The sequence below is a fragment of the Nesterenkonia sphaerica genome (assembly GCF_005771565.1).
Lineage (GTDB): Bacteria > Actinomycetota > Actinomycetes > Actinomycetales > Micrococcaceae > Nesterenkonia > Nesterenkonia sphaerica.
The window spans coordinates 56,795-168,292 of sequence record NZ_VAWA01000006.1 but is presented as its reverse complement, the minus strand read 5'-3'; the positions used below and the strand labels follow the sequence as shown (position 1 = coordinate 168,292).

Annotated in this window: 107 protein-coding genes and 2 tRNA genes (1 of these 109 running past the window's edge); 76 read left to right on the top strand and 33 right to left on the bottom strand. The window is 66.1% G+C overall.

The features are described 5' to 3' along the window. The coding region (locus FEF27_RS06715; RefSeq protein ID WP_138170070.1) for a transposase at positions 1-227 on the top strand (227 nt) is incomplete at its 5' end. Positions 228-322: 95 nt separating this feature from the next. Here FEF27_RS06715 and FEF27_RS06710 read toward each other — a convergent pair. From FEF27_RS06710 to tmk, 5 genes are all read right to left on the bottom strand, one after another. Further along, positions 323-395 (bottom strand) — tRNA-Thr (locus FEF27_RS06710). 72 nt (positions 396-467) lie between these two features. Beyond that, entirely contained in the window at positions 468-1,442 is a 975-nt protein-coding gene (locus tag FEF27_RS06705; RefSeq protein ID WP_138170069.1) for a universal stress protein, read from the bottom strand. 84 nt (positions 1,443-1,526) lie between these two features. Beyond that, positions 1,527-3,149 carry an alpha/beta hydrolase gene (locus tag FEF27_RS06700; protein ID WP_138170068.1) on the bottom strand — a complete coding sequence of 541 codons (1,623 nt, stop codon included), beginning with the start codon at positions 3,147-3,149 and terminating at the stop codon, positions 1,527-1,529. Continuing rightward, a complete protein-coding gene (locus FEF27_RS06695) occupies positions 3,142-4,350 on the bottom strand; it encodes a DNA polymerase III subunit delta' (protein ID WP_138170067.1) in 1,209 nt (402 codons plus the stop codon). The genes FEF27_RS06700 and FEF27_RS06695 overlap by 8 nt, the downstream gene beginning before the upstream one ends. Continuing rightward, positions 4,347-5,006, bottom strand: a complete 660-nt coding sequence (tmk, locus tag FEF27_RS06690) for a dTMP kinase (protein ID WP_138170066.1) — start codon at positions 5,004-5,006, stop codon at positions 4,347-4,349. Before tmk ends, FEF27_RS06695 begins: the two co-directional genes overlap by 4 nt. Before the next feature lie 27 nt (positions 5,007-5,033). Between tmk and FEF27_RS06685 the strand changes: the two genes are divergently transcribed. The 3 genes from FEF27_RS06685 (at position 5,034) to FEF27_RS06675 (ending at position 7,484) form a co-directional block, all read left to right on the top strand. Then, positions 5,034-5,366, top strand: coding sequence for a DUF2516 family protein (locus FEF27_RS06685; protein WP_243729124.1), 333 nt, complete (start codon positions 5,034-5,036; stop codon positions 5,364-5,366). A gap of 111 nt (positions 5,367-5,477) precedes the next feature. Next, positions 5,478-6,224, top strand: a complete 747-nt coding sequence (locus FEF27_RS06680; RefSeq protein ID WP_138170065.1) for a phosphoglyceromutase — start codon at positions 5,478-5,480, stop codon at positions 6,222-6,224. A gap of 252 nt (positions 6,225-6,476) precedes the next feature. Continuing rightward, entirely contained in the window at positions 6,477-7,484 is a 1,008-nt protein-coding gene (locus FEF27_RS06675; RefSeq protein ID WP_138170064.1) for an endonuclease domain-containing protein, read from the top strand. Between the two features lie 128 nt (positions 7,485-7,612). Here FEF27_RS06675 and phoU read toward each other — a convergent pair whose 3' ends face one another. Continuing rightward, positions 7,613-8,269 (bottom strand): phosphate signaling complex protein PhoU, encoded by a 657-nt coding sequence (gene phoU, locus FEF27_RS06670; protein WP_138170063.1) that lies wholly within the window; start codon positions 8,267-8,269, stop codon positions 7,613-7,615. A 164-nt stretch (positions 8,270-8,433) separates the two neighbouring features. Here phoU and FEF27_RS06665 point away from each other — a divergent pair, with 164 nt between their 5' ends. The 12 genes from FEF27_RS06665 (at position 8,434) to katG (ending at position 24,024) form a co-directional block, all read left to right on the top strand. Next, entirely contained in the window at positions 8,434-9,711 is a 1,278-nt protein-coding gene (locus FEF27_RS06665) for a sensor histidine kinase (protein WP_138170062.1), read from the top strand. Beyond that, positions 9,708-10,388 (top strand): response regulator transcription factor, encoded by a 681-nt coding sequence (locus FEF27_RS06660; RefSeq protein WP_138170061.1) that lies wholly within the window; start codon positions 9,708-9,710, stop codon positions 10,386-10,388. Before FEF27_RS06665 ends, FEF27_RS06660 begins: the two co-directional genes overlap by 4 nt. Positions 10,389-10,460: 72 nt before the next feature. Further along, a complete protein-coding gene (gene purH, locus FEF27_RS06655; protein WP_138170060.1) occupies positions 10,461-12,095 on the top strand; it encodes a bifunctional phosphoribosylaminoimidazolecarboxamide formyltransferase/IMP cyclohydrolase in 1,635 nt (544 codons plus the stop codon). A gap of 50 nt (positions 12,096-12,145) precedes the next feature. After that, positions 12,146-13,480 carry a magnesium transporter gene (gene mgtE, locus FEF27_RS06650; protein ID WP_138170059.1) on the top strand — a complete coding sequence of 445 codons (1,335 nt, stop codon included), beginning with the start codon at positions 12,146-12,148 and terminating at the stop codon, positions 13,478-13,480. 60 nt (positions 13,481-13,540) lie between these two features. Beyond that, the gene (locus FEF27_RS06645; RefSeq protein ID WP_138170058.1) at positions 13,541-15,760 is read left to right on the top strand and encodes an NADP-dependent isocitrate dehydrogenase; all 2,220 of its coding nucleotides are present in this window, start codon (positions 13,541-13,543) and stop codon (positions 15,758-15,760) included. Beyond that, positions 15,757-16,299: a gamma carbonic anhydrase family protein gene (locus tag FEF27_RS06640; RefSeq protein ID WP_424991671.1), complete on the top strand. Its 543-nt coding sequence runs from the start codon at positions 15,757-15,759 to the stop codon at positions 16,297-16,299. The genes FEF27_RS06645 and FEF27_RS06640 overlap by 4 nt, the downstream gene beginning before the upstream one ends. 94 nt (positions 16,300-16,393) lie before the next feature. After that, positions 16,394-17,374, top strand: a complete 981-nt coding sequence (locus FEF27_RS06635) for a TIGR03885 family FMN-dependent LLM class oxidoreductase (protein ID WP_138170056.1) — start codon at positions 16,394-16,396, stop codon at positions 17,372-17,374. Further along, positions 17,374-19,065: an alpha-amylase family protein gene (locus FEF27_RS06630; RefSeq protein WP_138170055.1), complete on the top strand. Its 1,692-nt coding sequence runs from the start codon at positions 17,374-17,376 to the stop codon at positions 19,063-19,065. The genes FEF27_RS06635 and FEF27_RS06630 overlap by 1 nt, the downstream gene beginning before the upstream one ends. 176 nt (positions 19,066-19,241) lie before the next feature. Continuing rightward, positions 19,242-20,114: a hypothetical protein gene (locus tag FEF27_RS06625; protein ID WP_138170054.1), complete on the top strand. Its 873-nt coding sequence runs from the start codon at positions 19,242-19,244 to the stop codon at positions 20,112-20,114. A gap of 28 nt (positions 20,115-20,142) precedes the next feature. After that, on the top strand, positions 20,143-21,174 hold the full coding sequence (locus tag FEF27_RS06620) for a hypothetical protein (protein WP_138170053.1): 1,032 nt from the start codon (positions 20,143-20,145) through the stop codon (positions 21,172-21,174). Positions 21,175-21,236: 62 nt separating this feature from the next. Beyond that, positions 21,237-21,683, top strand: a complete 447-nt coding sequence (locus FEF27_RS06615; protein WP_208009706.1) for a Fur family transcriptional regulator — start codon at positions 21,237-21,239, stop codon at positions 21,681-21,683. 70 nt (positions 21,684-21,753) lie between these two features. Next, complete coding sequence (gene katG / locus FEF27_RS06610; protein ID WP_138170051.1) at positions 21,754-24,024, top strand: catalase/peroxidase HPI; 2,271 nt, start codon at positions 21,754-21,756, stop codon at positions 24,022-24,024. A 77-nt stretch (positions 24,025-24,101) separates the two neighbouring features. Here katG and FEF27_RS06605 read toward each other — a convergent pair whose 3' ends face one another. The 4 genes from FEF27_RS06605 to glyA all read right to left on the bottom strand — a co-directional run bounded on the left by FEF27_RS06605 (position 24,102) and on the right by glyA (position 27,782). Continuing rightward, complete coding sequence (locus tag FEF27_RS06605) at positions 24,102-24,314, bottom strand: hypothetical protein (protein ID WP_138170050.1); 213 nt, start codon at positions 24,312-24,314, stop codon at positions 24,102-24,104. A 246-nt stretch (positions 24,315-24,560) separates the two neighbouring features. Beyond that, positions 24,561-25,583 (bottom strand): LLM class flavin-dependent oxidoreductase, encoded by a 1,023-nt coding sequence (locus tag FEF27_RS06600; RefSeq protein ID WP_138170049.1) that lies wholly within the window; start codon positions 25,581-25,583, stop codon positions 24,561-24,563. A 28-nt stretch (positions 25,584-25,611) separates the two neighbouring features. Continuing rightward, positions 25,612-26,499 carry a bifunctional methylenetetrahydrofolate dehydrogenase/methenyltetrahydrofolate cyclohydrolase gene (locus FEF27_RS06595; RefSeq protein WP_138170048.1) on the bottom strand — a complete coding sequence of 296 codons (888 nt, stop codon included), beginning with the start codon at positions 26,497-26,499 and terminating at the stop codon, positions 25,612-25,614. An 11-nt stretch (positions 26,500-26,510) separates the two neighbouring features. After that, on the bottom strand, positions 26,511-27,782 hold the full coding sequence (gene glyA, locus FEF27_RS06590; RefSeq protein ID WP_166429937.1) for a serine hydroxymethyltransferase: 1,272 nt from the start codon (positions 27,780-27,782) through the stop codon (positions 26,511-26,513). A 110-nt stretch (positions 27,783-27,892) separates the two neighbouring features. Between glyA and FEF27_RS06585 the strand changes: the two genes are divergently transcribed. After that, the gene (locus tag FEF27_RS06585; protein WP_138170046.1) at positions 27,893-29,146 is read left to right on the top strand and encodes a serine hydrolase; all 1,254 of its coding nucleotides are present in this window, start codon (positions 27,893-27,895) and stop codon (positions 29,144-29,146) included. A gap of 113 nt (positions 29,147-29,259) precedes the next feature. Here the strand turns inward: FEF27_RS06585 and FEF27_RS06580 are convergent, their stop codons facing one another. After that, a complete protein-coding gene (locus FEF27_RS06580; protein WP_138170045.1) occupies positions 29,260-31,059 on the bottom strand; it encodes an ABC transporter permease in 1,800 nt (599 codons plus the stop codon). Then, positions 31,052-32,059, bottom strand: coding sequence for an ABC transporter ATP-binding protein (locus FEF27_RS06575; protein ID WP_138170044.1), 1,008 nt, complete (start codon positions 32,057-32,059; stop codon positions 31,052-31,054). Before FEF27_RS06575 ends, FEF27_RS06580 begins: the two co-directional genes overlap by 8 nt. Positions 32,060-32,223: 164 nt before the next feature. On the opposite strand from FEF27_RS06575, the gene FEF27_RS06570 reads away from it, so the two are divergent. The 4 genes from FEF27_RS06570 to FEF27_RS06555 are packed head-to-tail and all read left to right on the top strand — an operon-like array spanning position 32,224 to position 36,463. Next, a complete protein-coding gene (locus FEF27_RS06570) occupies positions 32,224-33,012 on the top strand; it encodes an ABC transporter ATP-binding protein (protein WP_138170043.1) in 789 nt (262 codons plus the stop codon). Then, complete coding sequence (locus tag FEF27_RS06565; RefSeq protein WP_138170042.1) at positions 33,009-34,292, top strand: ABC transporter permease; 1,284 nt, start codon at positions 33,009-33,011, stop codon at positions 34,290-34,292. The genes FEF27_RS06570 and FEF27_RS06565 overlap by 4 nt, the downstream gene beginning before the upstream one ends. A gap of 51 nt (positions 34,293-34,343) precedes the next feature. Continuing rightward, complete coding sequence (locus tag FEF27_RS06560; protein ID WP_138170041.1) at positions 34,344-34,976, top strand: DUF3784 domain-containing protein; 633 nt, start codon at positions 34,344-34,346, stop codon at positions 34,974-34,976. A gap of 8 nt (positions 34,977-34,984) precedes the next feature. Continuing rightward, positions 34,985-36,463, top strand: a complete 1,479-nt coding sequence (locus FEF27_RS06555; RefSeq protein ID WP_138170040.1) for an MFS transporter — start codon at positions 34,985-34,987, stop codon at positions 36,461-36,463. Here the strand turns inward: FEF27_RS06555 and FEF27_RS06550 are convergent. Then, positions 36,447-36,785, bottom strand: a complete 339-nt coding sequence (locus tag FEF27_RS06550) for a hypothetical protein (RefSeq protein ID WP_138170039.1) — start codon at positions 36,783-36,785, stop codon at positions 36,447-36,449. The two genes, FEF27_RS06555 and FEF27_RS06550, sit on opposite strands and share 17 nt — an antisense overlap. A 69-nt stretch (positions 36,786-36,854) precedes the next feature. On the opposite strand from FEF27_RS06550, the gene FEF27_RS06545 reads away from it, so the two are divergent. From FEF27_RS06545 to menC, 4 genes are all read left to right on the top strand, one after another. Continuing rightward, positions 36,855-37,421 (top strand): phage holin family protein, encoded by a 567-nt coding sequence (locus FEF27_RS06545; protein ID WP_208009705.1) that lies wholly within the window; start codon positions 36,855-36,857, stop codon positions 37,419-37,421. Between the two features lie 199 nt (positions 37,422-37,620). Continuing rightward, positions 37,621-38,397, top strand: coding sequence for an exodeoxyribonuclease III (locus FEF27_RS06540; RefSeq protein ID WP_243729128.1), 777 nt, complete (start codon positions 37,621-37,623; stop codon positions 38,395-38,397). A 118-nt stretch (positions 38,398-38,515) separates the two neighbouring features. Beyond that, positions 38,516-38,794, top strand: coding sequence for an Lrp/AsnC ligand binding domain-containing protein (locus FEF27_RS06535; protein WP_138170037.1), 279 nt, complete (start codon positions 38,516-38,518; stop codon positions 38,792-38,794). Positions 38,795-38,800: 6 nt separating this feature from the next. After that, positions 38,801-39,913: an o-succinylbenzoate synthase gene (gene menC, locus FEF27_RS06530; RefSeq protein ID WP_138170036.1), complete on the top strand. Its 1,113-nt coding sequence runs from the start codon at positions 38,801-38,803 to the stop codon at positions 39,911-39,913. 45 nt (positions 39,914-39,958) lie between these two features. On the opposite strand, the gene FEF27_RS06525 is transcribed toward menC, so the two are convergent. Continuing rightward, the gene (locus FEF27_RS06525) at positions 39,959-40,792 is read right to left on the bottom strand and encodes a hypothetical protein (protein WP_138170035.1); all 834 of its coding nucleotides are present in this window, start codon (positions 40,790-40,792) and stop codon (positions 39,959-39,961) included. A 203-nt stretch (positions 40,793-40,995) separates the two neighbouring features. Between FEF27_RS06525 and trpS the strand changes: the two genes are divergently transcribed. Together trpS and FEF27_RS06515 are read left to right on the top strand one after the other, a co-directional pair. Next, entirely contained in the window at positions 40,996-42,045 is a 1,050-nt protein-coding gene (gene trpS / locus FEF27_RS06520; protein WP_279526786.1) for a tryptophan--tRNA ligase, read from the top strand. Between the two features lie 5 nt (positions 42,046-42,050). Then, positions 42,051-43,172 (top strand): YihY/virulence factor BrkB family protein, encoded by a 1,122-nt coding sequence (locus FEF27_RS06515; RefSeq protein WP_138170034.1) that lies wholly within the window; start codon positions 42,051-42,053, stop codon positions 43,170-43,172. Between the two features lie 25 nt (positions 43,173-43,197). Here the strand turns inward: FEF27_RS06515 and FEF27_RS06510 are convergent, their stop codons facing one another. From FEF27_RS06510 to sdhC, 4 genes are all read right to left on the bottom strand, one after another. Continuing rightward, on the bottom strand, positions 43,198-43,986 hold the full coding sequence (locus FEF27_RS06510; RefSeq protein WP_138170033.1) for a succinate dehydrogenase iron-sulfur subunit: 789 nt from the start codon (positions 43,984-43,986) through the stop codon (positions 43,198-43,200). Beyond that, positions 43,986-45,773 (bottom strand): succinate dehydrogenase flavoprotein subunit, encoded by a 1,788-nt coding sequence (sdhA, locus tag FEF27_RS06505; protein WP_138170032.1) that lies wholly within the window; start codon positions 45,771-45,773, stop codon positions 43,986-43,988. The genes FEF27_RS06510 and sdhA overlap by 1 nt, the downstream gene beginning before the upstream one ends. Positions 45,774-45,838: 65 nt before the next feature. Next, positions 45,839-46,348 carry a succinate dehydrogenase hydrophobic membrane anchor subunit gene (locus FEF27_RS06500; protein ID WP_138170031.1) on the bottom strand — a complete coding sequence of 170 codons (510 nt, stop codon included), beginning with the start codon at positions 46,346-46,348 and terminating at the stop codon, positions 45,839-45,841. Position 46,349: 1 nt separating this feature from the next. Further along, complete coding sequence (gene sdhC / locus FEF27_RS06495; protein WP_279526784.1) at positions 46,350-46,754, bottom strand: succinate dehydrogenase, cytochrome b556 subunit; 405 nt, start codon at positions 46,752-46,754, stop codon at positions 46,350-46,352. Positions 46,755-46,915: 161 nt separating this feature from the next. Between sdhC and FEF27_RS06490 the strand changes: the two genes are divergently transcribed. From FEF27_RS06490 to ilvA, 21 genes are all read left to right on the top strand, one after another. Beyond that, complete coding sequence (locus FEF27_RS06490; RefSeq protein WP_138170030.1) at positions 46,916-48,085, top strand: mannose-1-phosphate guanylyltransferase; 1,170 nt, start codon at positions 46,916-46,918, stop codon at positions 48,083-48,085. Beyond that, positions 48,075-49,352, top strand: a complete 1,278-nt coding sequence (locus tag FEF27_RS06485) for an amidohydrolase (RefSeq protein ID WP_138170029.1) — start codon at positions 48,075-48,077, stop codon at positions 49,350-49,352. Before FEF27_RS06490 ends, FEF27_RS06485 begins: the two co-directional genes overlap by 11 nt. Before the next feature lie 9 nt (positions 49,353-49,361). Further along, complete coding sequence (locus FEF27_RS06480) at positions 49,362-49,766, top strand: cytidine deaminase (RefSeq protein ID WP_138170028.1); 405 nt, start codon at positions 49,362-49,364, stop codon at positions 49,764-49,766. Beyond that, on the top strand, positions 49,763-51,079 hold the full coding sequence (locus tag FEF27_RS06475) for a thymidine phosphorylase (protein WP_138170027.1): 1,317 nt from the start codon (positions 49,763-49,765) through the stop codon (positions 51,077-51,079). Before FEF27_RS06480 ends, FEF27_RS06475 begins: the two co-directional genes overlap by 4 nt. A 10-nt stretch (positions 51,080-51,089) precedes the next feature. Continuing rightward, positions 51,090-51,821 (top strand): DedA family protein, encoded by a 732-nt coding sequence (locus tag FEF27_RS06470; protein WP_138170026.1) that lies wholly within the window; start codon positions 51,090-51,092, stop codon positions 51,819-51,821. Positions 51,822-51,850: 29 nt separating this feature from the next. Continuing rightward, positions 51,851-52,990 (top strand): adenosine deaminase, encoded by a 1,140-nt coding sequence (locus FEF27_RS06465; RefSeq protein ID WP_138170025.1) that lies wholly within the window; start codon positions 51,851-51,853, stop codon positions 52,988-52,990. Further along, on the top strand, positions 52,987-53,388 hold the full coding sequence (locus tag FEF27_RS06460) for a MazG nucleotide pyrophosphohydrolase domain-containing protein (RefSeq protein WP_243729123.1): 402 nt from the start codon (positions 52,987-52,989) through the stop codon (positions 53,386-53,388). The genes FEF27_RS06465 and FEF27_RS06460 overlap by 4 nt, the downstream gene beginning before the upstream one ends. A 60-nt stretch (positions 53,389-53,448) precedes the next feature. Beyond that, entirely contained in the window at positions 53,449-54,732 is a 1,284-nt protein-coding gene (gene eno / locus FEF27_RS06455; RefSeq protein ID WP_138170024.1) for a phosphopyruvate hydratase, read from the top strand. 351 nt (positions 54,733-55,083) lie between these two features. Further along, complete coding sequence (locus FEF27_RS06450) at positions 55,084-55,710, top strand: FtsB family cell division protein (RefSeq protein WP_138170023.1); 627 nt, start codon at positions 55,084-55,086, stop codon at positions 55,708-55,710. An 11-nt stretch (positions 55,711-55,721) separates the two neighbouring features. Next, positions 55,722-56,333, top strand: a complete 612-nt coding sequence (locus FEF27_RS06445; RefSeq protein ID WP_138170022.1) for a DUF501 domain-containing protein — start codon at positions 55,722-55,724, stop codon at positions 56,331-56,333. Further along, positions 56,330-57,304, top strand: a complete 975-nt coding sequence (locus FEF27_RS06440; protein WP_138170021.1) for a Ppx/GppA phosphatase family protein — start codon at positions 56,330-56,332, stop codon at positions 57,302-57,304. Before FEF27_RS06445 ends, FEF27_RS06440 begins: the two co-directional genes overlap by 4 nt. After that, positions 57,301-58,776, top strand: a complete 1,476-nt coding sequence (locus tag FEF27_RS06430; protein WP_243729122.1) for a S8 family peptidase — start codon at positions 57,301-57,303, stop codon at positions 58,774-58,776. The genes FEF27_RS06440 and FEF27_RS06430 overlap by 4 nt, the downstream gene beginning before the upstream one ends. Before the next feature lie 90 nt (positions 58,777-58,866). After that, the gene (locus FEF27_RS06425) at positions 58,867-60,243 is read left to right on the top strand and encodes an NAD(P)/FAD-dependent oxidoreductase (protein ID WP_138170020.1); all 1,377 of its coding nucleotides are present in this window, start codon (positions 58,867-58,869) and stop codon (positions 60,241-60,243) included. A gap of 56 nt (positions 60,244-60,299) precedes the next feature. Further along, positions 60,300-60,376, top strand: a tRNA-Leu gene (locus FEF27_RS06420). A gap of 52 nt (positions 60,377-60,428) precedes the next feature. Continuing rightward, the gene (locus FEF27_RS06415; RefSeq protein WP_138170019.1) at positions 60,429-60,950 is read left to right on the top strand and encodes a TetR/AcrR family transcriptional regulator; all 522 of its coding nucleotides are present in this window, start codon (positions 60,429-60,431) and stop codon (positions 60,948-60,950) included. Positions 60,951-61,056: 106 nt separating this feature from the next. Then, entirely contained in the window at positions 61,057-61,695 is a 639-nt protein-coding gene (locus tag FEF27_RS06410; protein WP_138170018.1) for a biotin transporter BioY, read from the top strand. Then, entirely contained in the window at positions 61,692-62,396 is a 705-nt protein-coding gene (locus tag FEF27_RS06405; RefSeq protein WP_138170017.1) for an energy-coupling factor ABC transporter ATP-binding protein, read from the top strand. Before FEF27_RS06410 ends, FEF27_RS06405 begins: the two co-directional genes overlap by 4 nt. Then, the gene (locus FEF27_RS06400; protein ID WP_138170016.1) at positions 62,393-63,037 is read left to right on the top strand and encodes a CbiQ family ECF transporter T component; all 645 of its coding nucleotides are present in this window, start codon (positions 62,393-62,395) and stop codon (positions 63,035-63,037) included. Before FEF27_RS06405 ends, FEF27_RS06400 begins: the two co-directional genes overlap by 4 nt. A 110-nt stretch (positions 63,038-63,147) precedes the next feature. Beyond that, the gene (locus FEF27_RS06395) at positions 63,148-64,044 is read left to right on the top strand and encodes a Bax inhibitor-1/YccA family protein (RefSeq protein ID WP_243729121.1); all 897 of its coding nucleotides are present in this window, start codon (positions 63,148-63,150) and stop codon (positions 64,042-64,044) included. Positions 64,045-64,160: 116 nt separating this feature from the next. Beyond that, the gene (locus FEF27_RS06390; RefSeq protein WP_138170015.1) at positions 64,161-65,639 is read left to right on the top strand and encodes an AI-2E family transporter; all 1,479 of its coding nucleotides are present in this window, start codon (positions 64,161-64,163) and stop codon (positions 65,637-65,639) included. Continuing rightward, a complete protein-coding gene (gene ilvA / locus FEF27_RS06385) occupies positions 65,636-66,907 on the top strand; it encodes a threonine ammonia-lyase (RefSeq protein ID WP_138170014.1) in 1,272 nt (423 codons plus the stop codon). The genes FEF27_RS06390 and ilvA overlap by 4 nt, the downstream gene beginning before the upstream one ends. A gap of 9 nt (positions 66,908-66,916) precedes the next feature. Here ilvA and greA read toward each other — a convergent pair whose 3' ends face one another. Both greA and FEF27_RS06375 read right to left on the bottom strand, forming a co-directional pair. Beyond that, entirely contained in the window at positions 66,917-67,420 is a 504-nt protein-coding gene (gene greA, locus FEF27_RS06380) for a transcription elongation factor GreA (protein WP_243729120.1), read from the bottom strand. A gap of 187 nt (positions 67,421-67,607) precedes the next feature. After that, positions 67,608-68,045, bottom strand: a complete 438-nt coding sequence (locus FEF27_RS06375; RefSeq protein ID WP_138170012.1) for a DUF4307 domain-containing protein — start codon at positions 68,043-68,045, stop codon at positions 67,608-67,610. A 21-nt stretch (positions 68,046-68,066) separates the two neighbouring features. On the opposite strand from FEF27_RS06375, the gene mca reads away from it, so the two are divergent. The 4 genes from mca to FEF27_RS06360 all read left to right on the top strand — a co-directional run bounded on the left by mca (position 68,067) and on the right by FEF27_RS06360 (position 72,953). Further along, on the top strand, positions 68,067-69,080 hold the full coding sequence (gene mca, locus FEF27_RS06370; protein ID WP_138170011.1) for a mycothiol conjugate amidase Mca: 1,014 nt from the start codon (positions 68,067-68,069) through the stop codon (positions 69,078-69,080). Between the two features lie 9 nt (positions 69,081-69,089). Then, positions 69,090-69,467 carry a hypothetical protein gene (locus FEF27_RS06365; RefSeq protein WP_138170010.1) on the top strand — a complete coding sequence of 126 codons (378 nt, stop codon included), beginning with the start codon at positions 69,090-69,092 and terminating at the stop codon, positions 69,465-69,467. Positions 69,468-69,663: 196 nt separating this feature from the next. Next, positions 69,664-70,629 carry an endonuclease domain-containing protein gene (locus FEF27_RS13325; RefSeq protein ID WP_166429936.1) on the top strand — a complete coding sequence of 322 codons (966 nt, stop codon included), beginning with the start codon at positions 69,664-69,666 and terminating at the stop codon, positions 70,627-70,629. A 152-nt stretch (positions 70,630-70,781) separates the two neighbouring features. Continuing rightward, entirely contained in the window at positions 70,782-72,953 is a 2,172-nt protein-coding gene (locus tag FEF27_RS06360) for a thioredoxin domain-containing protein (RefSeq protein ID WP_166429935.1), read from the top strand. Here the strand turns inward: FEF27_RS06360 and trhA are convergent. Then, positions 72,946-73,635 carry a PAQR family membrane homeostasis protein TrhA gene (trhA, locus tag FEF27_RS06355; protein ID WP_138170008.1) on the bottom strand — a complete coding sequence of 230 codons (690 nt, stop codon included), beginning with the start codon at positions 73,633-73,635 and terminating at the stop codon, positions 72,946-72,948. The genes FEF27_RS06360 and trhA overlap by 8 nt on opposite strands. Before the next feature lie 131 nt (positions 73,636-73,766). On the opposite strand from trhA, the gene uppS reads away from it, so the two are divergent. Both uppS and FEF27_RS06345 read left to right on the top strand, forming a co-directional pair. After that, positions 73,767-74,579, top strand: a complete 813-nt coding sequence (uppS, locus tag FEF27_RS06350) for a polyprenyl diphosphate synthase (protein ID WP_166429939.1) — start codon at positions 73,767-73,769, stop codon at positions 74,577-74,579. A 368-nt stretch (positions 74,580-74,947) separates the two neighbouring features. Next, positions 74,948-76,270 carry an RNA 5'-3' helicase PhoH2 gene (locus tag FEF27_RS06345; RefSeq protein ID WP_243729127.1) on the top strand — a complete coding sequence of 441 codons (1,323 nt, stop codon included), beginning with the start codon at positions 74,948-74,950 and terminating at the stop codon, positions 76,268-76,270. Here FEF27_RS06345 and FEF27_RS06340 read toward each other — a convergent pair. Continuing rightward, complete coding sequence (locus FEF27_RS06340) at positions 76,267-76,941, bottom strand: rhomboid family intramembrane serine protease (protein WP_138170007.1); 675 nt, start codon at positions 76,939-76,941, stop codon at positions 76,267-76,269. The two genes, FEF27_RS06345 and FEF27_RS06340, sit on opposite strands and share 4 nt — an antisense overlap. A 77-nt stretch (positions 76,942-77,018) precedes the next feature. On the opposite strand from FEF27_RS06340, the gene FEF27_RS06335 reads away from it, so the two are divergent. After that, positions 77,019-78,440, top strand: coding sequence for a class II fumarate hydratase (locus tag FEF27_RS06335; RefSeq protein ID WP_138170006.1), 1,422 nt, complete (start codon positions 77,019-77,021; stop codon positions 78,438-78,440). Between the two features lie 26 nt (positions 78,441-78,466). On the opposite strand, the gene FEF27_RS06330 is transcribed toward FEF27_RS06335, so the two are convergent. Together FEF27_RS06330 and FEF27_RS06325 are read right to left on the bottom strand one after the other, a co-directional pair. Further along, a complete protein-coding gene (locus FEF27_RS06330) occupies positions 78,467-80,146 on the bottom strand; it encodes an AMP-binding protein (protein WP_243729119.1) in 1,680 nt (559 codons plus the stop codon). Positions 80,147-80,243: 97 nt separating this feature from the next. Further along, a complete protein-coding gene (locus FEF27_RS06325; protein WP_138170005.1) occupies positions 80,244-80,879 on the bottom strand; it encodes a TetR/AcrR family transcriptional regulator in 636 nt (211 codons plus the stop codon). A gap of 109 nt (positions 80,880-80,988) precedes the next feature. Here FEF27_RS06325 and FEF27_RS06320 point away from each other — a divergent pair, with 109 nt between their 5' ends. Genes FEF27_RS06320 through FEF27_RS06300 form a run of 5 tightly spaced genes read left to right on the top strand, consistent with a single transcriptional unit; the run spans position 80,989 to position 87,099 of the window. Further along, positions 80,989-82,584 carry a carboxyl transferase domain-containing protein gene (locus tag FEF27_RS06320; RefSeq protein ID WP_243729126.1) on the top strand — a complete coding sequence of 532 codons (1,596 nt, stop codon included), beginning with the start codon at positions 80,989-80,991 and terminating at the stop codon, positions 82,582-82,584. Positions 82,585-82,592: 8 nt separating this feature from the next. Further along, on the top strand, positions 82,593-84,617 hold the full coding sequence (locus FEF27_RS06315) for an acetyl/propionyl/methylcrotonyl-CoA carboxylase subunit alpha (RefSeq protein ID WP_138170003.1): 2,025 nt from the start codon (positions 82,593-82,595) through the stop codon (positions 84,615-84,617). Then, entirely contained in the window at positions 84,614-85,777 is a 1,164-nt protein-coding gene (locus FEF27_RS06310) for an acyl-CoA dehydrogenase family protein (RefSeq protein WP_138170002.1), read from the top strand. The genes FEF27_RS06315 and FEF27_RS06310 overlap by 4 nt, the downstream gene beginning before the upstream one ends. Before the next feature lies 1 nt (position 85,778). After that, complete coding sequence (locus FEF27_RS06305) at positions 85,779-86,258, top strand: MaoC family dehydratase (protein WP_138170001.1); 480 nt, start codon at positions 85,779-85,781, stop codon at positions 86,256-86,258. Beyond that, positions 86,245-87,099 (top strand): HpcH/HpaI aldolase/citrate lyase family protein, encoded by an 855-nt coding sequence (locus FEF27_RS06300; protein WP_138170000.1) that lies wholly within the window; start codon positions 86,245-86,247, stop codon positions 87,097-87,099. Before FEF27_RS06305 ends, FEF27_RS06300 begins: the two co-directional genes overlap by 14 nt. Here FEF27_RS06300 and FEF27_RS06295 read toward each other — a convergent pair. Beyond that, the gene (locus FEF27_RS06295; RefSeq protein ID WP_138169999.1) at positions 87,096-87,596 is read right to left on the bottom strand and encodes an NUDIX hydrolase; all 501 of its coding nucleotides are present in this window, start codon (positions 87,594-87,596) and stop codon (positions 87,096-87,098) included. The genes FEF27_RS06300 and FEF27_RS06295 overlap by 4 nt on opposite strands. A gap of 35 nt (positions 87,597-87,631) precedes the next feature. On the opposite strand from FEF27_RS06295, the gene galE reads away from it, so the two are divergent. Then, positions 87,632-88,582: a UDP-glucose 4-epimerase GalE gene (galE, locus tag FEF27_RS06290; RefSeq protein ID WP_138169998.1), complete on the top strand. Its 951-nt coding sequence runs from the start codon at positions 87,632-87,634 to the stop codon at positions 88,580-88,582. Here galE and FEF27_RS06285 read toward each other — a convergent pair. The 3 genes from FEF27_RS06285 to FEF27_RS06275 are packed head-to-tail and all read right to left on the bottom strand — an operon-like array spanning position 88,575 to position 90,328. After that, the gene (locus FEF27_RS06285; protein ID WP_166429934.1) at positions 88,575-89,090 is read right to left on the bottom strand and encodes a prepilin peptidase; all 516 of its coding nucleotides are present in this window, start codon (positions 89,088-89,090) and stop codon (positions 88,575-88,577) included. The genes galE and FEF27_RS06285 overlap by 8 nt on opposite strands. Before the next feature lie 4 nt (positions 89,091-89,094). Next, positions 89,095-89,721: a carbonic anhydrase gene (locus FEF27_RS06280; protein ID WP_138169996.1), complete on the bottom strand. Its 627-nt coding sequence runs from the start codon at positions 89,719-89,721 to the stop codon at positions 89,095-89,097. Then, positions 89,714-90,328, bottom strand: coding sequence for a DUF4245 domain-containing protein (locus FEF27_RS06275; RefSeq protein WP_166429933.1), 615 nt, complete (start codon positions 90,326-90,328; stop codon positions 89,714-89,716). Before FEF27_RS06275 ends, FEF27_RS06280 begins: the two co-directional genes overlap by 8 nt. 102 nt (positions 90,329-90,430) lie before the next feature. Here FEF27_RS06275 and glpX point away from each other — a divergent pair, with 102 nt between their 5' ends. Continuing rightward, on the top strand, positions 90,431-91,471 hold the full coding sequence (glpX, locus tag FEF27_RS06270) for a class II fructose-bisphosphatase (protein WP_138169994.1): 1,041 nt from the start codon (positions 90,431-90,433) through the stop codon (positions 91,469-91,471). 61 nt (positions 91,472-91,532) lie between these two features. On the opposite strand, the gene FEF27_RS06265 is transcribed toward glpX, so the two are convergent. Together FEF27_RS06265 and FEF27_RS06260 are read right to left on the bottom strand one after the other, a co-directional pair. Beyond that, positions 91,533-91,790, bottom strand: a complete 258-nt coding sequence (locus FEF27_RS06265; RefSeq protein ID WP_138169993.1) for a hypothetical protein — start codon at positions 91,788-91,790, stop codon at positions 91,533-91,535. Between the two features lie 22 nt (positions 91,791-91,812). Then, entirely contained in the window at positions 91,813-92,955 is a 1,143-nt protein-coding gene (locus FEF27_RS06260; protein WP_138169992.1) for a S8 family serine peptidase, read from the bottom strand. Positions 92,956-93,153: 198 nt separating this feature from the next. On the opposite strand from FEF27_RS06260, the gene FEF27_RS06255 reads away from it, so the two are divergent. The 5 genes from FEF27_RS06255 to FEF27_RS06235 all read left to right on the top strand — a co-directional run bounded on the left by FEF27_RS06255 (position 93,154) and on the right by FEF27_RS06235 (position 98,356). Next, entirely contained in the window at positions 93,154-94,344 is a 1,191-nt protein-coding gene (locus FEF27_RS06255) for a 5-(carboxyamino)imidazole ribonucleotide synthase (RefSeq protein WP_138170079.1), read from the top strand. Continuing rightward, a complete protein-coding gene (gene purE, locus FEF27_RS06250; RefSeq protein ID WP_138169991.1) occupies positions 94,341-94,907 on the top strand; it encodes a 5-(carboxyamino)imidazole ribonucleotide mutase in 567 nt (188 codons plus the stop codon). The genes FEF27_RS06255 and purE overlap by 4 nt, the downstream gene beginning before the upstream one ends. Further along, positions 94,904-96,592 carry an LCP family protein gene (locus FEF27_RS06245; RefSeq protein WP_138169990.1) on the top strand — a complete coding sequence of 563 codons (1,689 nt, stop codon included), beginning with the start codon at positions 94,904-94,906 and terminating at the stop codon, positions 96,590-96,592. Before purE ends, FEF27_RS06245 begins: the two co-directional genes overlap by 4 nt. Before the next feature lie 121 nt (positions 96,593-96,713). Next, a complete protein-coding gene (gene manA / locus FEF27_RS06240) occupies positions 96,714-97,835 on the top strand; it encodes a mannose-6-phosphate isomerase, class I (protein WP_166429931.1) in 1,122 nt (373 codons plus the stop codon). Continuing rightward, positions 97,835-98,356 (top strand): GtrA family protein, encoded by a 522-nt coding sequence (locus tag FEF27_RS06235; protein WP_138169988.1) that lies wholly within the window; start codon positions 97,835-97,837, stop codon positions 98,354-98,356. Before manA ends, FEF27_RS06235 begins: the two co-directional genes overlap by 1 nt. Here the strand turns inward: FEF27_RS06235 and FEF27_RS06230 are convergent. Beyond that, entirely contained in the window at positions 98,337-99,092 is a 756-nt protein-coding gene (locus FEF27_RS06230; protein ID WP_138169987.1) for a TIGR03089 family protein, read from the bottom strand. The two genes, FEF27_RS06235 and FEF27_RS06230, sit on opposite strands and share 20 nt — an antisense overlap. 184 nt (positions 99,093-99,276) lie before the next feature. Here FEF27_RS06230 and FEF27_RS13775 point away from each other — a divergent pair, with 184 nt between their 5' ends. The 6 genes from FEF27_RS13775 to ahcY all read left to right on the top strand — a co-directional run bounded on the left by FEF27_RS13775 (position 99,277) and on the right by ahcY (position 107,359). Further along, complete coding sequence (locus FEF27_RS13775) at positions 99,277-99,825, top strand: WhiB family transcriptional regulator (RefSeq protein ID WP_138169986.1); 549 nt, start codon at positions 99,277-99,279, stop codon at positions 99,823-99,825. Positions 99,826-99,858: 33 nt separating this feature from the next. Then, complete coding sequence (locus FEF27_RS06220; protein WP_138169985.1) at positions 99,859-103,446, top strand: glycosyltransferase family 2 protein; 3,588 nt, start codon at positions 99,859-99,861, stop codon at positions 103,444-103,446. After that, positions 103,443-105,206: a DUF5719 family protein gene (locus FEF27_RS06215; protein ID WP_138169984.1), complete on the top strand. Its 1,764-nt coding sequence runs from the start codon at positions 103,443-103,445 to the stop codon at positions 105,204-105,206. Before FEF27_RS06220 ends, FEF27_RS06215 begins: the two co-directional genes overlap by 4 nt. A gap of 58 nt (positions 105,207-105,264) precedes the next feature. Continuing rightward, positions 105,265-105,627, top strand: coding sequence for a DUF3499 domain-containing protein (locus FEF27_RS06210; protein ID WP_138169983.1), 363 nt, complete (start codon positions 105,265-105,267; stop codon positions 105,625-105,627). A gap of 92 nt (positions 105,628-105,719) precedes the next feature. Further along, the gene (locus tag FEF27_RS13315; protein ID WP_166429930.1) at positions 105,720-105,890 is read left to right on the top strand and encodes a Trm112 family protein; all 171 of its coding nucleotides are present in this window, start codon (positions 105,720-105,722) and stop codon (positions 105,888-105,890) included. Next, complete coding sequence (gene ahcY / locus FEF27_RS06205; RefSeq protein WP_138169982.1) at positions 105,887-107,359, top strand: adenosylhomocysteinase; 1,473 nt, start codon at positions 105,887-105,889, stop codon at positions 107,357-107,359. Before FEF27_RS13315 ends, ahcY begins: the two co-directional genes overlap by 4 nt. 46 nt (positions 107,360-107,405) lie before the next feature. On the opposite strand, the gene FEF27_RS06200 is transcribed toward ahcY, so the two are convergent. Beyond that, complete coding sequence (locus FEF27_RS06200; RefSeq protein WP_138169981.1) at positions 107,406-108,218, bottom strand: RDD family protein; 813 nt, start codon at positions 108,216-108,218, stop codon at positions 107,406-107,408. On the opposite strand from FEF27_RS06200, the gene FEF27_RS06195 reads away from it, so the two are divergent. Together FEF27_RS06195 and FEF27_RS06190 are read left to right on the top strand one after the other, a co-directional pair. Then, entirely contained in the window at positions 108,217-109,233 is a 1,017-nt protein-coding gene (locus tag FEF27_RS06195) for a stage II sporulation protein M (RefSeq protein WP_424991670.1), read from the top strand. The genes FEF27_RS06200 and FEF27_RS06195 overlap by 2 nt on opposite strands. 101 nt (positions 109,234-109,334) lie before the next feature. After that, positions 109,335-110,591, top strand: coding sequence for a lipoprotein intramolecular transacylase Lit (locus FEF27_RS06190; RefSeq protein ID WP_138169980.1), 1,257 nt, complete (start codon positions 109,335-109,337; stop codon positions 110,589-110,591). A gap of 72 nt (positions 110,592-110,663) precedes the next feature. On the opposite strand, the gene FEF27_RS06185 is transcribed toward FEF27_RS06190, so the two are convergent. Further along, a complete protein-coding gene (locus tag FEF27_RS06185) occupies positions 110,664-111,308 on the bottom strand; it encodes a VOC family protein (RefSeq protein ID WP_138169979.1) in 645 nt (214 codons plus the stop codon). Positions 111,309-111,400: 92 nt separating this feature from the next. On the opposite strand from FEF27_RS06185, the gene FEF27_RS06180 reads away from it, so the two are divergent. Continuing rightward, positions 111,401-111,498, top strand: the start of a protein-coding gene (locus tag FEF27_RS06180; protein WP_166429929.1) for an SURF1 family protein. 739 nt of this gene lie beyond the right edge of the window; 98 of the gene's 837 nt are visible here — the first part of the coding sequence; its start codon is at positions 111,401-111,403; the stop codon falls past the right edge of the window.

Here is a 111,498-nt window from a genome sequence, read left to right as displayed (position 1 = left end):
TGGTCGAGGTCAAGAAGCTAGGCCGGACCCTGAACCGCCGGGCAGCCGACATCTTGGCCTACTTCGATCTTCCCGGCACATCCAACGGGCCCACTGAAGCCATCAACGGGCGTCTGGAGCACCTGCGCGGCACCGCCCTAGGATTCAGGAACCTGGCCAACTACATCACCCGCGCTCTGCTGGACACCGGAGGCTTCAGACCCCTGCTACACCCTTATTTGCGATGAGCCGCTAAACCCACGGGTTGGTATTCACTTCGCGCTCGTCCCGAGAGACGCTCGAACGGCTGTTGGTTATCACTTTTGCTCACCACCTTCACCGGAGCCTCCTACCGGATTTGAACCGGTGACCTTTCCATTACGAGTGGAACGCTCTACCAGCTGAGCTAAGGAGGCGCGCGCTGGGCGCGATCCACCATGCTACCGGGAGCTCAGGTCAGCCCGCCACTTGGGGAAGCTGAGGCTCGATTACCTCAGCGGTGCGTGCGCCGCAGCATGATCGTCACCGGGCATGCGCGGGTCCTCATCCTCAGGCACCACCATGACCGGACCGGCTGCGTGCATCAGCAGCGACGACGACGTCGACCCCAGCAGAGCGCTGGCAAGCCCGCCACGGCCACGAGTGCCCACCACGGTCAGCTGGGCGTTGCGCGTCTCTTCCTGCAGCACCTCCACCGGCAGTCCGTCCACCACAGCGCAGCTGATCACCAGGTGCTCGAAATGCTCGGAGATCCACCGCACGATGACCTGCAGCCGGTCCTCCAGCTCGTTGTGCCGGCGTTCCCGCTCGTCATAACGTGGCCCCAGCTCCGGGTACCACATCAGTGCACCATCTAGGGGCGGCACCGACATCACCATGCGCAGAGGGACCCCGTGCCGGACCGCCATCTCCGCGGCCTTCAGCGCGGCGTACTTGGAGCCGCGGGAGGAATCCATGCCGATAGCAATCGGCCGCTGATCACTACTGATCCACGGGTCCTCATTGGTGGAGGTGAACTCATAGTTGCGGTCCACCACCACAGTCGGGCACGCGGCGTGCGCCGGAAGCGCCGAGGCCACCGACCCCAGCACCCGGCCGACGAATCCGCCGCGGCCACGCGCGCCCACCACCACCAGCTCAGCACTGGAGGAATGGGCCACCAGTACCCCGGCGGCATCGCCATACTCCACATGGAACGTTGCCTCACCGGGGAAGTCCCGCAGGATCTCCCGAGCCTCCGCAAGGGTCTGCTCCGCGCCCTGCCGGGCCATTGAATTATTGGCGACTTCCACCGACGCTTCAGTATCTCCGGGGATCATGCGGGGAACGGTGAACGCGGTGATGACAGTGACCCGCACATCCTGGCGCAACGCCTCGCAGGCGCCCCACTGCAGGGCACGGATGGCATGATCCGAGCCGTCGAACCCGACCAGCACTCCCAGTGATCCATTGATGTCCAACACTTGGCTGCCTCCTGCGTCGAGCCCCGCTTTAACGTGTGTTCAAGCGCCTTCAGGCTATCAGTGACACAGATCACATGACCAGGTTCAACACTCCTGTTGGCCCTCAAACAGCTCCCCGTCAATCAAGTAATCATCGGCGATCTCATTCACGCAGGTATTGCCCAGCCCGTAGGAGATGTGGCCCTCGCCGTCGTAGATCAGCAACGAGGAATTCGGCAGCATGCGGTGCATGTTCTCTGCCCACTCCACAGGGGTCGCCGGGTCCTCGGTACCGCCGATCAGCAGCATCTGGGGCAGCTGCGCGTCAGGCTCCCACGGTTCGCCGGTGCGTTCACCGGGTAGCGCCTCACAGAACTCGGTGTTCGGTGAGAGGAACTGCTCGGTGTAGCTGACGTCCTCACCTTCGAGCAGCCCAGGACCGTTGAGACCCGCGCCCTCGGCTGGGTAGTCAGTACACATGATCGCCCGGAAGGACCAGCTGGAGATCCAGTCATACGTCCCATCAGCATTCCGGCCATCAGCCACGTCGGCGATCTGCTGGAAATACTCCGGGTTCGCCTCGTCCACCCAGAGCTGCAGAGCCTCCAGCAGAATCTCCCGACCCCCCGGAATGTACATGGTGGTGGAGAGTCCGCCGAAGATGGTCTCGGCTGTGATCTGCCGACCGTCAGACGCAGTGACCGGGTGCTCGCGGATCTCGTCGGTGAGCTCGGCGATGCCCTCGTAGACATCCTGTGCGTCCCCGCTGATCGGGCACTCCTCGCGGTCGGCACACCACTCGGTGAATGTCCGCAGCTGCCGTTCAAACCCCACCGCCTGATCGCCGGCGATCCCACTGAGGCTCAGCGACACGTCCATCACGCCGTCGAGTACCCACCGGCCCACCTGCTCGGGGAACATCTCCGCATACGCCAGACCCAGCTTGGTGCCATACGACATCCCGAAGTAGTGCAGCTGCTCCTCACCGATCGCAGCCCGGACAATGTCCATGTCCCGGGCGGTGGAGACGGTGTCGAGGTGCTCAATAATCTCGCCGCTGCGCTCCTGACACTGCTCGACCACCGCGGCCAGCTCCGCTGCGCTCAGATCCGTGTCCGTGTCGAATCCGGCCTCACCGGTCTGCTGATTCCACTCCTCGTACTCGGCGTCATCCATGCACTCCAGCGGCTCCGAACGCGCCACCCCGCGCGGATCGAACCCGACGATGTTCATCTCCTCGCGCAGCCGGCTGCTGAAGACGAGATTCGCCTGATCCGCCACCATTTCATAGCCGGAGGACCCCGGCCCTCCCGGGTTCATCAGCAGGAACGGCTGGTCCTCCAGGGTGTCAGCGACGAACTCAATGGTGATCCTCTCACCCTCAGGATCGTCATAGTCCCGCGGCACCTCCACGGACCCGCAGTGCATGTCCTCCGCGCAGTCGCGCCACTGCACCTCCTGCTCGTAGAACTCCTCCAGCTCCGCCAATGGGTCGGAAGGAAAGTGCTCGCCAGCAGGGCTCCCAGGGTCCTGCGCACTTCCGTGGGGAGTGTCCGGGGAGGACTCGTCTTCGCTGTCGCCTGGCGCGGCGTCGTCCTCGGTCCCCTCGGCTTCCGGTGAAGCGGTGGGCTGCGGCGTCGGCTCCGTCCCCTCCGGGGAGCAGCCGGCCAGCAGAACAGCGACGACGCCGCCCACAGCAGTCAGCGCGGAGAGAGGACTTCTAGCCACGGTGTCTCCTGGGGATCAGCTGCATCATGAGGGCTTCCATCGCCAAGGCAGGCGGCACGTTCTGGGTAATGCGGACCCGGGCGGTGTTCAGCGCGTCCAGACAGCCCAGGGCCTGTTCGGGGGAGAGGACCTCAGCCAGCTCGGTCAGCTCGCTGCGCAGGTGCTCATTGACCAGCTCCGCGCCGGTGGCCAGCTTCAGGCTCAGCACGTCCCGGTACACGGCCGTCAGGTCAATCAGGGTCCGGTCCAGCGAGTCGGTCACCGCCCGTTTGGCGCGGCGTCCGGCCTCGTCCTCGAGCCGTTTGAACTGGGCGCGCAGCTTCGGGGGCACTTTCTCCTCCGGCTCCAGACCCAGGGACCGGCGCAGCGCGGCCTGCTCCTGACTCAGCCGTGCCTCAGAATCCGCGGCGGCCTCGGCCTGGGCCATGCTGACCAGCTTCGACGCCGCCACCACCGCCTGGGAGGCTGAGCGGACTTTCACCGGCAGCGCCACCGTTTCCTCGCGGCGACTGCGCGCCTCAGCGTTGGTGGCCAGGCGGCGTGCCACGCCAATGTGGTTCTGGGACACGCGGGCGGCGAAGCGGGCATGCTCGGCGGTGAGCCCGTCGCGCTGGACCAGCAGCTCCGCCACCGCCTCCATGGGAGGGATGCGCAGACTCACATGCCGGCACCGGGAGCGAATGGTCACCAGCACATCAGCCGGCGACGGCGCGCAGAGCACCCACACCGTCTGCGGGGGCGGTTCCTCAATGGCCTTCAGCAGCACATTGGTGGCCCGCTCAGTCATCCGGTCGGCGTCCTCCACCACAATCACCCGCCACCGGTACCCCTGGGGGCGGTCCTGGGCGGTGGTGATCAGCTGGCGCACATCCTCAATCCGGTAGCTGACATTCTCCGTAGAGACCAGCGACACCGCCGGGTGCGACCCCGCGGCCACCAAGCGGCAGGACTGGCAGTCACCGCAGCCTGCCTCCGGGCAGTTCAGCGCGGCGGCGAATGCGCGGGCCGCATTGGACCGGCCCGATCCTGGAGGTCCGGTGAACAGCCACGCGTGGGTCGGGGCACCCGAGCCCACCGCGGACTGCAGCTGCGCCACCACGGCCTCCTGGCCCACCAGCTCCGCGAAGACCCCGCCGCCCAGGTGAGCAGGCGGCGTCGGGCCCTGATGTGACCGCGTGCTGGCAGGGGAGGCCGCGCTCATGAGGCGCATCCTGCCGGAGAGAGCAACGGCTCCACCCGGGCGCGCACCGCCTGATGCAACGACTCCACCGGCTGTGTGCCCTCCAACACCAGGTAGCGCTCCGGCGCCGCGGCCGCACGGGCCAGGAATGCCTCCCGCAACGCAGTGTGGAATGCCAGGTCCGCAGACTCAATCCGGTCCCCGGCCGCACCTTTGTCCCGGGCGGCCCGGCGTTGTGCTGAGATCAGCGGGTCCACATCCAGCAGCACTGTCAGGTCCGGCTGCAGGCCCTCAGTGGCCCACTCGTTGATACCGGCCACGGCCTCGATCCCGAGCCCGCGGCCCGCCCCCTGGTAGGCCAGCGAGGAATCGATGTACCGGTCGCAGAGGACCACGGCGCCGGCCTCCAGCTCCGGGCGGATCTTCTGCTGCACATGTGCGGCGCGGGAGGCGGCGAACAGCAGCGCCTCCGTACGGGGGTCCACCTCACCCTGCCCGTGGTCCAGCAGCAGCGCCCGGATGCGCTCGCCGACCTCTGTCCCGCCGGGTTCGCGGGTGCACACCACGCGGCGCCCGGAGGCTGCGAGCCATTCCTGCAGCAGGCTCAGCTGGGTGGTCTTGCCTGCCCCTTCGCCGCCCTCCAGAACGATGAACAGCCCGCTCGTCTCGTCGATCACGTCCACCAGCCTATAGGCTTGTACTCCATGGGACCCCACTGCCTTGCGAGCCCGCTGTGGAACGCCGTCTGTTACATCGAAGCCATCATGCACATGGTGCTGGCGGTCGGCTGCATTGTGCTGGCCGTCGTCGCGCTGATGAAATGCCTGCCGAAGAACCCGGACATGTTCTTTGTGCAGAACAAGCGCACCAAAGGATTCTGGACCGGCATGACCGGCGGGGCGGTAGCGCTGACCCTGCTGGGCTTCCTGGGGATCGGACCGTTCGGCCTGCTGTTCCTGCTGGCCGGGGCCTGTATGGCGGCGGTCTACCTGGCCGACGTCAATCCGGCGGTCAGCGGCAAGCCGGACAGGTACTGAGCCGGTCCGCAGCCGCTCCTGTGCGGCACGGTGCTGCCTGCGCCCAGTAGACTCACTGGCAGGACAACGGCGTCGCCACTTCACCACCCCTGATGAATCGGAGTACCGGCAATGAGCTATGACCTGATCCTGCTGCGCCACGGCCAGAGCGACTGGAATGAGAAGAACCTCTTCACCGGATGGGTGGATGTGCCGCTGACGCAGACCGGGCGCGCGGAGGCAGCCCGCGGCGGTGAGCTGCTGGCCGAGCACCACCTGCTGCCGGACGTGGTGCACACCAGCCTGCTGCAGCGCGCCATCACCACCGCGCACCTGTCCCTGGAGGCCGCCGACCGGCTGTGGATCCCCGTCAAACGCGACTGGCGGCTCAATGAGCGCCACTACGGCGCTCTGCAGGGCAAGGACAAGGCCGCGATCCGCGAGCAGTACGGTGAGGAGCAGTTCATGCTGTGGCGGCGCTCCTACGACACCCCGCCGCCGGAGATCAGCGATGATGACCCGCACAGCCAGTCCGGCGACCCCCGCTACGCCGACCTGGGCGACGCCGCCCCCCGCACTGAGTGCCTCAAAGACGTCGTGGAGCGGTTCATCCCGTATTACGAATCCGACGTGCTGGGGGACCTGCGCTCCGGGAAGACGGTACTTCTGGCCGCGCACGGGAACTCGCTGCGCGCCCTGGTCAAGCACCTCGACGGCATCTCTGATGCCGACATTGCGGGGCTGAACATCCCCACCGGCATTCCGCTGCACTACCAGCTGGGCGAGGACTTCACACCGCTGAACCCCGGCGGTACCTACCTGGACCCCGAGGCCGCGAAAGACGCCATCGAAGCGGTCGCCAACCAGGGCAAGAAGTAGGCGGATTCCTCTTCGGACCCCCGAACCCGAACCCCGAACGCGGCACCCCGAACCCCCGCACCCGCACCCGCAGAGCGTCTCGGAATGTAGGGAACTCCACCGGTTCGGGCCGGAGTTTCCCTCATCTAGAGACGCGCTGATGCACGGCGGCGAGGCGAGGGGTCGGATCGGTGAGCCTGCGGCGGCGCGCGGGTTATCCACAGATTGACTTTCTGCGCCCTATGAACGCCTGTTGTGAGCGACTCTGGAGTCGTGAGACCGCCGAACCCGCTGCCGCCGGAACTTGTCGGAGGTGTGTTCACCCGCAGCCAGGCGCGGGACCTCGGCGTCAGCTCCGACCGGCTCCGGGCGCGCGACATCCAGCGCATTGCCCACGCCACCTACCGCCACCAGCCGCTGACCGTCGGTGCAGGCCCTGGCGAAGAGGGCCCGCGGCCAGCAGCGTCCCAGGCCACTGATCCTGGACACGTAGAGCTGCTGAGAGCACTGTGCACCCGCTCTGCAGTAGTGCGGGTCAGCCATATCACCGCAGCCGTGTTGCACGGCGTGGCGCTGCCCCGGCGGTGGACGGAGGATCACACGCTCCATCTGCTGGGGCGCAGCAGCTCCCATGGCAGTTCCGCGGACCCGCGGGTGCGGGTGCACAGGGTCTCTGCGGTCCCGGAATGTTCCTACCGCCTGCACGGAGTGCCGGTCTCGCCGCCTGAGGAGCTGTTCGTGGAACTTGCCCGCTACCTCCGGGTCCCCGAGCTGGTGGTCGTCGGAGATCAGCTGGTGCGCCGCCCGCGGTCCGGGCTGGAGACGAGGGCCGCGGCATGGACCACCTTGCAGGAGCTGGGAGACAGCGTGGGCCGCGGACGAGGGCGGCTCGGGATTCTGCGGGCCAGGGAGGCGCTGCGCATGGTTCGGGTCGGTGCTGACTCCCCGCCGGAGACGCTGCTGCGGCTCGCATTGATGGAAGCGGGTCTGCCGGAGCCGCAGCTGCAGGTGCTTCTGGAGGCTGCGGACCCCTATTCCCCGGTGGGAGATGCGGGGTACCGAGACCACCGGCTGGTCATCCAGTACGACGGCGAACATCACTTCACCCCCGAGCAGCAGGCGCGCGATCAGCGCAGAAACGCCCAGTTTGAAGCCGCCGGATGGACGGTGATGCTGGCGAACCGGGTGGACCTGCGGGAGAATTTCCGGGGACTGGTGTCTCGGGTGAAACGGCATCTCGCGGCCCCTCGGAGTTCCTCACCGGGCACACCGCGTCTCTAGATGTAGGAAACTCCTCCCGTTCTGGCCCGAGTTCCCCACATCCCGAGACGCTGTGCCGGGAGAGTGGGCGTGGAGAGGTGCGGGGGAGAGGTGGGGGTGGAGGGGTGCGGAGGAGAGGTGCGGTGGACTTAGGACGCCGGTGGCGCCGTCCACTCGCCGGTGACCAGGTACTGCACTTTCCGGGCCACTGAGACGCCGTGGTCCCCGAACCGCTCGAAGTACCGGCTGGCCAGGGTGGCGTCAGCGGTCGAGGCGGGGGAGGCCGCCCATTCCGGCTGGGCGATGCTGACGAAGATCCCGGCGTGGAGATCGTTGATCTGCGCGTTCAGGGCCAGGACTTCAGAGACCAGCCCCAGGTGGCGTGACTGCAGCAGCTCCACCAACTTATGGGCAATCGCGATGTCCTTCACGGCCATCTCCCGGTACACCGGCACCAGCGATGCCGGGGCCACCGGGTCCGGGTACCGCAGCCGGGTCAGCTGCGCAATATGCCGCGCCAGGTCCCCCATCCGCTCCAGCGAGGTCGACATCCGCAGCGCGCCCACAATCAGCCGCAGGTCCGAGGCCACGGGTCCCTGCAGCGCCAAGAGCTGGATCGCCTTCTCGTCGAGGTCGTTCTGCTGAGCATCAATGCGCGCATCGGCGGCAATGACCTCATCAGCAAGCTGCACATCAGTGGTCTCAAAGGAGCGGTAGGCCCGCTCCATCGCTTCGGCGACCCGCACCGCCATCCCAGTGAGCTGATCTCCGACATTGTGCAGGTCTTCCTGAAAAAGTTTGCGCATACCTTGGTCCTTTCCACACGCAGGGGCGTAGACAGATCCTGCCCGCACCGGATGAACGCCGCCCCGCCGCAGAAGCAACCAACAGGTGAACAGCTCGTGAACTGTTGGGTCCTGCGCCACCGTTCCGCACCCCTGCGCAGGTTTTGCGCCTAAGCTGGGACACTGTGGATTCCCTGCTCATCGCAACCCTGGCCGGTGTGGTCGGTATTGCCATCGGAGTCGTGGGCATGCACGCCTTCCGCGTCAGTGAGCGTCAGCGGGCCGAGGGGATCGACGTCGACGAGCCCACCATGCCCGAAGGGGCCAATGAAGTCCTGGCGTCGCTGGGCCTGGCCTACATTGTGGTCGACACGGTGGACGGGGTGGTCCGGGCCAACCCCGCGGCCTATGCGTTCGGATTGGTCCGCGGCCACACGGTGGTCCACCGGGAAGTGCTCCAGCTGACCTCCCGGGTCCGCGGCGACGGCGTGATCATCGAAGAGCAGCTCGAGTTGCCCCGCGGACTCCAGGGCGAGACCTCCATCGTGGTCAATCTGCGCGTGGCCCCCTTGGGGGATGAGTACATCCTGGTGCTGGCTGACGACCGCACCGAGGTCAGCCGCACTGAGGCAGTCCGCAATGACTTCGTCGCCAACGTCTCTCACGAGCTGAAGACTCCGGTGGGCGCGATCAGCCTGCTCGCCGAGACCATTGAGGGCGCTTCCGAAGACGACGAGGCCGTCCGCCGATTCTCCAAACGTCTGCACAAGGAGTCCAACCGGTTGGCCGTGCTGGTCCAGGACATCATCGAGCTCTCCCGCGTCCAGGGCAAGAACGTGGTCCACGCCGGCGTGCCGGTGGACCTCACCGACGTCATCGCCGAGGCGGTGGACCGCTCCCGAGTACCCGCAGAGGATAAGAACATCGAGCTGCGCGTCGGCGGTGAGCTGCCCCGGCGGGTCCACGGCGACGCCGACCAGCTCACCATGGCTTTCCGCAACCTCATCGACAACGCCGTGCGGTACTCCCCGGAGGGCACCCGAGTGGGAATCGGCCTGTCATCGCGGGATGGGATCGCCCAGGTCACGGTCACCGACCAGGGGATCGGCATCGCGGCGGAAAACCAGGAACGCATCTTCGAGCGGTTCTACCGGGTGGACCCGGCCCGCTCACGCTCCACCGGCGGCACCGGGCTGGGGCTGAGCATCGTCAAACACGTGGTCAGCAATCACGGCGGGGAGGTGGGCTTGTGGTCCCAGCCGGGCAAGGGGTCCACCTTCACCGTGCGGCTTCCGGAGCTGGAAGAGGGTCTCGATGACCTCCGGGGACTCGGGTACGGGGAGTTCCGGCACGACGGCGCCGCGCCCTCCACCGCCCCCAGCACCGGTGAACAGACACCCACCAGCACCGGGCGGCGTCGGGCCCCCGGTCCGGACTCCACAGAAGAGGAGACGTCACTTTGACCAGGATTCTCATCGTCGAGGATGAGGCCTCATTCTCCGAGGCGCTGTCATACACCCTGCAGAAGGAGGGGTATGACGTCTCCGTGGCGGAGGACGGCCACGCCGCGATCGAGGTCTTCGACAAGGTCGGCGCGGACCTGGTGCTGCTGGACCTGATGCTGCCCGGGCAACCCGGTACGGAGGTCTGCCGCCAGATCCGGCTGCGCTCGGCGGTGCCGGTGATCATGCTCACCGCCAAAGACTCCGAGATCGACAAAGTGGTGGGGCTGGAGCTGGGCGCAGACGACTACGTCACCAAGCCGTACTCCTCCCGCGAGCTGCTCGCCCGGGTCCGCGCGGTGCTCCGCAGACACGGCGAGACCGAGGTGGACGACTCATCCACCCTGGTGGCCGGTCCGGTACGCATGGACATCGAACGGCACAGTGTGGAGGTCTCCGGCCGCAGCGTGAACCTCCCGCTGAAGGAGTTCGAGCTGCTGGAGATCCTGATCCGCAACGCCGGCCGTGTGCTCACCCGCGGGCAGATCATCGACCGGGTCTGGGGCAGCGACTACGTTGGGGACACCAAGACCCTGGACGTCCACGTGAAGCGGCTGCGCTCCAAAGTGGAGACCGATCCTGCCAAGCCGCGCCTGCTGGTGACCGTGCGCGGCCTCGGGTACAAGTTCGACGCCTGAGCCTCCGCCGCCGACCCAGGCACCCGGTTAGACTGGCCCCTGGTCCAGTACGGAGAGCGATGAGGAGACACGATGACCAGTCCAGAAGGCTTTCACCCGATTAAGCGGGCGCTGATCTCCGTGTTCGACAAGACGGGCCTGGCCGAGCTCGCACTGGGGCTGCACCAAGCCGGGGTGGAAATCATCTCCACCGGCTCCACTGCCGCACGGATCTCCCAGGCCGGGGTCCCGGTGACCCCTGTTGAGCAGGTCACGGAGTTCCCCGAAATGCTCGATGGCCGCGTGAAGACCCTGCATCCGCGTATCCACGGCGGAATTCTTGCCGACCGCGGAAACCCGGAGCATGTGCAGACCCTTCAGGACCACGGCATCGAAGCCTTCGACCTGGTGGTGGTCAACCTCTACCCCTTCGCGGAGACCGTCGCCTCCGGGGCCGCCGAGGAGGAGATCATCGAGAAGATCGACATCGGCGGGCCCTCTATGGTGCGCGCCGCGGCCAAGAACCACTCCTCGGTGGCGGTGGTGGTCGACCCCCTGCGCTACGGCGAAACCGTCTCTGCCGCCCAGGCGGAAGGATTCAGCCTGGCCGGGCGCAAACGCCTGGCCGCCCTGGCGTTCGCGCACACCGCCAGCTATGACACCGCCGTGGCCCGCTGGACCGCCTCCGAGTTCGCTGATGATGTGGACAGCGCCGACATTCCGGCTCCCGCTACGCTCAGCGAGGGCCGGAAAGTGGAATTCCCGCGCTTTGCCGGACTGGCGCTGAACCGCGTGAGCACCCTGCGCTACGGTGAGAACTCCCACCAGCCGGCAGCGCTCTACGCCGAGCACGACGGCACCCCGGGGCTGGCCCAGGCCAGTGTGCTGCACGGCAAAGACATGAGCTACAACAATTACGTGGACGCCGACGCCGCAGTCCGCACCGCCTTTGACTTCACCGAACCTGCAGTGGCCATCATCAAGCACGCCAACCCCTGCGGCGTAGCCGTGGGGACCACCGTCGCCGAGGCCCACCGAGCCGCCCACGCCTGCGATCCGCTCTCCGCCTTCGGCGGGGTGATCGCCGCCAACCGCGAAGTCAGCGCGGAGATGGCCGCAGCCGTGGCAGAGGTCTTCACCGAGGTCGTCGTCGCCCCGGGGTTCTCAGCTGAGGCGCTGGAGGTGCTGAAGCGGAAGAAGAACGTGCGGCTGATTCAGCTCAGCCCCGAGCACACCCGCGACCCCGTCGAATACAAGCAGATCTCCGGAGGCATGCTGCTGCAGGCCTCCGACCGGTTCCAAGCCCCCGGCGACCAGCCGGAGAAGTGGACGCTGGCTGCCGGGCCGGCAGCCGAGGAGGCCCAGTTCAAGGATCTCACCTTCGCCTGGCGTGCGGTGCGGTCGGCGAAGTCCAATGCGATCCTGCTGGCGAAGAATCAGGCCACCGTGGGAATCGGCATGGGACAGGTCAACCGGCTGGACTCCTGCCGGCTGGCGGTGCACCGGGCCAACACCCTCGCCGGTGACGGAGTGGAGCGGGCCCGCGGCTCAGTGGCCGCCTCGGACGCCTTCTTCCCCTTCGCCGACGGGCTGCAGAGCCTGATCACCGCCGGCGTCAGCGCGGTGGTCCAACCAGGCGGCTCCCAGCGCGACGCTGAGGTCATCGCCGCCGCCGACGAGGCCGGGCTGACCATGTATTTCACCGGGACCAGGCACTTCTACCACTGAGAGCACGTTCTGTGACCCCTGCAGACCTCAATTCCTAAGGCGGGCATGCCGTGACCGAACAGCTTGATGAACTGGCGGATCTGATCCGCGATGAGCGCCTGCGCGACCTCCGCGTGGCGCTCGATGACCTGCACACCGGAGACATCGTCGACTTCCTCGAACGCCTGGGAGTCAAGGACCGTGCCGTGGCGTTCCGGCTGCTGCCCAAGGACACCGCGGTGGAAGTCTTCGACCAGCTGGACCAGGCGCTGCAGCACGAGATTGTCGAAGGTCTCAAAGACAGCGACGTCGCGCACTTCTTCGAGTCCCTGGACCCCGACGACCGAGTCCGGCTCATGGACGAGATGCCGGCGTCGGTGGCGCGGAAGATGCTCCGGCATCTCGACGCCCGGGAAAGGTCGCTGACCAACATCGTGCTCGGCTACGCCTCGGGCACCATCGGGCGTGCGATGAGCCCCGAGTTCGTCGCAATCCCCGAGCACTGGACCGTGGGCCAGGCGCTGGAGAAGGTGCGCCTCGCAGGCGCCGACGCGGAGACGGTCTACACGCTGCCGGTGGTGGACGGACACCGCCTGCTCAAGGGCGTGGTCTCATTGCGTGAGCTGATGATCAATGATGAGGACACGGTGGTCAGCGACATCGTCTCCGAGGCCGATTCGGTGGACGCCGATCATGACGCGGAGGACGCAGCACGCACCTGCGCCGACCGCAAACACCTGGCGATGCCGGTCACCGACAAGGAACACCGTCTGGTCGGGATCTTCACCGTTGACGACGCGATGGACATCCTGGAGCGGGCCGAGAGTGAGGACGCGGCCCGCCACGGTGGTGCCGAGCCGCTGCACCGGCCCTACCTGTCCACCCCGGTGCTGACCATCATGCGCTCGCGCATCGTCTGGCTGCTGGTGCTGGCCCTGGGCGCCACCCTCACCGTCCAGGTGCTGGACACCTTCGAGGCGACACTCGAGGCGGTGGTGGTGCTGGCACTGTTCGTGCCGCTGCTGATCGGCACCGGCGGCAACACCGGCAACCAGGCGGCCACCACGGTCACCCGCGCCCTAGCATTGGGCGACGTCGCCTCCCGAGATGTCTTCCGGGTGCTCTGGCGTGAGGTGCGCGTGGGGGTGACCCTCGGTTCGGTGCTGGGAGTGCTGGGCTTCCTGGTGGTCAGCTGGCGCTGGGACTGGGAAGTCGGCGCGGTCATCGGACTGACGCTTGTCGCCATCTGCACACTGGCGGCCTCCGTCGGCGGCATGATGCCGCTGCTGGGTAAGAAGATCGGTGCCGACCCGGCAGTCTTCGCCAACCCGTTCATCACCACGTTCGTCGACGCCACTGGTCTGATCATCTATTTCGTGATCGCCATGGCCGTCCTCGGCCTCTAGACAGTTGATAGATTGACCTCATACCGCAATTCCGTCCGACCTCAAGGGAGCTGCCGCTCTATGGCAAAAATCATCTTCACCAACACTGACGAAGCGCCGATGCTGGCCACTTTTTCGTTGAAGCCCATCGTGGAGGCCTTCGCCTCAACGGCGGGGGTGGAGATTGAGACGCGGGACATCTCGCTGGCCGGGCGCATCATCGCGCAGTTCCCTGACTACGTCGGTGAGGACAAGGCGGAGCCGGACGCGCTGGCGGAGCTGGGCCAGCTGGCCAAGACCCCTGAGGCGAACATCATCAAGCTGCCCAACATCTCCGCCTCCACCCCGCAGCTGAAGGCGGCGATCGCTGAGCTGCAACAGGCAGGGTACGCCCTACCGGAGTACCCGGAGACACCCCAGACCGAAGAAGAGCGTGACGTCCGGGCCCGCTACGACAAGGTCAAAGGCTCCGCGGTCAACCCGGTGCTGCGCGAGGGCAACTCCGACCGCCGGGCCCCGGAGTCCATCAAGAAATACGTCCGGGCCAACCCGCACCGGATGGGCCAATGGAGCAGCGAGTCCAAGACCGCCGTGGCCACCATGGGTGAGCGCGACTTCGCCTCCAACGAGCAGTCCGTCATCATCGAATTCTCCGATCAGCTGACCATCCAGCATGTGGCCGCCGACGGCACCGTGACCCCCCTGAAAGAGGGCCTGGAGGTCCAAGCCGGCGAAGTCATCGACGGAACCTTCATGTCCGCCGAGGCGCTCGACACCTTCCTGCGCGAGCAGGTCGCACGCGCCAAAGAGCAGGACGTGCTCTTCTCCGCCCACCTGAAGGCCACCATGATGAAGGTCTCCGACCCCATCATCTTCGGCCACGTGGTGCGCGCCTACTTCCCCACCCTGTTCGAGAAGTTCGGAGAGCAGCTGGCTGAGGCCGGCCTCTCCGCCAATGACGGACTGGGCTCCATCCTCTCCGGTGCCGAGCAGATGGGTGAGCTCGGCCAGCAGATCAAGGCGGAGTACGAGCAGGCGCTGAAAGACGGTCCCCGGATGTCCATGGTGGACGACCGCAAGGGCATCACCAACCTGCACACCCCCTCCGATGTCATCGTCGACGCCTCCATGCCGGCCATGATCCGCAACGGCGGCCAGCTCTGGGGGCCCTCCGGTGAGACCGCCGACACCCTTGCGGTGATCCCCGACTCCTCCTACGCCGGGGTGTACCAGGCTGTCATCGACGACTGCAAGGCCCACGGCGCATTCGACCCCACCACGCTGGGGACCGTGCCTAACGTCGGACTGATGGCGCAGAAGGCGGAGGAGTACGGCTCCCACGACAAGACCTTCGAAATCCACGCCGAGGGCACTGTGCAGGTGCTGAACTCCGCCGGCGATGTGCTCATCGAGCACCAGGTGGCCACCGGTGACATCTGGCGGGCCTGCCAGACCAAGGACGCGCCCATCGAGGATTGGGTCAAGCTCGCAGTCAACCGCGCCCGGGAGACCGGCTGGCCGGCAGTGTTCTGGCTGGACGAGAATCGCGCCCATGACGCCAACCTGATCAGCAAGGTCAAGACCTACCTGGCCGATCACGACACCGACGGGCTGACCCTGGAGATCCTCGACCCCGTGGCTGCCACCAAGTACTCAGTGGACCGGATCCGCCGCGGGGAGAACACCATCAGCGTCACCGGCAATGTGCTGCGCGACTACCTGACCGACCTCTTCCCCATCCTGGAGCTGGGCACCTCGGCGAAGATGCTCTCCATCGTTCCGCTGATGGCCGGCGGTGGGCTCTTCGAAACCGGAGCCGGCGGCTCCGCACCGAAGCACGTCCAGCAGCTCACCGAGGAGAACTACCTGCGCTGGGACTCCCTGGGCGAGTTCTTCGCCATCGTGCCCTCCCTGCAGAAGTATGCCGAACAGGCGGATGCGCCGCGGGCCAAGGTGCTGGCTGCCGCCCTCGACCGGGCCACCGCCACCTTCCTCATGGAGAACCGCAGCCCGGGCCGCAGCCTGGGCACCATCGACAACCGGGGCAGCCACTTCTACCTCGCCCAGTACTGGGCGCAGGAGCTGGCTGAGCAGAACGACGACGCCGACCTCGCCAAGGTCTTCCAGCCCGTCGCCTCAGCGCTGGTGGAGAAAGAGGAGCAGATCCTCACCGAGCTCAACGAGGTGCAGGGCAGCCCCGCCGACATCGGCGGGTACTACCGGCCCGATGAGAAAAAGGCCTTCCGCGTGATGCGGCCCTCGGCAACACTGAACTCCATCATCGACGGCCTGGTGAGCTGACCATGATCCGGCCGGTCGCGGGGAAGACCCCCCAGGTGGGGCAGCGGGTGTTCATCGCGCCGAACGCCGCTGTGACAGGTGAGGTGGTCATGGAGGATGACTCCAGCGCCTTCTACGGAGTCTCGGTCCGCGGCGACAGGTCGCTGATCACTATCGGAACCGGGACCAACCTGCAGGACAACGTGTCGGTCCACTCAGACTCCGACGCCCCCTGCACCCTGGGGGCCGGGGTCTCCGTGGGGCACGGCGCGGTGGTCCACGGGTGCACCGTCGGTGACGGGGCGCTGATCGGGATGAACGCCACCGTGCTGTCCTATTCGACCATCGGAGCCGAGTCACTGATCGCTGCCGGGACGGTGGTGCTTGAAGGCACCGATGTTCCGCCCCGGTCGCTGGTGGCCGGCATCCCGGGCAAAGTCCGGCGCGGGCTCACCGAGGCCGAAGTGGCCGGGCTCCGGGAGAATGCCGAGGTGTACCTGGAGCTGAAGGACCAGCACCTGGAAGCTGCGGCAGCGCAGGACCACCCAGCCTCCAGCTGATGTTCAGGTGACGCCCACCTGCCCTTGTGAGCGTCCTCATAGTGTGCGAGAGAAGGCTAGGAGTACTCGACACAGCAGACAAGGGTGAGCGCGCGTGACGGTCTACGGATTCCATGCCTCGCAGGAGCAGATCTCTCCATCGCAGCTGCTCCGGGACGTTCAGCGGGCCGAGTCGGCAGGGTTCGACGCCGCGATGAGCTCCGACCACTTCTTCCCCTGGTCCCACCGGCAGGGCCATTCCGGCTTCACCTTCTCCTGGCTGGGGGCCGCACTGAGCTCCACCAGCTTCCCCATCGGGTCGGTCTGCGTGCCCGGCCAGCGGTACCACCCCGCCGTCGTCGCCCAGGCCACCGCGACCCTCGGTGAGATGTTCCCAGGACGCTACTGGGTGGCACTGGGGGCAGGCCAGGCCATGAACGAACACATCACCGGCGAGAAGTGGCTGCCGCTGCAGCGCCGGCGAGACCGGCTGGAGGAGTCCGCGGTGCTGATCCGCAGGCTCCACCGCGGCGAATGGATCACCGAGCACCGGGGGCAGGTGGAGGTGCAGGACGCCTACCTTTACGACCGCCCTGAGCGACCCATCCCGCTGTATGCCACGTGCATCACCCCTGAGTCCGCGCAGCGCGCCGCGCGGTGGGCAGACGGCTTCATCACGCTGAACCAGCCCGACGACGCCCACTACCAGGTGTGTGAGGCCTACCGGGACGCCGGCGGTCAGGGGCCAGCCCTGCTGCAGGTCCACCTCAGCTGGGCCCCTACCGATCAGGCGGCGGAGCAGATCGCCTACGACCAGTGGCGCAACAACACCTTCGGCCCGCCCCTGGACCAGGACCTGCCCACCCCGGAGCATTTCGACACCGCGGCCGGGGACGTCCGCCTCAGCACTGTGCTGGAGGCGGTGTGGACGTCCTCGTCTCCCAGCGCGCACACCGAATGGATCGCTCAGGCCAGCCAGAGCTTTGACGCGATCTACCTCCACCACGTCGGCCAGGACCAGACGCCCTGGCTGGAGACCGCCGGTGAGCACATCCTGCCGGCGCTGACCCGGGACGCCACCGAGACAGGAGCCTGATGCGGATCACCGACACCGCCGACCTCTGGTACAACAACGCGGTCTTCTACTGCCTTGATGTGGAAACCTACTTGGACTCCACCGGCAGCGGCAGCGGTGATCTCCACGGGGTCACGCAGCGGATCGACTACCTGGCGGAGATCGGGGTGACATGTCTGTGGCTGATGCCGTTCTACCCCTCGCCGCGGCGGGACAACGGATACGACATCTCGGATATGTACGGGGTGGATCCGCGCTACGGTGACCACGGCGACTTCGTCGAGCTCATCCGGGTGGCTCACGACCGCGGGATGCGAGTGATCGTGGACCTGGTGATCAACCACACCTCTGACCAGCACCCATGGTTCAAAGCCTCCCGGCGCTCCACTGACAACCCTTACCGCGACTACTACGTCTGGCGCAGCGATGACCCCGGGGACACCAGTGACCACACCATGTTCCCTGATGAGGAAGATGGGATCTGGACCTTCGATGACCGGACCGAGCAGTGGTACCTCCACCACTTCCTGCACACCCAGCCGGATCTCAACACCGCCAACCCGCAAGTACGTGACGAAATCTCCAAACTCATGGGATTCTGGCTGCAGTTAGGCGTCGACGGATTCCGCGTGGACGCAGTCCCGTTCGCCATCAATCAGCGCACGCTGGTGGCTGTGGATGAGCACGAGTTCGAGGAGCCGCACGACTACCTACGGGCACTGCGCGGTTTCCTGCAGCGCCGAGCCTCGGGCCAGGGGGCTGCGATCATGCTCGGCGAAGTCAACCTCCCGCATCAGGAGCAGATGACGTTCTTCGGTGGGGAGAGCGGTGATCAGCTCACCATGCAGTTCGACTTCTTCACCAATCAGCGACTCTTTCTGGCCCTGGCCCGGCAACAGGCAGCCCCATTGGAGGAGGCGCTGCGCTCGCGGCCCGGCGGCCTGCGCGTGGAATCACAGTTCGCCAACTTCCTGCGCAACCACGACGAGCTGACCCTGGATCTGCTGCAGGAGGACGAGCAGGACGAGGTGCTCGATGCGTTCGCCCCGGAGAAGGAGATGCGGTTCGCCGGCCGGGGGCTGCGCCGTCGGCTGCCGGGGATGTTCAACGGGGATCCCCGCCGGCTGAAGATGGCCTACTCGCTGCTGTTCACCCTCCCAGGCACCCCCGTGCTGTTCTACGGCGAGGAGATCGGCATGGCAGAGAACCTGGATGTGCCGGGGCGGGAAGCGGTTCGCACCCCCATGCAGTGGACCGCCGGAAAGAACGCAGGGTTCTCCACCGCGAAACCCTCACAGCTGAGCCGGGCAGTCACGCACGGATCCTTCGGCCCCGAGCACGTCAACGCAGCCGCGGCACGCCGGGACCCCGATTCCATGCTTCACCACATCACCCGGCTGGCCAAGCGCTACCGGGAGTCCCCGGAATTGGGCTGGGGAGATGCGGTCATCATCGACACGGAGGTCCCCGAGGCGCTGGTGCACATGACCACGTGGGAAGACCGGTCGATGGTGCTGCTGCACAACCTGGCCTCAGAACCGACGCACGTGCCGCTTATGCTTCAGGAGGTGAGACCGGGAACAGAACTAATGGACCTGCTCAGCGACGAGTCCTATGAGCTGGACGCCGACCACTCCACTGAGGTGCCCATGGACGGTTACGGGTACCGGTGGCTCAGAGTCGCCGCGCAGGGAGATCACCGCCTGCTGTGACCTGCGTGCCCAGCGCGGAGCTCTCAGCACCGTGAGCCGATGTCTAATTTTTCGGCGGAGCGGGCCTAGGCTGGACACCTAGCCCTGATCTGGGTCTCGAGCAGACATCAAGGGCGCATCCAGACTGGGCAAATACGCTCGCGAGAGATATCTGAAGGAGGTGCATCGTGCAGCGGATGACCGCAGCAATCACTGCACTGGCAGCCGTGGGGCTCTCCGGCTGCGCCAACCCCTTCGACGCTGGCGCGGAGGAGCCCGCTGAGCCGCAGCCGCAAGAGGCGGAGACAGACACGGAGGCGGAAGAGGCTGAGGCCCCGGTCTTTGGGGAGATTCGCCAGGAGATGTTCTCCGCCATGCTGGCCGCCGACTCCGTCACCATCACTGGAGAGGTCACTGCAGGCGAGGCTGACCTGGACGAGCTCTTTGACGGGGTCGACGATGACACCACTGGGGCGCTGATGATCACCGGGGCGCTGGACGGAACCGACTCAGAGATGAGCTTTTCTGCAGGCGGGTCCAGCTTCACCCAGCGCGCCGTCGACGGTGAGGAGTACTTCCGCGGTGAAGACTTTGCCGCGCTGCTGGTCAGCGAACTCGATGATGAGGTCGCGGATCTGGTGGATGAGGAGTTCGTCGAGGAGACCATCTCGGACAGCTGGGTGCTGTTCGAGGACTCCGGCGGGGCGGTATTCTCCGCAGAGGAGTTCATCACCACGTGGCAGACCGAGCTCACCGGCGACGACGTCGACGCCATGGCTGCCCACGCCGAAGAGCGCGATGGTGAGGACGTATGGGTCTACACCGCTGACGGAGGGGACAGTCAGTTCGTCGTCGCCGCGGACGGGGACCCCTATCTGCTGGAGATCACCGATGAGGACTCGCACTACGAATTCGCCGAATGGAATGCTTCTGAGCCCCCCGAGGTTCCGGAGAATGTCATCACTTTGGAAGAGATCTTCGTCGCCATCGCCGAAGAACAAGGGTGGGAACCGGGGGCGCTTGACGTTGACGAGACTGACGGTCGGGGCGCCGCGGACCCCGACGCCTGAGCCGCTGCAGGAACTGCTAGGAGGAAAAATGTCGATGAAAGCTCTTTACAGGACAACAGGACTTTTCGGTGTGGCGGTGCTGGCCCTGACGGCCTGCGGTCCCGAGGATGAGGGCGCCAGGGACGACGTCGCCGAGGACAGTCAGGAAGACGCCGACCCTGATGGCGCCGAGGAACAGGGTGACACCCCCGGGGAGATCGCAGATGAGGAGGGTGAGGAGCCGGATCCTGATGAGGATGCTGACACTGAGGCGGGGGAGGCCGGGGAGGCCCCCGACTTCGCCGACATCGAAGACAGCGTCTGGGAGAGCTCCAGCTCCCAGGAGTCGGTGACCATCACCTCCGAAATACCCGGGTCCATGATGGGCATGGAGGACGTCACCCATGAGGACGAGATCGACGACCTCGCGGAGGAGGACGAGGGCGCCGAGGCTGAGGACGCCGAGGAGCTCACCGAGCCGGAGGAGACCCTCCAAGTGGTCGTAGCCGGGGAGATGACCGGCGACGGCTCCGTCTGGCAGATGGAGGACCTCGTCGACTACCTGCTCTACGACGGGGGAGACACCATCTATCAGACGGTGGAGTCCTTCATCGAGGAGTACCGGGAGTTCCAGCCTGAAGAGGGCGCCGGCCCCGATCCTGAGGAACTGCGTGCAGAGTTGGAGGCGGAAGGTTCCTGGGTTGACGTCACCAGCACCTTGGCCGGGCAGATCGAAACCCCGCAGGAATACGTGGAGACGTTCCGGGAGGAAATGCTTGCCTCTGCCGGCATGGACTCATTGGCCGAGACCGGGATCTCCGGTCAGGCGGAGACTCGCGACGGTGAAGACGTGTGGGTCTACCGCGAGGACGTGGATGACGAGTTCGTGGAGTTCGTCATCATCGCCGACGAGGAGGAGCCGCTGTTGTCTGAGATCTCCATGGACTCAGACGGGGTGGAGATCTCCATCAGCTTCACCGACTGGAACGAGTCTGAGGATATCGCTGAGGACGAGCCCGCAGAAGATGATGTGATCGCCGAGGATGAGCTCGAGGCCATCGCGCAGAACCTCATGCAGTAGGAGCCATAGCGTCCGCCCAGCACTAATTGTGAGTTATTCAGATGTAGGGCAAAATGGGCGCTATGACGACCTCGTTCGATTGGCCTCAGGCGCTCCGGGAACGTGGTCTTCGGGTCACTCGCCAGCGCCTGGCGGTGCTCGAGGCCGTGGCTGCGCATCCCCATCAGTCCGCGGAGGCCATCCACGCTGAGGTCGTGCGTACGCTGCCGGTGATCACCGTCCAGTCGATCTACACCGTGCTCAACGACCTGTCGGCTCATCAGCTGCTGCGGCGGTTCGATCCGCCTGGCTCGGCAGCTCGGTATGAGACCCGCACGGTGGACAATCATCATCACGCGGTCTGTACCGAGTGTGGACGGATCGAAGACGTGGACTGTGTGCACGGTGAGGCGCCCTGCTTGGACGCCCCGGCGTCCTTGGCCATGCAGGTCAGCGTGGCAGATGTGGTCTTCCACGGAATCTGTGACCAATGCGCAGCGGGGAGGTCGAATCACCCTGCCCCCGCCTGATCCGGCGACGTGTATGCGGTGAGCCGCCGTGGCGGCTGAAAAGTTACTGCTCAACGAAGAGAGGAATCCTATGACCGAGAACACCAACGGCTGTCCCGTCATGCACAATGACGCCTCAGCCTCTCTCCCCACCGCGCAAGCTCCCTCCGGGCCTGCGCACCCCACCCAGGGCGGCGGGAACCGCTACTGGTGGCCCCACCAGCTGAACCTCAAAGTGCTGGCGAAGAACCCCCAGGTGGCTGATCCGTTCGGGCAGGAGGATTACAACTACGCTGAAGAGTTCCTCACCCTGAACCTGGATGAGGTGAAACAGGACATTGCCGAGACGCTGACCACCTCCCAGGACTGGTGGCCCGCCGACTTTGGCCACTACGGGCCGCTGATCATCCGTATGGCCTGGCACTCGGCAGGCACCTACCGCGCCGTCGACGGCCGTGGTGGTGGCGGCACCGGCCAGCAGCGCTTCGCCCCGCTGAACTCCTGGCCGGACAACGTCGGGCTGGACAAGGCGCGGCGGGTGCTGTGGCCGGTCAAGAAGAAGTACGGCCGGCGGCTCTCCTGGGCCGACTTGATGATTCTGGCCGGCAACGTGGCCCTGGAGTCCATGGGGCTGAAGACTTTCGGTTTCGCCGGCGGTCGGGCTGACGTCTGGGAGCCCGAGGACGATGTCTACTGGGGCGCTGAGGAGGAATGGCTCGGCAGCGAGAAGCGGTTCGCCGAGGGTGACGAACGTGACCTGCAGAAGCCCCTCGGCGCGACTCACCTGGGCCTGATCTACGTCAACCCGGAGGGACCGGAGGGTGAACCTGATCCAGTGCGGGCTGCCCATGACATCCGGGTGACCTTTGCGCGGATGGGAATGGACGACGAGGAGACCGTCGCGCTCATTGCCGGCGGACACACGTTCGGCAAGGCCCACGGTGCCAACACCGATGACCACTTAGGGCCCGACCCCGAGGGTGCTGACCTCGACCGCCAGGGTCTGGGCTGGGAGAACTCCAACGGCTCAGGCAAGGGCGATGACCAGATCACCTCTGGTCTCGAGGTCACCTGGACCTACCACCCGACCCGCTGGGACAACGAGTTCTTCGAGATCCTCTATGACTACGAGTGGGAGGTCTACAAGGGGCCCGGCGGTGCCTGGCAGTGGCGGCCCACCAACGGCGGAGGGGCTGGCCTGGTGCCGGAGGCCCACAGCGACGGCACGCGGGAGCCGCGGATGCTCACCACGGACCTCTCCCTGCGTGAGGATCCCGAGTATGACAAGATCTCCCGCCGCTTCCTCCAGGATCCGGAACAGTTCCGCGAGGCGTTCGCGCGCGCGTGGTTCAAGCTGACCCACCGCGATATGGGCCCCAAGGCACGCTACCTGGGCCCAGAGGTCCCTGACGAGGACCTCATCTGGCAGGATCCGCTGCCGACGGTGGACCACGAGCTCATCGACGCCTCCGATGCCGCTGACCTGAAGCGGCAGATCCTGGACTCCGGGCTGTCGGTCAGCGAGTTGGTCTCCACGGCCTGGGCTTCGGCGTCCACCTTCCGTCATGGGGACAAGCGCGGCGGCGCCAACGGCGCTCGAATCCGCCTGGCGCCGCAGAAGGATTGGGAGGTCAACAACCCCGCCCAATTGGCAAAAGTGCTCGAGGCCCTGGAGTCGGTGCAGCAGAAGTACAACTCCAGCGTCTCCGGCTCCGGCAAGCAAGTCTCGCTGGCCGACGTGATCGTGCTGGCCGGCAATGCTGCGGTGGAGAAGGCCGCTGCTGATGCTGGCGTGACGATCGAGGTGCCGTTCAATCCGGGGCGCGTCGACGCCTCCCCGGAGCAGACCGACGAGGACTCCTTCGCCTACTTGGAGCCGGTCACCGACGGGTTCCGCAACTATGTGGGCCCGGACAGCTCCTTGCCTGCTGAACACGCGCTGGTGGACAAAGCCAACCTCCTCTCACTCTCCGCACCGGAGATGACCGTGCTGGTCGGAGGCCTGCGGGTGCTCGGGGCGAACTGGGATCAGTCCGATTACGGAGTCTTCACTGATCGGGTCGGGGTGCTGAGCAATGACTTTTTCGTCAACCTGCTCGATCTCGGCAAGACGTGGAAGGCCCTGGACTCAGACCGGAAGACCTTCGAGGCCACCTACGACTCCACCGGCGAGGTCTTCGGCCGCGGAACCCGAGTGGACCTGGTTTTCGGTTCGAACTCCGAGCTGCGCGCTGTCGCTGAGGTCTACGCCTCCGATGATGCGCAGGAGAAGTTCGTCAAGGACTTCGTCCGGGCGTGGGCGCGAGTCACTGAGCTGGACCGCTTCGACCTGCGGCAGCCGGCAGGGAAAACCGCCGCGTAATACGGTCGCTCATTAAATGCGAAGGCCCCTGCGGGAGAAACTCCCGCAGGGGCCTTTCTGCGACTAGAAGTCAGGAATCAGAGGTCGCCCTCTTCATCTTCCTCTTCCATGCCGTCATCCTCGAGGCCATCATCTTCCTCTTCCAGGCCCTCGTCGCCGTTCTCTTCGACACCGGGATCTTCGGTGTCTTCGGCTGCTCCGTCGTCGCAGGCGGAGACGCCCACGAGAGCCAGGGATCCGATGCCGAGGATCGCGGCAATTGAACGAAGCTTGTTATCGGTGGTAGCCATTAGCTTGTTACCTCCGTACATGAACTGCATCGCTTGGATGCTGGGCGGGCTTTCCGCCTTGCACCCGGTATGCCGTTGCTGCATCCCTGGGTGAACTGACTCCATCTTGACCACATCCCCCCGCCTAACGGAAGCCGAAACAGGGGGTTCTGGGAGAACTATGGGCAGACTCTTAGGAAGCGTCCAGGTAACGTGCACCAGGCGCCGCTTTCGCCAAGGCTCTGTCCAGCTGGCACCTCCGCAACGTCACCGCCACTGCAGGGGCGCGGCGACGTGCTCCAGGATGTTGGCCAGCAGCTGCGCGTTGTAGTCGACACCGAGCTGGTTCGGCACCGTCACCAGGAGGGTGTCGGCCTCCCGGATGGCCTCATCTGTGGCCAGCTGTTCGACCAGGACGTCAGGTTCGGCGGTGTAGCTGCGCCCAAAGACGGCGCGGGTCTTCTCATCGATATGCCCAAAGGTGTCTCTGCTCTCACGCTGGCCCAGGAAATAGGCGCGGTCCTGATCGGACACGAGGGGAATGATGGAACGGCTGACAGACACTCGCGGTGCGAATCCATGGTCCTGGCGGGCCCACTCCTGTCTGAACGCACGGATCTGTTTCGCCTGCTGAATGTGCAGCGGTTCACCTGATTCGTCGTCCTTCAGGGTGGAGCTCATCAGGTGCATCCCGTGCTGGGCGGCCCACACGGCGGTGGCGTTGGAGCCTGCGCCCCACCAGATGCGCTGGCGCAGGCCCGCAGAGGACGGTTCCAGGCGCAGCAGCCCCGGAGGGTTGGGGAACATCGGGCGCGGGTTCGGTTCGGCGAAGCCTTCGCCCTCGAGCATTCCGAGGGCCACTTCGGCGTGCCGGCGGCCCATGTCGGCGTCAGACTCACCCTCGGCGGGGTGGTAGCCGAAGTACCGGTACCCCTCGATCACCTGTTCCGGGGACCCGCGGGAGATGCCCAGCTGGAGGCGTGACCCGGAAATCAGGTCAGCAGCCCCGGCGTCCTCGGCGAAGTAGCCCGGGTTCTCGTAGCGCATATCGATGACCCCGGTGCCGATCTCAATGCGGGAGGTCCGCGCCCCCACCGCAGCCAGCAGCGGAAACGGGCTGGCGAGCTGCCGGGCGAAGTGGTGAACCCGGAAGTAGGCGCCGTCGAGCCCCAGCTCTTCAGCCGCCACCGCTAAGTCGATGCTCTGCAGCAGGGCGTCCCGGGCCGACTGCGTCCGGGAGTGCGGGGAGGGGGTCCAGTGTCCGAAGGAGAGGAAGCCGATGTTCTTCACATCTGAACAAACCGTCCCCGGCGCCGGGTCATTCCGCGGCGGCGCGCCGTTCAGCGCTGAGCACCACGTTCTGCAGCAGCTCCACCCGGGTCATGGGCCCGACGCCGCCGGGGTTGGGGGAGTACCAGCTGGCTTTCGCCTCAATCCCTGGAGCGAGATCTCCGTAGATCTTCGCCTTGCCGGTCTCCGGGTCCACCTCGCGGGTGACCCCCACGTCCAGAGCGATCACGCCCTCTTTCAGATCCGCGGGGTCGATCATGTGCTTGACGCCGGCGGCTGCGATCACCACATCCGCCTCGCGCAGATGCCGCGGCAGATCTCTGGTGCCGGTGTGGCACAGCGTCACCGTGGCGTTGACTGCCCGGCGGGTCAGCAGCAGGCCGATTGGCCGTCCGATCGTCACACCGCGGCCGACCACCACCACGTGCTGGCCAGCCAGGTCGATCCCATAGTGCGCCAGCAGGTCCACACAGCCCTTAGGCGTACACGGCAGGGGAGAGGTCAGCTCTTCATTGACCCCGGCCACCAGCCGGCCCAGATTCGTCGGATGCAGGCCGTCGGCGTCCTTCTCCGGTGAGATGGCCTCCAGCACCCGCTGCTGGTCCAGGTGCTTCGGCAGCGGAAGCTGCACAATGTAGCCGGTGCAGGCCGGGTCATTGTTGAGCCGGTCCAGTTCGGCCAGCAGCTCTTCCTGGGAGACATCCTCCGGCAGGTTGACCTGGATGGACTCAATGCCGACCTGTTCGCAGTCGCGGTGCTTCCCCGCCACGTATGACTCGCTGGCGGGGTCCGATCCGACCAGCACCGTGCCCAGGCCGGGTGTGATCCCCTGGGCCCGGAGCGCGCTGACGCGATCTCTGAGGTCGGCCTTCATGGCCTTGGCAGTGGCGCGGCCGTCGAGCAGTTGTGCAGTCATAGGCGCGGGGTTCACCAATCCTCGAGGCCCTCGTACAGCGGGAAGTCGGCGGCGAGCTTCGAGACCCGGCCGCGCAGTGCGTCCAGGTCAGCACCCGGCTTGAGAGTCTCGGCGATGATGTCGCCGGTCTCGCGGAATTCCGCCGGACCGAAGCCCCGCGAAGCCAGGGCAGGGGTGCCGATCCGCAGACCGGAGGTGACCATCGGCGGGCGCGGGTCGTTCGGGATCGCGTTGCGGTTGACGGTGATGCCCACCTGGTGGAGCAGGTCCTCGGCCTGTTTGCCGTCGAGCTCGGAATTGCGCAGGTCCACCAGGATCAGGTGCACATCAGTGCCTCCGGTGAGCACAGACACACCGGCGTCAGTGACGTCGTCGGCGGTGAGCCGGTCTGCAATGATCCGCGCGCCCTCCACGGTGCGGGCCTGCCGTTGGGCGAACTCCTCGGTGGCCGCGATCTTGAACGCCACCGCTTTGGCTGCGATGACGTGCATCAGCGGGCCACCCTGCTGTCCGGGGAAGACCGCTGAGTTGATCTTCTTCTTGTGCTCCTCCGTGCAGAGGATCAGCCCGGAGCGGGGCCCGGCCAGGGTCTTGTGCACGGTGGTGGTCACCACATCGGCGTAGGGGACGGGGTTGGCGTGCAGTCCGGCCGCCACTAGGCCTGCGAAGTGGGCCATGTCCACCCACAGGATGGCACCGACCTCATCGGCGATCCGGCGGAACGCGGCGAAATCCAGCTCCCGGGGGTAGGCCGACCAGCCGACCACGATCATGTCCGGCTTCTCCGCCAGGGCCACCTCACGGACCTGGTCCATATCGATCAGTCCGGTCTCGGGGTCCACCTCATAGGCGGCGATCTCGTAGAACTTTCCGGAGTGATTCAGCTTCATTCCGTGGGTGAGGTGACCGCCGTGCGCCAGCGACAGACCCATCAGCTTGTCCCCGGGCTTGAGGAACGCCGTCATCACCGCCACATTGGCCTGGGCGCCGGCGTGGGGCTGGACATTGGCGTGCTCAGCGCCGAAGAGGGCCTTGGCGCGTTCGATCGCGAGGTTCTCGGCCACGTCGACGAACTCGCAGCCGCCGTAGTAGCGGCGCCCCGGGTAGCCCTCGGCGTACTTATTGGTCAGTACCGAACCCTGCGCTTCCAGCACCGCGCGGGGGACGAAGTTTTCGGAGGCGATCATTTCCAGCGTCCCGCGCTGACGGCCCAGCTCATCGTCAATGGCCTGAGCAATCTCCGGGTCGACCTCGGCCAGGGGAGCGGAATGAATATCAGACAAGGGGAGTCCTCCTTGGATGTGATGCGGGAACTGTGCTGCGCGCTGCCGCTGGCCAGTCTATCCCCTGCGTGCATAGCGCCGCCGGGGCGCACCAAGTAATCTCATCCATTGTGACCCGCCACTGGATATTCCGTGCCGGCGCGGCCTGTATGGCCCTGCTGCCCCTGGCCTCCTGCGCCGGGGCGGATGATCCCGTCCCCGGCGGGCCGGGCGACGTCGCCCAGGACGCGAGTGCGACCGAGACCGCGACCGTCGAGGCCGCAGCGCCCGAGGCCGATGAGCTGGGCACCCGTGAGCCGGCGTCCACCGACCCGGCCGAGCGCGGGTCCGAGCCCACCAGCACCGAGCCCACCAGCACCGAGCCCACCAGCACCGAGCCGGAGATCCCGCATGACGACGCCGCCCCGACCGCGGCTCCGGAGGACCTCACCGCCGAGCCAGCTGAAGGCTTCGAGGAGATCGCCGAGCGGCTGATAGAGCTTCCCGGCACGGTGGAGGCGCTGGTGGTGGAGGAAGGGGAGATCCTGCTGCGCTTCGGGCAGGGGGATCCGGCTCCGCTGGCTTCGGTGTCCAAGATCTACGTCTTCGCCGCACTGATGGAGGCGATCGAAGCCGGTGATGTGGAGTGGATGGATCAGCTGGAGCTCACTGACGATCTGCGAAGTCTGCCCTCGGGGACGCTGCAGGATCAGCCGGAGGGGTTCACCACCACGGTCTACGACGCGGCGCACCGAATGATCTCACTCAGCGACAACACCGGCACGGACATGCTTATGGACCGGCTCGGACGTCAGGCGGTGGAGGAGGCGGTGGCCGCGACGGGCCATCACAACCCCCAGCTGCTGCGCCCTTTCCTGAGCACACGGGAGCTCTTTCAGCTGCGCTGGGGACTGCCTGAGCTGGGTCAGAGGTGGGGTCAGCTGGACGTCGAAGAGCGCCGTGAGGTGCTGGAGGAGCTCTCCGAGGAGGAGTTGGAGATCACCTCGGACGACACCTCCCGGCACGATCGCGACGAGGCCATCGACTGGTACGCCACCGCGGAGGATGTGGCAGAGGTCACCCAGGCGTTGGCCGACTGGGCGCAGGACCAGCCGGAAGCCGCAGATATCTTCACCGCCAACCCTGGTCTGGCGGCTCCGGTGGAGGACCCATGGTGGGACAGCCTGGCCTTCAAAGGAGGCGGGCTTCCGGGAGTGGTCACCGGGAGCTGGCATGCGCAGGTCGAGCAGGGTGCTCAGCGCACGGTGGTGATGCTGCTGAACACCGATGACACCGACGGTGTCCCCGAACATCGTGAGGAGCTGTTCTCCCTGGCGCTGGACGCCCTGATCGCCGGAACCGAAACCGAACGCGAGGACGGCTGAAGCGCCCCTGACCGGGGACTGCCACGGCACAGCGTCTCCCGATGTGGGAAACTGCCGCCAAATCGGCCCCCATTTCCCACATCCCGCGACGCTGTGCGGGAGAGGGGGTGGGGTTACCTCAGGAAGAGGGCCTTCATCCGGAAGGCGGCCAGGGCTCCGCCGGCGCCGATCATCACCAGGTAGTAGCTGATGTGCACCAGGGTCAGGGCGCTGAAGTCCCAGAACGCGATATCGCGCATCAGCTCCACCCCGTGCCACAGGGGCAGGGCCTGGATCAGGGCTTGGACTCCAGCCGGGTAGACACTGATGGGGAACAGCGTGGCGGAGAACAGGAACATCGGAATCAGCACCATCATCATCCAGTCCATCTGCTGAAAGCGCTTCATGAAGCTGGTCACCGCCATGCCCACACAGGCGAATCCCAGTGCGATGAACAGGGCGGTGAACCACATCAGCACGGCGGAGATCGGCGTCACCAGGCCGGTGGCCAGCAGGACGGTCAGGAAGCCGAAGGCGTAGACGCCGCCGCGGAACAGGGCCAGGCAGATCTCACCCACGGCGACGTCCACCGGCCCCAGGGAGGTGGCCATCATGGTGTGGTAGAGCTTGGTGATCTTCAGCTTGAAGAACACGTTCCAGGTGGAGTCGAACACTGCACCGTTCATGGCGGAGACCGCCAACAGGGCAGGTGCAATGAAGGCGGCGTAGGTGATGGTGTCCTGTCCGGCCAGACCCGCCTGTTCGGCGTCGACCCCCGAAATCATCGGGGAGACGCCGAGGCCGAAGCTGGCCAGGAAAAGCACCGGTTCGAGGAAGCCGGAGAGCAGAATGAGGCCCCGGTTGTTGCGGATCGCCGCCATGCCGCGGCTGAAGACAGCCCGGATGTTGCCGGAGTAGTAGTTGGCGCCGACGCCGCGGCGGAAGGTGGCGCCTGGGGTGCTTGCACTGCGCTGGTACGCCACATTCTGCGACTCCTTGGCGTCCTGTTTGTGCTGACGGCGCTGGTCGGCCTTCAGCCCAGGGATCCGCCCCCGCCACTCCTGGTACCCCAGCCGGCGGATGAACACCCGGCGAACCGCGAGCCAGGCCAACACCACAATGCTCAGCAGATACCCGGCGTGCACTACCACCAGCCACAGCGGGGTCGGCTGGCCGAAGGCCAGGATGCGGCCCAGCTCATTGGCGTGCCACATGGGGGAGATCCAGCCGATGACCTGAAGGAACTGGGGGAGGTTGGTCAGCGGGTAGAACGTTCCGGAGAAGAGGAACAGCGGCATGATGACGAAGCGCTGAATCATGGCCGCGTGGCCCTTTTCATCCCGCAGGGTGGAGATATAGGCCATGATGGGCAGGCCCATGGCCAGGCCGCCCAGCACCGCAGAGAAGATCATCAGCATTGCAGCCGGGGAGCTCAGTGCGCCGAAGGCGAAGAGCACTGCGGTGAAGATCAGGGCGTGGATGCCGAACCGGCAGCAGACGGCCAGGATGTGCCCTGTGGCAATCTGCTGAGGCTGAAGGGTGGTCGCCTGGGCGCCGAAGTACTTGCGGCGCCACTTGAACCCCTCCATCACCGGGAAGGTGAATTCGATGCCGGCGGTCATCGCCACAGTGGAGGCGAGGATGGCCGGGGCGATGTACATCAGATAGGAATCCGCCCCGTAGGCGGAGAAGTCCGTCTCGGCTCCCACCAGCACCCCGAGTCCCAGCCCCATCGCCAGGACGTACATGATCGGCTGGAAGGTGGAGGAGAAGAGGATGACGCCGCCGTAGGCGCGCATGGCACGCAGAGTGGCCTCGGCCTGGTACAGCGCGCCGAATCGGCGCACCCGCCGGGTCAGCAGGTCTTTGTCAGCCGCCGGTGACCGGCGCCCTGCGGGCAGGGTGGTCGGCGGCGCCGTCGTCGGTTCAGTCAATGAGTGACCGCCCGGTCAGGCGCAGGAAGACATCCTCCAGCGAGGACCGGCGCACCAGCGAGGTCATGGGCTTGTGCCCGGCGGCGTGGATCTTCTCCAGTGCCGCCTCGGCCTGCTCGGCGTAGATCATCAGACGGTCCGGGAGCACCTCCACATGGCTGAACCCGACCTCTCCGGCGCCAGCATCAGTGTGGGTGAGCACCTGTTTGAGGGTCTCCGCTTGCTCGGCATTGCGATCGGTGCCGAAACGCAGTTCCAGCACCTCCCGGGTGGAGTGTTGGCGAATCAGGTTCGGCGGGGAGCCCTGGGCCATGATGGTGCCGTGGTCCACCACCACCAGGCGGTCGCAGAGCTGTTCGGCCTCATCCATGTGATGGGTGGTCAGCACCAAGGTGGTGCCGAACTCTTTGAGCCGGAACAGCCGGTCCCACAGCACGTGCCGCGCCTGTGGGTCCAGGCCCGTGGTGGGCTCATCCAGAAGCAGGACCTCGGGCTCATTGACCAGAGCCCGGGCAATGGTCAGCCGGCGCTTCATGCCGCCTGAAAGGTCCTCCACCCGGGAGTTCGCCTTCGCGCTGAGCTGGGCGAACTCCAGCAGTTCATCCGCCTTGGTCAGCAGGTACCGCCGCGGCAGGCCGAAGTAACGGCCGTACATGACGATGTTCTCCCGGACGGTGAGCTCCTCGTCCAGATTGTCCTGCTGGGGCACCACCCCAAGCCGGGCGCGCACCTCCGGGCCGTGCTGCTCCGGGTCCAGGCCTGCGACCTGCATCTGCCCAGCCGTGCGCGAGGCCACCGCTGCGATCATCCGCATGGTGGTGGACTTCCCCGCCCCATTGGGGCCGAGCAGGCCGAAGGCCTCCCCGCGGGAGACCGTGAAGCTGATCCCGTCGACCGCAGCGAAATCTCCGTACTTCTTCACTAGGTCGACGGCGCGGATGGCCGGCTCGGGCCCGCCATGGGTGGGCGCAGCAGACTCTAGGGCGGACGGGACGGGCATGACCAATACTTTACACAGTAAACTAAAGGGCTTGCTAGCAAAATAGTCCCGTGCCGGTCTCAGATGTGGGGTACCCGCTGGCGTCAGGGTGACTGCGCAATCATGCGAAGTTTCCGCTGATCAGGAAGACTGAGAGCACAGTCCATGGCAAGCGAGAGGCATCAATGAGCACACCCGTTCTTGAAACGGAGAACCTGGTCAAGGTCTATGGGCGCGGCCCGGCGCAGTTTCATGCACTAAAGGGCCTGACTTTCGGAATCCACCGGGGGGAATCGGTAGCAATAGTCGGGAAGTCAGGATCGGGCAAGTCCACGCTGATGCACCTGCTGGCCCTGCTGGACGAGCCCACTTCAGGAGTGGTGGCGCTCGACGGGCGTCCGGTCAGCAAGCTCAAGCCCAAGGTGGTCTCTGCGCTGCGGAACGAAACATTCGGGTTCGTCTTCCAGCAGTTCTTCCTCAACCCCCATCAGACGGTCCTGGAGAATGTGACTCTGCCGCTGAAGATTGCCGGGGTCCCCCGGGCAGAGCGGGACAGGCGGGGGATGGGCGCCTTGGAGCAGCTGGAAATGGCGGATAAGGCGAAAAACCGGGCCACCGACCTCTCCGGCGGACAGAAGCAGCGGGCGTGCATCGCCCGGGCGCTGATCAACAACCCCGATGTGGTCTTCGCCGACGAGCCCACCGGCAACCTGGACAGCGCTACCAGCGAGACCGTGGAGGACATCCTGCTCAACCTCCAGCGCGAGCACGGGATCACCCTGGTGGTGGTCACCCATGACGAGGACCTGGCCGGGAAGTGCCAACGCCGCCTGATCATGCAGGACGGGCAGATTGTCGACGAGCATACCGGCGTGCTGCCCGCCGGTGCCGGTAGACAGCGGCGCGCCGCGCCCCATGGGGCATCGCGGCCGCGGCGCCGCATCCTCCCGTTCGGCAGAGGAGCGCGCCGATGAAATCCGTGGACCTGACACGTTCAGCGCTGAGCAACACACTCCGATCCAAACTGCGTACCGCGCTGACGGTGGTGGCGATCGTCATCGGAGCCTTCACTCTGACGCTCACCTCAGGTCTGGGCGCCGGAATCAACCAGACGGTGGACCGGGTCTTCGGCGGTTTCGGTGTCGAGGACACCATTTACGTGGTGCCGCAGATGGAGGCCGGCGCGCAGGAGCAGGACGGACCGCCCGAATACGACCCGGAAGCAGGCGCCGAGGTGGACTCCGGCTTCCGGACAGGCATGCTCTCCGCGACAGATGTGGAGACCATCCAAGAGCTGGATCACGTGGCCGGGGTCGACACAGAGGTCGCCGCGCAGCTGGAATACGTTCAGACCACCGGGGGAAATCAATACCAGGCACAGTTCGAATATGCGCTCAACGACGTGCTGGCTGAATATGCCGCAGGAGGGGCACCGGATCGCAGCAGCATGGAGGCCACCGTCCCTGAGGACTGGTTGGAGATCTTCGGAGCTGCGGACCCGGAGGCGGTGCTGGGGGAGACGCTGATCGTCGCGGCCCCTAACGCAGTAGGCCAGATCACCGAGGTGGAGGCCGAAGTGGTCGGGGTCACCCAGGGCACCCTGGCAGGGGTGGGCTTCTCACCGATTCCCTCGGTGGCGCTGGCGGAGGAGGTGGCCGCCGTCAACGCCGACGGGTACGAGGGCCAGCTCCCGGAGTCCTACATCATGGCGGCAGCGGAGATTGAGAACCTCGCAGAGAACGAGGACACCGTGAAGGCGGCGCTGGCCGAAGAGGGGCTCTGGGGCCTGACCGTAGAGGACCAGATCGCCATGTTCGAAGCGGTCATTGACGCCATCACGTGGATACTGTCCGGTTTTGCGCTGATCGCCCTGCTGGCAGCCAGCTTCGGGATCGTCAATACGCTGCTGATGAGCGTCCAGGAGCGGACCCGGGAGATCGGGCTGATGAAAGCGCTGGGCATGTCCCGTGCGAAGGTCTTCACCTTGTTCTCCATGGAGGCTGTGCTCATCGGAGTGATGGGCTCAGTCGCCGGTATCGGACTGGGGCTCATCGCCGGATTCGTCACCAACGGTCTGCTCACTGCCGACGACGGCCCGCTGGGCGGATTTGCCGAGCTGAGCCTGTTCGGCCTCGACCCCTTGGCGATCGGCGGCATCTTCCTGCTCATCCTGATCATCGCGTTCCTGGCCGGCACCCTGCCGGCGGCGCGTGCGGCAAAGAAAGATCCCATTGAGGCGCTGCGGTATGAATAGGCAGAATCGAAGGATACGCACCACAGACACGTCACAGCACAAGGAGGAACAATGAGTAACCCACCGCATGAGGATCGCTCCCAGGACCCACAGTGGGGGCTCCCTGACCAGAGTGCCGCTTCCGGGGCGGGTCGCCCACCCGAGCCCGGCCCCAGTTCCTCCAGGTACGGCACTGAGCCTTATGACCCCCAGGCTTACGGCAGACCCGTCCCAGAGCCGGAGAAGTTCCGCAAGCTGAAACGGTTCACACTGCTCTCGCTTGCGGTGTACCTGATCAACCAGTTGGTGAGCTTCATCATGATGAACACTGCCACTTTCCGGGAGCAGATGATCAGCGACTTCCAGCAGCAGCTCACCGCCGCCGGTCAAACCGTGGATCGCAGCGACATTGAGGGCTACCTGTCGATGGTCCTCGGGGTGACCGTGGTCTTCGCACTGATCGGGCTCGGGATCTATCTCATGGTCTATTACGGGCTCCGGGCGGCGAAGAGCTGGGCCAGAATCGTCGGAATCATCTTCGCCGTCCTCGGGGCATTCTTCGGGATCTTCGGGTTCGTCCTGGGCGGACCCACAGACTTTGCCACGGTGGTGGTCACGCTGATCTGGATCGGCGTGAACGTCTACTGGCTGGTGCTCGCCTTCAATCCCGACGTCGCCCGCTACCTCCGGGAGGTCAAACGCTGAGCCGTTCAGTGCGCGACCGGCACCGCCCGGGAGCGGCTCCGAGCGCCCGCGTCCTCACCGCGCTGCTGCTGCCCCTCTTCGCCTCGCTGATGAGCATCTCCTCGGTGATGGTCGCCCTGCCCGCGATCGAGGAAGGCCTCGGCGCCACCGCCGCCGACCTCCAATGGGTGCTCTCCGGCTATGCGTTGGCCTTCGGAGTGGGTCTGGTCCCAGCTGGCCGGGCCGGCGACCTCTGGGGCCGCAGGCGATTCTTCCTCCTGGGCACCGCTGTGTTCGCTGCCGCCTCCCTGGCCGCGGCCTTCTCGCCGAGCCCACTGATGCTCAACGCGATGCGCATCGTGGCAGGCCTGGGGGCGGCGATGCTGGTGCCGCAGATCATCGGTATCATCCAGCGGATGTTCACCGGCCAGGCGCGGGGCCGCGCCTACGGCCTGATGAGCACCGTGATCGGCGTCGCGGTCGCCGTGGGGCCACTACTGGCCGGGGTGCTGATTGACAGTGCCTCCGCCGAGGCCGGGTGGCGCCTGGTGTTCCTGCTCAATGTGCCGGTCACTGCGGTGGCGCTGATTGCGGCCTTCTGCTGGCTGCCGAAATTCCAGGACGGCGACTCCGCACGCTCCCGCAGGGCCGGTGTTCAGCGCGGGCTCGGAAAGCTCGACCCGCTGGGGGCTGTGCTGCTGTCGGTGGCCATTGTGTGTGTGATGCTGCCGGTGATCCAGTACCAGAACCTCACCGGTGCCGCAGTAGCGGTGGCGGGCCTGGCTCTGCTGGGGCTCTGGTTCTGGTGGGAGAAACGCCTGGGGGAGCGCGACGCCGAGGCGCCAATGGTGAACATTGCGCTGTTCACTCTGCCCAGCTACACCTGGAACTCCGCGGTCCTCATCCTCTACTTCGCCGGGATGCCGGGCATCTGGGCGGTGGTGGCCATCTACGTGCAGCAGGGGTTGGGGCTCAGCGCGCTGACCGCCGGGCTGGTGATGCTGCCCAGCGCGGGCATGGTCATTCTGCTCGCTGCCCAGGTCGGGCGCCGGGTGGAACGGATGGGTGCGCGGATGCTGGTCTTGGGCAGCATCGCGGCGGTGGTCTCGATGCTGGTCCTCGCCGCAGCCGCGCTGCTGGAGACCACACCGTGGGCCTCAGTCGGCTGGGTCGCCGTGGCGCTCGGGGTCAACGGGCTCTCTCAGGCGCTGATCATCCCCAGCGCCCAGACGCTGTCCATGCAGGACGTGCCCGAACCGATGGCCGGCGCGGCCGGGGGAGTGGCGCAGAGCGCCCAGCGGGTGGTGACCGCTATCGGCCTCGCCGTGGTCACCGCAGTCTATTTCGGGGTGCTGTCAGGCTTCGACCACCAGTCGGCACTGCTGGTGGTGGCCCTGCTGGTCGCCGGGATCATGGTCTTCTCGGTGGTCGCCGCGGTGGGTGCTGCCCGGCGCGCCGCCACGCAGCGTCAGCGGCAGCGCAGCACGCCGGTCACCGCAGACGAGTGACCTCGCGCAGATCCTTACCGGTGACGTACTGAGGCCTGCCGGCAAATATCTCCGCACGCTCCGCGGAGTCCTCCCACGCCTGCTCGGCCGCGGCGAACTCCGCTGAGCTGCCCAACCGCGAGACGAACCACGTCAGCTGGGACTTGTCATTGTCCAACCACACCGACTCAATGGTGAACCCACGGCCCTCACGAGCCGGAAACACCTCTTTGCTGAGGAACTGCACAAACTCCTCCGCCAGTGCCGGGTCCAGAGTGTAGCGGCGCATCCATGTGGTGCGCTCGGCAGTATCAGCAGTCATCGTCTCCGGCAGTTCAGTCACAGTGAGCTCCTCAGTTCGGCGGTCCGGGCCTTTCGATCTTATGCCTGCAGTCTGGAACAATAAGCTGCTGTGAGCAATTCTCTTCCCTCCCCTCAACGAGCGCACGAAGCCTTGCGCAATGCCGGCCGCCGGGGCACCAGCATCGTCTTCGCGGTCATGATCACTGTGCTGTTGGTGGCCCTGATCTTCGCTGCCAACGAAAACCAGATCATCGGGTGGATCCTGGTGGTGATCGCCGGGGGCTGGCTGCTGCTGGCCACCATCGTGGTGCTGGCCTTCTCCCGCAGCGCCAAGAAGTTCGGGCAGGCGGTGGACTCCGCCCGAGCGGATGTGGCCGCCATCCGGTCCCCCAGCTCAGGGGGGACCACTGTGATTGACGAGGACACGCACACCCGTCACCTGAAGCTGGACCACTCCTTCAAGATCGTCCAGGTCCAAACCCGGGTCATCCAGCAGGAGCTGGGCAAAGGTGCGGAGACCGACACGGAGATGGTTGATCGCGCGCTGGAAACGTTGGAGATCACGGCCCATAACGGCCGGGATATGCTCGCTGAGCACGTGGGCCGCCGCAAGAGGAAACCTGGCAATGACGACGACGCCGACGGCGAGACGATCGAGGGCGACGTCGTCCGCTGATCCCGTCTTTCAGAGCCCTGTTGAGATAACCGGGCGCTGCAGCGCAGGGTCAGCCCAACAACCCCCTGAACATCGCAAAGGAGCACCAGTGGGCGAAGCCGCTGATTTCCCGCACCGCATTGTCGATCCCAAGCAGACCGGGGCGACCCGGATCGCCTCAGTCAACGTCAACGGCATCCGTGCCGCCGCCCGGAAGGGGATGGGGCAGTGGCTGGCCTCCCGGGATGTCGACATTTTGGCGCTGCAGGAGGTCCGGGCTGCCCCGGAGATCCTCAGCCCGCTGGTCACCGGCTTCGCTGAGCAGGCCGGTGCCCAGGACCCGGAGACCCACTGGCACGTCCACGACCATGAGGCAGCCGATAAGGGCCGCGCCGGGGTGGCGATCCTCTCCCGCACGGCACCGGTGGCCACCCGCACCGGACTCGGCGACGGACGCCCAGAGGACGACGGCCGCTGGATCGAGGCTGACTATGAGCTCGGCGACGGCAGCGTCCTCACCGTGGTCAGCGTCTACGTGCACTCCGGGGAGGTCGGAACCCTCCGCCAGGAGCACAAGATGCGCTTCCTGGCCGATATGCGTGAGTACCTCCCGCAACTGGCAGACCGTGCTGACCACGTGCTGGTGCTGGGGGACCTCAACGTGGGCCACACCGAGCTCGACATCAAGAACTGGAAGGGCAATGTGAAGAACTCCGGGTTCCTCCCGGAGGAGCGGGCATACTTCGACGAGTTCTTCGGCGAGGCCGGGTACGTGGACGTCGCTCGATCGCTCGCCGGAGAAGTCCCCGGCCCCTACACCTGGTGGTCCTACCGCGGGAAGGCGTTCGACAATGACACCGGGTGGCGCATCGACTACCACATGGCGACTCCCCAGCTGGCGGCCCAGGCGGCCAATCCTCGGGTGGACCGAGCCGCAGACTACTCCCTGCGCTGGTCCGACCACGCCCCGCTGGTGGTGGATTACCAGCTTCCCTGAGCCCCCACCGGCTGGCCAGGACCGAGGACCGCGCCGGGCCGAACCCGCAAGCTGACCGCGGCTCTCGGCCGGTGGCTTAGAGTGGGGACCGGGCACCCACCACGCGAAGGAGCGCACATTGATCACTGCCATCACGCTGTTGAAGACCGATCCGCACAAGATCCCCGAGACTGCTCAGGAGATCGCCGCGATCGACGAGGTCGATGCGGTGTACTCGGTCACCGGAGCCTGGGACCTGGTGGCGGTGGTGAAGACTCCGAACTTCGAGGATTTGAGCGAACTGGTCCCGGGAAAGATCTCCAAAGCTGGCGCCATCATCAGCAGCGAAACCATGGTCGCCTTCCGCACCTTCTCCCAGCGGGACTTGGAAGCCGGATTCGCCCTCGGGGGTGACTGACTCACCATGAACCTGACCTCCGTCACCGTGCGCCGGCTGACCATTGAGATGCTCACCCCCTTCACCACCAGCTTCGGCACCCAGACCCACCGGGACCTGCTGATTGTGGAAGCCCACGACGACGCCGGCACCGTCGGATATGGCGAATGCGTCGCCGGTGCCGAACCCACCTATTCGGAGGAGGCCACCAGCACATGTGCGGTCGCGCTGGCTGAATATGTGCTTCCGCGGCTGCAGCAGGCCGATCTGCAGCATCCCCGCGACGTCAGTACGCTGCTGCATCCCATCAAGCGGAACAATATGGCCAAAGCGGCCCTGGAGGGCGCGGTGTGGGACCTCTGGGCCAAACAGCAGGACATCCCGCTGGCGCAGGCGCTGGGGGGCACCAAAGAACGGATCGAGGTGGGGCTGAGCATCGGCATCAAACCCACCGACGCGGAGCTCATAGAGGCTGTCGGCGACGCCGTGGATGCCGGATACCGGCGCATTAAGATCAAGATCGCACCCGGGCGGGACCTGGAGATGATGCGTGCGGTCCGCCGGGAATTCCCCGATCAGATGATCATGGTCGACGCCAATTCGGCCTACAGTCTGCAGGACGCTGAGCTGTTCACCGCACTCGACGAGCTGGACCTGATGATGATCGAACAGCCGCTGGCGCACGACGACATTGTCGACCACCGGCACCTGCAGGCCCAGCTCCGCACGCCGATCTGCCTGGATGAGTCAATCCATTCGGTCGACGACGCCCGGAAGGCTCTGGAGCTGCGCTCCGGCAGGATCATCAACATCAAGATCGGCCGTCTCGGAGGTCTCGCCGAGTCGCTGAAGGTCGAACAGCTCTGCCGGGAGTCCGGAGTCGACACCTGGTGCGGCGGCATGCTGGAAACGGGGATCGGACGGGCGCACAATGTCGCCATCGCCTCCCTGGCGGGCTTCACGCTGCCCGGCGACACGGCGCCCTCAGCGCGCTACTGGTCCGAAGACCTGATCTCCCCCGAGGTGACCATGCACGACGGCCAGATCCAGGTGCCCACCGGGCCGGGCCTGGGCTACGAGGTGAAGACCAGCATGCTCGAAGCGCTGACGAACCACGAGTTCACGGTCGCGCTCCGCTGAGAATAGGCCGGCTGAGAATAGGCCCGCTGAGCGGCGGGCGCGGACTCAGAACACGATGTGGCGCATCATCAGATCCTGAAGCTCCCGTTCGGTCATGAGTTCGTCCGTGGGCGGAGTTTCAGGCTCCGGGGCTTCATTCCAGTTCGAATAGCGCTCGGTGACGTGGATGTCGTCGTCATAGAAGCTCAGCTCGACGAAATAGGGATTCTCCGAGTCCGCCACGACCACCAATTCCGCCTCGTCTTCGCCGTCGTAGACCCACACGGAGGTGTCTCCACGTTCGTCCAGCTCGCCGTCGCTGGCGAACTGCTCAGCCAAGCTGGGGCCGTCGTCGAATCCGTGCTCCGCGAGCAGGTAGCTCAGCTCCAGATCCTGCATCTCGGAGTCTGGGACGTCCTCAATGATCAACCACCGGCCACCAGCATCGGCTCGGAACCCCTCGGCATCGATGAATGAGTTGATGTCCTCCCCCTCAGCCTCGGCACCGAGCTCCATGAGGTCAAGGAACGAGGCCACCGGCATATAGGCGGTCGCCTCCGGGCGGATGAACAGCATGTCCCACTCAACATCGAGCACATGGACCTGCATGAAGATCTGGTCCCCACCGCCGGTGAAATGCATCAGGACTTCCTGCTCGTCAGGGTCGGCATCCACATTGTCAAGCATGGGATCTGCGGCGAACGCGGCCTCCCAGTCTCCGTCAGTGCGGACGGTGAAGGACTCGGCCTCCTCCACTGACTCCAGGATGGTGTCTGCGATCTTCTCCAGCGGAGGCGGTTGTTCCTCCCCGCAGCTGGTGAGGACTAGGGTCCCTGCCGCAACGAGACTCAGCGCCGCAGACTGGCCGGCCCTCTGAACGGTGACATAGGTCGATGACATTGATACTCCTGCTGCAGCGGTCCCGGTACCTCAAAAAGTGTTAGTCTGCGAAATTTTAGCTTAAATTCAGCTCGTGTTCAGGAAAGGCATTATTTGAATACAGCCGGCAACTTTGGCGGCGTTCCTCCGGGCCATAGAATGACCGCAGACTCGCTCCGACGTGAATAGGACAAAGGACCCCGCCAGTGACTGACGACTCCACCGTGCCCCCTGACCAGACGCGGAACCCATTCACCGCCCCCGAGCCGGGCGCGCGCGTGCTCTCCGGCATGCAGCCCTCAGGGGAGTCGTTGCACCTAGGGAACTACGTGGGCGCCCTGGTCAACTGGGTGAAGACCCAGGAGCAGTATGAGGCGTTCTTCTTCATCCCGGACCTGCATGGGATTACGGTGCCGCATGACCCGCAGGCGCTGCGCGAACGGACCCGCAATACGGCAGCGCAGTTCATCGCAGGGGGCATCGACCCCGACCGGTCAACCCTGTTCGTCCAGTCGCATGTGCCGGAGCACGCGCAGTTGGCCTGGGTGCTGACCTGCATGACCGGGATGGGGGAGGCGGCGCGGATGACGCAGTTCAAGGACAAGTCCGCAAAACAGGGCGCCGAGGCCTCGTCCGTGGGGCTGCTGAGCTATCCCATGCTGATGGCCGCTGACATTCTGCTCTATCAGCCGCATGGGGTGCCGGTCGGTGACGACCAGAAGCAGCATGTGGAGCTCACCCGCAACCTCGCACAACGCTTCAATTACCGCTTCGGCGAGACGTTCCGGGTGCCTGAGCCCTTCATCCCGGAGGTCGGAGCCAGAATCTATGACCTGCAGGAACCGACGGCGAAGATGTCCAAATCGGCGTCGTCGCCCAATGGCCTGATCAACATCAACGACTCCGACACGAAGATCGCGAAGAAGATCAAGTCCGCCGTCACCGACGACGGCACTGAGATCCGGTTCGACCGCGAGCAGAAGCCGGGAGTCTCCAATCTGCTGAGCATCTACTCCGCCGTCACCGGAAAAAGCATCCCCGAACTTGTCGCGGAGTATCAGGGCAAGATGTACGGTCACCTCAAGGTGGATCTCGCCGAAGTGGTGGTCGCCCGCATCGGACCGGTCCGGGATCGCACCCTCGAGCTCTTGGACGATCCCGGCGAGCTGGACCGGCTGCTGGCCAAAGGCGCAGCGAAGGCGCGTCACACTGCCGCGACGACTCTGGCCGAGGTCTACGACAAAGTCGGATTCCTTCCCGCGGCACCGGTCTGAATCTGATGCCGCGCCACCGTCTGAGCCCCCAGTCCCAACCCGGTCGCCGCGGGTCGCAGCTGAGCAGCACCGGGGCGATCCTGGAGGCAGCCAAGGCGCGGGTGGGTAAGCTTGATGAGCGCCACGAAGTCAGAGCGCGCAACAATCCGTTGGACCACGAGCGTCTCCAGCGTGATGAGCTGCAGGCACGGATGGCCTACGGGCGGGCCAAGCGTGAGGGGCGCACCGGCTCCGCCCGGGTGGTTCCGCTGGGGCAGTGGGGCTTAGCCCGGTGGAACCGCACGCGCCTGATGCGGTCGCTGAACCTGTTCTTCTTCCACTACGGGACCGTGATGGCCGCCGGTGCGGCCTACATGATGTTCTTCTCGGTCACCGCGATGCTCTGGGCCGGTTTCTCCGTGGCCGGGATCATTATCGGGGGCAACCCCGAGTACCAGGACCTCATTATTGAGAGTGTGCAGACAGCGGTGCCGGGACTGATCAGCGACGGCGGGCTGATATCGGAGAGTCAGGCCCGAGACCTGTTCATCCTGGAAGGGCTCAACCTGTCCTTGGGGCTCGCCGTGGTGGTAGCCCTGGTGACGTCGCTGAGCTGGCTGCACGGTCTTCGGGCCGGGATCCGCAGTATCTGGGAGCGGCCGCTGATGGCCGAGAACGTGATCTTCGTGAAGCTCAAAGATTTCGGGATGCTGCTGATCCTCGGGGTGATCGCGATCGTCTCGTCGGTGCTGGGGCTGCTGAGCCACGGACTGATCACCGAGGTTCTCGATTTCCTGGGCTGGACCCCGGAAGGGCAGGCCGGAATGGTGCTGCAGCCGGTGTCGTTCGGCATTTCCTTCGCACTCGACATGATCATCGCGGTGCTGCTGATGCGGGTGGCCTCCCGGCTGGTGATGCCGGTGGCCGCGCTGTGGCAGTCCGCGCTGATCGCGGGGGTCGGGGCATCGCTGCTGCGGCTGGTCTCCAGCCAGCTGCTGCAGAACTTCGCCGACAGCCCCAACCCGCTGCTGAACACCTTTGGCACGGTGCTCGGAGTGTTCTTCTACTTCTTCATTTTCGGTCTGGTGTACCTCTTTGCCGCCAGCTGGGGAGCAATTGCGGCCTCAGACCACGCTGACCGCCCCTGAGGAGGGGCGGGCAGCGCAGCTCTCGCTAGAGCGAGCGGGTCAGAATGGCGGTCTTGACCTCTTGGATGGCTTTGGTGACCTCGATGCCGCGGGGACATGCCTCGGTGCAGTTGAAGGTGGTGCGGCAGCGCCACACGCCTTCTTTGTCATTGAGGATCTCCAGGCGCATATCGCCGGCGTCATCGCGTGAGTCGAAGATGAACCGGTGGGCGTTCACGATGGCCGCCGGGCCGAAGTACTGGCCGTCGGTCCAGAACACCGGGCAGGAGCTGGTGCAGGCCGCGCACAGGATGCACTTGGTGGTGTCGTCGAAGCGCTGCCGCTCCTCTGGTGACTGCACCCGCTCTGCGGTGGGGGCCGGTGAGCTGTTGATCATGAAGGGCATGATTTCCCGGTAGGACTGGAAGAAGGGCTCCATGTCCACGATGAGGTCCTTCTCCACCGGGAGGCCCTTGATGGCCTCCACCGTGATCGGCTTGGAGGTGTCCAGGTCCTTCAGCAGGGTCTTGCAGGCCAGCCGGTTGCGGCCATTGATGCGCATGGCGTCGGAGCCGCAGATGCCGTGGGCACAGGACCGGCGGAAGGTCAGGGTGCCGTCCACTTCCCACTTGACCTTGTGCAGTGCGTCCAGCACGCGGTCAGTGCCGAACATGGTGAGATTCCATTCGTCCCACCACGCGTCTTCGGAGCGTTCGGGGTCATACCGGCGGACTTTCAGGGTGATGTCGAACTGCTGCACCGCTGTTGCCCCCTGCCCGGAGGAGGCGAGGTCAACCTTGGATGCGGGTTCTTTCTCAACTGTGGGGGTGCTCATCAGTACTTACGCTCCATCGGCTCGTAGCGGGTGAAGGTGACCGGTTTGGTGTCGAAACGGATGCCCGAGACGCCCTCGGTCTCAAAGCCGGGATCCTTGTACAGCATCGAATGCAGCATGAAGTTCTCGTCGTCCCGGTCGGGGTAGTCCTCGCGGTAGTGGCCGCCGCGGGACTCTTTGCGGTGCATCGCGGAGACCGTCATGACTTCAGCCATGTCCAGCAGGAAGCCCAGCTCGAGGGCCTCCAGCAGGTCTAGGTTGAACCGTTTGCCCTTGTCCTGGACCGTGATCTGCTTATAGCGGGCCTTGAGCTCGCTGATCTTGTCCAGGGCCTCCCGGATGCTCTCCTCAGAGCGGAAGACCTGCATATTCAGATCCATCGTGTCCTGGAGTTCGGCCCGGATGGTGGCCACCCGCTGCTCTCCGGTGGAGCTTCGCAGCATCTCCAGCTGCTCGGTGACGAAAGCCTCCGGAGCTTCGGGCAGCTCCACGAAATCGGCGCTGGTGGCGTACTCGGCGGCGTAGATGCCGGCGCGTTTGCCGAAGACATTGATGTCCAGCAGGGAGTTGGTGCCCAGACGGTTCGAGCCGTGCACGGACACGCAGGCGACCTCGCCGGCGGCGTAGAGCCCCGGAACCACGGTCTCGTTGTCCTGCAGGACCTCGGCCTTGATATTGGTGGGCACTCCGCCCATGGCGTAGTGACAGGTGGGGAAGACCGGCACCGGCTCGGTGTGCGGCTCCACGGCGAGGTAGGTGCGGGCGAACTCCGTAATATCCGGCAGCTTCGCGTCAATGTGCTCCGGCTCCAGGTGGGTCAGGTCCAGATACACATAGTCCTTATTGGGGCCGGCGCCGCGTCCCTCGCGGACCTCCTGGGCCATGGCGCGGGCCACAATGTCACGCGGGGCGAGGTCCTTGATCGTGGGGGCGTAGCGCTCCATGAACCGCTCGCCCTCACTGTTGCGCAGGATCCCGCCTTCTCCGCGGGCAGCCTCAGAAAGCAGCACTCCCAACCCGGCCAGTCCGGTGGGGTGGAATTGGACGAACTCCATGTCCTCCAGCGGGATTCCGGCCCGGTACGCGATGGCCATACCGTCGGCGGTCAGGGTGTGCGCATTGGAGGTGGTCTTGAAGATCTTGCCCAGCCCACCTGTGGCGAAGACCACAGACTTGGCTTGGAAGATGTGCAGCTCTCCGGAGGCCAGATCGTAGGTGACCACGCCTGCCACACGCTTCTGCATGTAGGTGGTGCCGTCAGCGCGAGTCGCGGACTCCTCCACCGTGATCAGGTCCAGCACGTAGTACTCGTTGTAGAACTCCACATTGTGCTTGACGCAGTTCTGATAGAGCGTCTGCAGGATCATGTGGCCGGTGCGGTCGGCGGCGTAACAGGCCCGGCGCACCGCAGCTTTGCCATGGTCGCGGGTGTGTCCGCCGAACCGGCGCTGGTCGATCTTGCCCTCCGGCGTCCGGTTGAAGGGCAGCCCCATCTTCTCCAGATCGAGCACGGCGTCGATGGCCTCCTTGGCCATCACCTCCGCAGCGTCCTGGTCCACCAGGTAGTCGCCACCCTTGACGGTGTCGAAGGTGTGCCACTCCCAGTTGTCCTCTTCGACATTGGCCAGGGCCGCACACATGCCGCCCTGCGCGGCACCAGTGTGGGAGCGAGTGGGGTAGAGCTTGGTCAGCACCGCAGTGCGCGCGCGCTGGCCTGACTCAATGGCAGCGCGCATACCCGCGCCGCCGGCGCCGACGATCACAACGTCGTACTTATGAACCTGCATGTTCTGTTCGGCTCTCTTCTGTTGATGCGTTTGAAGTGCTAATGCTGCGTCGGCTCCGCCAACGCTCAGTTGGCGATGTTCTCGCAGAATGCCGGCGCGTAGTCCATCAGGTTGCCGGCGTCGTCGACCAGGCAGGGCTCGAAGGTGAAGATCACCAGGGTGCCAAGAATGATGATGACCGTCGTGGCGAGGTACAGAATGGACTTCAGCCACAGCCGGGTCGAGTCCTTCTCTGCGTAGTCATTGATGATGGTGCGCATGCCGTTGGTCCCGTGCAGCATGGCAAGCCACAGCATGGTGAGGTCCCAGAACTGCCAAACCGGGTTGGCCCACTTGCCGGCGACGAACGCGAAGTCGATCTGGTGGATGCCCTCGCCGACCAGGAGATTGGTGAACAGGTGCACGAAGATGAGCACCACCAGGGCTGCGCCGGAGACGCGCATGAAGACCCATGCGACCATCTCAAACGACCCGGAGGAGGGATTGGAGCGCAGGTACTTCGGATCGATGCGTCCGGAACGGGGGGCTTCGATGCCCTTAGCAGGAAGTACTGCCTCAGAGTTAGCGGCGGTCATCTCAGAAGCCCTCCCAGCCGTCGAAGAAAAGCATCAGGTGACGAATCGAGAACGCCACCATGGTCACGAACCACAGGGCCATCACGGCCCACAGCATCTGGCGGTGGTAGCGGGTTCCCTGCTTCCAGAAGTCCACCAGGATGATGCGCAGACCATTGAAGGCGTGGAAGACGATGGCGCCCACCAGCCCGATCTCGCCCATGATCATGATGGGATGCTTATAAGCGCCGATGACCGCATCGTAAGCCTCAGGTGAGACACGGACCAGCGAGGTGTCCAAGACATGGACCAGGAGAAAGAAGAAGATACCGACACCGGTGATCCGGTGCCCCACCCAGGACCACATACCCTCGCGGCCTCTATAGAGCGTCCCCCGTCCCCCGGAGGTGCTTTTTGTCTGCGTCACGTTCAGTTACCTTTCCAGCGTCGTCGCATGGCACTGTGCTCCATCCTAATCTTTACTGATGCCCCAATGTTTTCTACTCGTTGTAGAAAACTGCTCCTGCGGTCATGAGCTGACTCACATCCGGCCGCTCGGTTCCTGCATCAACAGATACTCTTGGTCGAGTGACTTCCAGCTCCGCCTCCCCCCAGGACCCACCCTCGGCCTCAGCGCTTGACCGCTTCCATGCCGTTATTCCCGCCGGCGGGGTCGGTACCCGGCTGTGGCCGCTCTCCCGGGAGGGCGCTCCCAAATTCCTGCACGATCTGACCGGATCGGGCAGCACGCTGATCCGCTCCACCTACGAGCGGCTGTTTCCGCTCTCCGGCCACGCTGTGATGGTTGTCACCGGCGAGGCCCACGGCGAGGCGGTGCTCGGCCAGCTCCCCGAGCTGCGAACGGCTGATCTGGTGCTGGAGCCGGAGCCCAAAGATTCGGCCGCCGCCATCGGGCTGGCCGCCGCCATTCTGCACGCCCGGGACGTGGCGGCCGGCCGCACCGGAGCCGAAGGCACCATTATGGGGTCCTTCGCCGCCGACCACGTCATCGCCCCCGTGCCGCTGTTCCGCGACGCGGTGGGCCAGGCGGTGGCTACCGCGGCCACCGGCAAGATCGTCACCATCGGCATCAAACCCACCCACCCCTCCACGGCATTCGGCTATATCCGTACCGGTGAGCACTTCCCGGTACCCGACGCCCCCGACGCCCACCAGGTGATCGAGTTCGTGGAGAAGCCCGGGGAGCAGGTGGCACAGGACTACGTGGCCAGCGGCCGCTACCTGTGGAATGCAGGAATGTTTGTGGCACCGGTCGCTCTGCTGCTGGACCATCTCGCCGCCGCCGAGCCCGACCTCTACGCGGGCCTGACGGAGATCGCTGCGGCCTGGGACACTGCAGACCAGACAGAAGTCATGGCGCGCATCTGGCCCAAGCTGCCCAAGACCGCGATCGACTATGCCGTGGCCGAGCCGGCCGCAGACGCTGGCGATGTCGCCGTCATCCCGGGCACCTTCACCTGGGACGACGTGGGGGACTTTGCCGCCATCGCACGGCTGAATCCGGCTGCCCAACAGGAGAATATGACGGTGCTGGGCACCAAGCCGCGGGTCTATTCGGAAGATTCCTCCGGCGTCGTCGTCTCAGAGACCCAACGGGTGGTGGCGCTGATCGGTGTCCAGGACATTGTGGTGGTCGACACTGACGATGCCCTGCTTGTCACCACCACCGATCACGCGCAGAGTGTCAAGCAGGCCGTCAAAGCGCTCAAGGAGAAGGGAGATTCCGATGTCCTCTGATGCGGAAGCATACGAGCAGGAGACGACGGCGCGGGTCGACGCTGAGGTCTCCCGCCTCACCACGCCGGTGGCCGCCGCAGCGGAGATCGTGGCAGCGCTGGAGAGCGAGCTGATCGCTTTCCGCAGAGACATTCACGCCCACCCGGAGCTGTCCTGGAAGGAGAAACGGACCACCTCCACCATCGCGGCGCACCTTCGCCAGGTGGGCCTGGATCCGCAGCTGCTGCCCGAAACCACCGGGTGCTATGTGGACATCGGTCCTCTGGATGCTCCGATCGCCGCAGCTTTTCGCGGCGATATCGACGCACTCCCCATTGCCGAATCCACCGGGCTCGACTACGCCTCACGGAACCCGGGCGTGGCGCACTCCTGCGGTCACGACCTGCACACCACCGTGATGCTCGGCCTGGCGTGGACGCTGCAGCGGATGCACACGGCATTGGCCGCAGCCTCGCCCCATGGGTTGAACAGCCGTATCAGGATCATCTTCCAACCCGCCGAGGAACACTTCCCGGGAGGCGCCCAGGAGGTGGTCCGGCAGGGCCTGCTGCGCGGGGTTCCCAGGATCTTCGCTCTGCACGCAGACCCCAAGCTCACCGTCGGGTCGGTCGGCACGCGGATCGGTCCCATCACCTCCGCCTCCGATCTGGTCCAGGTGAACGTCTCCGGCCGGGGCGGGCACACCTCTCGGCCCCATCTGACTGAAGACGTCATCGGTGCCCTGAGTCACATCGCCACCACCGTGCCGGCCATCCTGGCTCGCCGGATCGACGTGCGCAGCGGAGTGTCCCTGGTGTGGGGCCACATCAGTGCGGGCAACGCCGCCAATGCCATCCCGGCACTGGGCTCCCTGCACGGCACCATGCGGATCCTCGACGCTGACGCGTGGAAGGAGGCCGGGGGCGTGCTGACCGAGGTGGTGGAGCAGGCCGCGTCCGCCTATGGAGTCAGTGTCACCCTCAACCATGTCCGGGGAGTGCCGCCGGTGGTCAATGATGAGGACGCCACCGGCATCATTGACCGGGCGGTCAAGAGGGCCCTGGGTGAAGCCGGACTGACGCTGGCGGAGCAGTCCATGGGCGGGGAGGACTTCGGTTGGATGACCCAGGAGGTGCCCGGGTCCATGTTCCGGCTGGGCACCATGACCCCGGGTGGGGAGCTCTACGACCTGCACCGCGGAGACTATATGCCTGACGAGCGGGCCATCGGCGTGGGCGTGCGGGTCATGACCGAAGTGGCACGGGCCTGCATGTCCTCCACCGCTTAGGATTGGCCCATGGCTGACGACGTCGACTTCAGCGTGCTCACTGCCGCGGCACACCAGGCGATGAGCCGCGCGTACGCACCATATTCGCACTACCCCGTGGGGGCCGCGGCACTGACCACCGACGGCCGGCTGATTACCGGCTGCAATGTCGAGAACGCCTCCTACGGCCTCGGTCAGTGCGCGGAGAACACGCTGGTGGGGCAGCTGCAGCTGACCGGCGGCGGTCACCTGGCGGCATTCACCTGTGTGAACGCCCACGGGGAGACCATCATGCCCTGCGGCCGATGCCGCCAGCTGCTCAACGAGTTCGCCGCAGAGACGTTCGCGATCCTGACCCCGGAAGGAGTCACAGACATGGCGGGAATCCTGCCGCAGGCCTTCGGCCCCGCTGACCTCGGGAGGGTGAGGCAGTGAGCGCGGACTACGACGTCGTTGACCTCATCCGGCTCAAACGCGACGGCGGCGCACTGAGCCATGCACAGATCGACTGGCTGATCACTGCCTACACCGAGGGTGCGGTGGCCGAGGAGCAGATGAGCGCACTGGCAATGGCCATCCTGCTGCGTGGAATGAGCCGGGCGGAAATCCGGCAGTGGACCGCAGCCATGATCGCCACCGGTGAGCGGATGGACTTCCGCTCCCTGACTCGCCCCGACGGCAGCCGGAGGCTGACCGCTGACAAACACTCCACCGGGGGAGTGGGGGACAAGATCACCCTGCCGCTGGCCCCGCTGGTGGCCTCATACGGGGTGCCGGTCCCTCAGCTCTCCGGGCGCGGACTCGGCCACACCGGCGGCACGCTCGACAAGCTCGAAGCGGTCCCCGGATGGCGGGCCAGCCTGACCAACGCGGAGGTCCTGGAGCAGCTCGACGCCGTCGGAGCCGTCATCTGCGCCGCGGGGCCCGGCCTGGCACCGGCTGATAAGAAGCTCTACGCACTGCGCGATGTCACCGGCACTGTGGAATCCATCCCGCTGATCGCCAGCTCCATCATGTCCAAGAAGATTGCCGAGGGCACCGATGCGCTGGTCCTCGACGTCAAGGTCGGCACCGGGGCGTTTATGAAGAATTACGACGACGCCGCCGCGCTGGCCCGGACCATGGTGGCACTGGGCACCGACGCGGGGGTGACCACCACCGCCCTGCTCACTGAGATGGACACCCCGCTGGGGCTCACCGCTGGCAATGCGGTGGAGGTCCAGGAATCCGTGGAGGTGCTGGCCGGGGGTGGACCCGGCGACGTCGTCGAACTCACCGTGGCGTTGGCCGCAGAGATGCTGGCCGGGGTGGGCCTCAGCGGCGTGGACCCCCGGGAGAACCTGCGCAACGGCAAAGCGATGGACTCCTGGCGCGCCATGATCACGGCCCAGGGCGGAGACCCGGATGCCGCTCTGCCGCAGCCGCGCCACCAGCACACCATCACCGCCGAAGCCTCTGGCACACTGATCCGGATGGATGCTTACGCGGTGGGAATCGCCGCCTGGCGGCTGGGCGCTGGGCGGGCGCGCAAGGAGGACCCCGTGCAGGCCGCCGCCGGAGTCCGGCTGCACGCCAAGCCCGGCGACACTGTGCAGGCCGGGGCGCCGCTGATGACGCTCTGCACTGATGACCAGCAGCGCATCCCGCGTGCCGAGCAGGCCTTGGCTGGCGCCGTTGACATCGCCGCAGGCTCCGCGCCGGCAGCTGCGGCGCTGATCAAGTCCCGGATCACCGCCGCGGATATTTGACGCCTGCGGCATGGGACTCGGCGACCTGCTCGATCAGCTCAATGAGCTGATCCTCACCGCAGCCTCAGGGTGGTGGACCCTGATCGGACTGTTCGTCTTCTGCGTAGGCGACGGAGTCTTTCCGGTGCTGCCCTCGGACGCGTTGGTGGTCGGACTGGGGTCCGTGCAGGATTCCCCGGGCACCCCGCACTGGATGTGGGTAGTCCTGGTCGCCGCCGGCGGCGCTGTGTTGGGCGACTTCATCGCCTGGAACCTCGGCCGCTGGATCGGCACCCACCGGTTTGAATGGATGCGCCAGCCCACCCCCCAGAAGACCCTGGTCTGGGCCCGACACGAACTCGACAAGCGCGGGGTGCTGCTGATCTTCGTCGGCCGGTTCATTCCCGGCGCCAGGGTCGCTATCAATTTCGTGGCCGGCTCCACGCAGTTTTCGCTGCGCCGATTCCTGCTCATCGACGGTGCCGCCTCGCTGCTGTGGGCCGGCTGGCTGACCGGACTGGGGATGATCGGCGAAGCGCTGATCGGAAACATGCTCATCGCCATGGCGGTGGGCATCGGGGTCGCGATCGTCCTGGGCTGGATCAGTGAGCGGCTGTTCAAACTCTTCACCGCCTGGCTGGACCGCCGCGGCTACCACTTGGACCCCGAGGGGTACCAAGACATCGGTGAGGTCCCGGTGGAGCCGCCCATTCACCTGCGCCGCCGCCCCCGGAATCCCAGACATGACGACGACGCCTCCTGAGCGGCGGAGCCCACCGGTAGGCTAGGGCCATGAGCACACTCGACGGTTTCCAAGCCCAGCTGCGGGCCCTACCAAAAGTTTCCCTCCACGATCATCTGGACGGGTCGCTGCGTCCGCAGACCCTGATCGATCTCGCCGCCGAAGTCGGCCACGAGCTGCCCACCGCCGACCCCGAGGCGCTGCAGGAGATCTTCCGCACCAATGCCAACTCCGGAGATCTGGTCAAGTACCTGGAGGCTTTTGCGCACACCACCGCGGTGATGCAGTCGGCGGAGAATCTGCGCCGCGTGGCGCGGGAGTACGTGGAGGATCTGGCCGCCGACGGCGTGGTCTACTCCGAAGTCCGCTGGGCGCCGGAGCAGCATCTGGCCGGCGGACTGACCCTCGATGAGACTGTCGAAGCAGTCCAAGCCGGACTTAACGACGGCGTGGAGGCAGTCGAGGCCAACGACGGTGTGATCGCCGTGGGACAGCTGATCTCCGCCATGCGCCAGGCTGACCACGCCGAAGAGATCGTGGAGCTGGCGCTGCGGCATCGGGATGCGGGGGTGGTGGGCTTCGACATCGCCGGACCTGAGGCGGGATTCCCGCCGTCGCGCTTTGCCGCGAGCTTCACCCGGCTGGCTGAGCAGATGCTCCCGGCCACCGTGCACGCCGGAGAGGCCGACGGGCTCGAATCCGTGCGCGGTGCCCTGGTGGACGGACGTGCTCAGCGGCTGGGCCACGGCATCCGAGTAGCCGAGGACATCACACTGACCTCCGGGCCGGAGTCGCGTTCGAAGATCGGCGACGGCGGCGAGGACCTCATCGAGGTGGAGCTGGGCCCAGTCGCCACCTGGGTCAGGGACCGGCAGATTCACTTGGAGACCTCTCCCACGTCCAACCTCCAAACCGGGGCCGTGTCCGCCCTGACTGGCAAGACCGAGGCAGAGCTGGCCCACCACCCCTTCGACATGCTCTACCAGCTGGGGTTCAACGTCGGGGTCAACACGGACAACCGGCTGGTCTCCGGGGTCACACTCACCGGAGAGCTCGCCGCGCTGGCGGAGGCGTTCGACTACGGATTGGCCGAGCTGGCCGATTTCCAGATCAACGCCATTGAGGCCAGCTTCCTGGGATATGAGGAGCGCGAGGTGTTGGCCGCGCACATTCTCGAGGCCTGGCAGTGACCACCCTCCCGCATATGGAGCAGCTGGGCGACATCATCGCCCAGCTGCGCGAGCACTGCCCCTGGACCGCGCAGCTGGACCACCGGGCGCTGACCCCCTACCTGTTGGAAGAGGCCCAGGAGGTCGCTGAGGAGATCGAGGCGGGAATCGTCGGGGAGCCGCTGCGCAAGGAGCTCGGCGACATCCTGCTCCAGGTGGTGCTGCACTCGGCGATCGCCGAAGAGCGCGGCGAGTTCACCCTCGACGATGTGGCAGAGGCGATCTGCGCCAAGCTCATCCGGCGCAATCCCCATGTCTTCGAACCGGACGGGCGGCTGAACCCGCAGGAGTCGACCGTGGCGGAGATCGACGCCGCATGGGACAGGATCAAAGCCCAGGAGAAGGCCGAACTCGACTAGGCTGGTGCTCAGTCAATGGTGACCGAAGCCCTCAACATCCCTGTCATGCAAGGAGAACCCATGTCCCTGATCGCTAGCGTCTTCGGCCGCGAAATCCTCGACTCCCGCGGCAACCCCACGGTGGAGGTCGACGTCCTGCTCGACGACGGGAGCTTCGGCCAAGCTGTTGTTCCCTCCGGAGCCTCCACCGGTGCGTTCGAAGCGGTGGAACGGCGCGACGGGGACACGGAGCGCTACCTGGGCAAGGGGGTCACCGAGGCCGTGAAGGCGGTCAATGAAGTCATCGCCCCGGCACTGGAAGGCCTCGACGCCACGGAGCAGCGGTCCATCGACCAGGTGCTGCTGGACCTCGACGGCACCGAGAACAAGGCCAGCCTGGGCGCCAACGCCATCCTGGGTGTGTCACTGGCGGTGGCGAAGGCCGCCGCCGACGCCTCGGACCTCCCGCTGTACAAGTACCTCGGCGGTCCCAACGCCCATCTGCTGCCGGTGCCGATGATGAACATCCTCAACGGCGGCTCGCACGCGGACTCCAACGTGGACATCCAGGAGTTCATGATCGCACCGATCGGTGCGGCGACATTCTCCGAGGCACTGCGCTCCGGCGTGGAGGTCTACCATGCGCTCAAGGGACTGCTCAAGGAGAAGGGCCTCTCCACCGGGCTGGGCGACGAAGGCGGCTTCGCGCCCGACCTGCCGTCGAACCGTGCCGCACTGGACCTCATCACCGAGGCCATCCAGCGGGCCGGCTACACCCCGGGCACGGACATCGCGCTGGCCCTTGATGTTGCCGCCACGGAGTTCTATGCCGATGGCGCCTACACCTTTGAGGGTGAGCAGAAGACTCCGGAGCAGATGAGTAAGTACTACCAGGAGCTGGTGGAGTCCTATCCGCTGGTCTCCATCGAGGACCCGCTGGATGAGGACGACTGGGCAGGGTGGAAGACGCTGACCGAGACCATCGGGGCGCAGGTCCAATTGGTTGGCGACGACCTCTTCGTCACCAACCCGGAGCGCCTGGCCAAAGGTATCGACAGCGGCACCGCGAACTCCCTGCTGGTGAAGGTCAATCAGATCGGTTCGCTGACTGAGACGCTGGAGGCCATCTCGCTGGCCCAGCGCAGTCTGTACACCACCATGATCAGTCACCGCTCCGGCGAGACCGAAGACACCACGATCGCTGACATCGCGGTGGCGGTCAACGCCGGGCAGATCAAGACGGGTGCGCCAGCGCGTTCGGAGCGGGTGGCCAAGTACAACCAGCTGCTGCGCATCGAAGAGGAGCTCGGCGACGCCGCGCGGTTCGCAGGCGCCTCCGCCTTCCCGCGTTTCACCGCCTCCTAACGCGTCCGCCCTCACCCCGCGCGGAAGCCCACCTCACGCGTCGGCCCAGCCCGCGCGCTGGGTCTGTGCTCCCACCTTCCCCTTCAGTGGCCGAATATGCCGGTCTGCAGGCGGCACATGTACCGCTGGGTCGGCATATTCGGCCACTGAGCGGAGGCAGCAGTGGGCACCTCGTGCCGGGGAGACCTTCGGAAGATTCTGCGATCCTCAGCGTGTCCTAGGGTCCGCATATACTGCCCCGCCAGTACGCTGATGTCCTGTAACAACGCTTCCCATCAGTGGTGTGCTCGCCGGTTCTGGCCATCCGCGGCTGAACCGGCGAGACACACCTAGTTCAAGGCGGTGACGGCCGTGCCCCGACACGCACGCAGCTCCAAAGCATCCGCCGCTGCACCAAAATCCCGCGCCACCAGCAGCCAGCGCCGGGCACAGTCACGTGCAGAACGCGCACGGGCCCGGCGCCTGCAGGAGCGCGAACAGGTCTCCGGCGAGATCCGCACTCCTGACGAGATCACCGCTCGCCGGGCACGCCGCGCCGACCGTCCTCAGCAGCACGCCCAGCGGCCCTCGACCACCACCCCCGTCTCGGCTCGGACCCTGGTCCCGGAACGGACGTTCTCCGGACGCATGATCGTGCTGACGATCGTCACCCTGGTGGTGATCTCCTTCCTGGTGCCGACGGTGCGCACCTACATGCAGCAGCGCGCGGAGCTCAGCGAGCTCGCCACGCAGATCGCCCAGGAGCAGCAGCTGCAGGAGGAGCTCTACTCGGAGCTGGCCCGTTGGGATGATCCCCAGTTCGTCCAGCGCCAGGCGCGGGAACGGATCAACCTCATGGTCCCGGGAGAACGCAGGTACCACGTGATCGGGGATCTGGGCACTGTGGAAGTCGAGACGGACTCAGCCGAGGACATCGCCGAGGACGGAGACTGGGCCGACGAGCTATGGGAATCGGTCATCGAATCCGCTGAGCAGTAAAGTGGTGTGCTGTGAACCGCGCACCCGTCCCCTCCTCCGTTCCGACCCAGCAGGACCTTGACACGCTGAGCCTGCAGCTGGGCAGGCCAGTGCGCGACGTCGTCGAAATTCCCGCCCGGTGCGTCTGTGGCAGCCCGCTGGTGGCTGCCACCGCGCCCCGGCTCTCCAACGGCATCCCGTTCCCCACCACGTTCTACCTCACCCATCCCACCGCGACTGCGGCGGTCTCCCGACTCGAGGCAGCCGGTGTGATGGCGGAGATGACCCAGCAGCTCCACGACGATCCACTGTTGGCGCAGCAGTATCGGCAGGCCCACGAGCACTACCTGGCCGAACGCGAACGGATCCGGAACCTGGCGAACCTCGAACCGGTCTGGGAGATCGAGGGCATCTCCGCCGGGGGCATGCCCACGCGGGTGAAGTGCCTGCACGTGCTCACCGGGCACGCCCTGGCAGCGGGGCCAGGGGTCAACCCCTTGGGGGATCAGACGCTGGAACGGATCAGCACCGAATGGACCGCAGAGACCTGCACATGTGAGACTGCCTGGGACCACAGTGCGGAGGTCCCTGTCGCAGACCTCTCACGCCACGTGCGCCGTCTCAAGGAAAGAGAAGCTTCATGAGAGTTGCCGCTATCGACTGTGGCACCAACTCCATCCGCCTGCTCATCGCCGATGTTGACCTCCCCGGCAGCGGCGCCCTGACTGAGGTGGTGCGGCGCATGACTGTGGTGCGGCTGGGCGAAGGCGTCGATCAGACCGGAGAGTTCTCCGCAGAGGCGCTGCAGCGGACCTTCGCAGCGGTTGATGACTATGCCGCACTCATCCGCCACCACCGCGCCCAGGCAGTCCGGTTCGTGGCCACCTCAGCCTCTCGGGACGTGGGCAACCGTGAGGAGTTCATCGCGGGTGTCGAATCCAGGCTCGGCGTCACACCGGAAGTCATCCGCGGCTCCGAGGAGGCTGGGCTGTCCTTCGCAGGGGCAGCCTCCGTCCTGGACTGGGACTCCTCCCGCAAGGTTCTGGTCGTCGACCTGGGAGGGGGGTCCACCGAGTTCGTGCTCGGCACCTGCCACGGCGCTGAGCATGCCACCTCCACGGATATGGGCTGCGTGCGGTTCACCGAACGCCATATGCGCACCGACCCCCCGGCGGAGACTGAGTGCTCCATGGCAGCCTTCGAGACCCTGAGCTTCCTCGAAGACGTGGCGCAGGTGATGCCCCTGCATGAGACCGAAACAGTCATCGGCGTCGCTGGCACGGTCACCACCGTGACCGCGCATGCGTTGAAACTGGAGGATTACGACGCCGAGACCATCCATGGCACCGAACTGTCCTTGGACGCCCTGCACCAGTCAGTGGACCAGCTGGTGCACAGCACCCGGGAGCAGCGCGCAGCGATGCCGTTCATGCACCCCGGACGGGTGGACGTCATCGGAGCCGGCGCGCTGATCTGGGGCACCATCCTGGACTACCTGAACAAGATCACCCAAGGCCGGGTGACTTCAGCCATCGCCTCCGAGCACGACATACTCGACGGGCTGGCCATGTCCCTGGCCCGCGACGTCGCGGCCGATCAGGAGGTCACCAGTTGAGCCGGTTAGGGCGCAGAGTCTGCTCGGCCGGCGTCGTCGGGCTTCTCGTCGCGCAGCTGTTCGCTGCGCCGGCCTACGGGCAGGGCACCCGCGGCGAACAGTTCTGGCTGGAGGACTACGGGGTCACTGAGGCATGGGAGACCACCCACGGCGAGGGTGTCACCATTGCAGTGATCGACACCGGAGTCGACGGCGGCCACCCCGCACTCGAGGGCGCCACGGTCGGCGGCACCGACGTCTCCGGGGGAGGGGACGGCAGCGGAGGCCCGGTGGCGCAGACCAATACCGAACACGGCACGCTGGTGGCTTCTCTGGCCGCAGGACGCGGCGAGGAGCTCCCCCAGGAGATGGAGCCGGAGGACTTCGACGATCTGTCCGACGAGGAATGGGATGACTGGTTCGACGACTTCCTAGCCGATCTGGAGGAGATCTACGGCGAGGACTGGGAGGACGAAGTCGACGAGGACGTCCTCGACGAGTTCTACGAGACCCGCGTCTTTCCGGGTATGGAGGAGGCTGAGGAGGACGACTCCGAGGCTCTGGACCCCGAGTCACTGCCGTGGCCAGAACGCCCCGCCGGTGTGGTGGGCGTCGCCCCCGAGGCGGATCTGCTCTCCGTCTCCCTGGTGTTGGAGGACCCCAACCCCCACGGACCGAGTACAGACGACCAGATCGCCCAAGCCGTACGGTGGGCGGTGGACAATGGGGCAGACATCATCAACATGTCTATCGGTTCCGGGACCCAGGACTGGCCGGAAAGTTGGGACGAGGCGTTTCTGCACGCCGAGCAGAATGACGTTCTGGTCATCGCGGCAGCGGGGAACCGGGCGGCCGGGCACTGGTCGGTCGGGGCGCCGGCCACCATCCCCGGCGTGCTCACCGTGGCGGGGGTGAACCAGGACCGAGACATCAGCCAGGAGTCCTCCTCCCAGGGCATTGCCGTGGACATCGCGGCAGCTGCTGAGCCTCTGGTCGGTGCGCTCCCCGAGGGGGGCTACGGCGCGTGGACCGGCACTTCGGGGGCCACTCCTATCGTGGCCGGAGCTGCTGCACTGGTGATGGCGGCGCACCCGGAGCTCTCTGCGCAGCAGGTCAAGCATCGGCTGCTCACCTCCGCAGACTCCGCCGGGGCAGAGGGCATCGACCCGGAATTCGGTCACGGTGTGCTCAACGTGGACGCAGCAGTCAACGGCAGTGTGCCCGACTTCAACGCTGCCGACTATGACACCCTGGAAGACTGGATCCAGGTCCACCGCCGCTCGGAGGCCGAGACCCAGGACGCCGAGGGCATTCCCGAGGACGCCGGCGTCGTGGCCGGCCCCGAGGGTGAGCCCCGGGACCTGCCGCAGGCCGCCGAGGTCAGATCCAGCCAAGACTGGGCAGGCCCGGTCACCCTCGGGGTGAGCGCACTGGTTCTGGTGGCGCTGATGACCCTGGCCGCGGTCCACCTCTTCTCCCGTCGCGACAACTGAACCACCCTCACGGCAATGGGGCCGTGCCCGAAATTCACCGCACAATCCACCGCGATCGCCCCTGTTCGAAACCCATATAGGATGGAGCCCATGGCACTGAAGCTCTCTGAAAAACCCCGAATTCTCATCGTAGGCGGCGGTTACGTCGGCCTCACGGTCGCCCAGCAGCTGCAGAAGAAGGTCAAGGCCGCTGGCGGGATCGTCACACTGGTCGACCCGCTTCCCTACATGACCTACCAGCCGTTCCTGCCCGAGGTGGTCGGCGGACACATCGAAGCCCGTCACGCGGTGGTGCCCCACCGCCGGCACCTGAAGGACACGGAGGTGATCACCGGCAAAGTCACCTCAGTGGACCACAGTGCCAAAGTGGCGATGATCGGTCTGGGTGAAGGCGACAGCGTCGAGGTGCCGTACCAGGACATCGTGATGGCCGCCGGAGCCACCACCCGCACCTTCCCCATCGAAGGTCTGGCCGAGAACGGCATTGGACTGAAGACCATTGAGGAAGCGCTGGGCCTGCGCAATCACATTCTGGAGCGTCTGGAAGCTGCCTCAGTCATGACCGATGAGACCGCCAAGCGGCGCGCGCTGACCTTCACTGTGGTCGGCGGCGGATTCGCCGGCATCGAGTGCGTCGCGGAGATGGAGGACATCATCCGCGCCGCCGTGAGCCAGAACCCCCGGCTGTCGCAGTCCGATGTGCGCATCGTCCTGGTCGAGGCCATGGGGCGGATCATGCCGGAAGTCACCGAAGACCAGGCGGTCGGCGTGGTGGAGCACCTGCGCGGCCGCGGCGTCGAAGTCCTGCTGAACACCTCGTTGGGCTCCGCCGTCGACGGCGAGCTGACCCTGATTGCGATGGCAGACAAGTCGACTGTGGACACCTTCGCCTCCGACACACTGGTGTGGACCGCCGGGGTGGCGGCCAACGCCGTGGCGCGCAGCTCCTCGTTCCCAGTGGACGAGCGCGGACGTCTCACGGGTTCAGCCACCCTGCAGATCCTCAATGAGGACGGCGACGTCATCGACGGCGCCTGGACCGCCGGCGATATCGCCGCCATCCCCGACCTCACCGGTGCGGGACCCGGCGGATTCTGCGTCCCCAATGCCCAGCACGCCTGGCGTCAGGCCAAGCTCCTGGCCAAGAACCTCTACGCGGCACGCTTCGGCGACGGTCGCATCGCCGAGTACAAGCACGACTCCCTGGGCGCGGTGGCCGGGCTCGGCCTCTACAAGGGAGTCGGCAACCCGATGGGCGTCAAGGTCAAGGGCATGCTCGCCTGGGCGGCCCACCGTGGGTACCACGGTATGGCCATCCCCACCCTGGAACGTAAGGTGCGCGTAGCCGGCGGCTGGGTCAACGAGCTGATCTTCGGCCGCGACGTCACCCCGTTGCGGGACCTGGAGAACCCGACCCGGGCCTTCTACGAGGCAGCCGGAGGCACCAAGGAGAAGGTCAAGCGCTGAGCCTTCGCCGATCTGCGAGGCAGGAGGGCCGGCGGCAGCGCACGGCCCTCCTCCCGCCCCCTATAGCCCAACTGGCAGAGGCAGTCGACTTAAAATCGATACAGTCTGGGTTCGAATCCCAGTAGGGGGACCACGGCGCCGAGCTCCGGCGCGCCCGGTACGGCGACCAGCCGTATGCTGGGGGTATGGCATTGACGGCGGGGCAGATCGTGGAAGCTGCCCACGGGTTGGTGACCCGGTACGGCGTACAAGATGTGTCGATGCGCCGAGTCGCCGGGGAGCTCGGGGTACGCCCCGGAGCGCTCTACTACCACGTCCCGAATAAGCAGGAGATGCTGCGCCGGGTAGCACGTCGGGTGCTGGAGCCGTTGCACGAGGTCACCGACGAGCCGCTGGCGCTCCTGCAGCGGCTGCGCCAACTGGTGCTCGCGCTGCCCGACGGTGGAGACCTCATTCTCATCGCCTATTCCTTGGACCCTGAACTGCCGCCAGTGCCCGCTCTGCGGTCGGGCCTGCTGCTGCACAGCTGCACCCCTGCAGAGGCAGAGGAGACCGCGGCAATACTGATGCGCTACGCGCTGGGAGCGCTGGCCGTGGAGCAGAACTCTCTGCTGTTCGGCCAGTCCGACCCGGCAGCCAGCGTGCGCTATGAGCGGGGCCTGCTCGCGCTGCTGGCCGGCGTGCGGAACACCGTGTCTTCCCCGTAATTTGAACCCACTAATTTGAACCCGCTAATTTGAACACCGTTCAATTACGGCTTAAAGTGCTCTTAGCCCCTCACTCACACCCTGTACAGCCACTGGAAGGTGCCCCATGTCCCATTCAGCCGCGGAGAGCCCTTCCGTCGAGCCCCCTTCCGTCGAGAGCACTGCTCCGCGCCGCCCGGGGCGAAACACCGCTCAGGACATCGCGCTCATCGGAGTCTTCGCCGCACTGATCGCGGTGCTGGCCTTCGCCCCCCCCATACCTGTGGGAAACTTCGGCGTCCCCATCACCCTGCAGACGCTGGGTGTCTCGCTCGCAGGCCTCGTCCTGGGACCCTGGCGGGGGGCAGCAGCGGCCGGACTGTATGTGGCCCTCGGCCTGCTGGGCCTGCCGATCTTTGCCGGGTTTGTCGGCGGTTTCGGCGTGCTGGCTGGACCCTCGGCCGGCTATCTGCTGGCCTTCCCGCTGATGGCGCTGGTCACCGGTTTCATTGCGCGCGCTGTGCTGCGCCGCGGCCCGGTGCGCTGGCGGGTGCCGCTGCTGTTCCTGGCCGCGATCGCCGGCAGCATCTTGGTCAACCACCCCATGGGCATCCTCGGGATGAGCATCAACCTGCAGGTCACCCTCGGGGAGGCCTTCCTGTTCGACGTCGTCTTCTGGCCCGGCGACATAGTGAAGTCACTGGTGGCCGCCGGTGCTGCCGCACTGGTTCACCGGGCTGCTCCGTGGATCCTGGTCAGGGGATGACCGAGGCGGCGGGCATTGAGTTCACCCGCGTCCGGGTGGTGGCGGGAGACCGCCTGCTGCTGAGCATCCCGGCGCTGCAGCTCACCGAGCCGCGCATCACCGTGATCGGGCCCAACGGCGGAGGGAAATCGACGCTGCTGCAGCTGATCAACGGGCTGGTGGAGCCCACGGAGGGTTTCGTCAGCGTAGACGGACACGACACGGTGGACCACGGCCGAGCTGTGCGCCAGAGTGCGGGGTTTGTCTTCTCCAGTCCCGCGGCCCAGCTGGTCATGCCTACCCCGTTGGAGGACGTGGAGCTGTCCCTGCGGCGCACCGTTCGCGACTCCTCCGCCCGCCGCGCAGCAGCAACGCAGTGTCTGACCGAGCTCGGCATCGCAGACCTGGCAGACCGCAGCTCCCAGGAGCTGTCCTCCGGACAGCAGCAGCTGGTGGCCCTGGCCACCGTCCTGGTGCTGAAGCCGCGGATTCTGCTGCTCGATGAGCCCACCACTCTGCTGGACCTGATCAACGCCCGGCGTTTCATCCAGCAGGTGGAGGCGCTGGGTCAGCGCCAGAAGATCACCACCATCACCGCCACCCATGATCTGGACCTGGCCGCCCGGGCTGATCGCACCCTGCTGGTGCAAGGCGGCAGAATCGTCGCCGACGGGCCCCCGGAACGCGTGATCGGCACCTACCGTCAGCACAGCACCGTATGAGGTCGCGCCGCCGCCCCCGCCGACTGCGCCCGCGTGAACAGGTGCTGGGCCGCAGAGCACCGGGGCGGAGCTTCCTGCACAGAGCCCCCGGCGGCCTCAAAGTGCTCGTGCTGGCGATAGTCACCGCGGCAGTCCTGCTGATCCGCGAACCCATGGTGAGTCTCGGCGTCGTCGTGCTGGTGCTGGTAACCGCCGGCGCGGCCCGGGTGCCGCTGAGGATGATTCTGGTCCTGGTGCGGCGGCTGTGGCTTCTGCTGACGGTGTTGGTGGTGCTGCAGCTGATGCTCAACGACCTCTTCACCACCGCGGAGGTGCTGAGCCGCATCCTGGCCTGCCTGCTGGCCGCCCAGCTGCTGATGCTCACCACCGAACCCACCGAACTGGTCGGAGTCCTGCGCCGGATCCTTACCCCGCTCCGGTTTCTCGGAGTGCGGCCGGGACGGGTCGCCCTGGCTGCGCTGATCACCCTGCGGTCCATCCCGTACCTGGCCGATACCTTCCACTTGGCCGGGCAGCAGGCCCGCGCACGGGGCCTGGAGCGGGACCTGCGCGCACGCACAGTGCCGCTGCTGCTGGGTGCGGTGAACCATGCGCGGAACACGGGGCGTGCGCTCAATGCCCGCGGAATCGAGGAAGTCTGAGCGTCCCGGGCCCGTCACGGGGCGTGGCGAGTGCCCCCGTGCTTGTAGAATAGACACAGGCTAGAACTCCGCCGTTGATGACGTACCCCATGAAGGAGAGCGCAACCACTATGGCTATGCAATTTGGCAGCTCGAGCAACCCGGTCTTCAAGTCCGGGGCGATGCCAGACCAGTTCAATGCGGATAAGCGCCGTCGGTTCTACATGGATTCCGGCGCCGGCACCGTGCGCGAAGAACGTCAGCAGAAGACCTACGCCCAGCAGCATGGTCTGCCGAAGGCGGAGGAGCTGCAGCGGCAGTACGACATGCCTGAGCACGCAGGGCGTGAAGGCACACCGATGACCTACGACGACGTCATCCGGAAGACCGTCACCAGCTTTGCGGTGCTGCTGGTCGGAGCCGGTGCTGCGGTCACATTGGCCAGCATCATGCCCGGCATCGTGATGGGCCTGGCGCTGATCGCCGTGCTCGGCGGTCTGGTGCTGGGACTGGTCAACGCATTCCGGCGGGAGCCGAACCCTGCACTGATTCTGGCCTACTCCGCCGCCCAGGGCTTTTTCCTCGGCGCGCTCACCTGGGTCCTGGAAATGGCCTACCCCGGAGTCGCCGTCCAGGCTGTCACCGCCACCCTGGTGGTCTTCGGCACCGTGCTGGCGCTGTTCAAGTCCGGCAAGGTCCGCGCCACCCCCAAACTCACCAAGTTCTTCTTCACCGCGCTGCTCGCCTACGCGGTGTTCAGCCTGCTGAACTTCGGGCTGGTGCTGTTCACCGACATCGGAATGTTCGGCATGCGCGCCGGCTGGTTGGGTGTGGCGATCGGCGCCTTCGCCATCCTGCTGGCCAGCTACTCCCTGGTGCTTGACTTCACCAATATCCAGGAGGGTGTGGACGCCGGCGTGGAGCAGAAGTACGGCTGGGCGGCCGCATTCGGCCTCACCGTTTCCCTGGTGTGGCTCTACATCGAAATCCTCCGGGTGATTGTCATCCTGCGCTCCATGACGGAGTGAGCTGACGCCACTGCACACCCGCCGCAGGGCCCGTTGCGCGTTCAACCGACGCGTGGCGGGCCCTTTCGCGCAGGTGACGACGTTGCGGGCAGGTGTTCCGTGACAAGATGGAGCCCATGAGCACCGGCCCCACTCCAGAGAAAGCCGGGGAATCTGCCACCACCTACGCGGTCGAACCCCCGGCTGCAGGTGGCCTCGCAGCCCCGAACGAGGACACGCCGTCAGCTGATTCCAAAGAGTCGGACGAGAATCGCCTGCGCCAAGACATCCCCTGGGGAGTGCGCATCGCCGCGGAGTGGTCTTGGCGGATCATCATCATTCTGATTGCCGCCGGGGTGACCATCTGGCTGCTCAGCCATGTGATGCTCCTGCTGATCCCGCTGCTGATCGCCGGGCTGCTGGCCTCCCTGCTGCGGCCGCTGCACAACACGTTCCGCAGGCTGAAGTTCCCCCGGATCCTGGCTTCCATGACCTCCATCCTTGTGCTCATGGGTGGGGTCTTCGGCATTCTGTACCTCGTCGGCAGCGAGATCGTCTCCGGGTTCGCGGAGATGGCCGGCCAGGTGGAAACCGGCATTTTCGAGCTGATTGACTGGGCGGACCAAATAGCGCGGAACTTCGGCATAGAGATCTCCACCGAGCAGTTCAATCAGGGTCTCGAAGAGGCGATGAACTGGATCGAGGAGAATTCGGACGCCATTATGTCCGGCGCGGCCGGCGTCGGCTCCGTGGCCGGCAACATCATCATCGGCACCGTTCTTGTCCTGTTCACCCTTATTTTCTTCCTCGCCGACGGCCGCCGGCTGTGGGACTTCATGGTGGTCTTCGTTCCCGCCAAGCACCGTCCAGCAATCCACGGTGCCGGTCGCAGGGGTTGGACCGCGGTGGGCACCTACATGCGAGTCCAGGTGTTCGTCGCCTTCGTCGACGCGCTCGGGATCTACATCGGTGCCCTGATCCTCGATGTGCCGCTGGCGCTGCCGATCGCGGTGCTGGTGTTCTTCGGCGGCTTCGTGCCCGTGGTCGGTGCCGTGGTCACTGGTGCGGTGGCAGTGCTGCTGGCCTGGGTGGCACATGACTTCATGACCGCACTGCTGATGCTGGGCGTGGTGCTCCTGGTCCAGCAGATCGAGTCAAACGTGCTCCAGCCGATCATCATGGGCAAGGCCGTCAAGCTTCACCCCCTGGCCGTGGTGCTCGCGGTGACCGCCGGCACCACGCTCCTCGGGCTGATCGGCGCGCTGTTCGCCGTGCCGGTCCTGGCCTTCATCAAACGCGCCACCCAGTACCTCAACAAGGAGGAATGGCGGGGCGACGCCGACGCCCTGGCCATGGAACGCACCGTCAAGGAGGAGGCCCTGCGCCGAGCCGCCCAGCGGGAGCAGCTGGAGGCCGAGGAGCAGGCCAGCACGGCCTCGCTCAAGCGGCGAATCTTTGAGACCCTTCCTGTGCTGGACCCGCACAAACACGGCCCCGGCCGCGGCAAAGGCACTGAGGAGGACGACGCCGATACGCCGCCACCCAGCCCCGTGCCGGCCTCCCGTGACCGCCGAACCCCAGCTGCCGACACCGACAAGGACTCACCCTCGACATGACCCACCAGGACTCACTGCACGTACCCGGCCGCGAGCTCAATGTTCAGCTCAGTGATATCACCTCGGCGCGCGAGCTTCTCGAAGGGGTCATCGTCGACACTCCCATGGAGCATTCCCGGGCACTGGGCAGGATGCTCGGGGCCACGGTGCACCTGAAGGCAGAGAACCTGCAGCGAGCCGGATCCTTCAAGGTCCGCGGCGCCTACGTGCGCATGGCGCGGCTGAGCGATGAGCAGAAAGCCCGCGGCGTGGTCGCAGCTTCGGCGGGAAATCACGCGCAAGGGGTAGCGCTGGCCGCTAAGAAGCTCGGCGTCCAAGCGACCATCTTCATGCCCCGGGGCGTGGCGCTTCCCAAACTGGCCGCGACCCGGGACCACGGAGCGGAGGTGGTCCTGCACGGCTCCAACGTTGACGAGGCCCTCGTCGAAGCCCAACGATTCTCCGACGAGTCGGGCGCGGTCTTCATCCACCCGTTCAACCACACCGATGTGGTCGCCGGCCAAGGGACTATCGGCCTGGAGATCCTGGAGCAGCAGCCCGATGTGGACACGGTGTTGATGGGTATCGGAGGGGGAGGCCTGCTGGCTGGGGCCGCAGTGGCGCTGAAGCAGCAAGCTGCCCGGGAGGGCCGGACCATCAAGCTGATCGGTGTCCAGGCGGAGAACGCCGCCGCCTATCCGCCCTCACTGGCGGCGGATGCTCTGGTCCCGCTCAAAGGCGTGCGCACCATCGCCGACGGCATCGCGGTGGGCAGGCCCGGCGAAATACCGTTCGAGATCATCAAAGAGCTCGTCGACGACGTCGTCACGGTCAGTGAGGACGCCATCGCCAAAGCACTGATTTTCCTCCTGGAACGCTCCAAGCTGGTCGTCGAGCCCGCCGGAGCCGTGGGAGTCGCGGCACTGATGGAGGGGAAACTGGCGGAGTTGGGCATCAATCCCAAGAGCGTCGTCGCGGTGCTCTCCGGCGGGAACATCGATCCCATGCTCATGCTGCGGGTGATTCAGCATGGGCTTGCCGCCGCCGACCGGTTCCTGACCGTGAAGCTGATGCTCAAGGACCGCCCCGGCGAACTCGCCATCATCTCCAAGATCATCGCTGACACCGACGCCAATGTCATCGGAGTGGATCACTCCCGCATCGGCGGTGAGCTCTCCATGGGAGATGTCTCGATCGTGATCAATATGGAGACCAAAGGCACTGAGCACTCCGCGCTGGTGCTGAATTCCCTACGAGCCGAGGGGTACGAGCCGCTGGTGACGCACTGAGGGCGTCTGCTAGCCGGTGTAGGGCTGGGCGGAGAGGACCTCGACGTCGATCTGTTGACCGTTGGGCGCGGTGTAGCTCACCTTGTCGCCCTCCTGGGCTCCGTTGATCGCTTCACCCATCGGAGAGGCATCGGAGTACACGGCTAGGTCGGTATCCCCGGCGACCTCACGGTTGCCGAAGATGAACTCCATCTCACGCCCTGCGACCCGGGCTTTCACCAGCATCCCGGGCTCGACGACGCCGTCGTCCGGGGGAGTGCCGCCGACGTTGGCGTTCTCCAGCAGCTTGGACAGGTAGGCAATGCGGGCCTCAATCTTGCCCTGCTCCTCTTTGGCAGCGTGGTACCCACCGTTCTCCTTCAGGTCGCCTTCTTCGCGAGCTGAGGCGATGCGGTCCACGACTTCCTGACGACCGGGGCCCTTGAGCTGATCGAGCTCGGCAGACAGCCGGTCGAAAGCCTCCTGCGACAGCCACTGAGCGTTTCCCTCGACTTCTGTGGTGTGTGCGGACACGGTGGTCTCCTCTTCTGATCTGCAGCTAGTCGGTCTGCTCTGCAGGCCGCTACCTAAATAGAGACCCCGCCGGGGCATACCTGGCGGGGTTGTTGCGTAGTGAAACAGTCTAGGGACGTCTGAGCGGAATCTCAACGATCTGGGCGTGATTGCGCCCATTGTGAACGCCAGGTCAGCGCCGGATGTGTCAGTCCACCAGCCAGCAGGAGTCCACAATTCCGGTCACAGCCCGGTACTCGGTGCGCAGCTCGGCGCTGTAGTACCGGCTGCGCTGGGCTTCGCTGCTGCCCTCATGGGGGCCAATGGTCACAATGCGCGCACCCACAATGGCGTAGGAGTCGTCCAGGGCGTGGAGCATGCACTGGGCGGTGTCCTCAAAATCCTTGGTCACCTCGAAGTCCACCTCAGCGCGGGAATCCGACACGATCGTGTAGCCGACATCCTGGTACTCCAACCGCCCGATATTCAGGCTGACGGTGAACCAGACGGCAGTGGCGAACGCCAGCAGCAGAGCGCCGACGATGAGCCCCCGCTGAGCTCGGGGCGACAAGCCTCTGCGCGCAGCGCCGTAACGCTGCGAGATATCCGAGGGGGCAGGACTGCCGACGGTCTGGGGGTTGCGCATCAGCGACTATTGTATGGGGTTATGCACCACACCACGGCATCTGAAAGCGCCCCGGAATCCCCGGCTGTCCCCGCCGATGACCCTCGTGCTGCGGCAGCCGCCGACGAGCTCGAGGCCCGCGCGCCGCAGGCCAGCGCCGGGGTGCCGAACTCGGAAGGGCTGCGACTCTTGGCAGTGCACGCCCACCCTGATGATGAATCCTCTAAGGGTGCTGCCATGATGGCGGCGTACGCCGCCGCCGGTGCTGAAGTGATGGTCGTGACCGTCACCGGAGGTGAGGCCGGCAGCCTCCTGAACCCTGCCGCCGCCGAAATCCAGCAGTGTCACCGCGATCTCACCGGAGTGCGCCGACTGGAAATGGCCGAAGCCGCGCAGGCGCTGGGGGTGCAGCATGTATGGCTGGGCTTCCACGACTCGGGCCTGCCGGAGGGGGACCCGCCGCCGGCACTGCCCTTCGGCTCCTACGCCTCTCTGCCGCTGGACCTGGCCAGTGCGCCTCTGGTGCGGCTCATCCGCCGCTTCCGGCCGCATGTGGTGACGTGTTATGACGAGTCCGGCGGTTACCCCCATCCGGACCACATCATGAGCCACAAGACCACGCTGGAGGCATATCACGCTGCCGGCGACCCCGAGAAGTACCCGGACTGCGGCGAGGCCTGGGAGCCGCAGAAGCTCTACTATGACCGGGCCTTCAACCCGGGCCGGTTCCGAGCCCTGCACGAGGCGCTCATCGCAGCCGGCATCAATTCGCCGTTCGGCGAGCGGTTGGCGCGCTGGGACTCCGATGAGCGTCCGGATTGGCTGACTCACCATGAGGTGACCACCCAGATACCGGTCGGGGACTTTCTGGAAGCCCGTGACGTCGCCCTGCGGGCCCACCGCACCCAGGTTGAGCCGGACGGCTTCTTCTTCGCTACGCCCAATGACTTTCTGCGCGAGGTCTGGCCCTATGACGATTTCGTCCTGGTCGATTCCAAAGTGGAGACCTCCATCCCTGAGAAGGACCTGTTCTCGGGACTGCGCGGAAACCCGTAGAATAGGGCTGTGTTCACTCTTGCCGGCGCGTCGGTCCGCTCCCTCACCCAGTGGTGGCCGGGCGGCGGCGGTGGCGAGTCGCCCAATCTGCGCGATGGGCTGAGCGAAGCAGACATCACCCCCGGAATCGAAGGCTTCCTCTTCACGCTGCTCATTGTGGTGATGCTGATCGTGGTGATCCGCGACCTCGCCAAACGCATGCGCCGGATGAAGTACCGCACCATCGCGGAAGCAGAGCTCTCCGGGGAAGAGCCGGAGTTTCCCGGCGAAATCACCCCTGCCGGCATCTCTGACGCCCAGCAGCACGCCCGCACCGCAGCCGCCGAGGCGCGGTTCGGCTCTGCAGCCTCTGCCTCGGGTCACCAGGATCCCGCTGACCGCGCCTAGCTCCCGCCCCGGCACCTAGCCCTCGCAGACGGGCCCACCCCCGCACAAGTGTCACATCCGGCCGTTACTGAGGCCACACGCCCCAGTCAGAACGTGGGGAATCGACACTTCTCGGCCTTTCCAGCCCTCTCCACCAGTTATTCACAAGCTGTGGATAACCATCACGCTCCGGAGGAAAATTCGGCAGGCTGAGGTCATGCGCCACCCCCAACCGCTGCCGCCCCCGCTTCGCCGCGCTGCACTGACCGTGCCTCGGCTGCGCGCCCACGGCATCCCGGAGTCGCGGCTGCAGCGCGCTGACATCGTCAAGCTGGGCTCGGGCGTCTACCTGGCCCGGGAGACTGCGCAGCGGCTGGACGCGCTGGGCCTGCTGCGCCTCCGCGCCTGCGGTCTGCTCCGGGATGTGGCCGGCTGCTGGTTGTCGCACACCACCGCCGCCAAGCTGTGGGGCTTGCCGCTGCATGCTGCCGATGACGAGGCGGTCCACCTGTCGGTACCCAGCGCCAGCCCCAACCTGCCCCGCCGCCAGGGAGTCATCGGGCACAAGTCCGCCGCCACTGCCGACGAGCTCCGCACTGTGGAGGGGATGCTGATGAGCGGGCCGCAGCGGCTCTGGCGTGAATGCGCTGCCCTGCTGTCGGTCCCGGCGCTCGTAATCCTGGGCGACTCTCTGGTGCGCCAGCCTCGCTACCGCTTTGAGGGCCGCAGCGAACCGCACACCACCATCGAAGGGCTGCACGAGGTGCTCCATCGCCACCCCCGCTTCCCAGGCCGGCCCCGCGCCCGCGCCGCCGCTGCGCAGATCCGCGTGGGCGCCGACTCTGCACAGGAGACGCTGCTGCGACTTGCGATGCTCCGCGCAGGCCTGCCGGAGCCGGAGCTGCAGCTTCCTGCGGATCCACAGCTGCCCCGCTCGCCGTGTGCAGACCTGGGCTACCGGCGATGGCGGATCGCGATCCAGTATGACGGCGCCTGTCACTTCGACGCGGACCGGGCCAAGGAGGACCGGCGGGTGGACCGGTTCTTCCTCGCCAGAGGATGGACGGTGCTGCGGTATTTCGACGCCGACGCACGGACCGGCTTCACCGGGGCGGTCGAAGAGATTGGGCGGGCCATCGCCCACCGCGAACGCGCCCTGACCGGCAGCAGCGGCTCCTCCTGACCCACCCCCGAGCCGAGAAGTGTCGGATCCCTTCGTTCTCGTCGCCCGCTCGATCCTCAGAACGAGCCGATTCGACACCTCTCACCCATCCAGCTCGCCCGGAGCCGTCAGCAGGCCATGGACACACGCGCCAGCCCAGGTACCGTGGGGTCATGGCACAGCGTCTCAGCAGCGCCCAGTCAGCCTACCTGCGTCAACACGCGGACAATCCTGTGGACTGGTGGCCCTGGGGAAGCGAAGCCTTCGCCGAAGCAGCGCGGCGGGATGTGCCGGTCTTCGTCTCCATCGGCTATGCCGCCTGCCACTGGTGCCACGTGATGGCCCATGAAAGCTTCGAGGACCCCGAGGTGGCGGCGTTTCTCAACGACCGGTTCGTCAGCATTAAGGTCGACCGCGAAGAACATCCCGATGTGGACGACGCCTACATGGCTGCCACCCAAGCTTTGACGGGACAGGGCGGCTGGCCGATGAGCGTCTTCGCCCTGCCAGATGGCCGCGTCTTCCATGCCGGCACCTACTTCCCACCCCGGCGCGCCGGACAGGTGCCATCCTTCACAGAGGTCCTCCACGCCGTCGACGACGCGTGGACCCAGCGCCGCGAGCAGGTGCAAGACCAAGCCGTGGCCATCGCTGAGGCGCTGGACAAACAGCGGCGCCGTCAGTCCCAGCTGGCCACTGTGGTCCACACCCCCGGCGACGACGCCGCCCCGCTCCTGGAGAGCCGCGCCATGGCAGCGATCACCGCCCAGGTTCTCCAGGCGCTGATCGCTGACGAGGACACGGTGCACGGTGGATTCGGCGCAGCCCCGAAGTTCCCGCCCTCCCCGCTGCTGGGCTGGCTGCTCGAGGAGTCGGCCTGGGCAAGGCGCGAGGACCCGACCGGTCCGGCTGACCGAGCCGGCGGACTCGCCGTGCACACGATGGAGGCCATGGCCCGCTCGGCGCTGTTCGACCACGTAGAGGGCGGATTCGCCCGCTACGCCACAGACCAGGCCTGGCAGCTGCCGCACTTTGAGAAGATGCTCTCCGACAATGCCCAGCTGCTGGGGGCCTACACACGCCTCTCCCGCCACCCCGCGGCGGACTCCGAGGTTCAGGCCCGGGCCGAGCGGGTCGCCAGGATGACGACCACCTGGCTGATGGAGCGGATGCGCACCGCAGACGGACTCTTGGCCTCCTCACTGGACGCTGACACTCAAGACGCCCAAGGTCACCGTGCCGAGGGCTCGACCTACCTCTTCAGCGACGAACAGCTCTATGAGGCCGCCACTCACTCCGGGCTCGGCAGCGCCCAAGCACACCGGCTGACACAGCTGAACCGGGGCGTGCCGGCCGATGAGCATGCGCTGCGCGCTGGCGCCCCGCTGAACATCAGCGCCGCCACCCCCAGAACCGTGCACTTCGACGAGCCGCTGACAGGTGCCGATCGGGAGCTCTGGGAGGCTGTGCTGCCGCAGCTGCAGCGCATCCGCGCCCGCCGCCGGCAGCCGGCCCGCGACGACAAGGTGGTGGCCGCGTGGAACGCCCAAGCCGTCCGCTCTCTGGCGGAGGCTGCGATGGTGTGGGACGACGCCGAGGTTCTCAGTATCGCCGAACAGTTGGCTGAGACGCTGTGGACGGTGCACGCTGTCCCCGAGACGGAAGGCGCCCGGATCCACCGCACCTCCTACGGCGGCGTCCGCGGGGAGCGGCTGGGCACACTGGCCGACCACGCGCAGGTGGCCAATGCCTGTTTCAGCTTGGCCTCCGCACTTGTTGGCACCGGCCGGGAGCACCCCTGGGGCAGGCGCGCTCAGGAGGTCCTGAGCTGGACCCTCACTCGCGCTGTGCAGCGCAGTACCGACGACGACGCCCTGACCCTCGCCGATACTTTCGAGGAGTCAGCGGCCCCGGGTCAGACTGGTCCGCAGCTCGCCTCCCCGGTGGACGGACCGGAGCCCAGCAGCATCGCTGCCCTGGCCCAAGCTCTGCAGACGTCGGCGGCGCTGCAGCATGCTGCGGTACTGGACCCGGCAGACATTCTCCACCACGTACCAGTGGTCGCACCCCAGGCACCGCTTGCCGCCGGAGGTTCCCTCACGGCCGCACGCCGGGCGGCGGTGGGGTCGCCAGCGTTCCGCATCCTCAGCGCCACCGCGGCGGACCTGGCGGAAGTCAGGCGAGCCGGCGCGCTGCTGGGGATCCCTCTGGAGCAGTTGGGGGAGAGCGCCGTCGTCGGTCCGGAGCAGCAGTTGGCGCTCAGCGTGTGTCTGACCGGACCGGGCGGAGGAGTGTGCCTGGCCCCGGCGCAGACGGTCCGGGGCGCGCTGGCTGGAATCAGCTGATGGCCACCAGGATCGCCGCATAGTGGCAGATGAAGCCCACCAGTGTGCAGGCGTGGAAAAGCTCGTGGAAGCCGAACCACGCCGCTGAGATGTTCGGGCGCTTCATCGCGTAGAAAACCGCCCCGGTGATGTAGGCCGCGCCTCCGGCGCAGATCAGCACCGCGGAGGTGAGGTCAGCGGCGAAGAAGTCGCCGATGAACCAGACGGCGGCAAGTCCCAGCACGATGTAGAAGATCGTGTACAGCCAACGCGGCGCGTCAGTCCAGAACAGCCGGAACGCTACCCCGCCCAGCGCACCGGCCCATACAGCGGTCAGCAGGATGCTCCGCTGCGGGTCCTCCAACAGAGCCAGCGTCATCGGGGTGTAGGTCCCGGCGATGATGAGCAGAATATTGGTGTGATCCAGGCGTTTGAGCACCCGCGCCATCGCAGGTGACCAACGCCCCAAGTGATAAATCGCAGACACGGCAAAAAGCACCAGCCCGGTCACCGCGTAGATCCCAGCAGCCACGCGCAAGGAGCTGGTGGGTGCCAAAACGACCACCACAATCCCGGCCGCCAGCGCCAGGGGCACCATGCCAGCATGCAGCCACCCGCGCATACGCGGTTTCACGGCAATATCGGTGTCGAGGAGCTGATCGGCTGGGGCAACACGTTCTGCGGAGGCGGTGGTGGGAGCCATTCCCTCATTCTAGCCACCGAGGGTACTGTTCAGTAACATACTGTGCGAAAGCGGGCGGCAACCCCATCGCCTACAGTGGTTCCGTGACTGAACGCGGACCGGTGAAGCGCTCGCTGCGGGGCCTGACGGACATGGCCTACGCCGTCTACGAGCGGCGCGTGCTCAGTGATCTCAAGTCCTGCCGGTTGCCGAAGCACATCGCGGTCATGGTCGATGGGAATCGGCGGTGGGCGCGGCTGGCCGGTGCCCACACTGCCGACGGACACCTCGCAGGAGCGGACAAGATCGTGGAGTTCATCGGCTGGTGTGCCGAGCTGGGGATCCCCACGGTGACGCTCTACATGCTCTCCACAGAGAACATGGGGCGCTCCGATGAGGAGCTGGAGCACCTGATGAGGATCATCAGTGACACGCTGGATCGGCTCGCCGATGCCAGGCCCGGGGGCCGGCCGGTCCGTGTCCACCCGGTGGGCCAGCCCGAGCTGCTGCCGGAGCCGCTGGCCACCAAACTCTGGGACGTGACCACCGCAACCGGTGCCATACCGCGGGTCGATCCGCAGTGGCGCAGCGACAGTGCCGAAGCCGCTGGTGAGCAACCGTGCGTCCACATCAATGTCGCCGTCGGCTACGGGGGTCGGCAGGAGATCGTCGACGCCGTCAAGGACCTGATGCGCACTGCGGACAAGCAGGGGCGGAGCCTGGCAGACGTGGCGGAATCGCTGACCCCGGCGGAGATCGGGGAGTGGCTCTACACCCGCGGCCAGCCGGACCCGGACCTGATCATCCGCACCTCAGGGGAGCAGCGGCTCTCCGGGTTCCTGATGTGGCAGTCGGCCTATTCGGAGTTCTACTTTGCTGAGGCACTGTGGCCGGACTTCCGCCGCGTCGACTTCCTCCGGGCGGTCCGCGACTACGCGAACCGCAAACGGCGATTCGGCCAGTAACGGAACTAGAGGTTCGGTGTGTTGGCGCACCCGAACTGCCGCCCAGGTCTACATTAGGAAATGTCAGAACACTGACCGGAAGGCCCACAGCTTGATGCCACACGGCAGATGGGGCCGGTACGGTCCCTGGCCGCGGAATCGGCTGCGGACCCACCGCCACCCATCCGAGAACTGTTGCGGGGACGCACCAGATCCTGCAGCCGAGTACTGGGACGACACGGTCGAGGACGGCGAACTTGGGGAAGAGTTCGACGACGACACGGCCGCCGCCATCAGCTGCTCAGCTGTGGGACTCGCTGCCCTCCCCGCGCAGCCAATCCCTGTTTGGAGATACTGTGGCCGCTCTCAACACCACTCCCAACGCTGCTGTGGACAATGACGTCGTTGCCGAGGTGGCACGAAAGTCCTACGTCCTCGACACCTCCGTGCTGCTCTCGGACCCAAAAGCGGCGCTGCGCTTCGCCGAGCATGAGGTCATCATCCCCATCGTCGTGATCTCTGAGCTGGAGAAGAAGCGCCACGACTCGGATCTGGGCTATTACGCGCGAGCGGCGCTGCGGCTGCTGGACGAGCTGCGGGTCAAACACGGTGGGCTCAACGGTTCTCTGACGCTCAATGAGGAAGGCGGCAGACTCCTGGTGGAGCTCAACCACGTCAGTGAGATCGTCCTGCCGGCGGGGTTCCGGCAGGGTGACAATGACTCGCGCATCCTGGCGGTGGCAAAAAGCTACGCCGATGAGGGCCGCGACGTCACTGTGGTCTCCAAGGACCTTCCGATGCGGGTGAAGGCCTCTGCCATGGGCCTGGCAGCAGAGGAATACCGCAATGAGCTGGTGCTGGATTCCGGGTGGACCGGTGTGGTGCAGATCAGCGCCACAGAGGAACAGGTGGGGGAACTCTACGACGGCGAACACATTGAGCTCGACGCCGTCAACGACCTCCCTGCCAACGCGGGTTTGGTCATCCAGTCCGGTCACGGATCCGCCCTGGGTCGGGTCAAGGCGGAGACCGATAGCCGAAAGTACGTTCAGGTGGTGCGCGGAGACAGGGAGATCTTTGGCCTCCACGGGCGGTCTGCCGAGCAGCGTCTGGCCATCGACATGCTCTGCGACCGAGACATCGGGATTGTCTCCATGGGGGGCCGGGCCGGGACAGGAAAGTCAGCGCTTGCCCTGTGCGCGGGGCTCGAAGCGGTGCTGGAACGCCGGGAGCACAAGAAAATCATCGTCTTCCGTCCCCTCTACGCCGTGGGCGGGCAGGAGCTGGGCTACCTGCCCGGGTCCGAGGCGGAAAAGATGAACCCCTGGGGCCAAGCCGTCTACGACACCCTCGGGGCACTGGTCAGTGAGAACGTCCTCGAAGAGGTCATGGCGCGGGGCCTGCTGGAGGTGCTGCCGCTGACCCACATTCGAGGCCGCTCCCTCCACGATGCCTGGGTGATCGTCGACGAGGCCCAGTCCTTGGAGAAGAACGTTCTGCTGACAGTGATGTCCCGCATGGGCCAGAACTCGAAGATTGTGCTGACTCATGATGTCGCCCAGCGGGACAACCTGCGAGTCGGACGGCACGATGGTGTGGCTGCGGTGGTGGAGATTCTCAAGGGGAATCCGCTCTTCGGGCACATTACGCTGACCCGCTCGGAGCGCAGCCGGATCGCCGCGCTGGTCACCGAGCTGCTCGAGGAGAACTAGGACTGCAGCTGCGGGCCCGCGGAGGTGGGCCGCCGGCGCTGCGCTCGAGCCTCCTGGGTGAAGAAGAAAGCCACGGCCACGCCCGCCGCAGCACCGGCAAGGTGCCCTGTCCAGGAGACCCCGGGGGTGACCGGAAGCATGCCCAGGAGCATGGTGATTCCGTAGACGAACGCGACGAAGAGCCCGAAAAGCATGGCCAGAAAGCGACGGGCGAGGATCGCGTAGGTGACAATGAAGGCGGCGAAGCCGTAGACCACCGTAGAGGCGCCGATGTGATTGACCACGCAGCTGGTGCCTTCAGGGGCGTGGCAGACCCATGGAGTGCCGATGACCCACAGCAGCGCCCCGGACAGCAGCCACAGGCTCACCATCACTGTGGTGAACCGCCGGGTCAGCAACGACGTCATTCCGCCCAGCACCACCCACGACATGGTGTTGCCGATCAGGTGGCCCAGGCCGCCGTGCAGCAGCGGCATGAATATGATGCCGATCAGTCCGCTGAGATCGCGTGCCTGAAGCGCCAGGGTCCGGTTGAACCAGTTTCCCAGCAGGATCGACACCACGAACAGCACCCACATCGCCAGCAGCGGCAGGAGCACCGGCACGAATGTCCGCCGCATGGCAGTCATCAAGTCATTGCCGATGGAATGGGCGGAATCCTGGGAGGCCATACTCCTATGGTACGGATCCGCCGGTGCCTCAGGTCCCCGATCCAGCCCTGACTCCACCCTGAGGTTAGGATGAGCACATGAGCGATGCTTCCACTGAGAACGAATACCGAATCGAGCGCGACACCATGGGCGAGGTCCGGGTGCCCGCGCATGCCCTGTACCGCGCGCAGACCCAGCGCGCGGTCGAAAACTTCCCGATCTCCGGGCGCACCCTGGAGCCTGCCCATATTGAGGCGCTGGCTCGGGTGAAGAAAGCTGCAGCACAGGCCAACGCTGAAGTCGGAGTCCTCGATGCTGAACTCGCCGAAGCGATCGTCAAAGCAGCTGATCAGGTGGCCTCCGGGGAGCTCAATGAGCACTTCCCGATCGATGTCTTCCAAACCGGCTCCGGCACCAGCTCCAATATGAACACCAACGAGGTCTTGGCCACTCTGGCCAACCGCTACCTCGCGGAGCAGGGCTCGGAGAAGGAAGTTCACCCCAACGACCACGTCAACGCCTCCCAGTCCTCCAATGACGTCTTCCCGACCAGCGTGCACGTGGCAGCCACCTCGGCGCTGATCAATGACCTCAAGCCCGCTCTGGCGCACTTGGCAGAAGCCCTGGAGGAGAAAGCCGGGGAGTTCGCAGAGATCGTGAAGTCCGGCCGCACCCACCTCATGGATGCCACGCCGGTCACCCTCGGCCAGGAATTCTCCGGATACGCCGCCCAGGTGCGGTACGGAATCGAGCGCATTGACTCCTCATTGCCTCGGGTGGCTGAAGTGCCGCTGGGCGGCACTGCCGTGGGAACCGGTATCAATACACCGCTGGGGTTTGCAGAGAAAGCCATTGCGAACCTCGCGAAGGATACCGGCCTGCCGCTGACCGAAGCCCGTGATCACTTCGAGGCCCAGGCCAATCGGGATGGGCTGGTGGAGGCCTCGGGTCAGCTGCGCAACATTGCCTACTCGCTGATGAAGATCAACAATGACCTGCGCTGGATGGGCTCCGGGCCCAACACCGGTCTGGGCGAACTGGCCATCCCCGATCTGCAGCCGGGATCATCCATCATGCCCGGCAAGGTCAACCCGGTGATCTGCGAATCCGCGATCCAAGTCTGCGCCCAGGTGGTCGGCAATGACGCCACCGTGGCACTGAGCAGCACCAATGGTGCCTTCGAGCTCAATGTCGGCATCCCCGTGATGGCCGCCAATCTGCTGGAGTCCATCCGCCTGCTGTCCAATACCTCACGGGTGATGGCCGACAAGATGATCAGCGGGCTCAGCGCCAATAAGGAACGGTGCGCCTTCCTGGCGGGCGCCTCACCCTCGGTGGTGACACCGCTGAACAAGCACATCGGCTATGAAGCTGCCGCCGAGATCGCCAAGCATGCGGTGAAGAACAAGCTCACCGTCCGCGATGCAGTGGTGGATCTGGGCTACCTGGAGCGGGGGGAGCTGACGCAGGAGCAGCTCGACCAAGCCCTCGATGTCATGTCCATGACTCACCCCGGATAGGGCTCCCGGCGGCGCGGGGCTCCAGACTATGGGGAGTCCTGTGCCGCCGTGGAGGCTTTGGCGTCGTCGACGGCGCCCGGGGTGGCCAGCAGCTCCAGGGCCTGCTGCCGCAGCTGGACCTTCCGCACTTTCCCGGTCACCGTGGTGGGAAACTCGCCCACCACCGCGAGATACCGCGGAATCTTGTAGCGTGCCAGGACACCGTGGCAGAACGTCCGCAAGTCTTCAACGGTCAGCCGGGGCGCATCCTCGCGAAGCCTCACCCACGCCATGAGCTCCTCGCCGTAGGCGGGGTCGGGAACCCCGATCACCTGGGCATCGATGATGTCAGGGTGGGTGTAGAGGAACTCCTCGATCTCACGCGGGTAGATGTTCTCCCCGCCGCGGATCACCATGTCTTTGATGCGCCCGGTCACTTTGACATACCCCTGTGGGTCCATCCGGCCCAGGTCCCCGGTGTGCATCCAGCGGTCGCCGTCAATGGCCTCGGCAGTCTTCTCAGGGTTGTTCCAGTACTGCTTCATCACCAGGTAGCCGCGGGTGCAGACCTCCCCGTCGGTGTTGACCGGGAGGGTCTCCCCGGTGACCGGGTCGGCGATCTTGACTTCCGCGTGGGGTACCACCCGCCCCACTGTTGATACCCGCAGATCCAGAGCATCCTCAGGACGGGTCTGCAGGGAGACCGGCGAGGTTTCTGTCATGCCGTAGCAGATGGTCACCTCGGACATGTTCATCTGTTCGATCACCTGGCGCATGATCTCCTCGGGACACGGAGAGCCGGCCATGATGCCGGTCCGCAGTGTGCTGAGGTCGAAGCTTCTGAAGTCCTCCAGGCCCAGCTCGGCGATGAACATCGTCGGCACACCATAGAGGCTGGTGCAGCGTTCCCGCTCCACTGTCTGCAGCGTGGCCCGGGGATCAAATGCGGCGGCGGGGATGATCATGGCTGAGCCGTGGGTGATGGCGGCGAGATTGCCCATCACCATGCCGAAGCAGTGGTAGAAGGGTACTGGGATGCAGATCCGGTCGGCGGGGGAATAGCGGTTGACTTCTCCGACGAAGAACCCGTTGTTGAGGATATTGCGGTGCGTCAGCGTCGCGCCCTTGGGGAAGCCGGTGGTCCCAGAGGTGTACTGGATATTGATGGGGTCGTTGGGATCCAGCCCCGCCGCGATCTCATCGAGGAGATCCTCATCGGCCTCCGCGGACATCAGATCCCTCCAACTGGACCGGCCCATAATGGCCTTGACCGTGAAGTCCCCGGCAGCCTCCAGCATCTTCGGGTAGTCCTGTGTCCTGAAGGCGTCTGAGGAGATCACCGCAGTGACACCCGCCTGCTCGATCACATAGTTCACTTCGTGCTGGCGATACGCGGGGTTGATCGTGACGAGGATCGCGCCCAGTTCTGCTGTGGCGAACTGAGTCAGCGTCCATTCCCAGCTGTTGGGTCCCCAGATGCCGACGCGGTCGCCCTGCCGCACTCCTGCCCGGTGCAGACCAGTGGCCAGGCGGCGGACATCCTGACGGAACTGCCCATAGCTCCAACGCCGCCCGGCGCTGACATCCACCAGGGCCTCCCGCTCGGTATAGCGTGCCGCGCTGTCCCGCAGCGCTTCGCCAATGGTGTGCTCCAGCAGGGGAGTATCAGTGGGTCCCACGTCGTGGGAGCGGGTCAAGGGCGCACCGCTGGCGGCCGTCGCAGTCACCGTGATTCACCTCCAGCAATTGAGTTAACGCCGTGTAACCCAAACGTAGCAGCGTGTGACCTGAGTCACCAAGAGGTGTTCCGGTTCGGGCTGCCCTTCACTCTTCCGAGCGGGGGACGCGGCATCGCAGCGCGGCTCGCGCCATGGCTGCCAGGGTGGGTGCGATGGCGGCGACCTCGTCCCCGGTGGGCGGGCGCCGATAGGCATGTTTCATGGAGTGCGCGGTGGAATTGATCAGCCCGAAGCCTCCATGGATCCGGGTGCGCAGCTCAATACTGTCAATCTCAGGATGCAGCCGTGCGATCACGCCACTCCAGATCTCGAGGTACTCCCGCTGCATCTGCCGCACCGCGGAGCGGTCAGCGTCCACCAGCTGGGGCATCTCCTGCTCCTGGACACGGATGATCTCGGGTGACTCCAATGCGAAGGCGACGTGGAAGTCAATGAGCTGCTCCAGCTGCTCCTGCGCCTCCGGGTGCTGCTGATGAATGCGCCGTCCGCCCGCCAGCAGCTTCGAGCTGCTGTCCAGCAGCAACCGCCCGAGCAGGTCCTGCTTGCCCCTGAAGTGCCGGTAGATGGCCTGCCCGGAGACCCCCACCTGGCTCCCAATGTCGTCCAGGGCCACCGAAGCGTAGCCATAGGTGCCGAACAATCGGCCCGCGGCCTCCAGGAGGTCTCGGTATCGTTGCTCCTTTTCGGTCTGCCGTCGCGTCTTCGGCGGGGGTTCGGGCATGCTGGACAAACGTGATCACCGCCACTAAGTTAGATTTCAGTTAGTCAACGTTAACTCAAAATCTTGCTCGGTGAGCGTGATCGGGAGGATATCCACAGTGGAGTCACTGCTGAGCACAGCTGACCTTCAGTCCGCGGACTTCACCTCGAACGCTGCTGCGAACCGTCAGCTTGTCGCCCAGCTCCAGGAGCACCTGTCCCGAGCCGCGCTCGGCGGGCCGGAGAAGTCCCGTCAGCGCCACATTGACCGTGGCAGGCTGCTGCCGCGGGACCGGGTCAACCGCGTGCTGGATGAAGGCAGCCCTTTTCTGGAAGTCGGTGCCCTGGCTGCGCACGGCATGTACGACGACGCCGCCCCCGCCGCGGGGCTGATCACCGGAATTGGGCTGGTGCACGGGCGGCAGGTGATGATCGTGTGCAATGACTCCACCGTCAAGGGTGGGACGTATTTCCCGCTCACCGTGAAGAAGCACCTGCGTGCCCAGGAGATCGCTGAGGAGAACCGCCTCCCTTGCATCTACCTGGTGGATTCTGGCGGGGCTTTCCTCCCGATGCAGGACGAAGTCTTCCCGGACCGGGAGCACTTTGGCCGGATCTTCTACAATCAGGCCAGACTCTCGGCCAAGAAGATCCCGCAGCTTGCCGCAGTGCTGGGCTCCTGCACTGCCGGTGGTGCCTATGTGCCGGCCATGAGCGATGAGTCGGTCATTGTGCGCAATCAAGGCACGATCTTTCTCGGCGGCCCGCCGCTGGTGAAGGCCGCCACAGGCGAGGTGGTGACCGCGGAGGAGCTCGGCGGTGCGCGCGTGCACACTTCCGAATCCGGCGTGGCAGACCACTTGGCAGAGAATGACGACCACGCGCTGCAGATCATCCGCGACATCGTAGCCACCCTGCCCCCGCCGGAGGCCCGCGCGTGGAAGACTCAGGAGCCGCTGCCGCCGCGGCACCAGGCCGAGGATCTCTACGGCATTATCCCCACCGACGTGAACCAGCCCTGGGAAGTGCGCGAGGTGATCGCCCGATTGGTCGACGACAGCGCGTTCCACGAGTTCAAGCGCAATTACGGCACCACCCTGGTCACCGGCTTCGCTCACATCGACGGTCACCCGGTGGGAATCGTGGCCAACAATGGCATCCTGTTCTCCGAATCCTCACTCAAGGGAGCGCACTTCATCGAGCTCTGCGACCAGCGCGGCATTCCGCTGCTGTTCCTGCAGAACATCTCTGGGTTCATGGTGGGCCGTGACTACGAGGCCGGGGGCATCGCGAAGAACGGGGCCAAGATGGTCACCGCGGTGGCCACCACCCGGGTCCCGAAGATCACCGTGGTCATCGGCGGGTCCTTCGGTGCGGGCAACTACTCCATGTGCGGCAGGGCCTACTCGCCGCGGTTTGTGTTCATGTGGCCCAATGCGCGCATCTCCGTGATGGGCGGCCAGCAGGCGGCGTCAGTCCTCGCGACTGTCAAACGCGATCAGCTTGAGGCCGCCGGGCACCAGTGGCCGGCGGAGGAGGAGGAAGCCTTCACCACACCGATCCGGCAGAAGTATGAGGCTCAGGGACAGCCGTACTACTCCACCGCACGGCTGTGGGACGACGGCGTGATAGATCCTGCCGACACCCGCAGAGTGATCGCGATGGCTCTCGGGACCTGCTCCCGCGCACCCCTGCCTGAGACCAGCTTCGGTCTGTTCCGGATGTAGGGAGACTCATGTTCAGCACTGTTCTGGTCGCCAACCGCGGCGAAATCGCATACCGGGTCATCACGACTCTCAAACGACTGGGCATCACCGCCGTGGCGATCTACTCAGCAGCCGACGCCGCGGCAAAGCACGTGCGCGCAGCCGACCGCGCTGTGTGCGTGGGCCCTGCAGCGGCGGCTGAGTCCTATCTGAACATCGACGCGGTCATCGCTGCAGCACAGCAGTCCGGTGCTGAGGCCATCCACCCCGGCTATGGGTTCCTGTCCGAGAATGTGCGGTTTGCCCGTGCCTGCGCCGAGGCTGGCCTGGTTTTCGTCGGTCCCGGTGAACACGCCCTGGAAGTGATGGGCGATAAGATCCGCTCCAAGGACCACGTCGCCCAGGCCGGCGTGCCGCTGGTCGAGGGCATCGGTGAGCCGGGATTCACCGATGAGCAGCTCATTGCGGCCGCCAAGACACTGACGTACCCGCTGCTGATCAAGCCCTCTGCGGGAGGCGGGGGCAAAGGAATGCAGGTGGTGGAGCAGGCGGCCGACCTGCCTGAGTCCCTGGCCGCCGCCCGGCGGGTGGCCGCGGCGAGCTTCGGCGACGACACGCTTTTCATCGAGCAGCTCATCCGGTCACCCCGGCACATTGAGGTCCAAATACTGGCCGACAATCACGGCAATGTGGTCCACCTGGGGGAACGGGAATGCTCCCTGCAGCGGCGCCACCAGAAGATTATCGAAGAAGCGCCCTCCGCCCTGTTGGATGAGGCCACCCGGGACCGGATCGGCCAGGCGGCGGTCGACACCGCTCGCAGCGTCAACTACCGAGGGGCGGGCACCGTCGAGTTCCTGGTCTCCGATGAGGAGCCGGAGAAGTTCCACTTCATGGAGATGAACACCCGGCTGCAGGTGGAGCACCCAGTTACTGAGCAGGTCACCGGGGTGGATCTTGTGGAGCAGCAGCTGAGAATCGCTGCCGGGGAGCCGCTGGAGCTGCGCCAGCAGGACATCGCCCTGACCGGTCACGCCGTGGAGGCTCGCATCTACGCCGAAGACCCTGAAGCGGGGTTCATGCCCAGCACCGGTGAGATCATCGGTCTCGCTGAGCCCCGGGGCGCAGGGGTCCGGGTGGACTCTGCGCTGGTCCACGGGCTGCAGGTGGGCACCGAGTACGATCCCATGCTTGCCAAAGTCATCACCACCGGTGCTGACCGCGCCCAGGCTCTGTCCCGGCTGCAGCACGCTTTGGCGGACACCGTCGTCCACGGGGTGACGACCAATACCCAGTATCTGCTGCAGCTGACCGCGGATCCGGATGTGCGGGCCGGACGCCTGGACACCACGATGATCGAGCGGAAGCTGCCGGACCTACAGAGCCCCGGCCCCCAGCAGCACCACGCTGCCGCCGCAGCCATCTTTGCCTCCCACCTCGGGCCTGCGGAGGTTCCCCCCGCAGAGCGCACCGGTCCCCGCGGATGGCAGCGCGACGGGTGGCGGCTGACTGCTCCCCATGCCCGGACCGTGGAAGTGCTGTGGCAGCGCCCGGGGGCAGCCGAGGAACTGTTCGACGTCGTCGTCGGCGGTGATATCCAGCTCCACCGCGGTGAGCACCCGGGGTCCTATCTGCTGCGCACCGCAGAGACCACCGCGCGGGTCCACCTCAGTGCGGGGCCGCGCACCCGAGAGGGCGCCCAGGTATGGATTACAGCTGATGGGTTCACCGGCATGGTCACCGTGCTGGACCAGGAGGCCCAGACACACCGTCAGCTGCGGCTGATCGAGGCCGAATCCGTCGACGCCGTTCCAGAGGTCACCTCCCCGATGCCCGGAACGGTGGTCTCCTTGGCCGTCAGCTCCGGCGACCAGGTCCCCGCCGGCGCCCGGCTGGTGACGGTGGAGGCGATGAAGATGGAACACCCCCTGACTGCACCGCTTCCCGGCACGGTCCGGCTGCACGTCAGAGCAGGCGAGACAGTTCGTTTGGGCCAGGTGCTGGCCACCGTGGAAGCCGATCCCTCCTCCCAAGAGCAAGGACTAGAGACATGACGCAGCTGCTGTCCGAAGACCACCAAGCGCTGGCCGAGTCGGTGCGAGATTTTGCCGAGCAGGTCATCGCCCCAGTGTCGGCCGAGCACGACGCCGCACACAGCTTCCCCTATGAGGTCATCGCCCAAATGGGCAGTATGGGGCTCTTCGGGCTCCCCTTTCCCGAGGAGTACGGGGGTGAGGGCGGCGACTATCTGGCGCTGTGCCTGGCGTTGGAGGAGATCGCCAAAGTCGACCAGTCGGTGGCGATCACGCTTGAGGCCGGCGTCGGGCTGGGGGCGATGCCGATCTACCGGTACGGGACCGAGGAGCAGAAGCAGAGGTGGCTGCCGGACCTGCTCAGCGGGCAGCGTCTGGCGGGTTTCGGCCTGACTGAGACCGACGCCGGCTCCGATGCGTCCGGGACCAAGACCACCGCACGTCTGGACGGCGGGGAGTGGGTGATCGACGGGACCAAGGAGTTCATCACCAACTCAGGCACTGACATCACCTCTCTGGTGACGGTGACCGCCGTGACCGGCACCTCGCAGGCGAGTGACGGCACCAGTCAGAAAGAGATCTCCACGATCATCGTTCCTTCCGGGACCGACGGATTCGCCGTGGGGCCCGGCTATGACAAGGTCGGGTGGAACGCATCCGACACCCATCCGCTCTCTTTCACCACCTGCCGGGTCCCGGAGGAGAATCTGCTGGGTCAGCGCGGCCGCGGCTATGCGAATTTCCTGGGGATCCTCGACGAGGGGCGCATCGCCATCGCGGCCCTCGCCACCGGCGCTGCTCAGGGCTGTGTGGATCAGGCGGTCCGATACGCGAAGGAACGCCGGACCTTCGGCTCAGCCATCAGCGCCTACCAGGGCATCTCCTTCAAGATCGCCCGAATGCAGGCCCGGTCGCACACCGCGCGACTGGCCTACTACGAGGCTGCCGCCCGCATGGCTGCAGGAAAGCCATTCAAGACTGAGGCTTCGATCGCCAAGCTCGTCGCAGGGGAGGCAGCCATGGACAACGCGAGGGACGCCACCCAGATCTTCGGCGGCTACGGATTCATCAACGAATACACGGTGGCGCGCCACTACCGAGACTCCAAAATCCTCGAAGTCGGTGAGGGCACCACTGAAGTGCAGCTGATGCTCATCGCCCGCTCGCTGGGGCTGTCCTGAGATGGGCACCGTCCAGCAGCGCGGGCTGTACTTTGATGAGCTCGAGGTCGGTACGGTGTTCAAACACGCGCCGGGGCGCACCGTCACCGAGGCGGACAACGTCTTTTTCACCACCCTGACCATGAACACCCAGTCGCTGCACCTTGACGCGCACTGGTCCGCGGAGCAGCCCTTCGGCAGGCCGCTAGTGAACTCGATGTTCACTCTGGCCACCCTGGTGGGCTCCTCCGTAGCACAGCTGACTCAGGGAACTATTGTGGCCAATCTGGGGTTCGAGTCGGTGAACTTCCCGCACCCGCTCTACCCGGGGGATACGCTCTACTCCGAATCTGAGATTCTGCGCAAGCGCGCCTCTGCCTCTCGGCCGGGCCAAGGTATTGTCACCGTCAGACATACCGGACGCAACCAGGACGGCACGGTGGTGGCCGAGTGCACCCGCCACGTGCTGATGTGGATGAAGGAGCATCATGAGCACACGTGAGACCGCGGGGTTCCTGCTGGGCCCTGCGCTGCTGTTCTGTCCGGCCGACCGACCGGACAGGTTCGCCAAAGCCGCCGAGCGCTCAGACGCGGTGATCCTCGACCTCGAAGATGCGGTGGCCCCGGCCGACCGCACCCGGGCTCGTGAGGCGGTCGCCGACTATCTCCACGGCGCTGATGCGGCAACCGCGCGGCGCACCGTGGTGCGGGTCAATCCCAGCGCAGGCGCGGATTTCGCTGCTGACATGCAGATGCTGAGCACTCATCAGCCACCACACATCATGCTCGCCAAGACTGAGAGTGCCGAGGATATCCAGGCGGTGCACCGCAGCCTGCCTCATGCCGGGGTGATTGCGCTGTGTGAGACCGCTGCCGGGGCGGCCGCAGCCGCGCAGATCGCCGAGCACCCGGCCACCACCGCCATCATGTGGGGCGCGGAAGACCTCGTGGTCTCGCTCGGCGGGACATCCTCGCGGCACGCTGACGGAACCTACCGGGACATCGCCCGGCACGTGCGCAGCACCATCCTGCTGGCCGCAGCCTCCCGCGGGAAGGCCGCAGTGGATGCGATCTACGCTGATATTTCCGACACTGCGGGATTGGCGGCGGAAGCAGCCGACGCGGTGGGCAGCGGATTCGCGGCCAAGGCCTGTATCCACCCCAGCCAAGTCAGCACTATTCGGCAGGCGTACCGTCCGACCGCGGAGGAGGCGGAGTACGCTGCCGCTCTGCTGGAGGAGTCCAGACACCATGGCGGTGCCTTCCAGTTCCGCGGCAGCATGGTCGACGCGCCGCTGCTGCGGCACGCTGAGCGGATCACCGAGCGCGCGCTCGCAGGCTAAGGGTCGAAGGCGGTCGGGGCTCCGGCGTCCAGCGCGGCCGCGATGCTCTGTCGATGCTGCCGGGTGAGGGGCTCCGGCAGCTCCGACGTCGAGAACCACCCCACCTGGGTCGACTCATCGTCTGCCACTCGGGGTGCGCCGGAGACATACTCCATCTCGAAGCATATGTCGGTGAATCGGCACCGGTCACCATTGGGGTAGACGACCAATCCGTGGTCGGCCACGCTGGCCACCCGCACCGGCCGCGCGCTCACACCCGTTTCTTCGGCGACCTCCCGCACCGCCGCGGTCGCCGGGCTTTCCCCGGGTTCGAGGATGCCTGAGGTGGCACTCCAGTCTCCGTTATCGGCACGTCTGACCAGCAGCACCTCAGGATCAGCTAACGGGGCGGCGTCCTCGCCCACCCGCCGGAGCACCACTGCGGTGACAGCCGGCAGCAGAAGCTCCTTATGCCCGATGTCGCGGCGAAGGTCCTGGATATATTCCGGAGTGGGCATGGAATCTACTGTATCGGCGCAGTAGTGTGAATCACGTGAAACTACTGGTGACTGGCGGCGCCGGGTACATCGGTGCGGTGGTGACGCAACAACTCCAGCGCAAGGGTCACTGCGTCGAGGTTCTGGACAACCTTTCGACAGGTCATGCAGACGTGCAGCTGCCTGGTGCCGTATGGCACGAGGGTGACATCAGCGATGCGGGTCAAGTGTTAGATCCCAGTTTCGATGGTGTGGTGCACCTGGCAGCGAAGTCGCTGGTGGGGGAATCGGTGGAGCATCCGGAACGGTATTGGCACGGGAACATTGTGTCTTCACTGCGCCTGATCGACGCTATGCGCGACGCCGGTGTGCCCCGCATGGTATTTTCCTCCACTGCCGCCGTTTGCGGGGAGCCAGGCGTAGACAAGATCACCGAGGACGTGCCGCCCTGCCCCACGAACCCCTATGGTGCGTCAAAACTGGCGATCGACCATATGCTCACTGCGGAGGCCCAGGCCCACGGGTTGGCTGCGGTGAGTCTGCGGTACTTCAACGTGGCCGGAGCCTCCGGCGCTCTCCGAGAACGTCACGATCCCGAAACGCATCTTATTCCCAACCTGCTCCGAGTGGCCTTGGGTGAAAGCTCGGAAGCAAAGATATTCGGCACCGACTATCCGACCCGGGATGGTACCGCCATTCGTGACTACATCCACGTCGTGGATCTTGCCGATGCTCACGTGCGAGCGTTGCATACTGCGGCCAGCGGCCAGCACGCGGTCTACAACCTTGGTACCGGTACTGGGACATCCGTCCGGGAAATCCTCGACACGGTGCGCGAAGTGACCGGGTGCAACATACCTGTGGTGGAGGCTCCCCGCCGTGCGGGCGATCCTGCCGTACTCGTGGCCTCCGGAGATCGCGCAGCCCTCGAATTAGGATGGTTCCCTGAGCGGGATATCCGGCAGATGGTGAGCGACGCTTGGACCGCTCTGCAGCGGTTCAGCTGAGAATCAGGGCAGCCGCGCTGCCGATGATGAGGAACGGGCCGAAGGCGATGCGGGTGGTGGAGCTCGCCCGCCGCGACAGCAGCAGCCAGACGGAGATGAGTCCGCCCAAGAGGAACGTCAGTGCCACACCCGCGGCGAAAACCTCCCAGCCGAAGAATCCGGTGTGCAGCCCCAGCACCACCGCCAGTTTCACATCGCCCATGCCGATGGCCGGCGGATGCAGCAGCCGCACCACGAAGAACAGCACCGCCCACCCCAGCCCTGCGGCCACGGCGCGGCCCAAACTCGCGGTGTCCCCCAGCAGGAAGGTCACCAGGACCAACAGCCCCGCGGTGAATGCCGCCCAGGGGTAGACAATCCGGTTCGGCAGGCGGTGCTGCTGGATATCGATGAATGCCAGCGCGGTCCCGCACACTCCGAAGACGATGCCGCCGATAAGCAGCAGCAGCCCCGCCACCAGCTGTGCGGCCTCGCCGGAGGAGAGCAGACCACCGAGGTAGGAGACCACGGGTCTAGAGATCCCCCATCCGCGAGACCACATCAGCCCGGCCCTCGGCGAGCCGGTAGGTCACCCCGATGACGGCGGTGCGGCCGGCAGTGACCGCCTCATGCAGCACCCGCGAGTGGTCGAGAATCCGCAGTGCGGTCTGTTGGACATGCTCCTCGACCGTGTCGTTCACTGAGGAGGTACCTGCCCGCTGAGCACTGAGCACCGAGGGGAAGATTCGTTCAACGAGGCTGCGCACGTACCCGCTGGGCAGGGTGCCGCTCTCGGCTGCCTGCCACGCGGCAGTCACCGCCCCGCAGGAATCGTGGCCGAGCACCACGATCAGCGGCACGTGGAGGACGTCGACGCTGAATTCCAGGGAGCCCATCACTGCGTCGTCGATGACCTGACCGGCGGTGCGGACCACAAACACGTCCCCGAGGCCGACGTCGAAAATGATCTCGGCAGCCAGCCGTGAGTCAGAGCATCCGAAGATCGCTGCAACCGGATGCTGAGACTCGGTCAGCGATGACCGGCGAGCGGCGTTCTGGTTGGGGTGGCAGACATCGCCGCTGACGAAGCGGGCATTGCCCTTGCGGAGAAGCTCCCAGGCCTCTGCCGGCGTGGGCTGCTGCGCTGCCCCCTCAGTCATCGTTGTTCTGGGCGTCGTCGTGCTCCGGGACTTCACGGTCAATGGCCTCCACGATGGCCTCCAGGCCTGCCTCAACTTCGGTGTCCTGGGCGTCAGTGGTGATCACCACTGTGGTGCCGTCCAGGGTGTTCTCCTCCGACTCCAGCACAAAGTAGCGCCGATCTCCGGCTTCCCGGACCTCCAAGCGCAGGTCCTCCACCGTCACCGACCCCGTGGCCGGCGCCATCTGGGTCTCCGCATTCACCCAGGACGGGTTGGCGTTGTCGGACTGCGCGAAGCCCAAGAAGTTGACCGCATCGGTGGTGTACCCGACCTCCCACACGTCCACGCCATGTTCGGCGCGGGTCTCCCACCGGGCGTAGTTGGCCGTCCAACCCTCCGGCACGTTTGCGGCGATAGGGGAGTAGTCGGTGACCCCGTCGGTCCAGACGGCGGCCTCGTGCACGTCCTCATCCCTGCTGTAGGTGACATCCGGCTCAGGATTCATGAACCAGAAGACTGCCAAGATGCCTGAGAGTACGACCATGGTGAGGACCATGCCCATCATCGGGGTGCGCAGACGCTGTGCCTGAGCCGGGGTGATCTGTACGGGGCGCTCATCATTCACGTCCCCCATTGTCTCATTAGCACCAGAAGTCCCAGCCGATATGCTGGGGGCAGCCGGCCAAAGAGGGCGGGCGCATCAAGAGCCTTGGGAAGGTGGACCACCGTGACCGCACAGAGACACGCCCAGCGGGAGGACGATTTCTCACACCTGAATCCGCGCCTCGCTGTGGGAGATGACGAACCGGACCGTAACCTGGCGCTGGAGCTGGTGCGGGTCACCGAGGCCGCGGCCATCGCCGGGGGTGCTTGGGTCGGCAAAGGCGACAAGAACGGGGCCGACGGGGCCGCCGTGGACGCCATGCGTTCCCTCCTGGAGACCGTCAACCTCAACGGTGTGGTGGTCATCGGCGAGGGCGAGAAGGACGAGGCGCCCATGCTGTTCAACGGTGAACGTGTGGGCAATGGGGCCGGCCCGGAGGCTGATGTCGCAGTTGATCCCATTGATGGCACCCGGCTGACCGCCTTGGGGTACGACAATGCGCTGGCAGTGCTGGCGGTCTCCGAGCGCGGCTCGATGCTCGATCCCTCAGCCGTGTTCTACATGGACAAGCTGGTCACCGGGCCCGAGGCCGCTGACATGGTGGACCTCCGGCTCCCGGTGAAACAGAACCTGCACCTGATTGCCAAGGCCACCGGCAAGAGCGTGGACCAGCTCAACGTGTGCGTGCTGGACAGGCCGCGGCACTCCAAGCTGGTGGAGGAGATTCGTGAAGCGGGCGCCCGGACCCGTTTCATCATGGACGGGGATGTGGCCGGTGGGATCGCAGCTGCCCGCCCCGGCACCGGAGTGGATGTGCTGATGGGAACCGGGGGCACACCCGAGGGGATCGTCACCGCCTGCGCCATCCGTGCAGTCGGCGGCGTCATCCAGGGCCGGCTGGCGCCGAAGGACGATGAGGAGAAGCAGCGGGCACTCGACGCCGGGCACGACGTCGACCAGATCCTGAGCACCCAGGACCTGGTGAGTTCGGACAACTGTTACTTCGCGGCCACCGGCATCACAGACGGTGACCTGCTGCGCGGAGTCCGCTATGAGGGCGACCGGGTGACCACCCAGTCCATTGTGATGCGCGCCAAGTCCGGGACAGTACGGATAGTGCAGGCGGAGCACCAACGTCGCAAATGGCAGTCCTACACCAGGTGAGCGGTTTCACCCCCTCCGCGCGGGTGGCCCCGGCAAGCGGCCTGCCGGGGCGCCGCACCGCTCATTGGATGTCAGCATCAGGAGGCGCGGCCCTGTAACGGTGCACCGCATCGACAGCGGTGACTCCGGTAACAGACGCCAAAGCACCGCGGACTGAGTCCGCGGATGCGTGCGCCGCAGATGTACATCCGGTCACCTGACCGAGACTGCGCAGTACGCCGCTGGGCCGGAACCCGACTGATTCCAGGTCGGCGATGACGTCGTCGAGGTGTGTCAGGTACACGTCGGCGACAGTGACGACCCACTCCTGCTCTGTCATGCTCGATTGGTCCGTTCCGGCTTCACCAGCTCGGCGTCTCCGGTGCTTTGGCCAATCCGGCCCCCACATCCAACGGATCCTCTTGCGGCAGCGCAGCGACATGGTCCAGCAGACGATCCCACAGATCTTGACCGCGAACTCCAGTAGCCCCGCAGATCAGAGCCGCAAGCCCCGCGACATGGGGAGCCGCCATAGAAGTACCGCTGATACTGCGGTACCGCTCTGGTTCCGGCCACGCCGAGTGGACTTCCACCCCGGGAGCGGCGACATTCACCTCACCACCGTCATGGGGAGAAGAACGTGCAGAGAAGTCAGCCGTGCGCAGATCCGGCCCCACTGCCGCCACGGCCAACACGTAGGGGCTGTTGGCAGGGGCTCCGACGAATCCTGGATCACCGGCGCTGCGCTGGGCGTTGTTTCCGGCCGCGGCGATCACCAGGGCGCCCTGCTCCAGTGCCCGGCGCCCAGCTGCCACATACGGCGGGTGGACCTCCCGGACATCGGCCCCCAGAGACATGGAGATGATGTGGCACTCGTTCTGCAGGGCCCAGTCGATACCGGCGAGGATTGTGGTGTCTGATCCGCTGCCCTCATCACCCAGGACCTTTCCCGCGTACAGCTCAGCCTCTGGGGCGACTCCATACCCTGGACCGGAGGAAGGTGCCCACGGACCGCAGGCCGTGCCCGCACAGTGCGTACCATGGCCGTGTGCATCATAGGGCCCCTCGCCCGGGACAAAAGACTGCGTCACCACTGCCCGTGCCGAGAAGTCCGGATGATGACGGTCGAGACCCGTGTCAAGTACTGCGACTCGGACACCGGCTCCGGATTGCCCGGCCGCCCGGGCAGCGTCGATTCCCACCGCCTGCAGCCCCCAGGTCAAATCCGCGGTATCTGAGAACGGCGGCGCACCGGGTCGCACTGAGGCCTCGCCCCCGGAGATCGCGTGATACGTCAGCTCCTGCGTGAAAGTCATGGGGCGCCGAAGCTCGCCACACCGTGCGCGGAGGCTCGCCAACTGGTCGCGCTCTCCGTCAACCACGCCGATGCCCAAACGCGGGAAATACGTGTCAGTCGAGAATCCGTAGCCGGCAAGCAGCTCGGGAGCCTCCGACTCAAGGACGCCTGCATCAGGGGTGTCGAAAGTCACGACATACCGCGCCATATGTGACCCCTCTCCTTCACATCGGTTCTGAACACCACACGCTTGAATATAGGAGGGTAGTCTCCATATTCGCCGGGCGTGCGATCCCGCAGGCGGTGTGGTGATTGCCGCACAGCGCCGACCCGTGCCACATAATGGGGGACTGTGAATACTTCTGTGCCAAGAATCGGAGTGCTGGGCGACGGGCAGCTGGCGCGCATGATGGCTCCGGCGGCCACCGAACTCGGCGTCGAACTGCACCTACTAGCTGGCTCAGCAGAGGCCTCGGCAGCTCAAGTGATCTCTCGAACCACCCTGGGAGACTTCCGCAGCGCTGAGGATGTGCTGGCTTTCGCGAAGGGCCTGGATGTCATCACCTTCGACCACGAGCATGTGCCCGCAGAGGTGCTGAGTGCGCTGGTGGACTCCGGTGCCACCCTGAATCCGGCCCCGGAGGCGCTGCGCTACGCCCAGGACAAGTTGGCTATGCGCCGAGCCGTGGATGAGCTGGGACTGCCCAATCCGCGCTGGGCGGAGGTGCACACCGCGCAGGAGCTGAGGGCCTTCGGCAACTCCGTGGGGTGGCCGCTGGTGTTGAAGACTCCGCGTGGAGGCTATGACGGCAAGGGCGTGCTGGTGCTCGACGACGCGGCCGCAGCCGACTCTGCCGCAGTCACCGCCTGGTTTGACCGTGCAGAGCGGGAGCACACCGGCCTGCTGGCTGAGCAGAAGGTCCCCTTCACTCGGGAACTCTCCGCCCAGGTAGCCCGCCGCCCCTCCGGAGCCACCGCTGCCTACCCGGTGGTCGAGTCCACCCAGACCCACGGTGTCTGCGATGAGGTCATCGCACCGGCACCGGCGACCTCACCGACTCACCTGGCAGAGGCCGAACGCATCGCCACCACCATTGCCGAGCGGCTGGGGGTAACCGGCATGCTGGCAGTGGAGCTTTTCGAGATTGCCGAGGGTGATGGTGTGGCGGGCACGCCCCCGGGGGTCTACGTCAATGAATTGGCTATGCGTCCGCACAACTCCGGGCACTGGACCATGGACGGCTCTGTCACCAGCCAGTTCGAGCAGCACCTGCGTGCGGTCCTGGATTTGCCGCTGGGAGCCACCGCCGTCACGGGAGGTCCCGGCGGTTACGTGGTGATGAAGAACATCCTGGGCGGCGCCAACCAAGACCTACACTCCGCGCTGGCAGCGGCTATGCGCCGGTCTCCGGCCTCCAAAATCCACCTGTACGGCAAACAGCCCACACCGGGGCGCAAGGTCGGTCACGTCAATATGCTCTCCCAGACCCACCAGCGCGATGAGCCCCATGATGCCAGGCGCGCCCGTCTGGACCGCACCCGCAAGGACGTTGCCGGGACCGCTCACATTCTCGTCGAGGGAGAGGTAGGGGCATGAGCGTCGCGTCCGACCAGAGCCCGCCGCAGGTCGGCATCGTCATGGGGTCCAACTCGGACTGGCCCGTGATGAAGGCCGCCGCCGAAACACTCGACGAATTCGGCATCGCTTTTGAAGCCGACGTCGTCTCTGCACACCGCATGGCCGCGGAGATGCTCGACTACGGTGCCGAAGCCCACGCCCGGGGCTTGCGGGTGCTGATCGCCGGAGCAGGCGGGGCCGCCCATCTGCCCGGAATGCTGGCCTCTGTCACTCCGCTGCCGGTGATCGGGGTGCCGGTGCCGCTTGCCCACTTCGACGGTCTGGACTCGCTGCTGTCCATCGTGCAGATGCCCGCAGGGGTGCCGGTGGCGACGGTCTCGGTGGGGGGCGCGCGCAACGCTGGACTCCTGGCAGTGCGCACCCTGGCTGCTGGAACCGACCAGCAGGCAGCCGACCTGCGGGAGAAACTTCAGGCCTTTCAGGCGCAATTGGCCGATCAGGCGTATGCCAAGGGTGAGGCACTGCGCACCGAGGCCGCCCAGCTGGGGTCCTTCCGGACACGGGGTGGGCTCCGGAGGTGATCACACCGAGCATCACGTACCACGAGTTCCAGGGCGGCAACGACGCACTGCGCAACCCTCGCTCCGCCAGCGAACGGGAACGCACCAAACGAGCTTGCATACTGACCCTGCTGACCCTGCTGGTCCCCGGCGGGGCGCAGATCGCAGTGGGCTCACGCGGACTCGGTCGTATAGCACTGGCTGTCACCGTCGGTTGTTGGTTCACCGCACTGCTGGGCCTGGCCATGTACTTCACCATGCGTTCGGTGCTTCTGGGTGCTCTGACCCAGCCGTTCGTGATGTGGGCTGGGTCGATACTGCTGGCCGGTCTGGCTATCGGCTGGTTCATTCTGTGGCTGGACACCCTGCGGCTGATCCGGATCGGACAGCTGCCCAAAGGGTTCAAGCCGATCCTGGCGGTGGTGACCGTGGCGCTGATGGTCCTCACCTCCGGCGGACTGGCCTACGCAGGTCACATCCTCAACGAGGGACGCCAGGCCCTGGCGGGGATCTTCAGCGACGGAGCGGCCATGGCTGCCGAGGAAGGTCGGTACAACTTCCTGCTGATCGGCGCCGATGCCGGTGAGGGCCGGCAGGGGCTGCGCCCTGACTCCATCCATGTGGTCTCGGTCAACCAATCCTCGGCGGAGACCATCATCTTCTCCATCCCGCGGAACTTCCAGAACGCCCGGTTCAGCGAGGACTCGCCCATGCGGGAGGTCTACCCCAACGGGTACAACTGCGGCAATGAATGCATCATCAACTTCCTCTACACCGAGGTTCACAACTCCTACAGCCACCTCTACCCCGAGGCGGAGGACCCGGGAGTGGAGGCCATGATGGACGCCGCCTCCGGGACACTGGATCTGCGCATGCACGGATATGTGATGGTGGACATGGACGGTTTCGCCGAGCTGATCGATGCGATGGGGGGAATCACCGTGGAGTCCGAAGGGTGGGTGCCCTACCGCGGACGGCATCCCGAGACCAACCAATGGGGCGACCGGTGGTTTGAACCCGGCACCCTGGAGCTCGACGGCGACGACGCACTCTCCTTCGCCCGCTCACGCACCTTCAGTCACGACTACGCCCGCATCCAGCGCCAGCAGTGCGTCCAGCAGGCGATGATCGGTCAGTTCTCCCCGCAGACGCTGCTGACGCGCTTCACCGAGCTGATGGCCGCTGGGGAGAACCTGGTGGACACCAACCTGCCGCAGTCCCAGCTGGGCAGTCTGCTGGACCTCGCGGCGAAGGCCCAGGAGCATGAGCCGCAGCGGCTGACACTCGGCGCCCCTGACTTCGGACGCTCCGGTGAGCTCTTCTCCACCTATCCCGACTTCGACCAGATCCACACCCGGGTGGATGAGCTCATCGCCCGCGAAGGTCAAGGCGACGACGACAACGGGGCCGACGACGCCGCCGAGGAGCAGCCGCAGCCGGACCCGGCACCTGATGCCGAGTCCGACGAGGCCGCAGAAGCACCTGGAACCGCGACCGAGCCCCCCGGCCCGACCCCTGAGCACAGCGACGAGGCGGTCGCCGGTGACGAACCGGATGCAGAGCCCTCGGCTGAGCCCGGGGAGGCCACCCAGCCCGACGGTTCGCCACTGACGGAGTTGTACCTCATCGACGCTCAGCAGCGCGGAGAGATTGGTGTGCTGGAAGAAGCCGCCAGCGGCAACGGTGACTGCAGCCCGGCCGGCTGAGCCGCCCGCGTCAGCAGGACACACCGGAGCCGACTGCGATCTCCACCACATTGCCGCGTTTCCTCCGCCGGCAGCCAGCTGGGCCCAGCAGGCCGCTGATAGAGTCTCAGCGGTGTTCAGAATGACAAACCCCATCCGGGAGTATGAATGGGGCTCAAGAACGGCGTTCAGCGACCTCTTCGGCTGGGCCCCCTCGGAAAACCCGCAGGCCGAGATATGGATGGGTTCGCACCCGGATGCTCCCTCCCGGCTGGAGTCCGGTGAGGTCCTCACCGATGTTCCCTTCATGGTGAAGGTCCTTGCCGCGGAGAAGCCGCTGTCCATTCAGGCGCACCCTAGCGCAGAGCACGCCCGCCGCGGCTTCGCCGCAGAGCAGTCGGCCCGCACCCCGGATGCGGCCGCCGAGCGCACCTACCGGGATCCCCACCACAAACCGGAACTTGTCTTCGCGCTCACACCGTTTGCCGCGCTGTCAGGATTCGACACCCCGGAGGCCGCTGCCGGACGGTTCGCCCAGGTCCAGCGCCTCCTCGGCGAGGCCGACCTTGCGGTGGCAGTGGAGTCCCTGTCAGCGGAGATCCTGGGTGGCGATTACGGCGCGGCGGTGCGCACCGCACTGGAGGACCCCACCGGGTTGCTCAGCGTCGCGGCGGAGGAACTGGCCATGCGGGACCCTGCCGCGGTGGAGCCTGCCCTGGCAGATACGCTGCGCCGGATCACCCCACACTTCCCCGGAGATCCCAGCATCTTCGTCGCCCTGATGCTGCACCGGACTGACCTGGCACGGGGGCATGCGCTCTACGTGCCCCCCGGAACACTGCACTGTTATCTCCACGGTGCCGCCGTGGAGGTCCAGGCCTGTTCGGACAACGTTCTCCGCGGCGGGCTGACCGCTAAACCCATCAACACCCCGGGGTTGCTCCAGATCCTCGACACATCACCGGCAGACCCGCAGCTGGTGGCCCCTGAGGTGCTGGCGCCCGGGGTGGAGCGGTACGTCACAGAAGCAGAGGAGTTTGAACTGACCTGCATCACCTTTCCGTCCGCCGGGCAGCAGTACCGCACTCACGTCGCCGGGCCCGCAGTTGCTCTGTGCACCGCCGGCGTCCTCCGCGCAGGCACGGTCTCGCTGTGCGCTGGGGAGTCGCTCTATCTCCCCGCGGGTTCGGCGGCCACCTTCAGCGCCGAGGACGCCCAGCTGCTGCTCACCCAGCCGAAACGCACAGCACAGGTGTCCGGCTGATGGGCGCACTTATGGTCAGAGGGGTGCGCCTGTTCCGGAAGCTGTGGCGGGAATTGGCCAAATTCGGCGCCGTCGGGGCGGTGGCTTTCGTCATCGACTCCACCATCTTCCTGTGGCTGATCACTGGCCCCATGGACGAATCCCACGTCAAGGCCAAAGCGATCGCGGTGGCCGTGGCCACCCTCTTCGCCTGGCTGGGCAACCGCTACTGGACGTTCCGGCGCCACCGCACCCGCACCAGGATCCGGGAGCTTGCCATGTTCGTGCTGATGAACGTCATTGGGCTGCTCATCATGTCTGGCTGCGTGGCGGTGAGCTTCTACCTCCTCGGCCTGCGCACCGAGCTGGCCTCATTCATCTCGGGCTCCATCATCGGGATGGGGCTGGCCATGTGCTTTCGGTTCGTCGCCTACAAACTGTGGGTCTTCACCGGCAGTGACGAGGGTGATACGGCGCGCGCGGCAGCCCACGCCCCGCCGTATACCGATCAGCTTCCCCAGGTCAGCGACTCTCCGAGCTGAGGCCCTCATTGCGCAGCATCTGCGCCCAAGCCTGTCCGCCCTCAGGTCCGCGATACATCACGACGACGCCCCCAGCGGCCCAGGTGCCCAGCATCTGGGCGAAACTGGCCGGACCCCACTGCGTCACCAGCAGCGGACCGTCTGTGCTGCTGGGGGGTGCCGGCGGCAGCGCCACGGGCGGCAGCGGACTCAGCAGCTGATCGGGGTGCTGGCGGGCCTCGGCGGAGAGATCAGTGACCCAGGCTGGAAGGTTCTGCCCGGTGGCCTCGGGGAACGACTCATCCACCATCCCCAGAGACACCGCCACCAGTCCCGCCCCGGCCACGGCGCTGCCTTCCGCCCACTCCACGGGACGCTCTGTAGCGACCACTGCAAGGTCGGATTGAGACACACCAGCCTCACCGGAGCTGAGTGCAGCCTCGGTGCCGGTGAACTCCACCTCGGCACCCAAGGCACCGGCTGCCAGGCCCAGTGCTGCGGCCTTCCAGTGCGGTGCCATATCAATGAGCAGCTTCTCCCCAGCATCGAGATCATGCTCGTCGGTCAGCAGCCCGATCAGCTTGGTCGCCCAATTTGCGAGCACCCGTCCGGAAAGTTCGACTCGGGCAGACGGGTCCGCGGCGCTGCCGTCATAGAAAACCAGTGCCGGCTGGGGCCGCGCCGCCAAGAAATCCATCAGGTCGGCAAAGGTCGTCGGCGCAGCGTGGGAGGAACCTCCCAGGGTCAGGGGGCACATAATGGGTCGGCTTCCTCCTCGGTGCGCTCCCCGGCGAGCGTCCGGCCGGAGAGGCTCGCACCGGGTCCGGCGGCGACTCGCCGAGGGCACTTGACGAATGTTTACTCACACCAGTGTAATTAGGTGCGAGACAAGACCGTGACGAGTGTACAAATGCAAGGAAGAGCCGGGGGAGGCCCACAACATGGGGAAGCCGCAGCGGCTGAGTGAAATCGGCCCCGAGCAGGACCGCAGAGCCGTCCGCAGAAGTGGACTCGACGTACCACCAGACTGGTTCGTGGATCCCGCAGACCCGTCAGCGGGGGATCGCCTCGAGCACGGTGCCGCACTGGAAGACCAAGCCACGGCCTTCCTCGCCTCGGCTGAGGCCGCAGCAGCCGAATCGCACAGCACGGTGACTGCACTGAGTGAGGCGCCTTCCCGCCGCACTCAGCTCAGCCCCGGCGCTGAGGACACCGCAGCGTCCATCTGGCAGGTGGGTCCGGCATTGTTGCCCGCCGAACAGGTTGAGGGAGAGCTTGCCTGGCAGGTCGATGCACTCTGCGCCCAAACCGACCCGGAGGCATTCTTCCCGGAGAAGGGCGGATCCACCCGCGATGCCAAGAAAGTCTGCGGCGCCTGCAACGTGAAGCAGGAATGCCTCGACTACGCCCTGGCAAATGACGAACGCTTCGGCATCTGGGGCGGGCTCTCCGAGCGTGAACGCCGGAAGCTGAAGAGACGAGCCCGCTGACGTGAGGCCGACCGCTCCGCACGGGGCCGCTGGGTGAGCAGGCCGGCTGCCCGCCTCCATATCGCCGCCGTCGTACTCCATGACGGCGGCGGTTTTGCGTCCCCGCAGTGGGACGCTTCCGGGCGGGCGCTCAACCTCGCAGCGGGGTTGCAGTGGCAGACTCGGCAGCCGGACAGCGTCATCGAACTCAGCTCTGCCGACTACGCCGGGCCGCAGGACCTGTCCAGGTCCCTGCACTCACGGCTGATCCGTCATCGCCGGCAGGCCAGACAGACGCTCTCCAGCGGCCCCGGGGGAGTGAAGTCCACCCCTCTGTGGCGAACTTTCGAACGGCAGCTAGGAGACGGATTTGCCCCCCGCTTCCAATGGCTGTGGATACTCCCGGCGGACACCGTGCCGGAGCCGCAAGCGCTGGAACGCCTCGAAGAGCGGATCTTCACCGTCAAGGATGAGGAGACCCACGGCACCGTCGAAGTCGTGGGGGCCAAGCAGTGGGTCGGGGGGATTGACGAGCCCCGCCTGCTCAGTGCCGGGCTGTGGGTCGCCCGCTCAGGGGAGGTGACTCCGCTGACCGAACCCAAGGAGCTGGACCAGGGTCAGTACGACGGCCGCGACGAGGTCCCCGGCGTCTCAGCCCACGGCATGATGGTGCGCGCCAGTCTGTTCGGTGACCTCGGCGGGTTCAGCCCGGAGCTGGACAGCGAATACGCCGCCGCCGAGTTCTGTGTCAGGGCACGGGAAGTCGGGGCCCGCACCGTCCTGGAGTCCGGTGCGGCAGTCCGCCGCAGCGCCGCGCCGCAGCGCGAGATGGTCCACCGGCTCGGGGGCAGTCTCCTGCTCAGTCACGCCGAGCGCAAGAGCCAGGTGCGGCTGCGGCTGAGCCACGCCCACCTGAGTCTGCTGCCCCTGCTGTGGTTGGGCCTGTGGTTCGCCGCAGCCGGACGGCTGGTGGCGCTGCTGGTGTGCAAGGCGCCCGATGCGGGGCTCTCGCAGTTCAGCAGCTCGTCCAGTGCGCTGCTGAACTGGGCGGCTGTGGCGAGGCTGCGTCGGCACCGCAGCGCAGGCCGCAAGGCTGCCCTGTCGCGACCGGAACGAGCCGGCGACTCCGCCAGACAGGTTGTCGCCAGTGGGCTCCGGGCGGTCCGTGAGTCCCGGATCAGCGGTGCCAGCCTGCGTGAGCAGCGGCGCCGGGACACCACTGCAGAGACCGTCGGCGCCACCACCGAGCGGACAGCCCCGCCGGAGGAGCGCGGTCTGCTGGAAGTCGGTGCCGGAGACGGCGAGTTCGACCAGCTGCCCGCCCGCGGATCGGGGGACCGGCTGGGTCTGTTCCTCCTGCTGACCGTGCTCACCGGAATCTCGCTGGTGGGGTACCGGGACCTGCTCACCGCGGGGGCATTGGGCGGCGGAGCGGCCGCACCCGTCTCCCCCTCGTTGAACGAGGTCTGGCACCATACCTTGTCCTTCTTGGCCGCCGATTCGCTCGGTGAGCGCGCCGCCGCGGACCCGTTCAATGCTGTGCTGCTCCTCCTGTCTGCGGTGAGTCTGGGCCACGCCTCGGCCGTGCTCCTGTGGACAGTGATTCTGGCAGCACCGCTGAGTGCGCTCACCGCGTGGTGGGCGGCCAGGCTGTGGAGCTCCACCTCTGCGCACCGGCTGATCGCCGCCCTGCTGTGGGCTCTGCTCCCGGCGCTCCAAGTCGGCGCCGGTCAGGGCCGGCTCGGGGCCGTGCTCGCGCATATCCTGCTGCCGGTGCTGGTGCTGGTCACTGTGCGTGCGGTGCGCCTGCACAGCCAGCGCCGCGCCCACGCAGGTCAGGTCACCGCGCTTCGCCTCACAGCCGGGTGGGAGACTGCTGCCGCAGCGGCTCTGCTGATGGCGGCCGTCACCGCCTCCGCGCCCGTGCTGCTGGTACCGGCGGTGCTGAGCTGCGTGGTGGGAGCCCTGCTGCTGGGCCGGCAGGGGCGGGTGCTGTGGTTGCTGCCGATTCCGGCGGTGACCATCTTCGTTCCGATGCTGGCCTCTGCCCTGGACCGTGGGTCCAGCCCCCTGGTGGCACTGATCTCCGAGCCGGGCCGACACGTGGCCGCCTCCGAGGCAGGCGCCCCTGCCCCGGTGTGGCAGCAGCTGCTGGGGTTCGCGCAGGCATTCGACCCGGCTGCGGGGCTGCCCGGTGCTGGTGGCACCGGTGCTCTGGCGTGGCTGCCTGCGATGTTGGAGGCCGACTATTGGGCGCTGCGTCTGGCGCTGCTGATCGGTGCGCCACTGCTGGTGGTGGCGGTATTGGGAATGCTGGGGGCCAGACGCCGCGGGCTGATGATGATCTGCGGCCTGACAGCCCTCGGCTTGATCGGTTATTCCTCCGTGGTGAGCCGACTGGCCGCGGGCACCGCAGGCGGCGAAGTCCTCGCCGCACACATCGGCCCGTTGGTCTCGGCGGTGACGCTGTGCCTGATAGCTGCAGCAATCAGTGCTCTGCAGCCCGGTTCGCCACCCCTGGCTGCACTCGGAGGAGTGTTCGTCCCTGTGGCCTCCACCCTGCTGGTGCTCTCCATCGCCGCCTCGGGGGTCTTCTGGGCCGCCCCTCGCCTGATGCCGACCGCTGAGCTGACGGATAGGACCGTCACCGCGGTCAACAGCGAACCGGTACTGATCGAACCGGCTGCGGTCCGGACCCTCCCGGCCACTGCGGCGGACCTGGGGACAGGACCTGCCGAAACCCGGACATTGGTGCTGTCCTCTTCGCACGAAGGGGTCACCGCTCAGCTGCGTTCCGGCGGTGGGGCGACCCTGGACAAGCACCGCAGCGCCGCCGGCCGGGGACACCTTCCGCTGTGGGCCTCGGCAACACCGCCCGAAACTGCAGCCGATTCACCCGAAACTGGCTCCGGGGAACTCAGCGACTCCGACAAGCGACTTGCTGACCTGGTGGCAAACGTCGTCGTGCCCGGTTCGGAGAACGTGGCCGACCTCGCCTTCGAACTCGGCATCGGGCATGTGCTGGTCACCCAAGGGACAGCGCTTTGTGAGGCGGTCGACACCGCCAGTGGGCTCAGCGCCGTGGGAGAGACCGACTTCGGTGCCCTGTGGCGCGTAGAATCCCAGGCCTCCGAGGACCTCGCCGCACCGGCGGAGATGGCCGGTGCCCCGACCGCCTGGGCGCGCATCGTGACCGCGGAGGGGGACCCGGTGGCTCTGCTGCCCAGCGATCACCACCGGATCTCAGCGGACCTCTCCGCGCTGGCCACCCCCGACGGCGAGGTGCTGGAGCTGGACCCGGAGACCGAGTACTACGTGCAGATCGCCGCCGAGCGCGCCGCAGGCTGGGCCGCCGCCCTGGATGGTCAGCCGCTGCGGCCGGTGACCGCATCCAGCCTGGGCCCCGGCACCGAGGAGATCCCCTGGACTCGGCAGTTCCACCTCCCGGCCAGCTTCGCCGATGACCCGCAGGGCCAGTTGGAACTGGCCCACACACCCCGTTTGCAGTACCCGATCCTGGTCTCGACCGGGGCACTGCTGCTGATCTTCGTGCTCATCGCACTGCCGCTGCCCAGAAGCTGGCGCATCCTCCCGGTGGTCTCCGATGCCCGGCTGGCACCCCGGCGGGGGGTGATGGCATGAGTTCCAGAAAGGTCAAGAAGTACCTTAAGGCGCAGCAGCGGGCCCGACGCCGCGCCCAGCGGGAACAGCCCCCCGAGGCCGGCACACCCACCTCCCCGGTGCGCAGCAGCCGCGTGGAGCGCGCTGCGCCTTCAGTGGCCATGCTCGCGGGCCTGGGCATCGTGGCTGTGGTGGCCGGCTCGGCTGCCATGTCGGGGGCCGCGGAGCCCCAGGCGCAGCCAGCGGTGATCGAACCCTATGCCGTCCCAGGACCTGCGGTGGCCGAGCGGCTGGTCTGCCCCAGGGCGCCGGGACGCCCAGAGGCTCTCTCCGAGCAAGGAGTGGTGGAGTACGCCCAGCGGGACGACTCCGTTGTTGCCAGCACCACTGCCGTGGTGTTCGCCGCGACCGACGGGAAGTTCCCCGCTGCGCAATGGATCCCGCTCGATGACCAAGGGCGCGGCGAACCCGAGACCCTGCTGGCTGAAGGCACCCGCGATGCGGCCAGTGACGGGCCGCTGGCCGACCGACCGCACATCACAGAGGAGTTCGACGCCGAACAGGGCGCGCCCCTGGTGGAGGTGGACCCCCTGCCCGGGCGCTCGCCCTCCCGCGCCCCGGTCACCGCAGCAGCATATTCCTACAGCGCAGATGCGGGGCCGGTGACCGGACTGACCGCAGGCACATGCGAGGCCCCGGCCCGCAGCCAATGGTTCCTGGGACCAGAGACAGGTGACGGGGCCAACTCGCTGCTGACCCTGACCAACCCGCACAGTCGCGACGCCACCGCCGAGGTGACCACCTACGACGCAGACGGACACACCGGCGCCTTGGGGACCACCACCGTCCTGATCCCGCAGCATTCGGTCCGGACAGTCAACCTGGCCGGACTGAGCGAGACTGACTCGGCAATTGCGGTCCATGTACAGGCCAGCGGCGCCCCGGTGGCCGGACACCTGCAATCTGCCGGCGCCGTGGGAGCAGAGGGGCTCGGCGTCGAGATGCTCCCGACCCTGCCTGGCCCCCAGCAGCAGCACATCGCGATCGGCGTCCCCGCCGGCGCGGAGGAGAACCCAGAGCTGTGGTTCTACACCCCCGGGGAGGAGGAGGCCACAGTTGAGCTCCAAGTCTTCGGCGCAGACGGCCAGGTCGAGACTGAAACTCCCGGGGTGTTCAACCTCGAGCCGGACAGCGTCGCGGTGGCGGGCCTGCACGGGCTGCCCACCGGAACCTACGACGTGGTGCTGAACTCCGATCAACCCACCTTCGCTGCAGTGCGCAGCGCAGGAGACGGCGAGCAGATCACCGTCGAGGCAGACCCGGAGACTGACCCGGTCACCGGTGAAAACGTCGATGACGAGACCGAGCAGGAACAGGAACCGATCCCGGACTTCAGCTGGGCGGCCGCAGCCGAACCGCTCGGTGCCGGCTCCGTCGGCATCCTGGCACCCGGGCAGGTGAGCGCTCTGCGGGTGCTGAACCCCGCAGCAGAGCAGCCGGCCCAAGTGAGCTATCGGCTGTTGGACAGCGCCGGCGGCCGCACTGAGGACCTGGTCATCGACGTCGACGCCGGCACCTCCGCCGAGGTCACGTACGAGGAACTGGTCGAGAGCGCTCAGGCCGCCGACCTGGAAGACCTCGCCGCGGTAGTGGTGGCCGATATTGAGGGTGAGGCCTACGGCGGAATCGTCGCCTCCAGTGAGGTCGGCGGCGTCACCTCTGCGGCGCTGGTCCCGGCCGCCCCCAGCGCTCAGCACGTCCCGCTGCGCATCGAACCGTAGGACACGGTTGAAGCAGGATCCCCACGAACCCGGCTCCCGCTGGGTAAGCTGAGTTTTCGTGGATTCCAAACGCCGTTGTACCAAGCACAGCTGCGATGCTCCTGCTGTGGCGACGCTGACCTACTCCTACGCTGACTCTACTGTGGTGGTTGGCCCCATCAGCGTCTATGCGGAGCCGCACGCCTACGATCTCTGCGCCAGCCATGCCGATGCGGTGCGCGCCCCGCGCGGCTGGGAGCTGCTGCGCTTGGACTACTCCGCCGCCGAGGACTCCACTGACGACCTGCTGGCTCTGGCGGACGCCGTCAGGGAACCTGCAGCCAGTGCCCCTGCGGCAGCCCGGCAGGCGCCGACGCCGCTGAGCGCTCCTGAACCCGGCACTGGGGTCAGCAGGGGCCACCTCCGGCTGCTGCCCGACTGAACCAGCGCACCACCGTGCCGCAGCGCGGGGGATTACGTCCGCAGATGACAGTCCGGACCGTGCCCGGGGCACAGACAGGTACCCTGGAGACCATGCCAAGCACGTCGCTGATCGACCCGCTGATAGTGCAGCTGCTGCGGTGCCCAGTCACGGGAAGCCCCCTGCGCCAGGAAGGCCAGGAGCTTGTCGCCGTGAACGACCCCCGCATCAGATACCCCATCGATCAGGGCGTCCCTATTCTGCTGAAGGATCACCATTCATGAGCTTTGACTACAAGATTGCCGACATCTCACTGCACGAGGCAGGCCGGCACCAGATTCGGCTTGCCGAACATGAGATGCCGGGCCTGATGTCCCTGCGCGAGGAGTTCGCAGCTGAGCAGCCGTTGCGGGGGGCCCGGGTGGCCGGGTCCCTGCACATGACCGTGCAGACCGCGGTGCTGATCGAAACGCTGGTCGCACTCGGCGCTGAGGTCCGGTGGGCATCCTGCAACATCTTCTCCACTCAGGACGAGGCCGCAGCAGCTGTGGTGGTGGGGCCCCACGGCACCGTGGAGGACCCGCAGGGCGTGCCGGTCTTCGCCTGGAAGAACGAGACTCTCCAGGAGTACTGGTGGACAGCGGCCCAGATATTCGCCTGGCCCGGCGTGGACGAAGACCCCACCGCCGGGGCCAATATGATCCTCGACGACGGCGGGGACGCCACGCTGTTGGTCCACAAGGGTGCTGAGTTCGAAGCCGCCGGAGGGGTCCCTTCCGCCCAGGAGGACGACCCGGAAGAGTACCGGATCATCCTCGAGACCCTGCGCCAGAGTCTGCGGGAGAATCCGCAGCGTTTCACCGGCATCGCTGGGGCCATCAAGGGCGTGACGGAGGAGACCACCACCGGAGTCAACCGGCTGTACCAGCTTGCCCGGGACGGCCGGCTGCTCTTCCCGGCCATCAACGTCAATGACTCGGTCACCAAGTCGAAGTTCGACAACAAGTACGGGGTCCGGCACTCGCTCCCGGACGGCATCATGCGTGCCACCGACGTGCTCCTCGGCGGCAAGACTGCCGTGATCTGCGGATACGGCGACGTCGGCAAAGGCAGCGCTGATGCACTGCGCGGACAGGGCGCACGCGTCATCGTCACCGAGATCGACCCGATCAACGCCCTCCAGGCGGCAATGGACGGTTACCAGGTGGCACGCCTGGACGACGTGGTGGACGAGGCGCACCTGTTCATCACCACCACCGGCGGCAAGGACCTGATCACCGCTGAGCACATGCAGCGGATGCGGGACAAAGCCATTGTGGGCAATGTGGGTCACTTCGACAATGAGATCGATATGGCCGGGCTCGCCGCCATTCCCGGAGTGCAGAAAGTGGAGATCAAACCACAGGTCCACGAATGGGTCTTCCCCCACGGCAGCTCCATCATCGTTCTCTCCGAGGGGCGGCTGCTGAACCTGGGCAACGCCACCGGCCACCCTTCGTTCGTCATGAGTTCCAGCTTCGCCAATCAGACCATCGCCCAGATCGAGCTCTTCGCCAAGTCCCACAAGGACTACAGCGGCGCCGACGCCTACGCCTCCGAGGTGTACACCCTGCCTAAGATCCTTGACGAGAAGGTGGCGCGGCTGCACCTTGACGCTCTCGGCGTCAAGCTCACTGAGCTGACCAAAGAACAGGCGGAGTACCTGGGCGTCGACGTGGCCGGCCCGTACAAGCCCGACCACTACCGGTACTGATCCACCCGGTACTGATCCACCCGGTACTGATCGACCCGGTCCTGATTCACCGGTAGGGGAGACGGTGCAGCCGCTGGTGGAGTTTCTCCGCCCGCTGCTGCTGCCGGGCCAACCGGCGGTACTCCCGGTTTCGCCTCTCCGCCATCACGGCGGTGAGGAACTCCACTGAGGAGGTGGCCGGCGGCGCGGGAGCCACATAGCGGATGACCTCACCGGCCAGCCGGTCGCTGACCGCAGTCAGGGCGGAGCGGTCGACGGTACTCCCGGCAGCCTGGACGGTGCTCAGCAGTCGTGAGGCACCAGCGGCGAGTTCATCGGGTATCCGACCGATGTCAGCCAGCTCCGCCCACGCCGCCGTCGCCGGGGGCACCGGCAGCAGTACCGGGCGCACCTTGGGGTGACGGGCGCGGATGGCGTAGGTGCCGGCCATGACATCTCCGAGGCGTTTGCCCCGTTCGGTGAACACCCCGATCAGCAGCGGCAGCAGCCCCAGGGTGAGGTATATCTCTGCAAATCCGGCCAGGCCGCGAATCAGACAGTGCCTGAAACGGACCCCGCCGCCGTCGTCCCGGACCACCCGGATCCCGAAGGCCAGCTTGCCCACGGACCGGCCGCGGCTCAGCGTCTCCACGGCCACCGGAACCACGACCAGGAACCCGATCACTGTCGCGAGGCTCAACGCCGCCGCGGCCGCCTCGCTGATCTCCAGCGTGGCACCGGTGAGCCCCAGCGCCACGAACGCCAGCACCATGGCAGTCCAATAGATGACCAGGTCCAGCAGCAGCGAGGCGCCCCGGGTGATCACCGAGACTGAGGACAGTTCCAGGGCAACTGCCTCACCGGTGACCACGTGGCGCATGGGGCCACCCTATAGTGTGGACGGCGTGGACATCGATGCCTTCGTTGCCGTGCACCAGCCGCAGTGGGACCGGCTGCACCGGCTCGCCTCGAAGCGGCGGCTCACCGCAGGCGAAGCTGACGAGATGCTCGTGCTCTATCAGCGCGCCTCGACGCACCTGTCGATGATTCAGGCCGTGGAACCGGATTCCCCGGTTGCGGCCAGGCTCTCAGTAGGTATTGGGCGTGCCCGAGCCCAGCTGACCGGCGAGGGGGAGAACGTCCTCGCCGCGCTGTCCTACTTCTTCGTGCAGGGCCTCCCTGTGGCCTTCTACAGGTTGCGCTGGCTGACGCTGATCATCGCTGCGCTGTTTTTGGGCCTCGGTGCAGCCTCAGGCTGGTGGGTCTACCACCACCCGCAGCTCGATCTGATCATGCCCCAGGCGGCGCGGGAGGCCTACGCGGACGAGGATTTCGTCAACTACTACTCAGAACATCCAAGTTCAGCGTTCGCCTCTCAGGTGTGGACCAATAATGCCTGGATCGCCGCTCAGTGCGTCGCCTTCGGCATCACCGGTCTGTGGCCGGTCTGGATCCTGGGTATCAACAGCGTTAACGTCGGGATCGCCGCCGGGGTCATGTACGAACAAGACGCTGCAGCTGACTTCTGGCTCAACATCCTCCCGCATGGGCTCATGGAGCTCACCGCAGTGTTCGTCGCCGCCGCTGCGGGGCTGCGCATCTTCTGGGCCTGGGTCGCCCCGGGGCAGAAGAAACGCCTGACCTCCATCGCGGAAGAGGCCCGCCGGCTGATCACCGTGGCCCTGGGGCTGACGCTGGTGCTGCTGGTCTCCGGCATCGTGGAGGGTTTCGTGACGCCGGCACCGTGGCCGGACTGGCTGCGCATCGGCATCGGCGCGGCGGTACTGGCTGGCTACTGGGTCTACACCTTCGTGCTCGGTGCCCGAGCCGCTGCCGCCGGAGTCTCCGGTGACCTGGGAAGATACGACTCCGGCAACCACGAGCTCACAGCGTGAGCGGAGACAATTTGGGCAACTTGCCGGGCGGGTTCCAGCACAGCGGCGGATCCTAGCTCTACTGTGTAATCAGGCCAGAACTGCGTGGAGAGGCGAACAACATGAGCCAGAACCCTGACGAACCCCGCGATAAGTCATCGCGGGAGAAGTCATTCGAGTCCGGTCTGGACTACGGTGCCTTCGCCTCGGCGGAGCCGGACTTCCCGGAGGATCACCTGGGGCAGGACGACGCCGGCACTGACGAGGACACTGCTGAGGCCTCGTCGAACCCCGCCGCAGGAGTACCTGCTCCTGCGGACCGTTCAGCGCAGCCGCGCGACGCCGAGCCCACTGAGGTGGTGCCCCCGGTGAGCCAACAACCGCGCCCGCCGGCCGGATCGGCCGAAAGCGCCCCCCAAGCAGCGCCGACCGCAGCGGAGGAACAGCGCACGACGGCGTTGCCCCGGGAGGACCCGCCAGCCCAGCGGACTGCCTCACCGGCCGTCTCACCGGCCTCGCCGGTAGCTCCTCGGCACCAGCGCTCTCCTGACCGGCCGGCCGCACGGGCCCGCCGCGGCCATGCTGTGGCAGCGCCCAACGAGGACGAGCTGCAGGAAGAGGTGGAGAAGGACAAACGCGGCGTCTCACGGTTCTTCACCGTGCTCATCGCCATCTTCACCCCGCTGATGCTTGCGGTGCTGGCGATCCGTCTGGTGGCCACCCCCGTGTTCCTGATGGTCACCTACTGGCGCCCCGGATTCCCGGACGATCCTGGCGGGTGGGATCTGCGGGAGCGTCTGCTGTACGGCTCCTACGGCACCGACTTTCTGCTCAACGCCGCCGACTCCCGGTATCTGGCTCAGCTGACCCCCAATGGGGAGCCGCTGTTCACGGACAACGAGGTCTCGCATATGGCGGATGTGAAGATACTGCTCTGGTACGCGATGATCATCGGCGCCGGACTGCTGGTGCTGACTCTGCTGATGGCACTGCTCCTGCGCGCCTGGCGCCCCGGAGGCTTCGCCCGCGGTGTCTTTGCCGGTGCCTGGGTCACCCTTGGCCTGTTGGTGGCTGTCGCTGTGCTGGCGATCCTGGACTGGCGGTTGTTCTTCACCGAGTTCCACAATCTGTTCTTCCCCCAGGGGAACTGGAGCTTCCCATCAGATTCGACCTTGATCCGGCTCTACCCGGAACAGTTCTGGATTGATGCAGGAATTTGGGTGGCGGCGCTGCTGCTGCTCTTCAGCCTCCTGGCGCTGCTGATGACCTGGCCCACCAAGCGCCGGCGGGCACACCGCGCTGAACGCCTCACGGAAGTCCAAGAGCGTAAGCGGGCCAAGCTGGAGGATGAGCTGAACAAGGCAGCAGCCGAGAGCTGACCCCGACCTCGGCAGCAGCTGACTGGGTTGTGCTCCCGCCCCCGTGAGGGCGCGGGAGCACAACCCTTCGTCTTAGATGGTGACTTCGCCCTTGGGGCTGGAGAAGGTCACACTCATGATCCCCGGAGTTCCGGAGGGGGCAACCCATTCCACCGCTACATTGTCGAACGGGTCGGCATCAGGGGAGCCAAGCCAATCCGCCACCCGCTTCGGTGAGCCAGCGATGGAGAGTTTGACCAGCCTGGCCTGCGGCTCATAGGCCCGTGACGGGTGCAGGTGTTCGGTGCCGTCATCCCAGCGCAGCAGGTAGGGCACCTGCGGGTCGGCGATGAGCCCCTTGATGCCGATCTGCTTCCAGGTCAGTTCCTGATTGTCCGGGAACTTCCGGTTCCCCGGTACGCTTCGGCGGCCCAGCCGCTCCTCGAATGGCGCCAGGTCGTCGACAGTGACGCACCAGCCCATCCATCCGCCCCCCACCTGGGAGCGATTGCGCACGGCCTGCCCGAAGGGAGCCTTGTTGGCGCTGGGGTGATCCAACACCTCAACAATCTCCAGGTACTGGCGGTCCGCCAGCGGGATAATGGCATTTGCGGTGCCGAATCGGGGGTGGATTCCGCCCTTGACCCGGTCTACGCCCAAGGCATCGGTGATTCGCTCCACCGTGGCGTCCATCCCGTCCGGACCCACAGCAAAAGAGACGTGATCTAGTCGCATCATGAGACCTATCCTGACACCGGAATCGGGATAGCTGAAATCGACTATTTCTACCTCATGTAGAACTCGTGCGGCGGCATGCGTATCCTGGTGTGGTGCCCTCATCCTCCTTCTGGGCGACTGCTCGCCAACCTCAGTGGATCACCCTGCTGATCCTTGCGCTGGTGCTGGCCACCGTGTTCGTGGTGCTCTC

What these genes read in the sequence shown, in the direction of transcription:
- trhA (WP_138170008.1), bottom strand. Translation starts at nt 73,635, where the DNA reads ATGGCTCCCACCACCGCCTCCGCAGAACGTGTTGCCCCAGCCGATCAG.
- ahcY (WP_138169982.1), top strand. Translation starts at nt 105,887, where the DNA reads ATGAGCTTTGACTACAAGATTGCCGACATCTCACTGCACGAGGCAGGC.
- FEF27_RS06295 (WP_138169999.1), bottom strand. Translation starts at nt 87,596, where the DNA reads ATGCCCACTCCGGAATATATCCAGGACCTTCGCCGCGACATCGGGCAT.
- FEF27_RS06440 (WP_138170021.1), top strand. Translation starts at nt 56,330, where the DNA reads ATGAGAGTTGCCGCTATCGACTGTGGCACCAACTCCATCCGCCTGCTC.
- FEF27_RS06605 (WP_138170050.1), bottom strand. Translation starts at nt 24,314, where the DNA reads ATGGCTACCACCGATAACAAGCTTCGTTCAATTGCCGCGATCCTCGGC.
- purH (WP_138170060.1), top strand. Translation starts at nt 10,461, where the DNA reads ATGACCAGTCCAGAAGGCTTTCACCCGATTAAGCGGGCGCTGATCTCC.
- purE (WP_138169991.1), top strand. Translation starts at nt 94,341, where the DNA reads ATGAGCGTCGCGTCCGACCAGAGCCCGCCGCAGGTCGGCATCGTCATG.
- FEF27_RS06200 (WP_138169981.1), bottom strand. Translation starts at nt 108,218, where the DNA reads ATGCGCCACGTGGTCACCGGTGAGGCAGTTGCCCTGGAACTGTCCTCA.
- FEF27_RS06395 (WP_243729121.1), top strand. Translation starts at nt 63,148, where the DNA reads ATGGCTATGCAATTTGGCAGCTCGAGCAACCCGGTCTTCAAGTCCGGG.
- FEF27_RS13315 (WP_166429930.1), top strand. Translation starts at nt 105,720, where the DNA reads ATGCCAAGCACGTCGCTGATCGACCCGCTGATAGTGCAGCTGCTGCGG.
- manA (WP_166429931.1), top strand. Translation starts at nt 96,714, where the DNA reads ATGACAAACCCCATCCGGGAGTATGAATGGGGCTCAAGAACGGCGTTC.
- menC (WP_138170036.1), top strand. Translation starts at nt 38,801, where the DNA reads ATGAACCTGACCTCCGTCACCGTGCGCCGGCTGACCATTGAGATGCTC.
- FEF27_RS06405 (WP_138170017.1), top strand. Translation starts at nt 61,692, where the DNA reads ATGACCGAGGCGGCGGGCATTGAGTTCACCCGCGTCCGGGTGGTGGCG.
- FEF27_RS06425 (WP_138170020.1), top strand. Translation starts at nt 58,867, where the DNA reads ATGGCACTGAAGCTCTCTGAAAAACCCCGAATTCTCATCGTAGGCGGC.
- FEF27_RS06560 (WP_138170041.1), top strand. Translation starts at nt 34,344, where the DNA reads ATGAGTAACCCACCGCATGAGGATCGCTCCCAGGACCCACAGTGGGGG.
- FEF27_RS06340 (WP_138170007.1), bottom strand. Translation starts at nt 76,941, where the DNA reads ATGGCCTCCCAGGATTCCGCCCATTCCATCGGCAATGACTTGATGACT.
- FEF27_RS13775 (WP_138169986.1), top strand. Translation starts at nt 99,277, where the DNA reads ATGGGGAAGCCGCAGCGGCTGAGTGAAATCGGCCCCGAGCAGGACCGC.
- FEF27_RS06375 (WP_138170012.1), bottom strand. Translation starts at nt 68,045, where the DNA reads ATGCGCAACCCCCAGACCGTCGGCAGTCCTGCCCCCTCGGATATCTCG.
- FEF27_RS06265 (WP_138169993.1), bottom strand. Translation starts at nt 91,790, where the DNA reads ATGACAGAGCAGGAGTGGGTCGTCACTGTCGCCGACGTGTACCTGACA.
- sdhA (WP_138170032.1), bottom strand. Translation starts at nt 45,773, where the DNA reads ATGCAGGTTCATAAGTACGACGTTGTGATCGTCGGCGCCGGCGGCGCG.
- FEF27_RS06500 (WP_138170031.1), bottom strand. Translation starts at nt 46,348, where the DNA reads ATGACCGCCGCTAACTCTGAGGCAGTACTTCCTGCTAAGGGCATCGAA.
- FEF27_RS06390 (WP_138170015.1), top strand. Translation starts at nt 64,161, where the DNA reads ATGAGCACCGGCCCCACTCCAGAGAAAGCCGGGGAATCTGCCACCACC.
- FEF27_RS06695 (WP_138170067.1), bottom strand. Translation starts at nt 4,350, where the DNA reads ATGAGCGCGGCCTCCCCTGCCAGCACGCGGTCACATCAGGGCCCGACG.
- FEF27_RS06625 (WP_138170054.1), top strand. Translation starts at nt 19,242, where the DNA reads ATGACCGCAGCAATCACTGCACTGGCAGCCGTGGGGCTCTCCGGCTGC.
- FEF27_RS06300 (WP_138170000.1), top strand. Translation starts at nt 86,245, where the DNA reads ATGAGCACACGTGAGACCGCGGGGTTCCTGCTGGGCCCTGCGCTGCTG.
- phoU (WP_138170063.1), bottom strand. Translation starts at nt 8,269, where the DNA reads ATGCGCAAACTTTTTCAGGAAGACCTGCACAATGTCGGAGATCAGCTC.
- FEF27_RS06315 (WP_138170003.1), top strand. Translation starts at nt 82,593, where the DNA reads ATGTTCAGCACTGTTCTGGTCGCCAACCGCGGCGAAATCGCATACCGG.
- FEF27_RS06525 (WP_138170035.1), bottom strand. Translation starts at nt 40,792, where the DNA reads ATGTCATCGACCTATGTCACCGTTCAGAGGGCCGGCCAGTCTGCGGCG.
- FEF27_RS06305 (WP_138170001.1), top strand. Translation starts at nt 85,779, where the DNA reads ATGGGCACCGTCCAGCAGCGCGGGCTGTACTTTGATGAGCTCGAGGTC.
- FEF27_RS06360 (WP_166429935.1), top strand. Translation starts at nt 70,782, where the DNA reads ATGGCACAGCGTCTCAGCAGCGCCCAGTCAGCCTACCTGCGTCAACAC.
- FEF27_RS13325 (WP_166429936.1), top strand. Translation starts at nt 69,664, where the DNA reads ATGCGCCACCCCCAACCGCTGCCGCCCCCGCTTCGCCGCGCTGCACTG.
- eno (WP_138170024.1), top strand. Translation starts at nt 53,449, where the DNA reads ATGTCCCTGATCGCTAGCGTCTTCGGCCGCGAAATCCTCGACTCCCGC.
- FEF27_RS06570 (WP_138170043.1), top strand. Translation starts at nt 32,224, where the DNA reads ATGAGCACACCCGTTCTTGAAACGGAGAACCTGGTCAAGGTCTATGGG.
- katG (WP_138170051.1), top strand. Translation starts at nt 21,754, where the DNA reads ATGACCGAGAACACCAACGGCTGTCCCGTCATGCACAATGACGCCTCA.
- FEF27_RS06280 (WP_138169996.1), bottom strand. Translation starts at nt 89,721, where the DNA reads ATGACTGAGGGGGCAGCGCAGCAGCCCACGCCGGCAGAGGCCTGGGAG.
- mca (WP_138170011.1), top strand. Translation starts at nt 68,067, where the DNA reads ATGCACCACACCACGGCATCTGAAAGCGCCCCGGAATCCCCGGCTGTC.
- FEF27_RS06335 (WP_138170006.1), top strand. Translation starts at nt 77,019, where the DNA reads ATGAGCGATGCTTCCACTGAGAACGAATACCGAATCGAGCGCGACACC.
- FEF27_RS06465 (WP_138170025.1), top strand. Translation starts at nt 51,851, where the DNA reads ATGAGCACACTCGACGGTTTCCAAGCCCAGCTGCGGGCCCTACCAAAA.
- FEF27_RS06195 (WP_424991670.1), top strand. Translation starts at nt 108,217, where the DNA reads ATGGGGCCACCCTATAGTGTGGACGGCGTGGACATCGATGCCTTCGTT.
- FEF27_RS06620 (WP_138170053.1), top strand. Translation starts at nt 20,143, where the DNA reads ATGTCGATGAAAGCTCTTTACAGGACAACAGGACTTTTCGGTGTGGCG.
- FEF27_RS06310 (WP_138170002.1), top strand. Translation starts at nt 84,614, where the DNA reads ATGACGCAGCTGCTGTCCGAAGACCACCAAGCGCTGGCCGAGTCGGTG.
- FEF27_RS06615 (WP_208009706.1), top strand. Translation starts at nt 21,237, where the DNA reads ATGACGACCTCGTTCGATTGGCCTCAGGCGCTCCGGGAACGTGGTCTT.
- FEF27_RS06190 (WP_138169980.1), top strand. Translation starts at nt 109,335, where the DNA reads ATGAGCCAGAACCCTGACGAACCCCGCGATAAGTCATCGCGGGAGAAG.
- FEF27_RS06510 (WP_138170033.1), bottom strand. Translation starts at nt 43,986, where the DNA reads ATGAGCACCCCCACAGTTGAGAAAGAACCCGCATCCAAGGTTGACCTC.
- FEF27_RS06255 (WP_138170079.1), top strand. Translation starts at nt 93,154, where the DNA reads ATGATGGCTCCGGCGGCCACCGAACTCGGCGTCGAACTGCACCTACTA.
- FEF27_RS06685 (WP_243729124.1), top strand. Translation starts at nt 5,034, where the DNA reads ATGGGACCCCACTGCCTTGCGAGCCCGCTGTGGAACGCCGTCTGTTAC.
- FEF27_RS06575 (WP_138170044.1), bottom strand. Translation starts at nt 32,059, where the DNA reads ATGCCCGTCCCGTCCGCCCTAGAGTCTGCTGCGCCCACCCATGGCGGG.
- FEF27_RS06630 (WP_138170055.1), top strand. Translation starts at nt 17,374, where the DNA reads ATGCGGATCACCGACACCGCCGACCTCTGGTACAACAACGCGGTCTTC.
- ilvA (WP_138170014.1), top strand. Translation starts at nt 65,636, where the DNA reads ATGACCCACCAGGACTCACTGCACGTACCCGGCCGCGAGCTCAATGTT.
- FEF27_RS06680 (WP_138170065.1), top strand. Translation starts at nt 5,478, where the DNA reads ATGAGCTATGACCTGATCCTGCTGCGCCACGGCCAGAGCGACTGGAAT.
- FEF27_RS06325 (WP_138170005.1), bottom strand. Translation starts at nt 80,879, where the DNA reads ATGCCCGAACCCCCGCCGAAGACGCGACGGCAGACCGAAAAGGAGCAA.
- FEF27_RS06215 (WP_138169984.1), top strand. Translation starts at nt 103,443, where the DNA reads ATGAGTTCCAGAAAGGTCAAGAAGTACCTTAAGGCGCAGCAGCGGGCC.
- FEF27_RS06645 (WP_138170058.1), top strand. Translation starts at nt 13,541, where the DNA reads ATGGCAAAAATCATCTTCACCAACACTGACGAAGCGCCGATGCTGGCC.
- FEF27_RS06415 (WP_138170019.1), top strand. Translation starts at nt 60,429, where the DNA reads ATGGCATTGACGGCGGGGCAGATCGTGGAAGCTGCCCACGGGTTGGTG.
- FEF27_RS06185 (WP_138169979.1), bottom strand. Translation starts at nt 111,308, where the DNA reads ATGATGCGACTAGATCACGTCTCTTTTGCTGTGGGTCCGGACGGGATG.
- FEF27_RS06565 (WP_138170042.1), top strand. Translation starts at nt 33,009, where the DNA reads ATGAAATCCGTGGACCTGACACGTTCAGCGCTGAGCAACACACTCCGA.
- FEF27_RS06260 (WP_138169992.1), bottom strand. Translation starts at nt 92,955, where the DNA reads ATGGCGCGGTATGTCGTGACTTTCGACACCCCTGATGCAGGCGTCCTT.
- FEF27_RS06485 (WP_138170029.1), top strand. Translation starts at nt 48,075, where the DNA reads ATGTCCTCTGATGCGGAAGCATACGAGCAGGAGACGACGGCGCGGGTC.
- FEF27_RS06235 (WP_138169988.1), top strand. Translation starts at nt 97,835, where the DNA reads ATGGGCGCACTTATGGTCAGAGGGGTGCGCCTGTTCCGGAAGCTGTGG.
- uppS (WP_166429939.1), top strand. Translation starts at nt 73,767, where the DNA reads ATGGCCTACGCCGTCTACGAGCGGCGCGTGCTCAGTGATCTCAAGTCC.
- FEF27_RS06540 (WP_243729128.1), top strand. Translation starts at nt 37,621, where the DNA reads ATGGGGCAGTGGCTGGCCTCCCGGGATGTCGACATTTTGGCGCTGCAG.
- FEF27_RS06480 (WP_138170028.1), top strand. Translation starts at nt 49,362, where the DNA reads ATGGCTGACGACGTCGACTTCAGCGTGCTCACTGCCGCGGCACACCAG.
- FEF27_RS06410 (WP_138170018.1), top strand. Translation starts at nt 61,057, where the DNA reads ATGTCCCATTCAGCCGCGGAGAGCCCTTCCGTCGAGCCCCCTTCCGTC.
- FEF27_RS06400 (WP_138170016.1), top strand. Translation starts at nt 62,393, where the DNA reads ATGAGGTCGCGCCGCCGCCCCCGCCGACTGCGCCCGCGTGAACAGGTG.
- FEF27_RS06595 (WP_138170048.1), bottom strand. Translation starts at nt 26,499, where the DNA reads ATGACTGCACAACTGCTCGACGGCCGCGCCACTGCCAAGGCCATGAAG.
- FEF27_RS06470 (WP_138170026.1), top strand. Translation starts at nt 51,090, where the DNA reads ATGGGACTCGGCGACCTGCTCGATCAGCTCAATGAGCTGATCCTCACC.
- FEF27_RS06515 (WP_138170034.1), top strand. Translation starts at nt 42,051, where the DNA reads ATGCCGCGCCACCGTCTGAGCCCCCAGTCCCAACCCGGTCGCCGCGGG.
- FEF27_RS06230 (WP_138169987.1), bottom strand. Translation starts at nt 99,092, where the DNA reads ATGTGCCCCCTGACCCTGGGAGGTTCCTCCCACGCTGCGCCGACGACC.